Source organism: uncultured Aquabacterium sp. (assembly GCF_947366995.1).
Lineage (GTDB): Bacteria > Pseudomonadota > Gammaproteobacteria > Burkholderiales > Burkholderiaceae_C > Aquabacterium.
On record NZ_CANBCC010000001.1, the window covers coordinates 54527 to 166723 of the forward strand.

Genomic DNA, 112197 nt, shown 5'->3' on the forward strand with positions numbered 1-112197 from the left:
GGCGGCCAGGTCCTTTGCGGCGAGCACGGTCTCAGTGGCCTCCTCGCCCACCTTCTTCAAGATGGTGTCGGTGCCCTTGTGAAACAAGCGGGCCACATAACTTTTTTCCGGGTCACCGCCCTTGCGGGAAGCGATCACGTCGGCCACACGGGCCAGCACGTCGAGGTGGTCGGGGGTGTCGCTCATGGTGGCGCTTACTTGTAAATCTGGTTCGGGTCTTTCAGCACCGGTTCGGTGCTCACCCACTGGCCATTCTCGTACTTCTGGAAAAAGCAGCTGTGCCGGCCGGTATGGCAGGCGATGCCGGGTTCGTGTCCCAGTTGCGTCACCTGCAGCAGCACCACATCGTTGTCACAGTCCAGACGGATCGCGTGCACTTTCTGGATGTGCCCCGATTCCTCGCCCTTGTGCCAGAGCTTGCCGCGCGAACGGCTGAAATACACCGCCTCACCCAGCTCGGCGGTCTTGGCCAGCGCGTCGCGGTTCATCCAGGCGAACATGAGCACGTCGCCGGTCTGTGCTTCCTGCGCAATCACGGGCACCAGGCCCTTGTCATCCCAGCGGATGTCGTCCAACCAATTCATAGACTGGCAGTGTAGCAATCGCGGGGCCGGCCCTGGGGTTTCCCCGCTCACAATATCGTGTGTCTTCCACCTCTGCTCGAACTGCGCCATGACCACCTCCCCGTACTCCGCTTCCCCCGACGCAGCGGCCGCCGCGCGTCTGGCGATCACGATGGGCGACGCCTGCGGGATCGGCCCGGAGATCGTCGCGCGCTGGTGGGTCGACCAGGCAACGCCGTCTGCCGTCGTGGTGGGGGATCCGGCCGTGATGACGCGGGCGATCGGCTGGGTGGCGCCGGGCCGCGTGGCGGTACAGGCCTTGTCCTCGCCGCACGAGGCGTGGGCCTTGCCGGCCGGCACGATGGGCGTCTGGGCGCCGCCCGGCATGCCGGCCGACCTGGTGGCTGCGCCCGTCGGGCAGGTTGACGAGCGGGCAGGGCGGGCGGCGGCCGCGTGCATCCGTGAGGCCGTTCGCCTGGCGCGAAGCGGGGAAGTCGACGCGATCGTGACCGCGCCGCTGCACAAGGAAGCGCTCGCGTTGGCCGGCGAGCCTTACCCGGGCCACACCGAGCTTCTGCAGGCGGAGGGTGCGGCGCCGGGAGAGCCGCCGGCGCCCGTCCGCATGATGCTGGCCAATGACCAGCTCAAGACCGTGCTGGTCACCATTCATGTGGCCCTGCGCCGCGCCATCGAACAGGTGACGCTGCCCGCGGTGCTCGAAACCCTGCGCATCACCCACCGTGCTGCGGCCACCTGGGGTGTGGCGTCGCCCCGCATCGCTGTGGCCGGGTTGAACCCGCACGCGGGCGAGGGCGGCCTGTTCGGCGACGAGGAACTCACCATCATCGGTCCGGCCATCGAGGCAGCCCGGGCCGAGGGCATCGACGCGCATGGGCCGGTCGCACCCGACACCGTCTTCATGCGTGCCCGCCACGATCCCCCGGCCCATCCGGGTGAGTTCGACGTGGTGGTCGCGATGTACCACGACCAGGGCCTGATTCCGGTCAAGTACATGGGGCTCGATCAGGGCGTGAACGTGACACTGGGGCTGCCTTTCGTGCGGACCAGCCCGGACCATGGCACCGCCTTCGACATTGCCGGAACGGGGCAGGCCGATGCCAGCAGTTTTGCTCAGGCCGCCGCCATGGCGCGCCGCATGGTGGCCGGCCGAAGGGCCGCGCGCTGAGCCCTCAGGCTGCCGAGCGTCCGCCGGTGCCGAGCGCCGCCAGCTGACGGCGGGCCCGCATCGTGGCGCGTTCGAGCAATTCTGACTGCTCGAAGGCCTTGAAGCGGCCGGTGTCGCACATCTTGGCCAGTGTGCGCGCCGTCAGCGAAATGGTCTTCTTGTGCAGATGCCCCTGCGTGAAGATGAAGAACGTGCGGCCGTCGCTCACCCAGGTCAGGCGCACCTTCTTCCATTCGCCCTGCATCAGCATCTGGTAGGCAGTCCCCTTCTGCACGTGGTGCACCAGCTGCAGGCCGGCCACCGGCGGCGGCGGGGCGTCGAGGTTGATGTCCACCTCCATCAGCGAAGGGTCCACCTCGCCGGCGGGCTCGTCCAGGTCGATGTCGAGCGGCTCCATCGAGACCGACGTCTCCGGCACGAAGCCCGCTTCCTGCACCTCTTCTGGCGTCAGCGCGGAGACCACCGTCAGCACGGGTGGCGACTGCAGGTCTTCGATGGCGGCGGGCAGCGGGTCGTTTGCCGCGTCTTCCCGGCTGGGGATGTCGATGCGCTCGACCTTGTTGAGTTGCTGCTCCAGCAGGCGTTGCGTCAGATCGTGGTGCGGCGCCTGCTTCAGGCATTCGGCATGGGCGGGCAGCAGTTGCGAGAAGAAGGCCTGCTTCGCTTCCTCGGGCCATTGAATCAGCGCCAGGCCCTCGTTGAGGTCCTTCATCAGCTGGGGCAGCGTCATCAGGAAGGCCTTGCGCAGGGCGGGTGAGCCCTTGGGCTGCACACTCAGCGCCAGATCGTGACCCGCCTTGCGCATCCGGGCGGCAAATGCCGATTGCGTGCCATCGCGGGCCGAGGCCATCACCTGCACCTGGCTCCAGATCTGCGTCAGGAAGTCGCGCACGAAGTCGGGCATCGACACGTCGGCCAGTTCGCGCCGCAGCAAGTGCATGTAGCGTTGCTGCACGCGCAGGTCGGCCTCCTTGCCGCTCAGCAGTGCCTGAACAGCCGCGTTCTCGGCAGACTCGCGGGCGTTGCTCGACTCGATGTGCCGTTCCAACTCCGACAGCTTGGCTTCGTAAAGCGCCATGTTGTCGAAGTCGCCGTCCACGATGTCGTTGACCAGCGCCGTGACCTGCTCCAGACAGGATTTCCCGGGGCCTGCCTCCAGCGTGTCGTACGCGACCGACAGCGTGGCAATGCGGTTCACGAAGCGCCGCACCGGGTGCTTGCGTGAATGGAAGAAGCCCATGTCGGCCAGCGCGACGCGGAGCACCGGCATCTGCAGCCGGGCAATCTGGCGCGCCATCTCGGGCGCCACCTTCGGGTCGGACAGCACCTGGTCGAACAGCGCGGCCACGATGTCGATGACCATCTGGTCCAGCGCGGCCCCTCCGCTCGTGCGGATCAGTTCATCGCGGTGGGCGCGGATCAGGTTGGCGGCCATGAGCCGGCCGGCAAAGCCAGGCGCGGTGCCGGCGTCGCCCCCATCCGGCTCCTGCGGCGCCAGGGCATCGGACCACGACGGCCCCGCTGCCTGGCGGTTGATGCGTTGCAACAACGCCTGGAAGTCCGAGGAGGCCGGCGCCAGCTGGCCGGGATGCACGCCCCCGCCCGTTGCCTGGGCGCGCAGGCGCATCGGCGGCAGCGATTCTTCGGCCGGGGCCGGCATCGTGACGCCGAACATGTGGCTCAGCGCATGGGCCGCCCGAAGGTGCGCCTCCGAGGGCGGGCCGCCCGCACCACGCCAGGTGGGGCCCTCGTCATGGCGCCCGACCTCGTCGGTCACGGGCCCGCCAAGACTGGACGGGCGGGTGCTCAGAGGCGCCTGCCCGCTGGCCAGTCCCCCGCCACTCAGCGAACCGGGCCCGGTGCTCGCACGGCTGCGCTGCACCGTCATCGCCTGCGGGCGGATGCCATGAGAGCGCAGGTGCGCGATGATCTGCTGATAGCAGGGACCGAGCAGCGGACCCAGAACCCTGCCCAGGTGGTGGCCAAGCAGCTGCGCCACCTCAGCGTCGCTCTCGACTTCTGCGACGGCCTCCAGCAGGGCGTCTGCCAGCCGCGCGGGGCGAAGGGCATGCCGTTCGAGCTGGTTCGCCGCCAGCAGCGTGGCAAGGTGGTTGTCGAGCTCCGCCAGCACCTCATGGCACTCGCTGGCGAGCGACTGGCCCAGCCGCTCCGCGTGAACGCCGCGCTCGACCTCGGCGTTGTCGACCAGGGTGAGGGCAGACCAGTCCGCGTCGCGTGTCAGGCGGACCTGCGTGCCATCGCCCTCCTCGCGGCCGCCAAACGTCTTCTGAAGGCGGGCAATCAGGGCCCGGGCAAATGCCTGGTTGAGACGCGGTGTCTGGCGCCGCAGCACCCCGTCCACGTTCATCAGCAACTGGCGCTGCAGGTTGCTGGTGGCGGCCATCGCCAGCGGGCCGGTCTGCAGCACCAGGCGATCGAGCGCGTCCGACACCGCCGCCTGCACTCGGCTGGCGGCGGCCTGGACGATCGCGTCGTTTCGCGGGTCGGTCACGGGGGCGCTTCCTCTTACATGGGCTGACCAGCCAGCGATGCCGGTGGCATCGACGGCACTCGGTACGAGCTTATCGGCCGCGCTGCCGCAGCCTTGTGTCTATTTTGCAAATTGTCACCAGTCTCACGGTGGCATACATTCGTCCAAACGGCTCTTTCCCGATCGCGAACGTGGCACTCCGTCGGCCTTGTGGCGCAAATGACGCACATTGATCCAGACCAGAGTCTCAGCACGGCGGACAGCGATGCGCCAGGAAGGCGGTGCGCGTCCGTTAGAATGCGCGGTTGACCCCATTCAATGTCATCGTCCTCAAGGAAAACCATGAGCAATCAGCCAGTGGACCAAAGCCGTCGGACCTGGGTGACCATGGCCTGCGCCGCCGGTGGCGTGGGCGGCGTGGCCACAGCCATCCCCTTCGTTTCGACCTTCCAACCTTCCGAACGTGCGCGTGCTGCCGGCGCGGCCGTGGAGGCTGATATCAGCGCCCTCAAGCCGGGCGAGATGATGACGGTCGAGTGGCGCGGCAAGCCCGTGTGGATCATGAAGCGCACGCCCGAGCAGCTTGCCGCACTGAAGAAGATCGATCCGCAACTGGCTGATCCGAATTCCGAACGCAAGCCGGCCGAACTCACCCCCGAGTACTGCCGCAACACCCATCGCTCGATCAAGCCGGAAGTGCTGGTGGCGGTCGGCATCTGCACCCACCTCGGATGCTCGCCCTCCACCAAGTTCCAGTCCGGCCCGCAGGCGTCGCTGCCCGACGACTGGCCGGGCGGCTTCCTGTGCCCCTGCCACGGCTCGACCTTCGACCTGGCCGGCCGGGTCTTCAAGAACAAGCCCGCTCCGGACAACCTGGAGATCCCGCCCCACATGTATCTGTCCGACAGCAAGCTGCTGATCGGTGAAGACAAGAAGGCCTGATCGGAGACCCCACGATGGCTGAAATGAAACAAGCCCCCGCCGGCGCTGGCGCTGGTGAAAAGCTCCTCACCTGGGTGGACAACCGGTTCCCGGCCACCAAGCTCTGGAACGAGCACGTCGGCGAGTACTACGCGCCGAAGAACTTCAACTTCTGGTATTTCTTCGGCTCGCTGGCGCTGCTGGTGCTGGTGATCCAGATCGTGACCGGCATCTTCCTGGTCATGAACTACAAGCCGGATGCCGAACTGGCCTTCGCCTCGGTCGAGTACATCATGCGTGATGTGCCCTGGGGCTGGCTGATCCGCTACATGCACTCGACCGGCGCCTCGGCGTTCTTTGTCGTGGTGTACCTGCACATGTACCGCGGTCTGATCTACGGTTCGTACCGCACCCCGCGTGAACTGGTCTGGATCTTCGGCTGCCTGATCTTCCTGGCGCTGATGGCCGAAGCCTTCATGGGCTACCTCCTGCCCTGGGGTCAGATGTCGTACTGGGGCGCCCAGGTGATCATCAACCTGTTTGCTGCCATCCCGTTCGTCGGTCCTGATCTGGCGATCCTGATTCGCGGCGATTACGTCGTGGGCGATGCCACGCTGAACCGCTTCTTCTCGCTGCACGTGATCGCCGTGCCGCTGGTCCTGCTGGGCCTGGTGGTCGCGCACATCATCGCGCTGCACGAAGTCGGCTCGAACAACCCGGACGGCGTCGAGATCAAGGCCAAGAAGGACGCCAACGGCAAGCCGCTGGATGGCATTCCGTTCCACCCGTACTACTCGGTGCACGACCTGCTGGGCGTGGGCGGTTTCCTCATGGTGTTCACGGCCGTGATCTTCTTCATGCCCGAACTCGGTGGTTACTTCCTCGAGTACAACAACTTCATCCCGGCTGACCCGTTCAAGACCCCGCCGCACATTGCACCGGTCTGGTACTTCACGCCGTTCTACTCGATGCTGCGTGCCACGACCGACCTGATGGTCAACGTTCTGGCCATCATCATCGCGCTGGGCGCCGTTCTGAATCTGGTCAAGGGCAAGGGTGACGGCAAGGCCAAGGTCGCGGGTCTGGTGATCGCCGCTGTGGTCATCGGTCTGCTCAAGACCTTCGAAGCCAAGTTCTGGGGCGTGGCCGTGATGGGCGGCGCCGTGGTGATCCTGGCCGGGCTGCCCTGGTTCGACAAGAGCCCGGTGAAGTCCATCCGCTACCGTCCGGGCTGGCACAAGATCGTCTACGCGGTCTTCGTCGTCAATTTCGTGATCCTCGGTTACCTGGGCGTGCAGCCGCCATCGCCCACGGGTGAACTGGTGTCGCAGGTTGGCACGCTGCTCTACTTCGGCTTCTTCGTGCTGATGCCGTGGTGGAGCCAGCTGGGTACCTTCAAGACGGTGCCCGAGCGCGTCACCTTCAAGCCCCACTGATCGACGCAGGAAAGAACAACCATGAAAAAACTGCTTGCCTCTTTGCTGGCTGCCCTTGCCCTGGTGACGGGTGCTCAGGCCTCGGGCGGTGACCTGGTCCTCGACAAGTTCCCCAAGGAGCGCGTGACCGACCTGGCCGCCCTGCAGAATGGCGCCAAGATCTTCGTCAACTACTGCCTGAACTGTCACGCAGCGGCCTTCATGCGCTTCAATCGCCTGAAGGACATCGGCCTGACCGAACAGCAGATCAAGGACAACCTTCTGTTCCCGACCGACAAGGTGGGTGACGTGATGAAGGTGTCCCTGAATCCGCGCGACGCCAAGGAATGGTTCGGTGCCGTGCCGCCTGACCTGACCCTGGTGGCCCGTTCGCGTGCCAGCCACTCCGGCACCGGTGCAGACTACCTGTACACCTACCTGCGCACCTTCTACCGCGACGACACCCGTCCGACCGGCTGGAACAACCTGACCTTCCCGAACGTCGGCATGCCGCACGTGCTGTGGGAACTGCAAGGGGTGCGCGAAGCAAAGTTCGTGACCGAGCCGGATCCGCATGCTGCGGGCAAGACCGTGCACCGTTTCGACGGCTTCGAGCAGGTCACGCAGGGTAAGCTGTCGCCGCAGGAGTTCGACAGCGCCATGGCTGACCTTGTGGCCTACCTGCAGTGGATGGCCGAACCCATGCAGACTCAGCGCACCCGCATCGGCGTGGGCGTGCTGATCTTCCTGGCGATCTTCACCTTCATTGCCTGGCGCCTGAATGCCGCGTACTGGAAAGACGTGAAGTAAACGCGCGACGCGGCTTCGCCCCTCGGTGAGCCCGTCACCAGCGCAGTGGCCTTGAAAAGGGTCACTGCGCTTCGTTGTTTTGTGGCGCAACGCGCCACCTGCCTCTTTTGACCTTAGGAGCCACCGCCATGATGGTGCTGTATTCCGGAACGACCTGCCCCTACTCGCACCGTTGCCGTTTCGTCCTGTTTGAAAAAGGCATGGATTTCGAGATCCGTGACGTCGACATCTTCGCCAAGCCCGAAGACATCGCCCTGATGAACCCGTACAACGAGGTGCCCATCCTGGTGGAGCGCGACCTCATCCTGTACGAGTCGCACATCATCAACGAGTACATCGACGAGCGCTTCCCGCACCCGCAGCTGATGCCCGGCGACCCCGTGGCCCGTGCCCGCGTGCGCCTGTTCCTGCTCAATTTCGAGAAGGAACTGTTCGCCCACGTCAACCTGCTCGAAGGCCGCGGCGGCATCAAGGCCAACGACAAGCAGCTCGAGAAGGCCCGTTCGCAGATCCGTGATCGCCTGACCCAGCTTGCCCCGATCTTCCTGAAGAACAAGTACATGCTGGGCGACGACTTCTCGATGCTCGACGTGGCCATCGCCCCGCTGCTGTGGCGCCTGGACTATTACGGGATCGAGCTGTCGAAGAACGCGCTGCCGCTGTTGAAGTATGCTGAGCGCATCTTCTCGCGCCCCGCCTACATCGAGGCGCTGACGCCTTCCGAGAAGGTCATGCGCAAGTGATCGCCCCGTGACCGCCCAGGACCAGAACGAGCATGTCCACTGAACAAGAAGCACAGGGTTCGTCCACGCGGCCCTATCTGATCCGTGCATTGCACGACTGGTGCACCGACAACGGGTTCACGCCTTATCTCGCGGTGTACGTGGACCGGTCCGTTCAGGTCCCCCAGGAGTACGTCAAGAACAACGAGATCGTGCTGAACGTCAGCTTTGAGGCGACCAGCCAGCTGCAGTTGGGCAATGAGTTCATCGAGTTCAAGGCGCGCTTTGGCGGCGTGGCACGCGACATCTCCGTGCCGGTGGACCACGTGATCGCCATCTATGCCCGCGAGAACGGGCAGGGCATGGCGTTTCCGGTGCCGACGTCATTGGGTGGTGAAGGGCAGGACGCCCCGCCCTCGACCGGGACGGTGGTGGACGGCGTGCACGAGGGTGTCGATCGCACCCCGGTGAGCAAGGAGGAGGCCACCGAGCGGCCGCCGGCCTTGCGCCTCGCCCGAACCCCGAAGCCGGCCAAGAGCCGGCCGGTCGAGCCTGTGGCCGTGGTCGACAAGGGCAGTGAGGATCCGCCGCCCGAGCCTCCCGGTGGTGGCGCCCGACCCACACTGCGGCGGGTGAAGTGATCCGCTGTGTAGAATGAGGGCGTTGCCGGCTTAGCTCAGTTGGTAGAGCAACCGCCTTGTAAGCGGTAGGTCGTCAGTTCGAATCCGACAGCCGGCACCAGACAAAGAAAGAGGCCCCTTGCGGGGCCTCTTTCGTTTTGGCCAGGCCGCAGTGTCAGATGCACTGCAGCCCGGTCAGGCAGCTCAGGCGGCCTTGCGGCGGCGAGCCATGACGCCAGCGACGCCCAGACCAGCCAGCATCAGGGCGACCGACGAAGGCTCCGGCACGGCCGTCACTTCGATGGTCGACACGATCGAGCCGTAGTTGGTGATGCCTTCCAGGGCGCTGATGCCAGGGGCCAGCAGGCCCAGCGACTTCGAGAACGTGTTGAAGGCTTCACCGCCGATGCCGCCGGCGATGGTCAGGCCGCTCAGCGTGTTCGTCAGGACGCCAGCACGCACCGTGGTGTCGCCGGTGATGGTGGCGAAGTCCCACAGGTAGAAGTTGGTCAGCGTGCCCACGCCGTTGCCGCCCACGATGTCCACGTAGACGCGCTTGGTCGTCAGGTCAGCGTGGATGTTGGTCACCGACAGCGAGCCGCCGCTGGAGGCCAGGTTGTCCTCGCCGTCGATCACGCCTTCCACGGTCATGTTGGCACCGCCAGCGGTGTAGGCGTCCGTCACGTTGCCGCCGCTCACGGCCAGGCCGGTGATCGGGGCAGTGAAGGTCGGGCGGTTGCCTTCGGTGTTCTGATAACGGCCGGTGGCGGTCGTCTTCAGCACGGCGGTGGCGGGAGCGGCCTCGGCCAGCTTGATCTGGCCGGTGTTGATGGCCGTGACCAGCGAGCGGTCGAACGTCAGCGTGCCGGTGCCGCCAACCAGGGTGAAGCCATCGATGCTCCCACCGACGCTGACGTTGGCGGGCGCTGCGGAAGCCGCGCCCATGGCGATGAAGGAGGCGGTGGCAATGATGCTCTTCAATGCGAGTTTCATGAGTATCCCCATTTGTGTTGCGGCGCTTGCGGGTTCAAAGCAACGTCAGGCGGCCGCTTGGGCCTCACGCCGGCCACTGCAAACTGCAGAGGCGAACGTAGGGTAATGGCCGTTACCGAGGCGCGCCGTGAGTTTTTGTGTGCGCTTCGTCACGGCCGTCATCTACCCGGCTGGGAGCAAAGGACGACAGGCAAGAGGGAGCCGGTTTGCATCGTCGTGCGCCACTTCAGGGCAAACCCGAAAGGTGTTTCTGACACTTGGGTTGCATATCGTTACGGGAACCCCCTTGATCAGGTGGGATCGTCAGACCGCGTCGGGCAAAAGAAAAGGGCCCCGGCGGGCCCTTGATCTTCTGTCCGGTTCAGCAGGCGCTTGCGGCGCTCACGGCGTCGGGGGCGCGGCGGTCAGCAGACGCTCGAGTTGCGCCACATCCTCGGCGCTCAGCGTGCCGGCGGCCTGACGCAGCCGGACGCTGCCGACGATGACGTCGTAGCGCGCCTTGTAGAGGTCTTTCTGGGTGTTCGCCAGTGCCGTCTGGGCATCCAGCACATCTTTGTTGATGCGCACGCCCACGCGGTAGCCCAGTTGCGTGGCTTCCAGGGCGAGCTTGGCCGAGGCCTCGGCTGCCTCATACGCCTTGACCTGAGCCAGGCCAGACATCACACCGGTGAAGGCCTGGCGGGTGGTGAGCGCCACACTCCGGCGAGCGTTGTCGACATCGCGCTCCGACTTCTCTTGCAGCGCCAGGGCTTCCTTCACGCGGTTTTCGACCGCAAAGCCGGCAAACAGCGGCATGTTCACTTCGAGGCCCACCGTGGCCGCGGTTCCCGCACCCTGGTTGGTCCGGACGAACGCCGAACTGGCATCCACCTCGGTCTGGGCTACGGAGGCGGTGGCCGCTACCGTGGGCAGGTGACCGGCCCGTGCGCGGTCGATCTCCAGTCGGGCCACATCCAGCCCCAGTTCTGCCTTGCGCACCAGCGGCGCGCCGCGGCTCTTGTCCACCCATTCGTCGACATTGCCGGGATGGAGTCTGTCGAGGTTGCCGGGGGCACCCAGCGGATCGGGCTGGACCTGGTTGCGGCCCACGAGCTGGTCGAGTGCGATGCGCTTGACCTGCAGGTCGTTCGTGGCCGCGATTTCCTGGGCCGTGGCCAGGTCGTAGCGCGCCTGTGCTTCGCGTGTGTCAGTGATGGTGGCGTTGCCCACTTCGAAGCTGCGCTTTGCGGCCGCCAGTTGCTCGGCCAGCGCCTTTTTGTTGGCTTGCGTGGTGGTCAGCACGTCCTGGGCGGCGAGCACGTCGAAATAGCCCTGCGTGAGCCGCGCGATCAGGTCGTTCTCTGCGGTCTGGAGGTCCGCCATGGCGACCTCCAGCGAGCGTTCCGCCTGCCCGATCTGGGCGTTGTCCTGAGCGTTGTAGATCGGTTGGCGCGCTTGCAGGCCCACGCGGCGGCTCGTGTAGTTCGCGTTGTTGCTGCGCTGACCGAGCGCCGCCGTGAGCTGGTTCGGCGGCACTGAGGAATCGAGATGCGACCGCGTCACCGCAGCCTGCACGCCCAAGGTGGGGCGACGCAGCGCGTACGCTTGTTCGACGCGGAATTGCACCGAGTCGGCCTGTGCCTTGGCGGCCAGGTAAGCCGCGTCGTAGCCCCGCGCCGACTGCAGCAGGTCGACCAGATTGTCCGCCTGCGCCCCGGCCGACACCGCCAGTCCGATCAGGGCGGCCGACACCGTACGCCGCAGGCCGGGCCTGGAGGCAGGCGTGGTCCGACGCGCACGGTGCAGGAAGCGGGCGTGGTGGTACATCTCGGGTGTTCCTCGGCTGGACGCGGCGGTCCGTTGGGTGTCAGAAGTGGAAGCGGCTCGGCTCGGTGAAGCCGGGCAGGCGCTGGACGACCGTGTCGAACAGCGCCTGACGGCTGAACTGGTTGCCTTCGCCTCGGGTGAACAGCGTGGCCTGCATGACCGGCTCGCTGCCGACCACGGCCAGCAGTCGGCCGCCGACCTTCAACTGGTCCAGCAGGGCCTGCGGCACCTCCGGCACGGAGCCGCACAGCAGGATGGCGTCGAACGGCGCCTGGGCTGCGAGGCCCTGGGTGCCATCACCCTGCACGACTTCGGCGTTGCTCACGCCAGCCTGGCGCAGGTTGGCGCGCGCGGCCGACACCAGGGCGGCGTCGGCTTCGAGCGCAATGACGCGCTGCGACTTGTGGGCGAGCAGGGCGGTGACGTAGCCGGTGGCCGCGCCAATCTGCAGCACGGTGTCACGCTTGCTGAGATTCAGGTCCTGAACGAGGCGGGCCTCGACACGGGGTGCCAACAGGTTGCGACCTTGACCGAGCGGCAACTCGACGTCCATGAACGCCTGGCTGCGGTGTGCGGCCGGTACGAAATCTTCACGGCGAACCATCGACAACAGACCCAGCACGGACGTGTCCAGGACGTCCCACGGGCGGATCTGTTGCTCGATCATGTTGAAGCGGGCTTGTTCGACGTTCATGCTGGGCATCCTACGAGAGACGGTATGGAAAGGAATGGGGGCAAAACCGTGATTCTAAGAAGAGCCGCTGATTCAGGGGGGCGGGGGCGGTGGGGCGTGCGTGTCCCGGTTCGATGCAGGTGTGGGCAGATGGGCCCGGTGGTGTCTCGCAGATGCCACGCCAGCAGGGGCGGGCTCATGTCCGGGGCGGTGCCGTCAGGCCATGGAGCAGCAGGTCCAGCTGCATGTCGAGGTAGGTCTCGGGTGCCATGTCAGCGAGGCTGCCTGCGCAGGGTGCGAGGCTGTGCTGGTGCATGACGAGAAAGTGAACGGGCGCGATCAAGGCCAGCACCGCCATGCGGGTGTCCACCGGGCGGAACTCACCGCGGTCGATGCCGCGCTGCACCGCACGACCGAGCAAGCGGTGTGTGGGCTCGATGACATGATCGACATAGAACTGGGCGAGTTCCGGGAAGTGGGCGGACTCGGCCATGATGATGGGCACGAGGCCGGAGGCCTTGGCCGATCCGACACGGGCCCACCAGGTGTGAACGAGCAGCCTCAGCAGGGCGGCGGAGTCGCCGTCGAACTGCTCGGTCAGGTCGGTGCCCTCGGCAATCACCTGGACCAGGTAGGTGTGGACGACCGCCTTGAAGAGCTCGTCCTTGCTGGTGTAGTACAGGTAGAGCGTGCCCTTGGAGACCCCGGCCAGTCGCGCGACGTCGTCGGTGCGGGTCGCCGCGAGCCCCTTGTCGACGAACAGCGTGAGGGCGGCCTCGAGCAACTCCTGTGGTCGGGCGGCCTTGCGGCGCTGTCTCAGACGCGGCGCGAGGCTGGCCACTGCCGCCTGGAGCGGGCAGCAGGACTCTGACAGAGGGGGGGCGGCGCGGGAGCGGGAGGATTTGGGCGAAGACACGTCGTTGTGCAACTGACTCGTCGGTCAGTAATGTAGCCCTCGCTGCGTGTCGTGGTCAATCACGGGTCGGGACCGCGCTCGGCATTGGGCCGGGCCGCCAGCCGTTAAGCTGATCGCATGCTCGTCTTCCACAGTGACCGTTTCGAGCCCGATCTGCCCGCCGGGCATCGCTTTCCGATGCAGAAGTACCGGCTGTTGCGCGAGGCCGTGGCCGACACGCTGCCCGGTGTGCGCCTGCGCGAACCGGACGCCGCCGGGGATGCCTTGCTCGCCCTGGCGCATGACCCGGCGTATGTGCAGGCCGTGGCGACGGGCACGCTGGCGCCTGCAGCCGTGCGCGAAATCGGCTTTCCCTGGTCGCCAGCGCTGGTGGAGCGCTCGCGACGGTCGGTGGGCGCGACGCTGGCTGCCGTCGACGCCGCCTGGGCGGAAGGCGTGGGCGTCAATCTGGCGGGGGGCACCCACCACGCCGGCTCGGCGCAGGGCAGCGGCTTCTGCGTGTTCAACGACGTGGCCGTGGCCATCCGGCGGGATCAGCAACGCCGGCCGGGCGTGCGCTGTGCCGTGATCGACCTGGATGTGCACCAGGGCAACGGCACGGCGGCGATCTTTGCCGGTGATCCGGATGTGTTCACGCTCTCGCTGCATGGTGACCGCAATTTTCCGTTTCGCAAGGTGCTGAGCAGCCTGGATGTGCCCTTGCCGGATGGGTGTGACGACGCCCTATACAGCAGGGCGCTGGACGGGGCCCTGGCCCGGCTGAACGAAGCGCACTGTGCCGCGCCGTTCGACCTCTTGTTCTATCTCGCGGGCGCCGACCCGCATGAAGGTGACCGCCTTGGACGGTTGAAGCTCACGGCAGCGGGCCTGAGGCGGCGGGATCGCACCGTATTCGACTGGGCTGCGGCCCGGGCGCTGCCTGTGGTCATGTGCATGGCAGGGGGGTACGGCACCGATCTGGATGCCATGGTGGCCGTGCAGCTCGGCAGCGTGGCCGAGGCGTTTCACGCATGGCAGGCGCGTGCCGGCGTGTGAATAATCGCCGCATGGAACGACCGCAAGCCCAGCCGCGCAGTGCGTATGCACACTTCCAGCCCATCACCACCCGCTGGATGGACAACGACGTGTACGGCCACGTCAACAACGTCACCTACTACAGCTACTTCGACACAGCGGTGAACCGCTACCTCATCGAGGCCGGTGTTCTCGACATTCATGCGGGCGAGGTGATCGGCCTCGTCATCGAGACCCACTGCAACTACTTTGCGCCCCTCGCGTTCCCAAAGAACGTGGAGGCGGGCATCCGGGTCGCGCACATCGGCAAGAGCAGCGTGCGTTACGAGATCGGGCTGTTCGAGGAAGGGGAGGCCAGTGCCGCGGCATGCGGTCATTTCGTGCACGTGTATGTGGACCGGGTCACTCGCCGTCCCGTGCCCTTGCCACAAGCGTTCGTCGTTGCGCTGCGCGCGCTGCAGCTGCCGGCCTGATCCAGAAGTGCCGCCGCGCCCGCGCCACGTCCGCGGGTACTCCCTGAGGGTCACGGACGACACTCTCGGTACAAACTTTCCTATGATTGCCCAAATCTGAGGGCAATCGTTTTCAGATTAAAACTGTACCGTTCTCCGAATCGCGGAGCACGTTTTCTGTACTGCCGGAGGTCAATTCCATGAGCCTGATGGGCCAAATGATGCATATGCCCCTGATGATCTCGTCGCTGCTCGCGCATGCGGCGAAGCACAATGGGGACATCGAGATCGTCTCCAAGCGCGTCGAGGGCGACATCCATCGCACGACATGGGCAGAGGTCGACTTGCGCTCGCGCAAGCTGGCCCAGGCGCTGGACCGTCTTGGTGTCGAGCCGGGCGACCGCGTCGGCACCCTGGCCTGGAACGGCTATCGCCATCTCGAGATCTATTACGGCGTGTCGGGCTCGCAGCGCGTGTGTCACACGATCAACCCGCGTCTGTTCCCGCAGCAGGTGGCGTGGATCGCCAACGACGCGCAGGACAAGGTCATCTTCGTCGACCTCAACATCTTCCCGCTGGTCGAGAAGCTGGCGCCGTCGCTGCCTTCGCTGAAGCACGTGGTGCTGATGTGCGACCGCAGCAACATGCCGCGCGAGTCGGCACTGCCCAGCCTGCTGTGCTACGAGGACATGCTGGCCGCAGAAGATGGCCGCTACACCTGGCCCACGTTTGACGAGAACACCGCGGCCAGCATCTGCTACACCTCGGGCACAACCGGCAACCCGAAGGGCGCCGTCTATTCGCATCGCTCCACCGTGCTGCACGCCTACGCGGCCGCGCTGCCCGATGCCATGGGCGTCTCGAGCGCCGACACGGTGCTGCCGGTGGTGCCGATGTTCCACGTCAATGCGTGGGGTCTGCCGTATTCGGCCGCGCTGATCGGCTGTCGCCTCGTCTTCCCTGGGCACCATCTGGATGGCGGCTCGCTGTACGAGCTGTTCGAGAAGGAGCGCGTGACCTTCTCGGCCGGCGTGCCCACGATCTGGCTGGGTCTGATCAACCATGCCAAGCAGCACGACCTGAAGTTCAGCACCTTCAAGCGCACGGTGATCGGGGGCTCGGCCTGCCCGCCTGCCATGATCAAGACGCTGCAGGACGATTTCGGTGTCGAAGTCATCCATGCCTGGGGCATGACCGAGCTGTCTCCGCTGGGCACGCTCAGCCGCCTGAAAGCCAAGCACGCCGACCTGCCCAAGGAGGACAAGGAGAAGATCCTGGCCAAGCAGGGCAAGGGCATCTATGGCATTGACATGCGGATCGTGGACGCCGAAGGCAAGGAGCTGCCCTGGGATGGCAAGGCGGCCGGCGACCTGGAAGTGCGCGGCCACTGGGTGGTGAGCGGCTACTTCAACATCGACAAGTCGCCGCTGCATGAAGGCTGGTTCCCCACCGGCGACGTGGCGACCATCGATCCGGACGGCTACATGCAGATCACCGACCGCTCGAAGGACGTGATCAAGTCCGGCGGCGAGTGGATCAGCTCGATCGACCTCGAGAACGTGCTGATGGCCCACCCGGCCGTGCACGAGGCCGCGGCCATTGCCTGCGCGCACCCCAAGTGGGACGAGCGCCCGCTGATGGTGGTGGTGAAGAAGCCGGGCGCCGAGGTGGCCAAGGAGGAGCTCATCGCCTTCTTCAAGGGGAAGATTCCGAACTGGCAGACGCCCGACGACATCGTGTTCGTCGAGGAAATTCCGCACACGGCCACAGGCAAGATCTCGAAGCTGCAGCTACGCGATCGCTTCAAGGAGCACAAGCTTCCGTCGGCATGAACAGGTTGATGACCGGCTCGTGACACAAGGCGCCTTCTGGCGCCTTTTTCCATTTGTACGGGTATGTCCCCGATGTCCCGTGGGTGGCGCGAGACACCCAGTGGCATCGGACATCAGGCAAAACGCTGAGCTTGCGGGACTTCCCTGAGGCACCCCGTAAATGAGGGACTTAAATTGTGACGGAAGCCCAATCCATCACGCTTGAAGAGGAGCCTGCAATGACGTTCAAAGTTCGTGCCCTGACCGTGCTCGTGACCGCATCCCTGGCTGCGGGTGCCGCGCTGGCCCAGAAGGGAGAGACGGTCAAGGTTGCCTGGATCGACCCGCTCTCCGGCCTGATGGCCAGCGTGGGCCAGAACCAGCTCAAGAGCTTTCAGTTCGTGGCAGAAAAGATCAGCGCCAGCAACCCCGCCGGCGTGAAGTTCGAGATCATCAGCATCGACAACAAGCTGAGCCCCGCTGAAACGCTCAACGCCCTGAAGTCGGCGGCCGACCAGGGGGTGCGCTACGTGGTTCAAGGCCTGGGCTCGGGCGCTGCCACGGCCCTGGTCGATGGCATCAACAAGCACAACGAACGCAATCCCGGCAAGGAGATCGTGTTCCTGAACTACGCGGCGGTCGACCCCGACCTGACCAACAGCAAGTGCAGCTTCTGGCACTTCCGTCTGGACGCCGACACCTCGATGAAGATGGAGGCCATGACCACCTTCATCAAGGAGCAGGCCGATGTCAAGAAGGTCTACCTGATCAACCAGAACTACGCGCACGGGCAGCAGGTGTCGAAGTTCGCCAAGGCCACGCTGCAGCGTAAGCGCCCTGACATCCAGATCGTGGGCGACGACATGCACCCGCTGGCCCAGGTGCGCGACTTCACGCCTTATGTCGCCAAGATCAAGGCGTCGGGTGCCGACACCGTGATCACCGGCAACTGGGGCTCCGACCTGGCCCTGCTGGTGAAGGCCGCCAACGATGCCGGCCTGACCGCCAAGTTCTACACCTACTACGCGAACTTCGGGGGCACACCCACCGCGCTGGGCACGGCAGCCGATGGCCGCGTGTACCAGGTGGGCTATGGCCACTACAACATGGGTGGTCTCTACGGCAACCTGATCGCCGACTTCAAGAAGCGTTTCAACGACGACTACTACTCGGGCGCCACCTACCACGCGCTGCACCTGCTGTCGCTCGGTATGGCGCAGGCCAAGTCCACTGACCCGGTGAAGGTGGCGGCCGCGATGGAAGGCATGAAGTTCAAGAGCTTCAACGGCGATGTCGAGATGCGCAAGTCCGACCACCAGCTGCAGCAGCCGCTGTACATCGCCCGCTGGCAGAAGCTCGATGCGAAGAACACCTACAACGTCGAGAGCACCGGCATGACCTTCTCGCCCGTGAAGTCGTTCGACGCGTTCGTGTCCAGCACACCGACGTCGTGCCAGATGAAGCGCCCCTGATGCGCTGAGGCTCGCCCGGCCGGGTCGGCCGGCGTGAGCCACCCAAAGGCCGTCGCCCCCGGCGGCCTGCTTTCCCGATGTGCCAGTGCGGTCCGCCACAAGCGGGCCGCTCAGGCCGGTTGCGCCACGCCGTACCGGCCCGGGTCTTTCAACGCGCACGCGCCACCATGGAAACCTTCTTCGTCTTCTTCCTGAACGGCATCAGCTACGGGCTGCTGCTGTTCATGCTCAGCTCCGGGCTGACGCTGATCTTCAGCATGATGGGTGTGCTCAATTTCGCGCACGCCAGCTTTTACATGATCGGGGCCTACCTGGCCTACACGCTCACCGGACTGGTGGGCTTCTTTCCGGCCTTGATCCTGGCGCCCCTTCTGGTGGGCGCCATGGGTGCGTTCTTCGAACGCTTCAGCCTGCGCAAGGTGCACCAGTACGGCCACGTGCCCGAACTGCTCATCACCTTCGGTCTGTCGTATGTGGTGCTCGAGGTGGTTCGCCTGATCTGGGGCCCGGCCAACGTCGACTACCGTGTGCCTGAAGCGCTCAGCGGGCCGCTCTTCACGCTGGCCAATGTGCAGGGCGAGGGCCTGCGCTGGCTGGCCGGTGCGGGCGACCCGTCGGTGTGCGGCCCGGCCACGGGCAACAGCTGCACGCAGTTCCCGCTGTACCGGGGCTTCATGGCCCTCGTGGCGCTGTTCATGCTCGGCTCGCTGTGGTTGCTGCTGACGCGCACGCGGGTCGGTCTCATCATCCAGGCCGCGCTGACTCACCCGGACATGGCCCAGGCCCTGGGCCACAACGTGCCCCGCGTGATGATGGGTGTGTTCGGTGGCGGCTGTGCACTGGCCGGTCTGGCGGGCGTGATCGGCGGCAACGCCTTCGTGACCGAGCCCAACATGGCCGCATCCGTGGGCGCCATCATCTTCGTGGTGGTGGTGGTCGGCGGCATGGGCTCGCTGGCCGGCGCCTTCCTGGCCTCGCTGCTGATCGGCCTCATCCAGACCTTTGCTGTCGTCATCGACGTGTCGGTGGCGTCGGTGATGCAGAAGATGGGCAACCCCGTCGACTTCGAGCACTGGGCCTATCCGCTGCTGAAGATCACGGTGGCGCAAATGGCGCCGATCCTCCCGTACCTGCTCCTGGTGTTGATGCTGATCCTGCGGCCGAAGGGCCTGCTGGGCACCCGCGAGGAGTGATGCCATGACGACCAAGACAACCTACGATTTCAAACCGGTCAACCTGGGCCGGTGGGTGGTGTGGACGCTGTTCGCGCTCGTCCTTCTGGTGGCGCCCAAGGTGTTCACCAGCAGCCTGTCGATGACCATGCTCACGCAGATGGGCACCGCCATCATCATCTGCCTGTCCTACAACATGCTGCTGGGGCAAGGGGGGATGCTGAGCTTCGGCCATGCGGTCTACAGCGGGCTGGGTGCGTTTGCCTCCATCCACGTGCTCAACAAGGTGGGCGCCGGCGCATGGGATGTGCCGGTCAGCCTGATCCCGCTGGTGGGCGGCGCCACTGGCCTGCTGATTGCCGCGGTGCTGGGCGCCGTGACGACGAAGAAGTCGGGCACCATCTTCGCGATGATCACGCTGGGCGTGGGCGAACTGGTGTGGTCGATGTCGCTGATGCTGCCGGAGTTCTTCGGTGGCGAGGGCGGTGTGTCGGCCAACCGCGTGGTGGGCGAGCCGGTCATGGGCATCACCTTCGGCCCGCAGATTCAGGTGTACTACCTGATTGCCGTGTACTGCTTCATCTGCACGGCCTTGATGTTTGCCTTCACGCAGACGCCGCTGGGCCGCATGCTGAACGCGGTGCGCGACAACCCGGAGCGCGTGCAGTTCATCGGGTATGACACGCAGCGCGTGCGCTACTTCGCCTTCATGATCGCGGGCTTCTTCGCCGGCATCGGCGGTGGGCTGTATGCGATCAACTTCGAGATCGTGACGGCCGAGGTGGTCGGGGCACATGCATCCGGCGCCTACCTGCTGTTCACTTTCCTGGGTGGGGCGCTGTTCTTCTTCGGCCCGATCATCGGTGGTGTGTTGATGGTGCTGGCGTCGGTGCTGATGTCGGAGCTGACCAAGGCCTGGCTGCTGTACCTCGGACTGATCTTCCTGTTCATGGTGATGTATGCGCCCGGCGGCATCGCGAGCCTGATCCTGATGAACGTGCGGGTGGCGGCCCATGGCCTGCTTCGCAAGCTGTGGACCTCGTACCTGGCGCTGGCCGGTACCGCGCTGGTCGCGATGACGGGCGTCGCGGTGATGGTCGAGATGATCTACCACCTGAAGCTCAATGAGGCCCTCGGCCCCGTGATGCGCTTTGCCGGTGCCGAAATCGACACGCATGGCACGGATGCCTGGGTGGGCGCTGCGATGCTGTTCATCACTGGCGCCGGCCTCTTCGAGTTGACCCGACGGCAGTTTGCGCGGCAGTGGGGACAGATTCAGGAAGAAATCGAACTGGCTCAGCGACGCGCTGAGGGCCATTGAGGATCACACGATGAGCCAAGTTTCCACATCGACGGCGCCGCTGGCGCTGGAGCTCCGCGACGTCCGCAAGTCGTTCGGCAAGACCGAGATCATCCGGGGCGCCAACCTGGCCGTGGCGGCCGGGGAACGCGTGGCCCTGATCGGGCCGAACGGCGCAGGCAAGTCCACGCTGTTCAACCTGATCAGCGGCCGCATGGCCCCCACCAGTGGCGAGATCCTGCTCAATGGCCAGGCCATTCAGGGCCACGCGCCGTACGAGATCAACCGCCGCGGGCTCGCTCGCAGCTTCCAGGTTTCCAACCTGTTTCCGCGCCTGAGCGTGTTCGAGAACATCCGCTGTGCGGTGCTCTGGTCCATGGGCGAGCGTTATGCCTTCTGGCGCTTTCTGTCCAACCTCACCGAGGTGAACAGCCGGGCCGAAGAGGTGCTGGACATGATCCGCCTGCGTCGCAAGCGCGACACCAGCGTGTCGTCGCTGACCTATGCAGAACAGCGTGCGCTCGAGGTGGGCGTGACGATCGCCGGTGGCGGCAACGTCATCCTGCTCGACGAGCCGACCGCCGGCATGAGCAAGTCGGAAACCGCGAACTTCGTGCGCATGATCCGCGAGGTGACGGAGGGCAAGACCTTGCTGACCGTGGAGCACGACATGGGCGTGGTCTTCGGCCTGGCCGACCGCATTGCCGTGCTGGTGTACGGCGAGGTGATTGCCTGCGACACGCCCAAGAAGGTGCGCGCCAACGAGCGCGTGAAGGAAGCCTACCTGGGCTCGGTGCTGGCCGAGAGCCAGGCCGCCGAAGCCCAAACCAGCGGAGCCTGACGCATGTTGCGCATCGAGAACCTGCATGCCTTCTACGGCAAGAGCCACATCCTGCATGGCGTGAACCTGGAGGTGCAGCCCGGCGAAATCGTGAGCCTGCTGGGCCGCAACGGCTCCGGGCGGTCGACCACCATCAAGACCATCATGGGCCTCGTGGACGGCCACGGCAAGGTGGAGTGGAATGGGCAGAATCTGCTGGGCCACAAGACCTACGACATCGCCCGGCACGGTCTGGGCTACGTGCCCGAAAGCCGCGACGTGTTCCCCAAGCTGACGGTGGAGCAGAACCTGCTGCTGGGCCAGCAGTCGGGCCGCAAGAAGAGCCGCTGGAGTCTGGACGACATGTACCAGATGTTCCCGCGCCTGAAGGAGCGCCAGCACACCGAGGCGGGCGTGATGTCGGGCGGCGAGCAGCAGATGCTGACGCTGTGCCGTACGCTGATGGGTGACCCTGACCTGATCATGATCGACGAGCCGACGGAAGGTCTGGCGCCGAAGATCGTGGAACTGGTGGGCGAGTACCTGAAGGAGCTGCAGAAGCGCGGCCTGGCCGTGCTGCTGGTGGAGCAGAAGCTCACCATTGCACTCGACATCTCGCAGCGCTGCTACGTGATGGGGCACGGCGAGGTGGTCTTCCATGGCACGCCCGATGAGCTGCGCGCCGACCAGTACGTGCGCAAGGAGTGGCTGGAGGTCTGAGCCCCGCCGCCGCTTCTTCGTCCTGAAGCCCGATCCAGATCAAGCTCTGAAGCGCCGGGGCAGATCTGGATTTTTTTCTTGAACTGCTTCAAGGACGCTCCTTCTCTCCAGTCCGAACATGGCTCCGCTTGTATGAGCGGACGCTGTGGATCCGGTCTCTCACCGGTCCACGGCAGCCATGTCGTGGGGTCGCCCGAGGGTGGCCGTCAATACTGGAGAAAGCAACATGAGAATGCCTCAGTGGGCCGCCCTGGCTGCTGCCACAGCTGTGCTGGCGATGACGTCGGGCGCACAGGCCGAGGACGGCAAGGGAATCACCCAGCCGGAGCTGAATTACCAGGCAGGTACGTCGCCGTTGGCCAACGAGCCGATGTACCAGAGCACCAACCCCAAAGCGCCGAAGATGACGCAGGCCGAGTTCGAGAAGGCCCGCAAGATCTATTTCGAGCGTTGCGCAGGCTGCCACGGCGTGCTGCGCAAGGGCGCCACGGGCAAGGCCCTCACCCCGGACGTGACGCTGCCCAAGGGCACGGACTACCTCAAGGTCTTCATTGCCTATGGCTCGCCGGCCGGCATGCCGAACTGGATGACATCGGGCGAGATGAGCGAGGCCGACGTCGACCTGATGGCCCGCTACATCCAGCAGGACCCGCCCTTGCCGCCCGAGTACGGCATGGCCGAGATGAAGAAGACCTGGAAGGTCCTCGTCCCGCCAGAAAAGCGGCCGACGAAGAAGATGAACAATTTCAACATTGCCAACATCTTCTCGACCACGCTGCGTGACACGGGCGAGGTGGCACTGATCGACGGCGACACCAAGCAGATCATCAACATCGTCAAGACCGGCTACGCGGTGCACATCTCCCGCACCTCGGCCTCGGGGCGCTATCTGTTCGTGATCGGGCGCGATGCCAAGATCAACATGATCGACCTGTGGATGGAAAAGCCCGACAACGTGGCTGAAATCCGCGTGGGTCTCGAGGCCCGCTCGGTCGAAACATCGAAGTACAAGGGCTACGAAGACAAGCTCGCCATCGCAGGCAGCTACTGGCCGCCTCAGTACACGATCATGAATGGCGACACGCTGGAGCCGCTGCAGATCGTGGGCACTCGCGGCATGACGGTCGACACCCAGGAATACCACCCCGAGCCGCGCGTCGCCTCCATTGTGGGCTCGCACTTCAAGCCGGAGTTCGTGGTCAACGTGAAGGAAACCGGCAAGACCCTGCTGGTGGACTACTCGGACGTGAAGGCGCTCAAGACCACCGAGATCGGCACGGCCCGCTTCCTGCACGACGGCGGCCTGGATTCGTCGAAGCGCTACTTCATGGTGGCGGCGAACCAGTCGAACAAGATCGCGGCGGTGGACCTGAAGGACGGCAAGCTGGCAGCCTTGATCGATGTGGGCAAGATCCCGCACCCGGGGCGTGGCGCGAACTTCGTGCACCCGAAGTACGGCCCGGTGTGGTCCACAGGGCACCTGGGTGACGAGAGCATTGCGCTGATCGGCACCGACCCGAAGGGGCACAAGCAGTACGCGTGGAAGGTGGTCGACAACCTGAAGAGCCAGGGCGGCGGCTCGCTCTTCATCAAGAGCCATCCGAAGTCACAGCACCTGTATGTCGACAACCCGTTGAACCCCGATCCGCACGTGTCGCAATCGGTGGCGGTGTACGACATCAAGAACCTGGCCAAGGGCTACACCGTGCTGCCGATCGCCAAGTGGGCCGGCCTGAACGATGGCGGCGCCATGCGCGTGGTTCAGCCTGAGTACAACAAGGCCGGCGACGAGGTGTGGTTCGCGGTCTGGTCGGCCAAGGACAAGCAGTCTGCCCTGGTGGTGGTGGACGACAAGACGCTGAAGCTCAAGACCGTGATCAAGGACCCGCGCCTGATCACGCCGACGGGGCACTTCAACGTGCACAACACGCAGCACGACGTGTACTGACCTCCACACCGGAAGGACTTCATCATGAAGAAGATGATCTGCATGCTGGCCGCGCTCATGCTGGCCGGCGGGGTGGCCCACGCGGGCGCCGATGACACCTTGAACAAGACCGGCTGCATGGCCTGCCATGCCAAGGACAAGAAACTGGTCGGGCCGTCGTTCAAGGACATTGCGGCCAAGTACAAGGGCGACAAGCAGGCGCCGGCCCGCCTGGCCGAGAAGGTGCGCAAGGGCGGGGCCGGGGCGTGGGGCCCTGTGCCCATGCCCCCGCACGCACCGGAGCGCCTGAATGACGCCGACCTCAAGGAAGTGGTCGCGTCCATCCTGGCGCAGTGAACCTCACTCGCTCAGGAGGTGATCCATGTGGGTAACCCTGATCAGAAGGATGGCGCTGGCCGGGATGGCGTCGCTGGTCGGGGGTGCGAGTATGGCATCGGATGGTGCGCCTGTGCCCACCACCGATCGCCAGGCGAAGCTGGTCCGCGTGGTTCGCCAGGACTGCGGGTCCTGCCATGGCATGCGGCTGACGGGCGGATTGGGGACGGCCCTCACACCCGACCAGCTGCGTGACTGGCCTGTGTCGTCGTTGGTGGCGGTGATCCTGCACGGTCGACCCGGCACGCCGATGCCGGGCTGGAAGGCGATGCTGTCGGAGGCCGATGCGCGCTGGATTGCGATGCAGTTGCAGGCGGGCTTCCCTGAGGAGACAAATCCATGAAGCGGTGGATCAGATGGGGGCTGGTGCTGTGGCTGCCGATGTGGCTCATGGCCTGCGCCAGTGACGCACCGCCGTTGCGCGGAACGGGCGATCTGGGTGTGGTGATCGAGCGGGCCAGCGGATCGGTGTCCGTGGTGGACACGACACGGCATAGTGTGCTGGGCACCGTGCCAGGGCTGGGCGATCTGTCGCACGCCTCGGTGGTGTTTTCTCGCGATGGTGCGGTGGCCTTCGTGTTCGGGCGCGACGGCGCGCTGACGAGGGTGAACCTGTTGTCGCGCCGCATCGAGGGCCGTGTCATTCAGGCCGGCAACAGCATCGGTGGCGCCGTGTCGCAGGACGGCCAGTGGGTGGCGGCCCAGAACTACCAGCCTGGCGGCATCAAGGTGTTCCGCGCCGACACGCTGGCGCTGGTTGCCGATGTACCGGCCGAGTATGCGCCTGGCCGGTTCTCTCGCGTGGTGGGCCTGGCCGATCTGCCGGGTCAGCGCTTCATCTTTTCGCTTTTCGATGCCGACGAGATCTGGATTGCCGATCTGTCGCGCGACGCCGGGCACCCGGCGATCCAGCGTTTCCGTGATGTCGGGCGCCAGCCTTACGACGCGCTGGTGACGCCCGACGGTCGCCACTACATCGCGGGCCTGTTCGGCGAAGACGGCCTGGCGCTGATCGACCTGTGGCAGACAGAGCCGCGTGTGCGGCACATCCTGCAAGGCTATGGGCGAGGCGAGCAGCCCTTGCCCGTCTACAAGATGCCGCACCTGCGCGGCTGGGCCGTGGCAGGCCGGCAGGTGTGGCTCCCCGCCATTGGCCGGCACGAGGTGCTGGTGGTGGACATGGACACGTGGCAGGAAGTCGGCCGCGTGCCGGTGGCCGGCCAACCCGTGTTCGTGATGGCCCGTCCGGATGGTCGACAGGTGTGGGTGAACTTTGCCGTGCCCGACTACGACCGGGTGCAGGTGATCGACACCCCGTCGCGCCAGGTGGTGCAGACACTTAGCCCTGGCGCGGCGGTGCTGCACATGGAATTTACGCCGCGTGGTGAGTCGGTCTGGATCTCGTCACGCGATGCCAACCGGGTGTCGGTGATCGACACGCAATCCTTCTCGACCCGGTCGGTGCTCGATGTGCCGGCGCCCAGCGGCATCTTCTTCACCAGCCGCGCCCATCGCATGGGGATGTGACATGAACTTGAACGAGTTTCCGCTGCTCGAGCAGACCTTGCTCAACGACTGGCAGCGCGGCTTTCCGCTGTGCGAGCAGCCCTTCGCCGAGATGGCCCGGATGGCCGGTGTGTCGGAAGTCGTCGTGCTGGAGACGCTGACCCGGCTGCAGGCCACTGGTGCCATCGGCCGCCTTGGCGGTGTCTGGGGCAACGGGGCAGGGGGCGCGGCCATGCTGTGCGCGATGGCAGTGCCTCCTGACGATGTGGCGCGCGTGGCCCGCGTGATCAACGGGGTGCCGGGGGTGAACCACAACTACGAGCGCGAGCACACCTTCAACCTGTGGTTCGTGATCACGGGGGGAGGGCGTGATGCCATTCACCGCGAGGTCGATGCCATCGAGCGGCAAGCGGGCTACCAGGCCTTGCGCCTGCCCATGGTGCGCTCGTACGCCATCGACCTGGGGTTCGACATGCGGGGCCCAGTCGCTGCCAGAACGGCGGAAAGCCTGGGCAGCAGCCGGGCGGCGCGCCGTGTGTTGCCAGAGGACAGGCCGCTGGCCGCCTTGCTGGAGGGCGGTATTCCACTGGTGAGCCGCCCCTTTGATGCCTGGGCTGCTGAACTGGATCAGCCGGTGAGCCAGGTTCTGACCACGCTGGGCCAGTGGCTGACGCGCGGCACGTTGCGCCGCCTGGGGGTGATCGTGCGGCATCACGACGTGGGCATCGCGGCCAATGCGATGACCGTGCTTGATGTGCCGGAGGATGCCGTGGATGCGGCGGGCGCGCGCCTGGCCCGCGAGCCGGGCGTCACGCTGTGCTACCAGCGGCAGCGCGCCGAGGGCTGGCCCTACAACCTGTATGTGATGGTGCATGGTGCACACCGACGCGATGTGCAGCAGCGGATCGATGAGGCGCTGTCTGCGGCAGGGGCGGATGCCTGGCCGCGCGAGACGCTGTTCAGCGGTCGTCGCTTCAAGCAGACCGGGGGGCGCTACTTCAGCGCACCGGCACAGGCGCAGCGCAGCGAGGAGGCCGCACATGCATGCACGCTCTGACGTGGTGTCGTCCGCCAAGGCGGTGAGACAGGGGCTCCTGGATCAGGTCGATGCCCAGTTGATGGACCGGCTGCATGGCGGCTTTCCTTTGAGCGAGCGGCCATACGCCGATGTGGCAGCCGACCTCGGCCTGTCGGAGGAGGACGTGCTGACCCGACTGCAGCGCCTGCTCGATGCGCGGATGCTGACGCGCTTTGGGCCGCTGTTCCAGATCGAGCGCGCGGGCGGGCAGTTTCTGCTGGCGGCCATGGCCGTGCCCGAGCCGGATTTCGAGCGCGTGACCGAGGTCGTGAATGCCCAGCGTGAGGTGGCGCACAACTACCGGCGCACGCACCGGCTCAACATGTGGTTCGTGGTGGCGGCCAGTTCGCCTGACGAGGTCGAGGCGACCTGCGCACGCATTGAGTCGGCCACCGGCCTGCAGGTGCACCGCTTCCCGAAGGAGCGCGAGTATTTCATCGAGTTGCGGCTCAGCGCGCTCGCAGCGTGGGCCCGGCAGCACGCCTCAGCCCATCAGGGGGATCACCATGTTGGATGAGCTGGACCGCCGCCTCATTGCCTCCACGCAGGGCGGTCTGCCGCTGGTTCCGCGTCCTTACGAGGCGGTGGCAGCCGAGTTGGGCGTCAGCGCCGACTGGGTGACCGCCCGGCTCAGGACCATGCTGGATCAGGGACTGATCCGCCGCATCGGGGCGGTGCCGGACCACATGCGCCTGGGCTACACCGCCAATGGCATGACGGTGTGGAATGTGGCCGACGACCGGGTGGACGAACTGGGCGCCAAGGTGGGCGCGCTGCCCTCGGTGTCGCATTGCTACCGCCGCCCGCGTGCCTTGCCCGACTGGCCCTACAACCTGTTTGCGATGGTGCACGGGCAGGCCCAAGCGGAAGTGGAGCGCGAGGCGGCCCGCATCCGCGCCCTGCTGGGCGAGGCCTGCAGCGGGGCGGACATCCTCTACAGCACGGCCATTCTCAAGAAGACCGGACTGCGCCTGGCGCGCCCATGATCAGGAGCTGAGCATGTTCCGCATATCCCAGTATCTTCGCGAGGTTCACGAGGCCGAGCGCGAGGGTCGCTACCCGGTGCCCGCACGACGTGGGTCGGGCACGCCGCCAGGCCCGGTGGTGATCTGGAACCTGACCCGCCGGTGCAACCTGACGTGTCGCCATTGTTACGCGCTGTCGGCCGACCACGCATATCCCGGTGAACTGAGCACCGACGAGATAGCGACGGTGATGGACGATCTGCGGGCCTTCCACGTGCCCTTTCTCATCCTCTCGGGCGGTGAGCCACTGCTGCGACCGGATCTGTTCGAGATCGCGGCGCACGCGCGTGCGCGCGGCCTGCGCATGGGTCTGTCGACCAATGGCACGCGCATCGACGAGGCCGTGGCCGATCGCATCGCGCAGGCCGGGTTCGACTATGTGGGCATCAGCCTCGATGGCCTGGCTGCCACGCACGACCGGTTCCGGCGACAGGAGGGGGCGTTTGCGGCCTCGCTGCAGGCGCTGCGGTGGCTGCGTGATCGCGACGTGAAGCTGGGCCTGCGCTACACGATGACGGCGCAGAACGCGCACGACTTTCCCGCCCTGCTTGCGCTGATGCGGGACGAGGGCATCGAGAAGTTCTACTTCTCGCACCTGAACTACGCCGGGCGCGGCAACATCCACCGGGGTGACGATGCGCACTTCTCGGCCACGCGCCAGGCTGTGACGCGGCTGTTCGAGGCGGCCTGGTCGGCCGTCGAGGCGGGGCGAGACGAAGAGTACGTGACCGGCAACAACGATGCCGATGGTCCTTTCCTGCTGAACTGGGTGGCGGCCCGATGGCCCCGATGGGCGGCGACCTTGCGTGAGCGCCTGGTGGCCTGGGGCGGCAATGCCTCGGGCCTGCACGTGGCCAACATCGACAACCTGGGCCAGGTTCACCCCGACACCATGTGGTGGCATCACGATCTGGGCGATGTGCGCAAGCGGCCGTTCTCGTCGATCTGGACGGATCTGAGCGACCCGCTGATGGCCGGGCTCAAGCGGCAGCCGCGCCCCGTGCAAGGCCGCTGCGGCGCCTGCCGCCATCTCGACATCTGTGGTGGCAACACCCGCGTGCGCGCACACCAGCTCACCGGCAACTGGTGGGCCGAAGACCCGGGGTGCCATCTGCTCGATGAAGACGTGGGCTGGCAGACGGAGCGCGTGCCGCTTCGGCCGTTCACCTCGGCAAAGCGGGCGACCGTCATGATGGAGGCGAAATCATGCGAAGCGAATTGATTGCGCGCGCGGTTCTGGTGGCATGCCTTGCTGGCGGCGCCTGTGAGGTGCCCGCTGCCGAGTCGGCCTTGCCACAGCCCGTCGGCCCCGGGGCGCTCTACCAACAGCACTGCGCCAGCTGCCATGGCGAGGCCCGCACCGGCGGCATGGGCCCGGCCCTGCTGCCCGCCAGCCTGGATCGCCTCAAGCAGGCCGAGGCCACGCGCGTGGTCACCCACGGCCGTGTTGCCACGCAGATGCCGGCGTTTGCCCGTGTGCTGAGCGAGGCCGAGATCCGTGGCGTGACGCAGTGGCTGTACACCGCGCCGGATGTCATGCCCGCGTGGGACGAGGCCGACATCCGCGCCTCGCGCGTGGTGTCGAAGGCCGAGCGACCGGACCAGCCCACACCGCGCTGGCCGGGTGACCCGCTCAACCTGTTCGTCGTGGTGGAGGGCGGAGACCACCATGTCTCGCTCGTGGACGGCGATCGGCTGGAGGTCATTCACCGCTTCGCATCGCGGTATGCGCTGCATGGCGGCCCCAAGTTCTCGCCCGACGGACGCTTCGTGTACTTCGGGTCACGCGACGGCTGGGTCACGAAGTACGACCTCTACAACCTGCGTGTGGTGGCCGAGGTGCGGGCCGGGCTCAACATGCGGAACGTGGCGGTCTCGGGTGACGGCCGCTGGGTGATGGCGGGCAACCACCTGCCGCGCACCGTGGTGCTGTTCGATGCCGACCTCAATCTGGTCAAGACGCTGCCTACGGCCTCGCTTGACGGACGCGTGACCTCACGGGTGTCGGCGGTGTACGACGCCGCGCCCCGCCGCAGCTTCATCGTGGCAATGAAAGACCTGCCCGAGCTGTGGGAGGTCTCGTATGACACGAAGGCCGAGCCGGTGCATGACGGGCTGGTGCACGACTACCGCATGGGGGAGGCCATCGCCAAGCCGGGTTTCCTGACGCCCCGGCGCACGCCGCTGAGCCAGCCGCTGGACGACTTCTTCTTCGATCCCGGCTACCGCCATGTGCTCGGCACGGACCGCACGACAGGCAGCGCGGCCAGCGGGGCGGCCGCTCAGGTCATCAACCTCGACGCCCGCTCTCGGGTCGCCACGTTGCCACTGGGCGGCATGCCGCACCTCGGATCGGGCATTGCCTTGCAGCATCAGGGGCGTGCCGTGCTCGCCACGCCCAGCCTCGAACAACCCGTCATCAGCGTCATCGACATGAAGGCCTGGACGGTGATGCGGCAGATCCCGCTGCCGGGCCCGGGCTTCTTCCTGCGCAGCCATCCGCAGTCGCCCTACATGTGGGCCGACTCGATGTTGTCGCCGGCATCGCGTCACATCCTGACGGTGATCGACAAGCAGACGCTGGAGCCCAAGGCGCAGATTCAGGTGCCGCCCGGTCGCACGCTGGCCCATGTGGAGTTCACGCGCGATGGCAGCAAGGTGCTGGCGAGCCTGTGGGAGCAGGACGGTGCACTGATCGTGTACGACGCGGTGACGTTGAAGGAGCTCAAGCGCCTGCCCATGAGCAAGCCGGTGGGCAAGTACAACGTGTTCAACAAGACCACACGCACCGAAGGCACGTCGCACTGACGCTGGCATGTGCCGGCGCCGCGCTGGGCGCCGGTGCGCTTCACTGCATCTGGTATGCAGCCAGGGCTTGCGGATCGAGGATGCGGATGTCGCGCCGGTCCATGGCGATGTAGCCGCGCTCTTCGAGCTCGCGCAGCACGCGCGAGAAGTACTCCGGCGTGAGCGACAGCAAGGAGGCGATGGTGGCCTTGCTCACGGGCAGCGACACGCGGGGTGCGCGCCCGGTGGGCTGGCCGTGCTCGGCCTGCTCACGCAACAGGTAGCTCACCACGCGCTGGATGCCCGAGTGCAGTGCCGAGGCCTCGACGTCCTGCACCAGCCCGTCCATGCGGCGCGCGATGCCGGCCAGCATGCGCAACGCAAAGCGGCCATCGTGCGCGATCTCGTCGAGCACCGCCTGCTTGCGCACGGTGAGGATGGCCCCGTCACACAGCGCCTGGGCATGCACCATGTAAGGGTTGCCAGTGAACATCAGCGATTCGGCAAAGGTCTGGCCGGGCCGCACCAGTTCGATCACTTTTTCCTGTCCGGCGTGTGACAGCGCGAACAGCTTGACCTGTCCGTCGAGCACCACGTGAAAGCCTTCGCACGGGTCGCCCACGCGGAAGATCACGTCACCTCGGTCGATGGGACGGATCAGCGAAGATGCGGCGAGCCGGCCCAGCTCGGCGGTGTGCATCTCGTGAAAGAGCGGCAGGGCGGCCAGGCAATCCGCAATGTCGGGTGTGGGGGCTCGCATGGGCGGCAGCGTTCGTTGTGTGGTTTGCTGCGGATTCTTGTGACCCTTGCATGACGTGGTTTTGCGCTGCCACAAATGCACACTTTGGAACGATGGCGAGGGTTGGAGCCCTCTGCCGAAGGGTGTAGTTCGATCGGAGTAGGTGTGTCTGATTCAGGCCGTGCGGGCCATCAGTTGGCCCACCAGCTGTGTCAACCGTGTCACAAGCTCGGTCGGTCGGTGGATCACCGCATGACCCTGTGCCCCGAACAGGTGGGGCAGGTAGGCGGGCGCCTGTCGATCGATGGTGATGCAGAAAGGCAGCAGCCCTTGCGCGCGGGCTTCACGCACGGCTTGTCGCGTGTCTTCCAGCCCGAAGCGGCCCTCGTAGTGATCGAGGTCGTTGGGTTTGCCGTCGGTGAGCAACAACAGCAGTCGGTGGGTTTCGCCCCGTGCAGCCAGCTGCCGCGTGGCATGGCGGATGGCGGCGCCCATGCGGGTGTAGTAGCCGGGGCGGATGGCGCCGATGCGGTTCTGGACGGCGGGGCACCACGTCTCGCCAAAGGCCTTCAGCTGGTGGATGCGCACATGGTGGCGCTTGACGGAACTGAATCCCAGCACCTCGAACGGGTCGCCCAGTCGGTGCATGGCCTGGCCGAACACGTACAACGCGTCGCGGGTCACGTCGATCACGCGGGCGTCGTTGCCCACCCATGCATCCGTCGATTGCGACAGGTCAGCCATCAGCAAGACCGACAGGCTCCGATCGCGGCGGTGGCGGCGCAGGTGGATGCGTGGTTCGTCGCCAGGGGCATCGGTGCGCCAACGCACCCAGGCATCCAGGTCGAGGTGCTCGCCGCTTTCATGGCCACCCTGCCACGCCGGTCGTGCAGTCAGCGTCTCGAGCCGCCGCCCCATGCGCGAGGCGAGCGCCTTCAGTTGGGCCGGGGGCGACCAGGTTTCGGCATGTCGGGGCTGCAGCAACTGCACCGCACAGCGGTCCGCCTCCAGCACCCCGCGGCGGTAGTCCCATTCGGGCAGGCGCAGGTCGGCGGCCAGCACGATGTCGTCCGAGGCGGCGCTGGGCAGGTCGAGGTCGAACCGCACACGCGAGGCCAGCGTGCTGCCGCCGCTGTCCACCGTCAGGGATTCCATGTCATTGGCCACCTGTGCGGCGTCCGGCGTGGGCTCGTCTTCCGTCTGCCGGCTTACACGCACGAACTCCGACCACGACAGCAGCGACTCCGTGCGGAAGAACATCATCAGGCCGTGCCGGTCGGGCTGAACGGCCATCTGGCGGGCTCGGCGCCGTGTGTCGTCGCGGTCCTCGCCATCGGGCGCGAGCGGTCGGTCCGACGAGGTGCGTGCTTCCCGCGCCGCGACCGGCGTGGCCGCTGCGGTCGCCTGCAGGCAGGCAGCATCGATCCAGATCGGCACAGGCAGCACCTCGTTGGCCTGCACGGGCAGGCGGGAGGGCACAAGGCTGGCCGGCCAGTCGGGTGAGCCGAGCGCGCGCTGCACCAGGCGCTCTGCTTCGGCCGCGCGGCCACGCAAGCTGAACGGGTCAGGTCGTTGCGCCAGGATGGCGGTGAGCAGGCGCTGGTGGCGATCACGCCAGCCGGGCAGGGCGGCCAGCACGCGCGCGGTGGCCGTGCGGTTCAGACCGATCCAGTCTTGTGCCAACGAGGGCTCATGGCGGCACAGGGACAGGCACTCCGCGGCCTGTGCGGCCAGCCACAGATAGAGCGCGCGGTTCAAGGCCGTGTCCGCGAACACGGCCACCTCCGATGGCAGCGCCAGGGTCTCGGCATCCAGCGTGGGCAGCGCGGCGCGGTCGCCACTGCCGGCCAAACGTTGCAGCCAGCCGCGCGGTCCACCGTGGCGGCGCGGGGCGGCGGTCGCGAGCCGCCAGGCCGGCGGCGCGCCGAGTGCGCGGAACACCACGCCCAGCTGCGCCCGCACCTCATCCAGCCGGACCGCGGCCTGCGGATGCCGACGGTCGGCCAGCTGCACGACGGCCCGGTGCCACCATTGGCCTACCCATTCTTCCATCAGTCCTCCCGGTCGGCCGGTGCGCCGGCCTGCCTGCGCGCACGCAGCGTTTCGCGCAGCGCCGCTTCATCCACCGTCCACGTCAGCAGCGGGCTGCGTTGCTGAGCGCCTTGCGATCGGTCGCATGCGCTCAGGCACTGCCCGCATTGCACGCACGAGAACATGCGGCGCTTGATGTCCCGCGGGTGCAGGCGCATCGGGCAATGGCGGTCGCAGGCCGATCCGATCGGCACGTCGCAGGTGCGGCATTCGCGCGCCCGCTCGCGCATGAAGCCGACCACCATGCCTTTCGGGTTGGCCATCCACACCAGGCTCTGGAACAGGCCCACGGCGCAGCCGAAGCGGCAGAACAGATGGCGCGCCAGCACGAACTCCAGTGTGAAGACCAGCGTGCCGATTGCCAGAAAGCGCGCCTCGCCCGGTGAGAGCTGGCCGCGCGCCAGATGCGACCAGATGCGCTGGGGTGGCAGCAGGTAGCTCAGCAGCGTGATGGCCCAGACAAAGGCCAGCGCCAGGCTGAGCCCGTAGAAGACAGGCCACCAGCGGCGATCAGGTGGCAGCACGCGGCCGCTTGCATCCTGCCGCGGGGTGGTGTGGCTATCCCACAGGCTGAACTTGCCGATGGCGCGGTGCATGACCGCGTTCAGCCCTTCGACGATGGAGAAGTGGGGGCACAGCCAGCCACAGTAAAGCCGGCCATAACGGCGCGCCACCAGCAGAAAGCCCACCACCAGCACGAGCAGCGGCAGCAGGCCCTTGAGCACCAGGCTCAGGGCCGCTTCTGTGGGGGTGAGCCGGCCCTGCATCAGGGCCTCGATGCCGAGCGACCAGGGCTGGCCCAGCACCCACAACTGCGCCTGCGTCACATCGAAGCGCAGCAGGTCGAGCACCGGCGCCAGCACGAAGAGGGCAAAGAACCCCGCCTGCCAGCGCCGCCGTCGCGGCTGCAGATCAGTGCCTGCCGAACACCCCATGGACGATCTCCATCAGCGCCGAGACGATGTCGGGGTCGTCGGTCATGGCTTCGACGATGGCAGCACGACAGGCTGCCTCCTCGCCCATGCCGGAGGCCATCAGGCGGCCGGCCATGACCAGCAGGCGTGTGCTGGCCTTTTCTTCCAGATCGTGCTCCGTCAGTCGGCGCAGGGCCGCGCCGAGTGCCACCAGGGCCTCGGCCCGGGCTGTTCCCACGCCGGCCTCGGACGCCACGATGGCCTGCTCCACCGGCGCCGCCGGATAGTCGAAACCGATCGCGACGAAGCGCTGGCGTGTGCTGGGCTTGAGGGCCTTCAGCAGGTTCTGGTAGCCGGGGTTGTACGACACCACCAGCATGAACTCGGGTGGGGCCACCAGCTGCTCGCCGGTGCGCTCGATCGGCAGGATGCGTCGGTCGTCGGTGAGCGGGTGGATCACCACGGTGGTGTCCTTTCGGGCTTCCACCACCTCGTCGAGGTAGCAGATGGCGCCCGTGCGCACGGCGCGGGCCAGCGGCCCGTCCTGCCAGACGGCATCGCCGCCAGCAATCAGGTGGCGGCCCACCAGGTCGGCGGCCGCCAGGTCGTCGTGGCACGACACCGTGATGAGCGGCCGGCCCAGCCGAGCCGCCATGTGCTCGACGAACCGCGTCTTGCCGCAGCCCGTCGGGCCCTTGATCAGCAGCGGCAGGCTGGCCCGCCAGGCGTGCTCGAACAGCGCGCATTCCTCGCCCTGCGGCACATAGGCCGGCATGGCGCCCTGCGGGTTGACCAAGGCCTGGGGATCGAGCCTGTCCATAATCTGCCCTTTCTCAGGCACGTTGGGCCGGCACCGCGCGGGCGTTGCCACCGGCACCCGTGGTCACTTCCTGCTCGACGGCGCCGCCGATGAAGAAGCTGCACAGGTAGGTCACCAGACCGGCCAGGAAGCCCACGCCGCCCCACAGCCGGATCCAGTAGAAGAGGTTCAACTGGGTCTGCGTGGCCATGAACGGCGTCGGGTTGTCGGCCACGCGCTGCAGCCACACCTGCAGGATGCCGGCGCCGGTCAGGGCCAACACCATCACACCCATGCTGATCGTCATCAGCCAGAACGACCACATCTCGACGCTTTGCGCCTTGCGGCTGTTGGCGATGCGGCCGCGCAAGATGGGCATGGCGTAGCTGATCATCGCGATCACCACCAGCACATAGGCACCGTAGAAGGCGAGGTGGCCGTGGGCCGCCGTGATCTGGGTGCCGTGGGTGTAGTAGTTCACCGAAGACAGCGTGTGGATGAAGCCCCAGAGGCCGGCGCCCAGGAAGCCCATCACCGAGGTGCCCACCGCCCACAGCACGGCGGCCTGGTTCGGGTGGTCACGACGCCGGCGCTGCACCATGTTGAAGGCGAACACGGTCATCATGAAGAACGGGATGGGTTCGAGCGCGCTGAACACGCTGCCGATCCAGTGCCAGTAGCCGGGCAGACCGATGAAGTAGAAGTGGTGGCCCGTGCCCAGGATGCCCGTCATCAGCGCAAAGGCGATGATCACGTACAGCCACTTGTCGATCACCTCGCGGTCGACGCCGGTGGTCTTGATCAGCACGAAGGCCAGCAGCGCGCCCAGGATCAGCTCCCACACGCCTTCCACCCACAGGTGCACCACGAACCACCAGTACATCTTGTCGCGCACCAGGTTGTGCGGGTTGACGAAGGCGAACAGGAACAGCAGAGCTAGGCCCCACAGGCCGAGATGCAGCACCAGCGAGATGCTGGTCTTGCGGCCCTTGAGCAGCGTCATGGTGATGTTGAACAGAAAGCCCAGCGCCACGGCCACGATGCCCAGCTTGGTCGGCAGCGGTTGTTCCAGGAACTCGCGTCCCATGGTCTGCAGCAGTTCATTGCCGGTGAGTTCGGCGAGCTTGGCGTAGGGGACCGTGAGGTAGCCCACGATGGTCAGCGCGCCGGCCACCAGGAAGACCCAGAACAGCACAAGCGCCAGCTTGGGGCTGTACAGCTCGGTTTCGGCTTCCTCGGGCACGAGGTAGTAGGCCGATCCCATGAAGCCGAAGAGCAGCCAGACGATCAGCAGGTTGGTGTGCACCATCCGCGCGACGTTGAACGGGATGGCCGGGAACAGGAAATCGCCGACGATGTACTGCAGCCCCATCACCAGACCAAACAGGATCTGGCCGACGAAGAGCAGCAGGGCAGCGATGAAGTACGGCTTGGCAACCGCCTGAGAACGGTAGGGTAGTTTTGCAGTCATGGTGTGCTCCGCCGCGTCAGCCTTCGATGTTGGGAGGCCATTGCTCGGTGTTGATCTCGCCGGTCCACTTCAGGAACTCGACCAGGTCGTTGAGCTGGCCATCGTTGAGGTGGAACTGCGGCATCTGCCGGCGCCCCGGCGCCCCGGTGGGCTGAATCTGCATCCAGGTCTTGATGAAGTCAGGGCCCCGGCGCTTGTAGACGTTGCCCAGCTCGGGCGCGAAGTAGGCGCCTTCGCCCAGCAGCGTGTGGCAGCCGATGCAGTTGCGCGTCTCCCAGATCTGCTTGCCGCGCACGACGGCGGGCGTGATGTTCTGGACGTTCGAGCGTTTCGGAATGTGCTGCTCGGTGTCGAACACGAGCGTGGCGAACAGCAGCGCGAAGAACGCTGCGCCGCCGTAAAAGATGTTGCGGGCGGCTTGCTTCGTGAAGCCCCCCCGTTGTCCCTGGCTCATGCCGATCTCCTTCCTCTGTCAAGCAATGTCGAGCAGACTAGAGAGAGTGCTTGCGCATTTCCTTGAAGCGGTTCAAGAAAACGGAGAAGGTGCGACGGCGCTATGCTTGGCGGGCCCGGCTAGGTGTTTTCACCAACACGCTGCGGGCAAGGGATGCAGGCCCGCCAGGCCTGTGTCAGAATCTTCCTCAATTCGTACAAGACTTCTTGTCAGAATTGAATTCAGCTGAGCGGGCGCCGCCGGCCATCCCTGTGCGCAGGGTGACTGTCGGGGTCCGTGTGTCTTCATTGAACGCCCCGACACCGACATGAGCGCTTCCTACCAAGTCACCGACGGCGTGGCCGTCATCACGCTGACCAACCCCCCCGTCAACGGCCTCGGCCACAGCACCCGTGCCGGCATCGTCGACGGCGTGAACCAGGCCAATGCCGACGCCTCGGTCAAGGCCATCGTCATCACCGGCGGTGGCAAGGTGTTCTGCGGTGGCGCAGACATCCGCGAATTCAACACCCCGGCTGCCTTTGCGGCGCCCGGCCTGCACCTCACCATCGAGACCATCGAGAAGAGCAGCAAGCCCGTCGTCGCTGCCATCCATGGCGTCGTCATGGGCGGCGGGCTGGAGCTGGCCCTGGGCTGCCACTACCGCGTGATGGCGCCTGGCGTGCAGGTGGCCTTGCCGGAAGTGAACATCGGCCTGATCCCCGGCGGCGGTGGCACCCAGCGCCTGCCGCGCGTGCTGCCCGTCGAGCAGACGCTGCAGATGGTCACCACCGGCGCTTCGGTGCCGAGCGACAAGCTCGCCAAGGTGCCCGGCCAGCAACTGATCGCCAAGCTGATCGAGGGCGACCTCGTGGCCGGCGCCGTGGCCTTTGCCAAGGAAGTGGCCGACGTGCGCCCGATGCCGCTGGTGCGCCACCTGCCCGTGTCGCCCGTCAGCGATCCCGAGCTGTTCAACAAGGCCCGCGCAGACATGGCCAAGGCCCGCCGCGGCCTGATCTCGCCGCAGCGCTGCGTCGACGCGATCGAGATCGCCGCGAACACGCCGGACATCGACGTCGGCATCCAGAAGGAACTGGACATCTTCAAGGAGATCATGGTCGGCCCGCAGGCCAAGGCCATGCAGCACGCCTTCTTCGGTGAGCGCGCTGCCAGCAAGATCCCCGATGTGCCCGAGAGCACGCCGGCCCGCAAGATCGAGAAAGTGGCCGTGATCGGTGCCGGCACGATGGGCGGCGGCATCACGATGTGCTTCCTGAACGCCGGCATCCCCGTGACGCTGCTGGAGATGAAGCAGGAAGCCATCGACCGTGGTGTGGGCACCATCCGCAAGAACTACGAAGCCCAGGTGGCCAAGGGCAAGCTCGCGCAAGACAAGTACGAGCAGCGCATGAGCCTGCTGACCACCACGCTGAGCTACGACGACATCGCCCAGGCCGACATGGTGATCGAAGCCGTGTTCGAAGACTTCGGCGTGAAGTCGCAGGTGTTCACCAAGCTGGATGCCGTGATGAAGCCCGGCGCCATCCTGGCCTCGAACACCTCGACGCTGGACGTGGACAAGATCGCCGAGGTGACGAAGCGCCCGGCCGACGTCGTGGGCCTGCACTTCTTCAGCCCCGCCAACGTGATGCGCCTGCTGGAAGTGGTGCGCAGCAAGCACACCGCCAAGGACGTGATGGCCACGGTGATGCAGGTGGCCAAGAAGATCAAGAAGGTGGCCGTGGTGTCGGGCGTGTGCGATGGCTTCATCGGCAACCGCATGTTCGAGCAGTACGTGCGCCAGAGCTTCTTCCTGGTGGAAGAGGGCGCCACCGTGCAGCAGGTCGACAAGGCCGCCGAAGCCTTTGGCTTCGCCATGGGCCCGTTCCGCGTGGGCGATCTGGCCGGCAACGACATCGGTTTTGCCATCCGCAAGCGCCGCAAGATCGAGCAGCCCGACGTGATCTACAGCCCGGTGGGCGACGCCGTGTGCGAACTCGGCCGCTTCGGCCAGAAGGTCGGCAAGGGCTGGTACGACTACGAAGCCGGCAAGCGCGAACCCGTGCCCTCGGCCGAGGTGCAGGCCTGCATCGACAAGGTGCGTGCCGACAAGGGCCTGACGCCGCGCGCCATCAGCGACGACGAGATCGTGCAACGCCTGGTGCTGGCCCTGGTCAACGAGGGGGCCGCCATCCTGGAAGAAGGCATCGCCTCCAAGGCTTCGGACATCGACATGGTCTACCTGACCGGTTACGGCTTCCCGCTGACCTGGGGCGGCCCGATGCTGTACGCCGACCTGCTGGGCCTGCCCAAGGTGGTCGAGCTGATGAAGGGCTTTGCCGGCAACCCGCACGGCGACCCGGCTTTCTGGACGCCAGCGCCGCTGCTGGCGAAACTGGCCGCCGAAGGCAAGACCTTCAACTGATCGTTCCGTGATCCACGGGGCGCTGGAAGGTGCCCCGGCCTGATCCGCTGCTTGAAGGCAGCGGACGGGCTGCGCTCATTCTGGAGAAAGCATGACCCACCGCGCCACCGTCGACTTCCTGCTGTATGACTGGCTCAAGGCCGATGGCCTGTGCGCCCGCGAACGCCACGCCGAGCACAACCGCGAGACCTTCACGGCCGTGCTGGACCTGAGCGAGCAGATCGCCACCGAGCAGTTTGCGCCGATCAACCGCCTGATCGACGTGCACGAGCCCGAGTTCGACGGCACCACGGTGACCCTGCCCAAGGAAACACCGGTGGCGCTGCAGGCCTTTGCCGATGCGGGTCTGATGGCCGCCAGCAAGGACGCCGAGGTGGGCGGCATGCAACTGCCCACGGTGGTCGAAATCGCATCGATGAGCTTCTTCTACAAGTGCAGCGTGGGCCTGGCGGCCTACCCGATGCTCACGCGCGGCAACGCCAACACCATCCTGGCGCACGGCACGCCAAAGCAGATCGAGGTGTTCGCCAAAGGCGGTCTGGAAGGCCGCACCTTCGGCACCATGTGCCTGAGCGAGCCGCAGGCTGGCTCCAGCCTGTCCGACATCGTCACGCGGGCCGTGCCCGATGTGCAGGGCGATGGCAGCGGCGTGGCATGGCAGCAGGATGAGCTGGGCCCGCGCTACCGCCTGACGGGCAACAAGATGTGGATCTCGGGCGGCGAGCACGAGATGGGCGAGAACATCGTTCACCTGGTGCTGGCCAAGATCCCGGGGCCCGATGGCAAGCTGATTCCTGGCGTGAAGGGCATTTCGCTGTTCATCGTGCCCCGCAAGCTGGTCAAGGCCGACGGCACGATCACGGGCCAGCGCAACGACGTGGCGCTGGCCGGCCTCAACCACAAGTGCGGCTACCGCGGCACGGTGAACACGCTGCTGAACTTTGGCGAAGGCAAGTTCCCGGTCAACGGGCATGCCGGGGCCGTGGGCTACCTGATCGGCAAGGAAGGCGAGGGCCTGAAGTGCATGTTCACGCTGATGAACGAGGCGCGCATCAGCGTGGGCCTGGGCGCGACCATGCTGGGCTATGCCGGCTACGAGGCCTCGCTGGAGTACGCCAAGCAACGCCCGCAGGGCCGTGCCATGGGCGCCGGTGGCAAGGACCACAGCGCCCCGCAGATCCCCATCATTGAGCACACCGACGTCAAGCGCATGCTGATGATGCAGAAGGCCGTGGCCGAAGGTGGTCTGGCGCTGGGCCTGCTGTGCGCGCAGCTGGTGGACGACGAGTACACCGGCTCACCCGATGAGCGAGACAACGCCCGCCTGCTGCTCGAGCTGCTGACGCCGATTGCCAAGAGCTGGCCGAGCGAGTGGGCCCAGGAGGCCAACAGCCAGGCCATCCAGATCCTGGGCGGCTACGGCTACACGCGCGACTTCCCGGTCGAGCAGTACTGGCGCGACAACCGCCTGAACATGATCCACGAAGGCACGCACGGCATCCAGGGGCTGGACCTGCTGGGCCGCAAGGTGGTGATGAACGGCGGCAAGGCGCTGGCTGTGCTGGCCGCGCGCATCAGCGACACGGTGACCCGCGCCGGTCAGGTCGACGGGCTGGCCGAGCACGCGAATGCGCTGGCCGGCGCGCTGCAGAAGGTGGGCGCGGCCACGAAGGCGGCCTGGGCCACCGGCGTGCCGGAAGAGGCCCTGGCCAACGCCACGCCCTACCTGCAGGCGTTCGGCCACACCGTGATGGCGTGGATCTGGCTGGAGCTGGCGCTGGCCGCCAAGACGGCGCAGGCCGCAGGGGAATGGGACAAGGGCCCACTCGGTACCGGCTTCCTCAAGGGTAAGCTCGCCACCGCCGACTACTTCTACGCCTACGAGTTGCCCAAGATCGACGCGTGGCTGGGGGTGGTGGCACGCCGTGACCTGACCTGCGCCCGCGCCGAGGCCGACTGGTTCTGATGCCCGGGGCAGGGGGCGGCGTTTCACCGATTGTTTCCCTGTTCCAGAAAGACAGACCATGCTTCGCCACATCGTGATGTTCACCCTCAAGAACCCGGCCGACGCGCCCAAGGTCAAGGCCCTGCTCGACAGCTGCAAGGACCTGGTGCCCGGCATGCACGAGTTCGATGTTGGCATCCGTACCGAAGGCCTGGAAGCCAACGCCGACGTGGTGCTGGTGTCCACCTTCACCGACCAGGCGGCCCTGGCCGCCTACCAGCCGCACCCGCATCACCAGGGCGTCGTCGCGCAGATCCGCGAGATGGCCTCTGGCCGGCAGGTGATCGATTACTTCGTCTGACCCCTCACACATCCATGAGCCACACGCCCCGCACCGTTCAGCAACTGTTTGACCTTCGCGGGCGAACCGCCCTGATCACCGGCGGCTCGCGTGGGCTGGGCCTGCAGATGGCGTTTGCGCTGGGCGAGGCCGGCGCCCGCGTGCTGGTCAGCTCGCGCAAGGCGGCCGACCTGGAAGAGGCGGTGGCCGCGCTCCAGCAGGCGGGCATCGATGCGCAGTGGGTGGCGGCCGATGCCGGTCAGCCCGAGGACATCGCCCGCCTGGCCGACGAGGCCATGGCCCGCCTGGGCCAGATCGACATCCTCGTGAACAACGCCGGTGCCACCTGGGGCGCGCCCGCCGAAAGCCACCCGCTCGAGGCCTGGGACAAGGTGATGAACCTCAATGTGCGCGGCTACTTCCTGCTGTCGCAGGCGGTGGCCCAGCGCAGCATGATCCCGCGCCAGCAGGGGCGCATCATCAACGTGGCGTCCATCGCCGGGCTGGGGGGCAACCCAGCCTTCATGCAGACCATTGCCTACAACAGCAGCAAGGGCGCGGTGGTGAACTTCACGCGGGCGCTGGCGGGCGAGTGGGGCCGGCACGGCATCCGCGTCAACGCGCTGGCGCCGGGCTTCTTCCCGAGCAAGATGACCGCCGGCTTCCTGGGGGCGGTGGGTGAAGACAAGATCGCCGAAGGCGCGCCGCTGCGCCGTGTCGGTGACGACGAAGACCTCAAGGGCGCCACCGTGCTGCTGGCCTCGGATGCAGGCAAGCACATCACCGGCCAGATCCTCGCGGTCGACGGCGGGGTGAGCGCCATCATCGGTGCCTGATCCATGTCCATTCCCTTTCCCGTTCACATCCCGCTGGTCGAGCACCTGGGACTGCGCCTGGAGCGCTTTGCCGATGGCGAGGCCGAGTTGAGCCTGACGCTCGACCCGGACGTGCACACCAACTCGTTCAAGGTGGCCCACGGCGGGCTGTTGATGATGATGCTCGACGTGGCCATGGCGCATGCTGCGCGCAGCCGCAACAAGGACGCCCCCGATGGTGGCCCCGGCATCGTCACCATCGAGATGAAGACCAGCTTCATGCGACCCGGCCAGGGCACGCTGCGTGCCGTGGGCACGGTGATGCATGCCACGGCCAAGATGGCCTTTTGCGAAGGCCGTGTGCTCGACGAGGCGGGGCAGATCTGCGCCCATGCCACGGGCACCTTCAAGTTCCTGCGCGCGCTGCCGGTGTCTGGCCGTGCCACGCAGGCCCTGTCGCGCGTTCCCCTGCAAGGGGACGGGTCCGACTGAACCCCGCTGTGCCAACCCACCCAAGGAGCATCCCATGAGCCAGGCCGTCAACCACCAGCTGCTGCTGGCCTCTCGCCCGCAAGGCGAGGTCACGCCCGACAACTTCCGTATGGTCGAAGCCCCCGTGCCGTCGGCCGACGATCTGGCCGACGGCCAGGTGCTGGTGCGCCACCACTACCTGTCGCTCGACCCGTACATGCGCGGCCGCATGAACGACAGCAAGAGCTACGCAGAGCCGCAGCCGCTGGACACCGTGATGATCGGTGGCACGGTGGGCGAGGTGGTCGCCAGCAAGCACCCGAAGTTCGCCGTGGGCGACAAGGTGGTCGGCATGGGCGGCTGGCAGGAGTACAGCGTGGTCGACGCCACGCAGCGCGGCCTGCTCAACAAGGTCGACACCACCCACATTCCGCTGTCGGCCTACCTGGGCTCGGTCGGCATGCCGGGCGTCACGGCCTGGTACGGTCTCATCAAGATCATCCAGCCCAAGGCCGGTGAGACCGTGGTGGTGAGCGCCGCCAGCGGAGCGGTGGGCAGCGTGGTGGGCCAGCTCGCCAAGGCGCGCGGTTGCCGTGTGGTCGGCGTGGCGGGCTGCGCCGAGAAGTGCCGCTACGTGGTCGACGAGCTGGGCTTCGACGCCTGCGTGGACTACAAGGCCCACTCCGATCCGAAGTCGTTCTACAAGGCGCTGAAGGAAGCGACGCCGAACGGCATCGACGGCTACTTCGAGAACGTGGGCGGCATGGTGCTGGACGCCGTGCTGGCGCGGATGAACGCGTTCGGCCGCATCGCCGTGTGCGGCATGATCGCCGGCTACAACGGTGAGCCCACACCCATGCAGAACCCGGCGCTGATTCTGGTCAACCGGTTGAAGGTGGAAGGCTTCATCGTCAGCGAGCACCCGGAGGTGTGGCCCGAGGCCATGACCGAGCTGGGCAGCATGGTGGCCACCGGCAAGATGAAGTTCCGCGAATCGGTGGCTCAGGGGCTGAGCGCCGCGCCGGAAGCCTTCATAGGCCTGCTCAAGGGCCGCAATTTCGGCAAGCAGCTGGTGAAGCTGATCTGAGCCTGACTTTCATTGAACAACGCTTCAGCAGGAGACCTACATGAGTGCATTGACCCTTCGCCCTGGCATGACGGCCGTGATCACGGGCGCCGGCAGCGGCTTCGGGCTGGAACTGGCGCGCCTGGGCGCCGAGAAGGGCCTGAACCTGGTCCTGACCGACGTGCAGCAGGACGCGCTGGATGCGGCCGTGACCGAGCTGACCGCCAAGGGCGTGAAGGTGGCGGCCCTGCGCGGTGACGTGTCGCGCGCCGAGGACGTGCAGGCCCTGGCCGACCTGTGCATGGAGCGCTTCGGTGCGCCCCACATCGTCATCAACAACGCCGGCGTGGCCCACGGTGGCCTGATCTGGGAGCACACCCAGCGTGACTGGGAATGGGTGCTGGGCGTCAACCTGTTCGGCGTGGTGCACGGCGTGCGCATCTTCACGCCCCTCATGCTCAACGCCGCGCGCAAGGACCCGAGCTGGCAGGGCCACATCGTCAACGTGGCCTCGATGGCCGGCCTGCTGAACTCGCCCAACATGGGCGCGTACAACGTCAGCAAGCATGCGGTGGTCAGCCTCTCCGAGACGCTGTACCAGGATCTGGCGCTGGTCAGCGAGCAGGTGCATGCCTCGGTGCTGTGCCCTTACTTCGTGCCCACCGGCATCCACATGTCGCACCGCAACCGCCCGGCGGAGCTGCGCAGCGAAGGCAAGCCCACACCCAGCCAGATGATTGCGCAGGCCATGAGCACCAAGGCCGTCACGTCGGGCAAGGTGACGGCGGCCGACACGGCCAAGCTGGTGTTCGACGCCATCGAAGCCGGGCAGTTCTACATCTACACGCACCCGCAGGCGCTGGCCATGGTGCAGACCCGTCTGGAAGATGTGATGCAGGCGCGCAACCCGACCGACCCGTTTGCCGGCAAGCCGGAGATCGGCGCGCAGCTCAAGACGGCGTTGCGCGAAGCGATGGCCAAGCAGGGCTGAGCTGGCCACGTCGACAAGGCCCGGCCCGGGAGGGCCTGGCCCATGTCATGCGGGCAGGCGCTTCAGCGGGCGTCCTGCTCGCGGTGCCGGGCCAGCACCACGCCACGTGGCGCAAAGCGCCGCACCAGTTGCTCGACGCAGTACACCGAGCGGTGCTGGCCGCCTGTGCAGCCAATGGCGACCGTGACGTAGCTGCGTTGATCGCCCTCCAGCGTCGGCAGCCAGCGCAGCAGGAAGGCCTCGATCTGGGTGATCAGCTCGGCCGATTCAGGCTGGGCCGCCAGGTAGTCGATCACGGGCTGGTCGCGACCGGTCAGCAGCTTCAGTTCCTTCAGGTAGAAGGGATTGGGCAGCATGCGCACGTCGAACACGAAGTCGGCGTCCAGTGGCACGCCGTGCTTGAAGGCGAACGACTCGAAGACCAGCGTGAGCCGGGCTGGCGCCGCCTGCACGATGTTGCGGATCCAGGTGCGCAGCTGGGCGGGGCGCAGCAGCGTGGTGTCGATCACCGTCGACACGTCGCGCAGCGGGCTCAGCAGTTCGCGCTCCAGGTTGATGGTGTCGATCAGGGCCTGGTCTTCCTGAGACAGCGCCCGGTCGGGCTGCTCGCCTTGTGCGGGGACGTGGCCCGTGGCCTGCAGCAGCGGGTGAGGGCGGCGTGTTTCCGAGAAGCGCCGCACCAGCACCTCGGTGCTGGCATCGAGGAACACCGATCGCAGTGTGTGCCCTTCCGTGCGCAGCTCGCTCAGCACGGGCAGCAACTGTGGCAGCGAACCTGCGCTGCGCACATCCACCGACACGGCCAGTCGGCGCTGTTGCTCGGGCAGGCGTTGCTGCTCGAGGTTCACCAGGCCGCGCAGCAGTTCCGGGGGCAGGTTGTCGACGCAGAAATAGCCGGCGTCTTCCAGCGCATTGAGCGCCACAGATTTGCCCGAGCCCGAGATGCCGGTCAGCAGGACGATGTCGAGCGATCTCATGCGGCTTCCTTGCGGCGGCGGGGCTTGGTCGAGGCCGAGGCGGACACGGGTGCTTCGCGGTCCTGTGCGTCCTGCAGGTGCGCGGCCTCCAGCATGGCGCGCGCATGCGCCAGGCTGGTGTCGCTGACGGCGCCGCCCAGCATGCGTGCCACTTCGGCCACGCGCGGCTCGGCGCTCACCGGGCGGATGTCGCTGGTGGTCTGGCCGCCCTGCAGCGACTTCGCCACAAGCAGATGCTGGTGCGCACACGCCGCCACCTGCGCGAGGTGCGTCACGGCCAGCACCTGACGGCCATGGCCCAGGCGCTGCATCAGCCGGCCCACGGTGTCGGCCACGGCCCCGCCCACGCCCGAGTCGATTTCGTCGAAGATCAGCGTGCCGACCTGATCAGCATCGGCCGTGCGCTGCGTGGTCGTGACCGCAATGGCGAGTGCCAGGCGCGACAGCTCACCGCCGGAAGCCACCTTGCCCAGCGGGCGCGGCGTGCTGCCGGCGTGCCCCGCCACCAGAAACTCCACCGATTCCAGGCCAAAGGCCTGCGGTTCGGCCTGCGCTGTCAGGGCCACCTCGAAGCGGCCACCGGCCATGCCCAGCTCCTGCATGGCGGCCGTGACGGCCTCGGCCAGGGCGGGTGCGGCCTGGGCGCGCTGTTTCGATACCGCGCGCGCCACGGTCAGCCAGGCCTGGTGCGCACGTGCGGCGTCGCGTTCCAGCGCGTCGAGGTCGGTGGCGGCGTCCAGCTCGGCCAGCTCGGCTTTCCAGCCTTGCAGCAGTTCGGGTAGCTCGACCGGCTGGCGGCGGTAGCGGCGCGACAGGCTCATCCAGGCCGACATGCGGCCGTCAAGCTCGGCCAGGCGGTCCGGGTCGAGCTCGGTGTGGTGCAGCGCACTGTTGAGGCTGTGGGCGGCGTCCTGCAACTGCGCCTGGGCGTCGCGCAGTACTTCCAGCGCATTGGCCAGGTGGGGCTCGACGCTGGCGACGTCCTCCAGCGCGTCGATGGCGCGGCTGGTGAGCGACTCGGCGCTGTCGTCGGCCTCCGAGACGGCGTCGACCGCCAGCCGGGCGGCGTCCAGAATCGCCTGGCCATGGCTCAGGCGCTGGTGTTCTGCGTTCAGCGTGTCCCACTCGTCGGGCTGGGGCGACAGCTTGTCGAGCTCTCCGATCTGCCACTGCAGGCGTTCCCGCTCACGCTCCAGATCGGCCTGGCGGCTGCGGGCGTCGTCGAGGCGGCGCTGCGCATCGCGCCGGGCGGCCCACGCCTGCTGCAACGCGGCGGTGTCGACGCCCGCCTGGGCGTCCACCAGCGCACGCACGGCGTCGGCACGCGTCAGGCTTTGCCAGGCATGCTGGCCGTGGATGTCGACAAGGTGCTCGCCCAGTTCGCGCAGTTGCGACACCGTGGCCGGCGCGCCGTTGATCCACGCGCGGCTCTTGCCTTGCGCATCGACCACCCGGCGCAGCATCAGCGGGGCGCCGGGGTCCACCTCGAAGCCGGCCTCTTCCAGCCAGGGGGCCAGGCGGGTGGCCAGCGCTTCGGGCAGGTCGAACTCGGCCGTGATGTCTGCCTTGGCGGCGCCTTCGCGCACCACGCCGGCGTCACCGCGGCTGCCCAGCGCCAGTTGCAGCGCGTCGATCAGGATGGACTTGCCGGCACCCGTTTCGCCCGTGAGGGCCGTGAAGCCGGCGCCCAGCTCGACTTCCAGCTGGGTGACGATGACGAAATCGCGCAGGCTCAGGCGGCGCAGCATCTCAACTCACTCCTTCGTTCCAGCGCAGCTTGCGGCGCAGGGTCGCGTAGTAATTCCAGCCTTCCGGGTGCAGGAAGCGCACCCGATGGGGCGAGCGGCGCACCGTCACGCGGTCGCCGGGCAGCAGGCTGGCCAGGCTCTGCATGTCGAAGTTCATGCTCGCATCGCGCGCGGCCACGATCTCGATCGTGACGGTGCCGGTGTCGGGCAGCACGATGGGCCGGTTGGACAGCGTGTGCGAGGCAATGGGCACGATGGTCCAGCCACCCAGATCCGGATGCAGGATCGGGCCGCCCGCCGACATGGCGTAGGCGGTGGAGCCGGTGGGCGTCGACACGATCAGGCCGTCGGCGCGGTAGTTGGCCACGAACAGGCCGTCGACCTCGGCGCGCACCTCGACCATCGAGGCCACGGCGCCGCGGCTTACGACGATCTCGTTGATGGCGAAGCCCTCGTAGATGGTGTCGAACTCGCCGTCGCGGGTGGGGCGCAGCACGGCGCCGGCCAGCAGCACGCGTTTTTCTTCTTCGTACTGGCCGCCCAGGATCAGGGGCAGGGCGCTGGCCATGTCCTTGAGCTGAATGTCGGTGATGAAACCGAGGCGGCCCTGGTTGATGCCGATGAGGGGCACGTCGAACGGGGCCAGTTCACGGGCAGTGGCCAGCATGGTGCCGTCGCCGCCCACCACGACCACCACGTCGCACTGGCGGCCGATGTCGCGCATGCCCAGCGAGGGGTAGTCCGACATGCCGGTGCTTTGCGAGGTCTCCTGCTCGATCGAGACATCGAGTCCGGCGCGCACCAGAATCTGGGCGACATCTTCCAGTACCGGCTTGATACCGCGCGCGTGGTACTTGCCCACCAGGGCGGCGTGGGTGAAGCGGCAGGGCAGGGGGCTCGGCATGCGGGGAATTACACCACACGGACCATGACAAACCTGTGCTTTTCCCCAGGGCGAGGGGACCCAGCGGCGCCACCTGCGCCTAGAATGAAGCAGCCATGCTGGACGACCGTGCCAAGATTCTCCTGAAAGCGCTGGTCGAGCGCTACATCGCCGACGGGCAGCCTGTCGGCTCGCGCACGCTGTCGCGCGCGTCAGGGCTGGATCTGTCGGCGGCCACCATCCGCAATGTGATGGCCGACCTCGAAGAGCTGGGCCTCATCGTCAGCCCGCACACCTCGGCCGGCCGCGTGCCCACGCCCAAGGGCTATCGCCTGTTCGTCGACACCATGTTGACGGCCCGCCCGTTGACGCTGGATGCGCTTTCGGCCGAAGCGGGGGAGCAGGCGCCGCACTTGCAGCCCGACCAGCCCCAACGTGTGATCGCCAATGCGGCGCACCTGCTGTCCAACCTGTCGCAGTTCGTCGGCGTGGTGACGGCGCCCCGCAAGGCTTCCGTGTTCCGGCACATCGAGTTCGTGCGCCTGGGCGACAAGCGCGTGCTGGTGATCCTGGTGGCGCCGGACGGCGATGTGCAGAACCGCGTGCTGTTCACGGCGCACGATTACACCCAGTCGGAGCTGGTGGAAGCCAGCAACATCCTGAACGCGCACTATTCGGGGTTGACCATCGACGAGATGCGCAACCGCCTCAAGACCGAGGTCGACCAGCTGCGCTCGGACATCGCCACCCTGATGAGCCAGGCGGTGCAGGCCGGCGGCGAGGCCATGGCCGAGAGCACCGACCAGCTGGTCGTCTCCGGCGAGCGCAACCTGCTGACGGTGCAGGACTTCTCGAACGACCTGGGCTCACTGCGGCGGCTGTTCGACCTGTTCGAGCAGAAGACCCAGCTGATGCGCCTGCTGGATGGCTCCAGCCGCGCAGAGGGCGTGCACATTTACATCGGCGGCGAAAGCCAGGTGGTGCCGTTCGAAGAATTGTCGGTCGTGTCGGCGCCCTACGAGATCAACGGGCAGGTGGTGGGCACGCTGGGCGTGATCGGGCCGACGCGCATGGCCTACGACCGCATGATCGAGATCGTCGACATCACCTCGCGCCTGGTCAGCAACGCCCTGAGCGTGAAGTGACCGCCTGAGCTGGCAATGCAGCCGGCCACGGCATGACGCTTGCCGCCGGCAGGAGACCTCCACTCCCGTGCCGCGCTGTGCCTGCTCTCGTTGCCACCCTTTGCCCCGCGCCGCAGCGGGATGCCGGCCATTCACATGGGGCCTTGCCGCGCCCCGAGGCCGGGCCGTTGCTGCAGCAGTGGACGCCCCGGCGCGTGCTGGTGTTTCGCGCGCTGAACCTGGGTGACATGCTGTGTGCGGTGCCCGCTTTGCGTGCGCTGCGGCGCGCGCTGCCGACCGCACACATCACGCTGCTTGGCCTGCCGTGGGCTGCCGACTTTGCTCACCGGTTTGCCGACCTGCTGGATGGGCATCTGAGCTTTCCAGGCTACCCGGCCCTGCCCGAGCGAGAGACCGATGTGGCTGCGTGGCCGCGCTTTCTTGCTGCGGTGCAGGCGCAGGCGTTCGACCTGGTCGTGCAGATGCACGGCAACGGCCACCACACGAACGCGATGCTGGCGCTGCTGGGCGCCCGGGTGCACACCGGCTTTTGCGACGCGGCGGACCGCTCGCCTTGGTGCCTGCCATGGCCGACGTCCGGGCCGGAACCCTTGCGGCTGCTGGCGCTCGCACGGCATCTGGGGGCGCCGGCCGATGACGGGGCGCTCGCCTTTCCGCTTCAGGCGGCGGACGCCCAGGCCTGGGCCGCCTACCCCGAGGTGCGGCGGGCCATGGCCGGCCCCTACCTGTGCCTGCATCCCGGCGGCCGTGCAGCCGAGAAGCGTTGGCCTGTTGCGCATTTCGCGGCCGTGGCCGATCGGCTGCACGAGGCCACCGGCCTGCCTGTGGTGCTCACGGGGGGCGCGGAAGAGGCAACCCTGACGGCCGCCGTGCGTCGCGCCATGCGCCATCCCGCGGTGGATGCGGCCGCGCCCGTGCCGGTGGGGGGGCTTGCCGCCCTCATTGCGGGCAGCGAACTGCTGGTGAGCAACGATACGGGGGCCTCGCATCTGGCCGCGGCGTTGCGGGTGCCCAGCGTGGTGATCTTCCGTTGTACCGATCTGGCCCGCTGGGCCCCGCTGAACCGCGCACTGCACCGCGTGGTGTGGGACCCGGCTGGCGATCGGGTGGCCGACGTGCTCGCGGCGGCGATGGACCTCTTGCAACAGGGTTGAGCGCGCCGGGGCTCAGCGGGTGAGCGTCTCCGCAACGTGGTGGGGCGCCGGTGCCGTGTGGCCCCCGGGGCCCGCCTGCCATTCGGCGAGCGCTGCCTGCCGCACTTCGTCCACCGTCACATCCTCGACAAACGACACCTGGTGCGGGCAGCGCTGGCGCACGTTCTCCACGCCGCACACGGGGCACATCAGCCCCATCGACAGGATGGCGCGCTGGCGGCCCTGAACAAGCGGCGCCGCGGTGATGATGTTCATGGCCCAGTAGATGCCCACGCTGGGGCAGCCCAGGGCCGAAGCGAGGTGCAGCGGCCCTGTGTCGTTGGACACCAGCAGGCGCGCCCGCTGCAGCAGCGCAAGCAGGCCGGGCAGTGGCAGGCGGCCGGCGAGGTCCACATGCGGTACGGGCAGCAGACTGGCCAATCGGGCGGTGAGGGCCCGCTCGGCTTCGCTGCCGTTGATGACGAGGAATGCCCCGGACTCGGCCAGCGCACGGCCCACCTCCGCGAAACGCTCGACCGGCCAACGGCGGCGCTCGTCCGTTGCGCCGGGCTGCAGCACCGCCAGCGGCTGATGGGGCAGGGTGACCGCTGCGGCAAGGGCCGCGTGGTCCTGCGCCGTGACGGTGAGGCGAGGGTTCAGCTCACGCGGCGTGGCGCCCGCCAGGCCGACGACCTCCAGCAGGCGCAGCCGCTCGTTGCGCCAGCGTTCGTAAGGCAGATTGCGGTCAAGCGGGGGCGCGTCGTCGGCCTGCATGCCCACAGAATGGGCGGCGCCGAGGCTGGCCACAAAGGGGTTGGTGTAGCGGCCGCCGCCGTACAGCTGGATGGCCACGTCGAAACGCGCCTGCCGCAGCGTGTGCAGGAAGGGCTGGACGACAGCCGGGTCGGCCACGGCGTCTTCGGGGGCGCCCACGCCGGGCAGCGTCGGCACCACCACCACCTCGTCGACTGGACCGGGTCGGCCCGTGAGCAGCGCATGGTGCCAGGCTCGGCCCAGCAGCGTGATGTGCGCCTGCGGCCAGGTGGCGCGCAGCGCATGCAGGGCGGGCAGGGCGAACACGAAGTCGCCGATGGCATTGGGCCGCAGCACGGCCACGCGGCGCACGTTGTGGGATCGTGTGGACAGCATCATGTCGCTGGGCCTCATGGCAGCGTCGCCTGCAGCGCCCACGGCGCGTCGCACTGCCGGTCTGGCACGGTTGTGGGCAGTTCCTGGTGATAGGCGCCGGAGGGAAAGAGGCCGCAGCCGCCGTCACGCGCCATCACGCGCAGCTGGGCGAGCACGTCTTCGCCGCAATGGGCGGCGGGCAATGCTTCCCAGAAGTCAAACCCGCCAGCGGCGCGGAGTCTGGCGGTGTCGAACAGCACGCAGCCGCCAATCCAGGCGACCTTGTACAGGCGGGAGGGACCTCGGGAATGGGGCCAGGGTGCGCTCAGGCGCTGCTGCAGGTGGTGGAGGTTGGCTGCGCTGTGCAGATGGTGGCGCGCCCATTGCGGGCCACCGGGGGCAATCGCCTCCGGCTGCACGGGCCCTTCCCACCACGTCACGGTCTGCTGATGGGGCCGCTCGTCATCCTTGAAGCTCAGCCCATGCACCGCGCTGCCGACGAAGCCGCAGCGGGCGTCCTGCAGGGCGGCCAGCATCCGGGCGACGAGGTCGGGCTCCAGAATCACGTCGTCGTCGAGGAAGAGGGCGTACGGCGCCTTGGCCTGATCGAGCAGGAACTGGCGTTGCTCGGCCAGGCCACGGCGCGGGCGGGGGCCATGCAGCTCGACCTCGCGGCCCTGCGCCTGCAGCACGTTCACGATGGCGCGCAGCTCGCCCGATTGCTGCCAGACGGGTTCGTCAGACTGGTCAGCAATGACGACGCGCAGGGCTCGCACCGTCTGCGCCATCACGCTGGTGAGGGTGACAGCCAGCGCGGCCGGGCGGTTGAAGGTGGGGATGAGGATGTCGACTTCAGCGGGTGGGGTTGGAGCTCTGGACATGGGCACAGGCGGTGGCGTGGCGACATGGCCTGAGAGCAATCGGCGTGCGTGGCGCCACCGGCTCGCGGTTTGCGGGGGCTCTGCTACGATATCGGGCTGTCCAAAACGGGGCCCGGGAGGGCCACACGGGCAGCGTTGCTGCATGCAGGGGGCCGTTAGCTCAGTCGGTTAGAGCAGAGGACTCATAATCCTTTGGTCGTTGGTTCAAGTCCAACACGGCCTACCAATCGCGCGCACATCCTTCCAGACGCATGACTCGCCCGCCCGCACGGAACAGCACCGACCCCACGGACCGGCTGGATTGATGCTGCCTGTGGCCGCTTGTACTGCGGAGGCATGCATATGTCTGGCATCCCGCGCACGGCCACGGTGCAGGCGCACCGTTGTCGACCTCGTGCGCACCACATGACCGCGCTCTGGGCGCCGTCCGCTGCGCGAATCACCTCCGTCGCCCTCTAGATCCGTCTGGCACGCTTGATGCAATGACTCCGTCGGTATTACTGCTTTATCAACCCGTAATAACCGTGGAGTGGTTGCAATCATGTTGTCTGGTGCCGTGTCGAAGCGTTGGATGGGTGGGGTCAAGGCCCTGGTGGCCGCAGCAGCGGTGGTGGGAACACAGCTGGCGTGGGCCGCGCCGCCCCTGAAAGTCGGCTACAGCGACTGGCCGGGCTGGGTGGCGTGGCAGGTGGCCATCGACAAGGGTTGGTTCAAGCAGGCCGGGGTCGATGTCAAGTTCGAGTGGTTCGATTATTCGGCGTCGATGGAGGCCTTCGCGGCGGGCAAGATCGACGCCGTGACCATGACCAACGGCGACGCGCTGGTGACGGGCGCCGGGGGTGCCCGCAGCGTGATGGTGATGGTGACCGACTACTCCAACGGCAACGACATGATCGTCGGCAAGCCGGGCATCAAGTCGCTCAAGGACCTCAAGGGCAAGAAGGTGGCGGTCGAGTTCGGCCTGGTCGAGCACCTGTTGCTGCTCAATGGCTTGAAGAAGGCGGGCCTGAAGGAAAAGGACGTCACGCTGGTCAACGCCAAGACCAACGAGATGCCGCAGGTGCTGGCGTCAGGCGATGTGGCCGCGGTGGGGGCATGGCAGCCGGTGGCAGGGCAGGCCATCAAGGGCCTGCCGGGTTCGCGTCCGATCTACACCTCGGCCGACGAGCCGGGCCTGATCTACGACGTGCTGGCCGTGAGCCCCACGAGCCTGGCTGCCCGCAAGGCCGACTGGCAGAAGGTGGTGGGCGTGTGGGACAAGGTGGTGGGCTTCATCAACGACCCCAAGACGCAGCCAGAGGCTTTGAAGATCATGGCCGCCCGCGTGGGCGTGCCGGCCGAAACCTATGCCGGCTTCCTGAAGGGCACCAAGCTGCTGACCTTGAAGGAAGGCCAGGCCGTGATGGCGAAGGGCGAGGGCTTCAAGTCGCTGCATGGGTCGAGCAAGATCGCCGACGATTTCAACGTGGCGAATGACGTCTACAAGAAGGCGCAGCCCGTCGATGCCTACATCGATGCCTCGCTGACGAGCGCGGCCGCCAAGTAAGCGCGCCCGCGTGATGCACGGCCAGGCTTGCGGCCTGGCCCCCTCCTGACACCTGCCTGAACGGGATCACCATGAGTGCCTCCGCCTGGTTCGCCGTGCGCGCGCCACTGTCGCCCCGCCGCAAGCTGCTGCTCGGCATCGGCTCGTTCGTGTTGCCCCTGCTGCTGTGGGCCGCCGTGAGCTATGTGCCATGGCTGTGGCATCCGCAGGTGCTGGTGTCGTCGGTGGGCGAGGTGGACTATCTCGAAGTGGGCATGCGCATGGACCGTGCGCAGTTTGCAGAAGAGGTGGCCGCCATGCACGAGGCTGGCAAGACGCCACCGCAGGGCACGCCGGCCAACCCCGTCTACCTGCCGGCCCCGCATGAGGTGGCGCGGGCCTTCTACACGGCCTTCACCACGGCGCCCGAGCAGAAGGACGGGCTGTGGCTGCATGAGAGCCTGTGGCAGAGCATGCAGGTGATCTTCTGGGGCTTTCTGATCTCGTCGGTGATCGGCGTGCCGCTGGGCATTCTGTGCGGCGTCTACAGCCCCATTGCCCGGCTCAATGAGCCTTTCATCGAGTTCTTTCGCTATCTGCCCGCGCCGGCCTTCGGTGCGCTGGCCGTGGCCATCCTGGGTATTCACGATGGCCCCAAGATCGCCATCATCGTGATCGGCACGTTCTTCCAGCAGGTGCTGGTGATCGCCAACACGACGCGCAAGCTGGAGTTCGGCTTGCTGGAGGCCGCGCTCACCCTGGGCACGAAGCGCTGGCGTCTGCTGAGCCGCGTGGTGCTGCCCGGCATCCTGCCGGACCTGTACCGCGACCAGCGCGTGCTGCTGGGCTGGGCCTGGACCTACCTGATCGTGGCCGAGCTGATCGGCACCAGTTCTGGCATCACCTTCTTCATCACGCAGCAGGCGCGCTACCAGCACTTCGAGAACGTCTATGCGGCCATCGCCATGATCGGTGTGATCGGGTTGGGCATCGACCTGATGCTGGCGTGGCTGGGGCGGCGGCTGTTCCCGTGGGACCGCAGCCAGGGCAAGTCGTGAGCACACCGCGAGGAACACCCCATGAATGACAACGCCATGCCTGCCGTGAGCTACCTCGACCAGTCGGAGGTGGTGAAGGCCCGCTTCGATCGGCTCAAGGCTCGCGAAGTGATCCTGGAGGTCAAGGGCCTGGGCAAGGTCTATGACTCGCACCAGGGGCCCGTCACGGCCTTGAAGGGCATCGATTTCAAGACGCACCGCCGCGAGTTCGTGTGCGTGCTGGGCCCCTCGGGCTGCGGCAAGTCGACGCTGATCCGCATCCTGGCCGGGCTGGAGTCGCACACCAGCGGCGAGGTGCTGCTGGATGGCAAGCCGGTGAACGGGCCGGGCAAGGACCGCGGCATGGTCTTCCAGGGCTACACGCTGTTCCCCTGGCTGACGGTGAAGAAGAACGTGATGTTCGGGCTGGAGGTCAATGGCGCCGGCCGCAACGAGGCCGAGGCGCAGGCACGCCAGTGGCTCGAGTTGGTTGGGCTGACGAAATTTGCCGACGCCTACCCGCACCAGTTGTCGGGCGGCATGAAGCAGCGCGTGGCGATTGCACGTGCGCTGGCCAACCAGCCGCGCATCCTGCTGATGGACGAGCCCTTCGGTGCACTCGATGCACAGACGCGCGCAAAGATGCAAGCGCATCTGCTGGAGATCTGGCGCAACATCGACATCACGATCCTGTTCATCACGCACGATCTGGACGAGGCCATTTACCTGGCCGATCGCATCCTCGTGCTCAAGGCCCATCCGGGCGAGGTGCAGGAGCTGATCGAGGTGCCTGTGCCGCGACCTCGCAGCCCGGCTCAGTTCCGGTCGCCCGAATTCCTGGCGACCAAGGCGCGTGTCGAGGCGCTGATCCATCCGCCTGCCGCACACACCGACGAGGGCGACCCCGAGCCCGATGTGGTGCCGCAGGTCATCCGGCTGACGAACGTCGGCGACGACGTGGAATGAGGAGCACGAGATGTTCTGGTCTCACCTGACCTGGGCCGAGCTGCCCGAGGCCCTGCAGGCGGCATCGCAAGCGGCCATCCTGCCTGTGGGCGCCACCGAGCAGCACGGGCCGCACATGGGTTGCGGCATGGACACCGAGATCGCCGACAAGCTGTGCCGCGCGGTGTCGAAGGAAACGGGTGTGCCCATGCTGCCGCCGCTGCCGTACGGCTGCTCGCTGGGCCACAGCCGGCGCTGGCCGGGCACGATCCCGGTTCAGCCCATCACGCTGATCGAGCTGATCAAGCAGATTGGCGATGGCGCGTACCACAGCGGGGTGCGGCGCCTCTTCATCGTCAACACGCACGTGACGAACGCGGCGCCGCTGCGCTGTGCGCTGGAGATGCTGCGTTCCGAGCACGATGACCTGATGGTGGCCGTCATCAACTCCCCCGACATCAGCGAGCGCGTGCGGGCCTTCCACTTTGCCGATGCGGTGGACTGGCATGCGAACGATGCCGAGACCTCGCTGATGCTGGCGGTGTCGCCCGAGATGGTGCGGCCCGAGCGGCTGGCCGAGGGCGATGACCCGGACCGCACGGGCGGGCAGGTGTTTGCGCATCCGGTGAACCGCACCAGTGCCAACGGCGTGACGGGTTTTCCGAGCCGTGCGACGGCCGAGAAGGGCCATGAGGCCTTTGCGTGGATGGTGGAAGACCTGTCGGCCCTGATCCGCCGCGGCCTGACTCAGACGCCGCCGCTGCCGCACTCGTACTTCACGTCGTGCACGACCGCGCCTGCGCCACCCGCGCCGCCGCGCTGAACGACCGCGCGTTCGGTTTCCTGATCCTGTTCATCGATCCGTCCTGGGGCCGCCTGGCCCGCAGGCTGGCCCTGTTCGTCCTCACTCCTGGAGTCCCTCATGTCTTCTCCTGCCGCTTCCTCGTCCCACTCCCCGGAACAGATCGCCGCCATCCAGCAGTCGCTGAAGGCCAAGGGCGTGAAGTACTGCATCGGCGCCTATGTCGACATCCACGGCGTGCAGAAAGCCAAGGTGGTCCCCATTGACCACCTGCCGCAGATGGCGGCCGGCTCGGAGCGCTACACCGGCTACGCGCTGGACGGACTGGGCCAGGCGCCCAACGACGACGAGCTGACCTCGGTGCCCGACCTGAACCACATTGTGCAGTTGCCGTGGGAGCCCAAGGTGGCCTGGATGCCGGCCGACAACCACTTCCAGGGCAAGCCGTACCCGCTGAGCACCCGTGTCGCCTTGAAGAACGTGCTGGCGCAGGCGGCCGAGATGGGATTCGGCATGAACCTGGGCATCGAGTGCGAGATTTACCTGCTGAAGAAGGAAGCCGATGGCTCGCTGAGCGTGCCGCGCCCCAACGACAAGCTCGTCAAGCCTTGCTACGACGTGCAGGGCTTTCTCGACAACTTCACGTGGCTCGACAAGGTGGGCAGCTGCATCAACGACCTGGGCTGGGACCTTTACTCCTTCGACCACGAGGACGCCAACGGCCAGTTCGAGTTCGACTTCAACTACAGCGATGCCCTGACGTCGTGCGACCGGCTGACCTTCTTCCGCATGATGGCCAAGCACTATGCCGAAGAGGAGGGCCTGATCGCCACGATGATGCCCAAACCCTTTGCGAACAAGACGGGCACGGGCGCGCACTTCAACATGTCGCTGTACGACCTGAAGACGGGCAAGAACCTGTTCGCGTGCGACCCCAAGGAGGATCCGCGTGGCATCGGCCTGACCCCGCTGGGCTATCAGTTCGTGGCGGGCATCCTCAAGCACGGGCGGGCGTTGTGCGCGGCCTTCGCGCCGACCGTCAACAGCTACAAGCGCCTGGTGCGCCGTGGGGGCATGAGCTACTTCTCGTGGGCGCCTGTGTTCAACTCGTATGGCTCCAACAACCGGACGAACTCGGTGCGCATCCCGGCCGGTGGCGGTCGTTGCGAATCACGCAATGCCGACGGTGCGGTGAATCCCTACCTGGCCGCCGCGCTGGCGCTGGCGGCCGGCCTCGAGGGCATCCGTGAGGGGCTGGATCCGGGTGCGCCCAACGAGGACAACCTGTACGAGCTGAGCGACGCACAGCGCCGCGAGCGGGGCATCGCGTTTCTGCCCCAGACGTTGCAGGAAGCGGTGCAGGCTTTTGCCGCCGATCCGTTGGTGGAGAAGACGCTGGGCAAGGAACTGCGCGACGAGTTCATCACCTACAAGACCAACGAGTGGGAGGCTTACCACCTGTCGGTCAGCGAGTGGGAAGTCGAGCGCTACAGCCACATGTTCTGAACCTGATTCCGGAAAGTGACCACCATGCCGAACAGCCCGATCTCCGCCGCCGCCGAGCCGCGCAACAGCCCGGTGGCGCGCATCAGTGTCTCGATGCCGGAAGACCTGCTGGCCGAGCTGGACAGCATGGTGGCCGCGCGCGGCTTCGAGAGCCGCTCGCAGGCCATCTCGGAGATGATCAACCTGCAGTTGCTCGAGCACAAGCGCAAGCTGGGCGACGAGGTGATGGTGGGCACCATCACCTTGCTGTACGACCGCTCGGTGCGGGGGCTGCAGAAGGAGCTGGCCGACCTGCAGTGCGATCACATCGACGAGGTCATCAGCTCGCTGCACGTGCACCTGATGGGGCAGCAGATGATGGAAGTGATTCTCGTGCAGGGGCCCGCCGCCAAGCTGCAGGGCATTGCCGACCGCATGACAACCTTGCGCGGCGTGGTCACGGGGCGTCTGCAGTTGATGGCGGCCACCATGCCGCCGCTGCATCCGCTGTCGCCTTCGAAGGGCTGAAACGCGGGGCCGGCGGCCCCGCATCCCATCAAGCGGTCTGGCTCGCCAGGTAAGCCCGCCAGCCGCCAAAGGCGGTGATGTCCGTGGCGCCCTGGGTGCCGATGCCTTCACAGATGAAACCCGACACCGTGCGGCCGTCGGCCAGCTCGACCTTGCCGATGCCCAGCGGTGCCGGGATGCCGGCGACAAAGCTGCCGAAGTGTTCTGCTGGCATCTCCCACACCTCCATGGCAATGGCCTGACCGCCCTCGGCCACGCGCACCATGCCGGGCCGGGCCACGGGGCCGCCCGGCAGGGCGTAGAGGCGGTAGTAAGGTGCCGAGTCAATGGCGCACACGCGCTTCGCACCGCGCGAGGTGAGTTGCGGGTTGAGTGGCAGGCCGCTGAGGTGGGCCCCGCACACGGCCACCAGGATGGTGCCGCTGCGCGCAGTGTCAGGCGTGTGCAGGGCGGAAGATGTGGTCTGCGCGTCCACCTGCGCGAAGTCCGTCGGGGTGGCGCCCAGGGTGTAGCCCGGGCTGTGTGCTGCGAGTGATCGGTGAAACCGGTCGGCCAGGCGCAGCAGCGGCAGGTCTTTGTGGGCCGGTGCCACCCAGGTCACGCCCCAGGGCAGCCCGGCTGCATCGCCCTCGGCCAGGAAGCCGGCCGGCACAGCCACTGCGGCGTAATCCAGCAGGTTCACGAAGTTGGTGTAATGCCCCAGGTGGCTGTTGAGCCGGATCGGGTCGGCCTGCATGTCGGCGATGCGGTAGAGGGTTCCGGCCGTGGGGGTGAGCAGGCAATCGACGTCGTTCCATACGGCATTGCACGTGCGCTGGAGTGCCTTGAGGCGGTACTGCGCGGCGAAGAGATCGGCCGCCGACTTGGACTTGCCCGCTTCGATGATGGTCCGCACGGGCGGGAACACGGCCTCGGGTTGCGCGTTGATGAAACCGCGGATGGCCTGGTAGCGCTCGGCCACCCAGGGGCCCTCGTACAGCAGGCGGGCGGTTTCAAGAAAGGGGGCGAAGTCGATTTCGACCGGGGTGCCGCCCAGGGCGATGGCGCGGGACACGGCGGCCTCGAACAGGGCCTGCGCCGCGGCGTTGCCGAAGAAGGCCTGGTGCTCGGCGCGGGGCACGCCGAAGCGGAAGGGGCCTTGTGAGAAATCGACCCCACTGGGCGCCACCGGTCGGCTGAACGGGTCGGCGGCGTCAAAGACGGCAGCGGCCTGCAGCACATCGTGCGCGTCACCTGCATGCAGCGCAAACACGTTCACCGTGTCGAGCGAGCGGCATGCCGGCACCACGCCGGTGGTCGACAGCAGTCCGCATGTGGGCTTGAGGCCGACCAGGTTGTTGAAGGATGCAGGCACCCGGCCCGAACCCGCCGTGTCGGTGCCCAGCGAGAAGCTTGCCCAGCCCATGGCCACCGCGACGGCCGAGCCCGAGCTGGAGCCGCCGCTGATGAAAGCGGGGTTGAATGCGTTCGCGCAGGCGCCGTGGGGCGACCGCGTGCCGTTCAGGCCGGTGGCGAACTGATCAAGGTTGGTCTTGGCCATCGGGATGGCGCCGGCATCCAGCAGGCGTTGCACCACAAAGGCGCCGTCCTTGGGGGTGTAGGCGTACTGAGGGCAGCCGGCCGTGGTGGGCACACCGGCCAGGTCGATGTTGTCCTTGATCACGAAGGGCACGCCATAGAGCGGCAGGCTCTGTGGGTCGATGCCCGCAAGGCGGTCGACGTAGGGCGCCAGTTCGGCGGGGCTCAGTCGATGGATGAAGGCGTGATGGTGGTCGAGCGCGCAGCGGCGGGCGGCTTCGGCCGCCACGGCCCGCACGCTGACGCCCGCGCGGTAGGCGGCGCGCAGGCTGGCCAGGTCGAAGCTCAGCTGGCTCAGGTCTTGATCCGGTGCAGTCGGTTTGGAAAAGCTCATGGGGTGATCTCCTTGTGGCAGCGGGGCCGCGGTGTTCAGTCTTCGATCAGGATCAGCACGTCCTGACCCGCATCCACGGGTGCACCTTCGCGGCACATCACGCGGTGCACCTGGCCGTTGCAGGGGGCAGTGATGGCGAATTCCATCTTCATGGACTCGACGACGACGAGCACCTCGCCGGCCTTGACCCGCTGTCCGTCCTTCACGGCAACCTGCCAGACATTGCCGGGCACGCTGGTGGCCACGAACTGGCCGCCTTCGGGCAGGTCGAGCTCCGAATCCGTTCCGGCGGCATTGACCTCGGCTTCGCCCACGTATTCGGCCTGGCCGGTGGCCGCCCATCGCTCGCGCTCGGCCTCGAAAGCGGCCTGCTGCCGGGCCTTGAACGCGGCGATGTCATCGGCCTGTTCGGCCAGGAAGCGGCGGTAGCTGCGCAGGTTGAAGCTGGACTCTTCGATGCGCAGCGCGTAGCCGCCGTGCGGGAAGGTGGCCCGGATGCGCAGCAACTCGGCTTCGCTGACGGGATGAAAGCGGATCTCGTCGAAGAAGCGCAGCAGCCAGGGTTGCGCAAAGGCCGGGTGGCCGCTGCCCTCGCCATGCCGCCAGCGGTTCCACATCTGCAACGTGCGGCCGACGAACTGGTAGCCGCCGGGGCCTTCCATGCCGTAGACGCACATGTAGGCGCCACCGATGCCGACGGCGTTCTCGGGTGTCCAGGTGCGGGCGGGGTTGTACTTGGTGGTGACCAGCCGGTGGCGCGGATCGACCGGCGTGGCCACCGGCGCACCCAGGTACACGTCGCCCAGCCCCAGCACCAGGTAGCTGGCATCGAACACGACCTTGAAGACGTCGTCGATATGGTCGAGGCCGTTGATGCGGCGGATGAACTCGATGTTGCTCGGGCACCAGGGCGCATCCGGCCGCACCGACTGCATGTACTTCTCAATGGCCAGGCGCGTCTGCGCGTCGTCCCATGACAGCGGCAGGTGCACGACGCGGTTGGGAATCGTGATGTCGTCCAGCGGCGGCAGGTGGTCTTCGACCTCGAGCAGCACGCGCAGCAGTTCGTCGCGCGGCAGCATGGCCGGGTCGAAGTGCACCTGCAGCGAGCGGATGCCCGGCGTCATGTCGATGACCCCAGTCAGACCTTGTCCGCCGTTGAGCTTCTTCAGCTCGGCCATCAGCGCGTGTACCCGGAAGCGCAGCTCGAGGTCGAGCACCAGCGGGCCGAACTCCATGAGGACGTAGCGGTCGCCGGCCTGGCGCACCACCACGTGGGGCTTTTCGCCGTCCGCCGCCACATCGGCGAGGATGGGGCTGAGGCAGGCGCCGGCGTCATCGCGCGGTGAGGCGGGCAGGGGGGCGGTCAGCGTGTGGATGCAGGCTTCGAGCGCGGCTTCGCGTTCGGCAGCCTGCGTGGCGGAAATGCGGTGGAAACGCACCGTGTCGCCCGGTCGCAGTTGCCCCAGTTTCCACAACTCTGCGTTGACCACCACGGCCGGGCAGACGAACCCGCCGAGGCTGGGGCCATCAGGCCCCAGGATCACGGGCATGTCGCCGGTGAAGTCGATGGCGCCGATCGCGTAGGCGTTGTCGTGGATGTTGGAGGGGTGCAGGCCGGCCTCACCGCCATCGGCACGCGCCCACTTGGGGCGGGGCCCGATGAGGCGCACGCCGGTGCGGCTGGAGTTGTGGTGCACCTTCCAGTCAGTGGCGAAGAAGGTGGTGATGTCGTCGTTCTGGAAGAAATCCGGTGCGCCATGTGGCCCGTAGAGCACGCCGATGTCCCAGTGCTGCGCGTAGCCTGGCGTGGCGGGCGGTGAGGCCGCGTTGCCGGCCCGGCCACTGCCCGGACTGGCCAGGTGCAGCACATCGCCCACGCGCAGGTTGCGCCCGCCATGTCCGCCGAACTGCCCCAGGGTGAAGGTGGCGCGGCTGCCCAGATAGGTGGGCACATCGAGCCCGCCACCCATGGCCAGGTAGATGCGGCAGCCGCGCTCGGCACGGCCGATGGCCAGGGTGCCGCCCGCCGGAATGCGATGGCTCTGCCACATCGGCAGCGGGGTGCCGTCCAGCGCCACCGTGACCGGGGCGCCGGTCACGGCCACGACGGCGTCGGTGTGGAACTTCAGGGTCGGGCCGGCCAGCGTGCATTCCAGCGTGGCCGCGTCCGGCGCATTGCCCACGAGCTGGTTGGCCATGCGGTGGGCCAGGGCGTCCATCGGGCCGGAAGGCGGCACGCCCACATCCCACAGCCCCTGTCGGCCCGGCCAGTCCTGCACGGCGGTCTGCACGCCGGCGGCCAGCACTTCGACGGTGTCGGGCCGGAAGGCAAACGTGCCCAGAAAGCGTGTGACCTGACGGCCTTCCCGGAACACCGGGTGCTTCACCACCTGCCGCAGGTAGGGGAGGTTGGTCTCGATGCCGGCCAGGCGTGTGTCGGCGAGGGCCTGGTCGAGTTGCTGCAGCGCCGCCTCCCGCGTCTCGGCCGTCACGATGAGCTTGGCCAGCATGGGGTCGTACCAGGCGGGCACCTCGGTGCCGCGCTCGACCCAGCCGTCCACGCGGGCCTGTCGAGGGAAAACGACCTCGGTCAACAAGCCGGCGCTGGGCTGGAAGTTGCGTGCAGGGTCTTCCGCGTACAGCCGGACCTGGATGGACGCGCCTTGTGCACGGGGCTGCAGCGAAGCGAGGTCAGGCAGCTCCCCTGCGGCCAGTTGCACCATCCACGCGACCAGATCGACGCCGCAGACCTGTTCGGTGACGCCGTGCTCGACCTGCAGCCGGGTGTTGACCTCCAGGAAGCAGAACTGCGCTGTGTCGGCGTCGTACACGTACTCCACGGTCCCGGCCGATCGGTAGCTCACCGCCAGAGCCAGGCGGATGGCCGTGTCGTGCAGCGCCTGGCGCTGCGCCTCCGTGAGGCCAGGGGCGGGCGTTTCCTCGATGACCTTCTGGTTGCGGCGCTGCACGGAACAATCGCGCTCGCCCAGCGCAATCACCTGGCCCTGCCCATCCCCGAAGACCTGCACCTCGATGTGACGGGCGTTCTCGACGAATTTCTCCAGGTAGAGGCCGGCGTCCTTGAAGTTGGCCGAGGCCAGGCGTTGCACCGACGTGAAGGCGTCGGCCAGCTCGGCGTCGGAGCGCACCAGCCGCATGCCGATGCCGCCGCCGCCGGCAGTGCTCTTGAGCATCACCGGATAGCCGATGCGCACAGCTTCGCGCTGGGCATGGTCGACATCGTTCAGCAGGCCCGATCCGGGCAGCAGCGGCACTTGGCTGCGTTGCGCCAGCTCGCGGGCCGTGTGCTTGAGGCCGAACGCGCGCATCTGGTCGGCGGTGGGGCCGATGAAGGCGATGCCGGCCGCTTCGCACGCCTCGGCAAAGGCGGGGTTTTCGGAAAGGAAGCCGTAGCCGGGGTGGATGGCCTGGGCGCCACATGCCTGCGCAATGCGCAGGATCTCGTCGGCGCGCAGGTAGCTTTCTGCAGCCGGGGCCGGTCCCACGCAGAAGGCCTCATCGGCCTCGCGGACGTGGCGGGCCGAGGCGTCGGCCTCGGAGTAGATGGCCACGCTGCGCACGCCCAGCGCCTTCAGCGTGCGGATGATGCGGCAGGCGATGGCGCCCCGGTTGGCGATCAGAACCTTCTCGAACATGGGCTCATTCCGGCGGGCCGTCCCGCGAACGTGTGTCGCACAGCGGGCCGTCCCGCTGGCCGTGTTCAGAAAGGTCAGGCGGCTTCGCGGACGGGATCCCACACCAGCAACTGGATCGGCGTGGGGTTGTAGGCGTTGCAGGGGTTGTTGAGCTGCGGGCAGTTCGAGATCAGCACCCACACGTCCATCTCGGCGCGCAGTTCAACGTACTTGCCTGGCCCGGACACGCCGTCTGCAAAGGTCAGTTGCCCGTCGGCCGTCACGGGCACGTTCATGAAGAAGTTGATGTTGGGCACCAGATCGGCCTTGCCCAGACCGACGTCGGCGTGCTGGATGGCGAGCAGGTAGTTGTCCCGGCAGCTGTGCATAAACTTCTTCTGCAGCGCGTAGCGCACGGTGTTGCTTTCGGCCGCGCAGGCGCCGCCCAGCGTGTCGTGTCGCCCGCAGGTGTCGGCCACGATGGTCAGCATCGGTTGGCCTTCGTTGCTGTACAGCACGGAGCCGGTGGTGAGGTAGATGCCCCCCTGGCGCAGCAGGGTGTCGGTGGCGCTGTAGTGCTCGGCCACGTCGTTGGCGTTGTAGAAGAGAACGTCGGCGGCCTGGTTGCCTTCGAGGTCGACAATGCGCAGGGTCTGCCCGCGCGTGACCTTGAAGAGAATGGGTTCCCCCGCGGGGTGGCGCAGGTTGGTGACCGCATTGGCCTCTTGCAAGGCGCTGTGCTGGATGCGGAAGGCGGTGGCGTGAGGGGCGGTGTGCGTCATGACGTGCCTCCGGATCACAGCGCGAAGACGTCGCTGTTGTGGTGCGCGCGGGCGTTCTCGCCGCGGAAGGTGCGGCAGAAGTCATCCGACGCGGCCGGCCCGCTGTGCCATGCCACCACACCGACTTGCGGCGGGGCATAGTCGGGATTCGGGTTCAGCGGATGCGGGGCCGTGGAGATCGCGATCACCACGTCCATGTCCAGACGAAGTTCGACGTGGTCACCCGCCTGGCTGTGGCTGCGGGCGAAATGGAAGCGCCCCTCTTCATCGACCGACACCTTGCTGAACAGGTTGACCGGCGCGATGAGGTCCCGGCGTCCCAGGCCGTGCTTGCCGATCTCGATCAGCAGGCCGTCCTTGCCCGAGCGGTGCATGGCGTTGCGGTGGGCCTCGAACCGCCGTTCGCCAAAGCGCTGCTGCATGGTGGGCGTGTCGAGCAGGGCGCCGAGCGGGTCGTGCCAGCCCAGGCTGTCCGCCGTGATGCTGGCCATGGCGCGCCCCATGTCGCTCATCAGCACATGGCCGCGGCCGTAGTGGGCCGTGTGCTGTGCCTTGAGCGAATCCGGCATGTTGTAGCGCTCGAGCGTGTTGTGGGCGGCATAGAGCACCACGCTCACGTTCGCATCTGCGCCCAGGGCCACGAAGCGCAGCGCGGTCCCGCGCCTCAGTCGCCACGACCAATGGCCGCCACCGGGCACACGTTCAGACCACAGGATCCGGTCGGTGGGCACGCCAGCGAGGGCATCGCTGGGCAGTCGCTGCCAGTGCGCCACGGCATCGACCGGCGCGGTGGCGGGCGGGTTGTCGAGGGTGTGTTCGGGATGATGGGCAGACATCGCGGGCTCCAGCAGGTCAGGACACAGGCGCGAGAGACACCGACATCGGCGTGACCGCCTCTGTCAGGACCTCCCGGGCTTTTGTCCCTCCGTGGAACCGCGTTGCCGCAGCCGAGTGCTCTCGGACCAGCCAGCCGGCAAGCATGCCGACCCGGAACCCTAGCGCTCACTCAGCCCGGCGGCGTGGTGCGCCGACCGGACTGCTCTCACTGGTCTTCATGCAAGGGTGATGCCAGCTTGCCATGCAGTGCCGCGCACCATGGCGGTGCGAGGCAGTGCCGCTGGTGCACAGGATCAGGCTGCGAGCCTGAAGGTGTTGACGGCCTTCACCAGTTCGGCCGCCTGGCTGTGCAGGCTTTCGGCCGCCGCCGCGCTTTGCTCCACCAGCGCGGCGTTCTGCTGCGTGGAGGCATCCATCTGATGCACGGCCAGACCCACTTGCGAGACGCCGGCCCGTTGCTCTTCGCTGGCTGAGCGGATCTCCGACATGATGTGCGCCACGCGTTCGACGGCGCCCACGATGGTCTTCATCGCTTCGCCGGCCTCCTCGGCATGGTCGCGTCCTTCCTGAACGCGCTCCACACTGGCGGCGATCAACTGCTTGATCTCCCTGGCTGCCTCGGCACTGCGCGAAGCCAGCAGACGCACCTCGCTCGCCACGACGGCAAAGCCCCGGCCGTGATCGCCCGCGCGCGCGGCCTCCACAGCCGCATTGAGCGCAAGGATGTTGGTCTGAAAGGCAATGCCGTCGATCACGCCGACGATGTCGGTGACGCGCTGCGAGTGCTCGTCGATGCTGCGCATGCTGGTGACCACACCCTGCACGATCTCGCCCCCGCGCATGGCGGACTCGGTGGCGGCCTGGGTGAGGGCATCGGCCTGGCCGGCGCTGTCGGCGTTCTGCCGCACGGTGGCGCCCAGTTGCTCCATCGACGAGGCAGTCTGAGCAAGCGCGCTGGCTTGCTCTTCCGTGCGCTGTGACAGATCGCTGTTGCCATGGGCAATCTGCTGGCTGGCGCTGGCCACGCAGTCCGCATTGGCGCGCACGGCACCCACGGTGGCCGACAGGCTGTCCGTCATGCGGTCCAGCGCGCGGATCAGGTCGCCCACCTCGTCGCGGTCGGTCGAGGCCACGCGCTGCGTCAGATCGCCGTCGGCAACGGCCTTGGCGAGGTCGACCGCGCGGGAGATCGACCGCACGGTGGAGCGCGTGATCGACAGAACGAGGGCGGCGCCCAGCACGCCGAGCAAGGCCAGGACAGCGAGCACCATCAGGACGCGTTGCTGTGTGCGGGCGGCGTTCTGGTCGAGGTTGGCCTTCAACGCTGCGAAGGCCGCATCCACCAGCTTGAACTGCGTGTCGATGACCTGGGTGGTTTCGGCGAAGTACTGCGCTGGCGGGTGGGTCAGCGATTCAGCGCGGATCAGCGCACGGTCGATCAGCGCGAGCCCACGCTCGCCGGCCTGAACTGCCTCGCCGATCGGGCCATTCAGTGTCCGGCCGAGTTGCGCGTCCTCGGCCACCGCCTGCGCCAGGGCGCGCTTGGCGTGGTCCAGGCTGTCTTTCATCGCACCAGCCAGCGAGGCAATGGCCGCACGTTCATCGGGCGTGCCCTGACCGTTGGTCAGCAGCAGCGTGCCGCGTGCGCGCATCTGTCCCAGGCTTTCTGCCAGGGCAGGCAGATGCTCCAGCACCGCAAGCTGCAGGTAGTAGCCCGCCGGCTGCTGGTGGGTGGCGATGCCCGTGGCCCGGGCGATATCGAGCACCAGGTTGCGCTGGGCCGTCACCAGGGCCGTGTGGCGCGCGAAGCTCTCGGGGCCGGCCACGCCGCGCGCATCCACGGCCGATGCCACGGCGCGCCAGTCACGCGCGATGCCCTGTGCCGCATCCGACAGCGCGTTGCTGTCCAGTGCCTTGACTTCGGCCAGTGCGGTCTCGATGGCCGCATTGATTTCACGTTGCTTGGCCTGCCGCGGCTCCGGGCTCTTCTCCTTGCCACCGAGGTACAGCGCCGAGAGCCCGCGGTGCTGCTGAGTGAGCTGCACCAGCTTGAGCAGCGAACCGGATGGCGCAAGCCCTTGCACTTCTTCCTGTGCCCGGTGGATGGACTGGAGATCGCCCCGCATGAGGAGGGCCGAGGGCACCACCATCATCGCCGCGGCCAGGATGCCAAGGATGAGGAATTTGTGCGCAAACCGCAGGTCGTTGATCGAACGCATGAGTGGGAATGACCGATGCCGATGAATGCCCGCAATGTAGGCAGCGGCGTCGCTTTGCGCTGTCAGGAGATCTCGACAGTTTTTGCCGGCCCGCGCGGAGAGCCGCACGACAACGGCTTGCGCGTGATGCCGTTCACGCCTCAGGGCGTCACGGCATCGCCGTTCAGGCGGAACACGGCCACCGAAGCCGCGACATCGTCGGCCTGTCGGGTGACGTCGACGGCCGCGTGCGCAATGCGTTCAACGAGTGCGGCATTCTGTTGCGTGATGTGATCGAACTCGCTGATCGCCCCGTTGACCTGCTGGATGCCAAGCTTCTGCTGCTGCATGCCATGGGTGATGTCGGCGATGAACGCATGCACGGCGTGAATGGCCTGTTGCACATCGTCCATGCCCTGCTGCACCAGGAGGGTCTGTGCGTCGCCGGCTTCTACCTGCTGCACCGTGTCCTTGATCAGGGTCCGCACCTCCTGCGCCGCCACCGCACTGCGTTGCGCCAGCGTGCGTACCTCGCCGGCCACCACGGCAAAGCCGCGGCCATGCTCGCCTGCCCGGGCCGATTCGACCGCTGCGTTCAGGGCCAGCAGGTTGGTCTGAAAGGCGATCTCGTCCACCACCTGAATGATGTCCATCACGCGGCCGGATGCCGTGTGGATGCGTTGCATGCTGGTTGACATCTGCGCGACCGAAGCGGCACTGGCCTCGGCGGCGCGCTTGGCGGCGTTGGCCATGCTGGTGGCCTCTTCGGCCTTGTGCGCGCTCTGCGACACGCTCGTGGTGATCTGCTCGACCGAGGCCGCCGTCTGCTGCAATTGACCGGCCGACACGATGGTGCGCTGATTCAGGTCGCCATTGCCATGGGCGATGTCCGCGGTGTCGCTGCGCAGGTGAGAGACCCCCCGGCGCGCATCGCGGACGATGGCAGTGAAGTTGGCGTTCACCTGTGTGAGGGCCTCTGACAGTCGGCCGATCTCGTCATGGTGTGCCGAAGCCACCTCGGCGGTCAGGTTGCCGCCCGCCATCTGATGCACAGACCGGGTGAGCGAGGCGATCGGGCGCAGCACCTGGCGTGTCAGATAGAACCCACCGAGCAGCGCGCAGCCTCCAGCGGCCGTCAGACCCAGTGTCAGCATGCCCGCCGACGGGGACGCGGGCCCACCGGCCTGGTACGCGCCCAGGAGAAAACCCAGCAAGCCCAGGCTGCCGGACATCAATGCCATCCTGCCCTTCAACCCCGGCTGCAGACGATCCAGCGCGCGAGCCAGCGGATGGGTGGGCAACAGGTGACCCCGGTCGAGCTTCAGCGGGCCGCTCATGTCGCCACCAGCCTTCATGCGCTGGTACAGCGCTTCGGCCTCTGCCACGGCGGCACGGTCCGGCCGGTTACGCACCGACATGTAGCCGGTGAGCTCGCCGCGTGCGTCCAGCAGCGGGGTCACGTTGGCTTTCACCCAGTAGAAGTCACCGTTCTTGCGCCGGTTCTTCACCATGCCGGACCACGGCAGGCCTTGCGAGATCGTGGCCCACATGTCCCGGAAGGCCTCTTCCGGCATGTCGGGGTGACGGATCACGTTGTGCGGTTGCCCGAGCAACTCGTCCTTGGTGAAGCCGCTGACTTCGATGAAGCTGGGATTGCAGTAGCAGATGCGGCCCTTGAGGTCCGTCGTGGTGACGAGGGAGTCACCCTCGGCAAACAGGACCTCGTTTTGAGTGACGGGGAGATTTGACCGCATTTGTGACGCCGTGTAACAAACAGGCAACTGATTATCTGCACGGACGCAGGGATGTCTAGGGTTTGCCCGAGTGGTGGCTGGTAACGCTCGGTTTCTGTCAGCGCTGCGTCATGCTCGTGCGCAGATCGCGCAGGCGATGGGGGCAGTGGCCCGGTGCGGCGCGTACATAATCGGCGGCTTCAACAAGTCGGGTCTCCAGGCTGTACTTTCATGTGGCGTGTTCGAGCGGTTGTCAGGTGTTTGGGGATGTGCTTTGCCGTGGCCGGTACCGCCGCTGCACGTGCCGATGTGCGCACGCCCTCCGAAGACGACTACTACGCCAACATCCCGGTGGTCTTGACAGCCAGCCGGCTCGAGCAGCCGCTCAATGAAGCGCCGGGTGCGATCACGGTGGTCGATCGCAAGACCATCCGCCAGTCGGGCGCGCGCACGGTGGCCGAGGTGCTGCGACTGGTGCCGGGCTATGTCTCCAGCGGCTGGAACGGTGCCAACCCGCTCGCCGCCTACCATGTGCCGCTGGATGACTTCGGCACGCGCAACCTGGTGCTGATCGATGGCCGCTCGATCTATTCCTCGGCCTATCTGGGTGACACGCACCGCGGCATGATGGGCGTGATGCTCGAGGACATCGAGCGCATCGAGGTGCTGCGCGGGGCCAACTCGGCCGCCTATGGTGCCAACGCCATGTTCGGCGTGATCAACATCATCACGCGGCACAGCGCCGACACGGTGGGTGGCGAATTGGGTGTGACCCTCGGCAACGACGGCATCTTCGACAAGCGGGCGCGTGTGGGCGCCGGCAACGAGGTGGCCAGCTTCCGGTTGTCGGCCGGGGAACAGCGCGACACCGGATACGAGAACGCCTACGACAACAAACGCCTCAGCCAGCTCAATGGCCGGATGGACCTGCGCCCGTCTTCGGTGGATGAAGTGATGCTGGCCAGCGGGGTGTCCTACCTGGCCGCCGGGGAAGGGTACAGCGCCACCGACGACGGCAACCCGTACCACACGATCCACAGCCGCGACATGTATCTGCAGGTGGACTGGCGACGCCAGCTTGCGGACTCCGACGAGCTCAAGGTATCGGCCAGCTTCATGGAGGACCGCAAGAAGGATTACGCGCTGTCGCCCAACCGCAAGCTCACCAGCAGTCCGCCGGTTCCCGGCGCCAGCGTGATCTGGGACTATGGCGCCCTGGGCCGACGGACCAACGTCGAGGCGCAGCGCCGTTTCGGTCTCGGCAACACGGTGCGCGCGCTGGTCGGACTGGGCTTCAAGGACGAGCGCGCCAAGTCGGAAGCCCTGTACAACAACACGGCATGGCAGTCCTTCCAGGAAGCCCGCGCGTTTGGCACGGTCGAGTGGCGTATGACGCCCCAGTGGTTGTTCAACGCGGGCCTGTTCGTGGGCAACCACAGCCTGGCGGGCACGTATGCGACGCCGCGCCTGATGGCGAACTGGTTGCTTGCGCCAGGGCACACGCTGCGTTTTGGCGCGACGGAATCGGTGCGCGCGCCCAACCTGTCCGAGTATGTGGCCGACATCCGGCACTACACGACGGACGGTGCGCTTTACCAGCACGAATACGCAGCGACCGGCAAGGTGCAGCCCGAGAAGCTCAAGAGCATCGAGCTGGGCTATGTGGGCCGTTTGCCGGATTACCGCCTGACGTTCGACGTGCGGCTTTTCAGGGAGCAACTGGATGACTTCATCGTGGCCCGGTTGCCCAGCCAGCGACACCGTGAAACAGGCAAGCGGGCGCGGGACTACCTGAACTACACCGATCTCCTGGTCACCGGCGGGGAGTACCAGATTCGTTGGAAGCCGGCCGGCGACACGGAGCTGTGGCTGAATCAGACGTTCACCGAGACCAAGTGGGACAACGTCAACTATCAGATCAGCGATGAGCGCCGCCCTCCGCGGCACCACACGACGATCGCGTGGTTTCAGCGGCTGACACAGCAACTGGAACTCAGCGTGATTCACGAGCGGCTGGGCGGCATGACATGGCGCTATGACCGCGACTGGATGCCGTTCTCCTACCGCACCGACGTGCGCCTGGCGCGGACTTTCCGCCTGGCCGACAGCAAGGCCGAGGCAGCGCTCACCGTCCAGTCGCTCGAAGGTGATCAGGATGCGTTTCTGGTCAGCCGTGGTTTCGAGTTGTCCCGGCGCGTGTTCGTCACGCTGAAGCTGGAGATCTGATCTGATCAACCGGCGCCAGTCACTGCTGCTTGCCGCGGGCGCCGCGTTGGCCGGAGCGACCCTGCCCCTGCGCGCGGCGGGCGATTCGGTGTGGGTGCTGCCCTCGGACGCAGGTGGGGCGCACGCCGAAGCGCTGTCTGCGTTGCAGGTGGCGTGGCGCCAGTCGGGCCGGCGCGGTGATCTCATCGTTCTGGAATCGGGGCAGCTGCCTGCAGAGGGGCATCCCGGCGCAGTGGTCACCCTGGGCAGCGGCGCGTTGCGGCAGGTGCACAGCCGTGCCGAGCTGCAGGCCGACTGGGCCCGCGTGCCGGTGCTGGCGGCGCTGATCCCGCGCGAGGCCTTCACGGCGATCTGGCGGCGTCCGCCTGCCTGGGTGTCGGCGGTCTACCTCGACCAGCCGCCCGAGCGCTACATGGAACTCATCCGCAGGGTGTTTCCGAAGTCCTCGCGTGTGGGCGTGTTGCTGGGGCCCGACGGCCAGGCCATGCGCCAGGTGCTGGCGGAAGAGGCCAGTGAGCGCGGTTTGCAGCTGACCCCGGTGACCGTCGGCCATCCCGACATGCTGTACGCCGCGCTGCGCACGGCCCTGGCGGACAGCGACGTGCTGCTCGTGCTACCGGACAGCACCGTGGCCGATGCCGGTGCGCTTCAGCGCGTGCTGATCGCGGCGTACCGGCAGCGCGTACCGGTGGTCGCCTATTCACCTGCCCTGGTTCGTTCCGGGGCAGCCCTTGGTCTGTATGCGAGCCCGGCCCAGGTGGGACGGCAGGTGGCATCGATGTTGAAGCACGCTCCACAAGCCCAGAACTGGCCAGCGTCCCGCCTGGCGGATGGTTTCATGATTGCGGCCAACGAACAGGTGTGCCGATCCTTGGGGCTCGACGTGCCTGAGCCCGTTGCACTGGCCGAACTGATTCGGCGACAGGAGGGTGGGCGGTGAGCTTGAGCCTGGGCGGAATGCGCGCGCGCCTGTGGATTGCCACGGCGCTGCCGGCGCTGCTGGTGATCGTGATGCTGGTGATCGGTTTTGCGTACCGGTATGGTGACCGCATGGCCGATGCCCTGACGGACCGGGGCGTGGCCTCGGCGCGCCAGCTCGGCAGTGCCGCGGAGTTCATGGTGTTCGCCGGCGACCGCGAAGGGCTGGGCCGGCTCGCCGAGGCGGCCATTCGCAACGACGCGCAGCTGCACGCGGTGGCCGTGTACGACGCACATGGCCAGCTTCTGGCCTCGGCCGGCAAGCTGGAGGGCCAGCCTTCGCTGGGTGCGGCGCTGGATGTGCAGCTCGGCGATCGCCTGCGCGTGGAGTTGCCGATCTACCCCACCATCGCGCCCACCGATGACCTCTATACCCCCACGCCGTCGGCCGGCATTGCCTATGGGCAGGGCGCCCGGCTGGTGGGCCATGCCGTGCTCGAGGTGTCGCTCGACAGGCTGGCGCAGCAGCAGCGCGAGCTGTTGCTCTGGTCGCTCGTCACCGCGGCAGGCGGGCTGGTGCTGGCCGGCGGGCTGGCGACCTTGCTCGCATCGCGGGTGACGGCACAGATCACCGCCATCAACGACGTGGTGACGCGGGTCGGTCAGGGGGCACTGGACGAGCGGATCGACGGGGTGCGCAGCGGCGTGCTGGCGTCGCTGGCAGAAGGCATCAACGCGATGATCGGGCGCATCGCGGCCACGCAGGAAGAGTTGCAGTTCCGCGTCGAGCAGGCCACCCGGGAGTTGCGACACCAGAAGGAGGCCGCAGAGCAGGCGGCCCGCACGGACACGTTGACAGGCACCGCGACACGGCTGGCCTTTACCGAAGTGGCCGAAGTCGAGATGCAGCGCGCGCTGCGCTACCGCAACGACCTCTCCCTGCTGATGCTCGACCTGGACCACTTCAAGGGCATCAACGACGAGCACGGGCACGTCACCGGTGACGCGGTGCTGGTGCACTTCGCCCAGGTGGTGCAGCAACAGATCCGCAACATGGACCTGCTGGCGCGGTTGGGCGGCGAGGAGTTCGTGGTGCTGCTGCCCAATGTCAATGCCGAGCAGGCCGCCGTGCTGGCCGAGCGCATTCGCGGTGCCGTGAGTGAGAGCCGCCTGATGGCCAATGGCCGACCGCTGCGCTTCAGCGTCAGCATTGGCGTGGCGCAGTTCGACTGGCGTGAACTGAGCCTGACGCGCTGGATGTCGCGCGCCGATGCCGCGCTGTACCGGGCAAAGGAGCAGGGGCGCAATTGCGTGGTGCGGGAGGGCGGCTCACCTGCCTTGGGTGCTCAGTGAAGCGTTTGAGCGGCTGAAGGCCTCTGCGTCGTATTCAGCTCAGCGCTGCACCATCTTCTGCGCCTGCGCGATGAAGGCCGCCGAGCCCTTGTCGTCTTCCACCAGGCTCTGCACCTTGACGGGCACGGCCACGCCGCGCTGGCAGGCGGGCCGGGCCTTCATCGCGTCCAGCCAGCGCTGCAGGTGCGTCAGGCCCTCGACCGACACCCCGGACCAGCGGTGCGTGCGCACCCAGCACCAGTTGGCAATGTCGGCCACCGACAGGGCATCGCCCGCCAGCCACTCGGTCTGCGCCAGTTGCGCATCGAGCACCTCGAACAGCCGGCGCGACTCGTTCTGATACCGGTCGATGGCGGGTTGGATCTTTTCGGGGAAGTAGCGGAAGAACACGTTCGCCTGGCCCATCATCGGCCCCACACCCCCCATCTGGAACATCAGCCACTGCATGACGCGCGAGCGGCCCTTGACGTCGCTCGGTATCAGCGTGCCGGTCTTCTCCGCCAGGTACACCAGGATGGCGCCGGATTCGAACACCGCAAAGTCGTCGGCTTCCCGGTCCACGATGACCGGGATCCGTCCGTTGGGGTTGAGCTTCAGGAACCACGGCTGCTTCTGTTCGCCCGAGGCCAGGTCGATGGCGTGCACCGTGTAGGGCAGGCCCATCTCTTCGAGGGCCACGGAAACCTTGTGCCCATTGGGCGTGGCGGCGGTGTACAGGTCGATCATGGTCAGGCTTTCAGGCTGGGCCGCTCGGCCAGCGCCGCGCGCCAGCGTGCGAGGTGGGGATGGGCTTCACCCGGCTTGAAGCGGATGATGCGTGCAAAGTCGACCAGCACCACGGCGGTGATGTCGGCCAGCGTGAAGTGGTCGGTCGCAATAAAGTCGCGGCCGGCCAGATGCGTGTTCAGCGTGTCGAAGAAGCGCAGTGCGCGCGCCAGGCCGCGGGCTCCCAGTTCCGGAATCTGCGGCACCGCGGCTTCGCCGGTCAGGGCCCGGTCCTTCATGGCGGGGCTCGTGTTGCGGAAGGCTTCCGCCACCGCCAGCATCCCTTCGAACTCCAGCCGCGCGTTCCAGCTGGCCACCTGCGCCTTCTCGATCGGCGTACGTCCCAGCATCGGTGGCTCAGGGTAGACCGCTTCGGCCCAGGCCCAGATGGCCGCGTTGTCGGGCAGCACGGTGCCGTCGTCCAGCTTCAGGGCAGGCACGGTGCATTGCGGGTTGAGCGCCCTGAACGCCTCGCCCAGCTGCTCACCTCGCACCAGGTCAATCTGCACCGTGTGATGCGGAATGGCTTTCTCTGCCAGCAGGATGCGGGCGCGGCGGGGGCTGGGCGCCGTGGCGCAGTCGTAGAGCGTGATCATGCGGAGCATCGTGCCGGATGCCGCGCACCCGGCCCATGCGGGATACACCCCATGGCTCACCCGTAGGTGATGCCGCTCGTCTTGCCACCGAACACGCGGTAGACGAACACCGTGTAGCCCGCAATCGCCGGCAGGCTGATGGCAGTGCCCACCAGAATGATCTTGAGCGAGGACGGTGCGCTCGCTACCTCCCACACCGTGAGCCGGTCGAGCAGCACATAGGGGTACAGGCTGTAGGCCAGCCCGAACGCCCCGAGCACCAGCACACTGACGGCCAGCACGAGCGGCAGCCACGCGAGCCGGGCCTGCGGCCCACGGATGCGATGGGAGTTCAGCAGCCCGCGCAGCGCCACCAGGGCCATGCCCGCCATCAGGGGCACGGGCAGCAGGGCCAGCAGGTTGGGCAAGGTGAACCAGCGCCCGGCCACCGTGGGGCTGACCAGCGGCGTGGCGATCGACACCAGCGCAAGGGCCAGCACCAGGCCCGGCCAGGCGATCTTGGCCCAGCGCACCGCGCGCTCCTGCAAGGCTCCGTCCGTCTTGAGGATGAGCCAGCAGGCGCCCAGCAGCACGTAGGCCGCCGGCACCGCAATCGCCACCCCGGCGGCGAATGCCAGGGCCATCGGCCCTTCGGCCAGCCCAGTGACGTAGCGGCCCAGCATCCAGCCCTGCGCCAGCGACGCCAGCAGCGAGCCCGCAAAGAAGGCGGCGTTCCACAGCGGCTTCTGCTGGGCGCGCGCCTTGACCCGGAAGTCGAAGGCCACCCCGCGCAGGATCAGACCCAGCAGCATCAGCGCCACCGGGATGTACAGCGCCTGCAGGATCACCCCGTGCGCCTTCGGGAAGGCGATGAGCAGCAGGCCGACGCCGAGCACCAGCCAGGTCTCGTTGGCGTCCCAGAACGGGCCGATGGAGGAGACCATCTCGTCGCGCTCGGCGTCGTCGTGCGCACGCGGCAGCAGCATCCCGACGCCGAGGTCATAGCCATCGAGCGCCACGTAAGCGAGCATGGACACGCCCATCAGCAGCCAGAACAGCACGGGCAGGAAGGTGTCGAAGTCCATCTCAAGCTCCTTGCTGGGTGAGGCCCTGTTCGGGCGTCATGCCGGGCACGATGGGATCGGGGCCCGCGGCATCCAGCGGCTTGCTGGCCAGGTAGCGCAGCACGGCCACATAAGCGAGCAGCAGCCCGACGTAGAGCACGAGGTAGCCCCCCAGGCTCCAGGCGACGGTGGCGGCCGGCGTCGTCGTCACCAGGTCGGCGGTTTGCAGCACGCCATACACCAGGTACGGCTGGCGGCCGATCTCGGTGACATACCAGCCGGCCACCGTGGCAACCCAGCCCGAGAAGGTCATCAGGGCCAACGCCCGCCACAGCCACCTGGGCCCGGTGACCTCGGTGCGCCAACCGGTGCGACGCAGACGCCACCACGCCAGCCAGCTGACGGCCAGCATCAACATGCCGGTGGCCACCATGATGCGGAAGGCAAAGAACACCGGCTTGACGGGCGGGTGTGCGCCTTCAAAGGCCGAGAGGCCCTGAATCTCGCCGTCCAGTTCGTGCGTGAGGATGAGCGAGCCCAGTCGGGGGATGCCGATGGCCCAGTCATGGCGCTGCTCGGCTTCGTTGGGCCAGGCCATGAGCAGCAGCGGGGCGCCGCGCTCGGTGTGCCAGATGCCTTCCATCGCAGCGATCTTGGCCGGCTGGTGCTTCAGGGTGTTCAGGCCGTGCAGGTCACCCGCCAGGATCTGGATCGGGATGAGGACCGCGGCCAGCGTCACGCCAAGGCGCAGCACCTTGGGCGTGGCGGCGTTGGCCCGGCCGCGCAGCACCTGGCTGGCCGCGAGCCCCGTCAGCAGAAAGGCCACTGTCAGGCCCGACGCCAGCAGCATGTGCGTCAGCCGGTACGGGAAGCTGGGGTTGAAGACGACCGCCAGCCAGTCGACCGCGTGCACCTCGCCGTTGATCAGCGTGTGCCCCTGTGGCGTCTGCATCCACGAGTTCAGGCTGAGGATCCAGAAAGCACTCATCGTCGTGCCGAAGGCCACCAGGAAGTTGGCCACCAGGTGCATGCGCTCGCTGACCCGGCCATGGCCGAACAGCATCACGCCCAGAAAGGTGGCTTCCAGGAAGAAGGCGGTCAGCACCTCGTAGCCCAGCAAGGGCCCGGCAATGTTGCCGGCGCGAGCCATGAAGCCCGGCCAGTTGGTGCCGAACTGGAAGCTCATCGTCACGCCACTGACCACGCCCAGCGCGAAGGTGAGGGCGAACACCTTGGTCCACAGCCGCCAGGCACCCAGCCAGGCGGTGTGGCCGGTGCGCAGCCAGCGCCATCGCATGAAGAGCAACACCCAGCCGAGGGCGATGCTGATGGTGGGAAACAGGATGTGGAAGGTGATGTTGGCCGCGAATTGCAGCCGCGAGAGGAGGAGGGTGTCGAGGGCGTCCATGGCGTCACTCCGGGTCGCGTTGTCCGGCTACCTTGAGGTGGCCGGTGAACTCCAGCAAACGGCCGACCTTCGCGCCGAGCTTCATCAGCTGCGCCAGGGTGCGGGCGTCCATGCGCTGCACGTCGTCGAACCAGGTCATCATCAGTTCGATCAGGTCGTGCATGCCCTGCATCCGCTCCTGGGCGACACGGTCGTCGTCGGTGGTCGGGGCGGCCATCAGGGCCCCGCGGAGCATGGTCAAGGTGGGTTCCACCTCGCGGCGGCGGCGCTCTTCGGCCAGCGTGCGGAAAATCTCCCACGCGTCGGACGGGGCCTCGAAGTACTCGCGTCGGTCGCCGGGCAGGTGCTTGAGGCGCACCAGCCGCCACGACTGCAACTCCTTGAGCCCCATGCTGACGTTGGAGCGGCTGAAGGCCAGCGCTTCCGTCAGGTCGTCGGCGTTGAGCGGCCGGGGAGAGAGGTAGATCAGCGCGTAGATCTGACCGACGGTCCGGTTGATGCCCCAGCGGCTGCCCATCTCTCCGAAATGGGCGACAAAGCTGGCAACGAGGGGGGACATGGTGCTCATGGGGAAGAGGGATGCGAGGGGGTGAGGCGATTGTGTTTCTTGAATTTCAGAAAATCCTGAAAACAGAGAATTAACCTCTGGGGCTAAGGGGGTTAAACGGAAGGCGGTGGGCTGCAGGCCTCCCGTGTTTTTTTGTGAATGGCCTGTCATCCGGCCGGGGGGGTGCCACGTTGTAGAGACACCGTAGCAAGTGGAAGCCCTCGTTCCATGAACCGTCACACCGAGCAACAGCTGCTGAATTTCTGCGCCGCCCAGCATGGCCGCTTCAATGCCCAGGCCTGGGACACGCTGGAAGGCGTCTCGCCGGAACAGAAGGCCTGCGCCATGCTGCTTCTGGCCCACGCCCGCTGGTATGGCCGTCAGCAGGAGATGCAGTCCCTCGTGGGCGAGCCGAGTCGGCCCCAGGCTGCCGGTCGCCTGAGCGAGCTGGCCAGCCGCGCCGGCTTCAATTGTGGGCGCTTCGCCCAGCGCCTGCAGGCCCGTCTCTGGTCCAGTACCGAACCCAAGCGCTGACCGCTTTCTGACTTATCCCCGCTTCCTGTGGATAAGTCTGTTGGGAAGCCTTGGGCAAACGCCCCCCTCCCTGGGAAACCCGGTGGTCTGCCTTGAAATGTGGCAGTTCCGTGAAGTCCGCATTAACAATCGGCAGGGTCGGCAGAGGGGGCACCGCCGCCGGTGGCACACCGTTCGCAGATGCAGGCCAGACCGCGTTTGTCGCGCGGGACGCGGGCCAGTAGCGCGGGGCTGAAAGTCACCGATTTGCACCAGCAGGGGGCGTCCAGCGACCGGGCGCCGGACAAGGCGCAGCCGTTGGGCCCGCCGCACAGGGGGCACACGGCGTCGTTCAGGGCGTCAGCGGTCGGCGGTTTCATCGCAGGCTGTCGGGTGTCAGGGGCTGAGAGCACGCAGTGTCCGCGCCGGTTCTCGGTGCGTCCACCCGCGAAAATACCTGCATCACCCCATCATGCTGTCGACTTCGGCATCCAGCTCGGCGGTGTGCACCACCCGTTCCGCCAGCCAGTCCAGGTTGATGCGGAAATGGCCCACCAGATCGGGGGCCACTGCCGCCAGACACTCGGCGGCGGGCAGGTTCATGTCCGTGGCGTCGGCCAGGACCGCGGCGAGATGAAGGACGCCGCCCAGGGGCTGGAAGGGGCGGGTCTCCCGGGGCCGGCTGGCGGCGGCAAAGCCCTGCAGCAGCGCATCCGGAAACTTCCAGCGACGGGCCAGTTCGGCGGTGACGTCGGCGTGGGTGCATTGCCAGCGCGCCTGCTCGAGCACGAAGCGGTCGCCCGGCCGCGCGACGCTGGCCTCGATCACGGCCACCCCTTCCCGCTCCACCTGCATCATCAGCAGTTGCCCCGTCTGCAGCATCAGGCCGCCCAGGTAGGCCACTTCACCGTCGACCATGGCCGGACGCGCCAGCAGCGCCCCATAGTGCGCGCAGGCCAGCCCCCGCCGCCAGAAGCGGCGCCGGTCGAGCCCGGGCACTGCCGGGAAGCTGCGGGCCATGCAGCTGGCCATGGCGAGGTTGCGCAGCGTCACCATGCCGAGCGTGGCGGTGGCTTCCCGCAGGCTGCTGATGCTGCGCAACGGGCTGTAGCGCGCCGTGTTGGCCACGCGCAGCACCGTGGCGCTCAAGGCGGGGTCTTTCCCGATCACCAGGGCCAGGTCGTTGAGCGACAGGTTGTCGTCATTGAGGCTGCGCATCAGCTCCATGGCGACCCCCGGCATGTTGGGCAGAACAAGCGAGAACGGAAAGAAGCTGCTGACGGGGCTCATGAAGGACAGGCTGGGACGGGTGCGCCACTCTAGGCCGGTGTCGGCGAATGCGCCCGTGCAGAAAGCACGCTTCACCGAGGGTGTCGGGTTTGCAACATCGCCTGGGCGGGGGATTCGCAACACGGTGGGGGGCTGCCTTTGCTGCACACTGCGCGCCATGCAGCACAGCGAGATGGTGACCGTGGGATTGCACTGGGGCACAGGCCTCGGTGCGGCCGCCATCTGGGTGAACGGGCGGCTGGCCTTTGCCTCGGCCGAAGAGCGGCTGACCCGGCGCAAGGGCAGCCGTACCTGCCCCGTGCACGCGCTGACGGCAGGCCTGCGCATGCTGGGCCTGACCGCCGCCGACGTCCGCCGGTTTGTGGTGGCCGGGGCGCCGGCGCTGCAACATGATCCACACTGGCTCGACTGGGCGGCCACCCACAAGGTGGCGGCCCCGCGCGTGGTGAGCGTGCCCTTGATGGCGGCGCAGTGGGCGCAGGCCGTCGGGCTGTCACCGTTCGATGAGGCGGCCGTGTGGTGCAGCGAGGCCCATGCCGTGGCTGGCGGCGGTGAGCAGGGGCGCAGCGGTGTGCAGAGCCGGGATGGCGTGCGGGCGGTGAGGGCGGAGCCCGGGCCCCACGGCATGGGCGCGGCGTATGGTGCGGTGACACGCTGGCTCGGCCTTCGCCCCGATGGCGACGAGTGGCGCGTGATGGGCGCAGCCGCATGGGGCGATCCGGGGCGGTATGCGCAGGCCTGGTCTGTGGCCCTGGCGGACGACCCGGAACGCGGATTGCGGTTCGCCCCCGGCCTGTGGGAGACGGCGCCCGACGGTGGCCTGCAGTGGGCATCCGGGCCGGCCGAGGCGCTGTTCGGCCCACCCCGACACCCCGAGGCGCCCTGGGAGTCCGCTCACTTCGATCTGGCAGCGTCCGTTCAGGCGCTGGCTGAAGGCCATGTGCTGGCGCGGCTGCACGCCCTGCATGAGCGGACCGGTCTGCGCCAGGTGTGCCTGGGCGGCAGCGTGATGCTGAACTCGCTGGCGAATGGACGGGCCGCGCTCGAAGGGCCTTTTGATGCCGTCTACGTGCCGTTTGCGCCGGATGCCAGTGGCTGCGCCATTGGCGCCGCCTTGTTGGGGGCGCAGCAGTTGGGCTGGACCGCGCCGCTGGCTGACCGGGGCCAGGCCGGCGTCAGTTCCTGCCTGGGGCGATCGTTCGACGAGGCCGACGTGATGGCCGCGCTCCAGGCTGCGCGCCTGCCCTGGCGCCGCCTGGAGGACGGTGAGCGGGAGGCCGAGGCGGTGGCCCGTCTGCAGCAGGGGCAGGTGCTCGGCTGGTTTCAGGACCGGGCCGAGTTCGGCCCTCGGGCGCTGGGGGCCCGCTCCATCGTGGCCGACCCGCGCCACGCCGGCATGCAGGACCGCATCAACCGGGCGGTGAAGTTCCGGGAGGCGTTCCGACCGTTCGCCCCGGCGGTGCTGGCCGCGGCCCAGCCAGACTGGTTCGAGGGCACGCGGCAGCCTGCCTCGCCCTACATGGACAAGGTGCTGCCCTTCCGGGCTGCCCGCCGGGCCGAGGTGCCGGCCGTGGTGCACCGCGACGGCACCGGGCGCCTGCAGACGGTGGATGCGCACGCGCCAGCCCGGTGGCGGGGGCTGATCGAGGCCTTTGCCCGGGCCACCGGCGTGCCGATGTTGCTGGACACCTCCTTCAATGTCGATGGCGAGCCGGTGGTGGACAGCCCGCAGGACGCCGTGCGGACCTTCCAGGCCGCCGGGCTGGATGCGTTGTTCATCGGCGACCTGGTGGCGGCCCGCCCGCCGTGCGCTTGATCGGCGGCAAATGCGGGTCATACGTGACATTCGTTGCATCGCCGGGGCGTGGACGTGTCGCGGTTGACATGCGCGTTTCGCGCGGTGCGACTACCATCTGTCCGCAATCCGTGAACCAGGCTGCTCCCTCCATGCCCCTCCTTCCTGTCTCGCCGTGGCGGCGACTCGGCGCGCTGGCGCTTTCTACCTTGTTGGCGACACCGCTTGTGTCGCAGGGGGCGCTGGCCGCGTCTGACCTTCCCGGCACCGCCCGCGTCATCGTCAAGCTGCGTGCCGACAGCGACCTCGCCACCGTGAGCCAGCGGCAGGCCGCGCAAGGGCTGGCCGCCGACGAACCGAGGCCGATGCGTCGACTGGGGCAGCGCGCCGGACTGGCCCTGACCGACGGGCGGCAGGTGGCGCCCCGCATGCACGTGGCCATGGCCAACGGGATGACCGCCCGTGATCTGGCCGCCCGCCTGGCAGCTCGCAGCGACGTGGAGTACGCCGTGGTGGACGGCTGGCGCCGGCCCGGTAGCGTGGCGGAGCCAACCGACCCGCTGTTTGCCGCGAGCGCGACCGCTGCGCTGCCTGCGGGACAGTGGTACTTGCGAGCGCCCACCCCCACCCTCAAGGCCGCGATCAACGCGCAGGCAGCCTGGTCGACGCTGGGGACCCGCGCTGGCCTGAATGCGGTCGGCAGCAATTCGGTGGTCGTGGCGGTGCTGGACACCGGCGTGCGCTTCGATCACCCGGATCTGAGCAGCAAGCTGATTTCACCGGGCTACAGCATGGTGGCCGAGGGGACGCGGGCCGGTTACCCCGGCGGCGGGCGTGTGGCCGACGCGTCCGACCTGGGCGACTGGCTCACGCAAGCCGAGATCAATGCCAACCCTTCGCTGTATGACGATTGCGAGGTGCGGCCCAGCAGTTCATGGCACGGCACGCAGGTCAGTGGCGTGCTGGGCGCCAGCAGCGACAACGGCGTCGGCATGGCGTCGGTGGCCTGGGAGCCGCGCCTGCTGCCGGTGCGCGTGCTGGCGAAGTGCGGGGGGTACGACTCGGACATCATTGCCGGCATGCGCTGGGCTGCAGGGCTGTCGGTCAATGGCGTGAGCGCCCTGAGCAGCACCTCGACCGCCCGGGTGATCAACCTGAGCCTGGGTGGCACGGGCGCCTGTTCGGCGGCTTACCGCGACGTGGTGGCCGAGCTGACCGCGCGAAACGTGGTGGTGGTGGCCTCGGCAGGCAACTCGAACGGCGCGGCCGTGACGGTGCCCGCCAACTGCCCCGGGGTGATCGCCGTGGGCGGCCTGCGGCACGTGGGCACCAAGGTGGGATATTCGGCGCTGGGCCCGGAGGTGACGCTGGGCGCACCCAGCGGCAACTGCGTGAACTCGTCGTCCGACTCGAATTGCGAATACCCGATCCTCACCACGCTGAACAGCGGCACCACCACGCCGGTGACCGGCAGCAGTGGGGCGATCTACAGCAGCAGCACCAGGCCCACCTACGGCACCAGCTTCGCGGCCCCGCAGGTCAGCGGCGCCGTGGCACTGTTGCTGAGCGCGCGGCCCGAGCTGACGCCGGCTGCGGTCGCTCAGATCCTGCGCAACACCGCCCGGGCGTTTCCGAGCGCCGGGGGCAGTTCGGGTACGCCGCAGTGCACGGCACCGGTGGCGGGCACGAAACAGCTCGAGTGCCATTGCACGGAGACCACGTGCGGCGCCGGCATGCTGGACGTGGGCCAGGCTGTGGCCGCGGTCGACCAGCCGGTCGCCGTGGTGTCCACCGGTGGCGCCACGCTGTACCCCGGCCGGGCCATCACGCTCAGCGGTGCGGGCTCGATGGGCAGCACCGCCACGGCGCAGATCACGAGCCACAGCTGGAGCCTGCGTGACGGGGGCGGGATCGTCACCGCCTTGTCCGGTGACACCAGCACCGTTTCCGTGACGGCCACTCCCTCGGCGGCTGGCACCTTCAAGGTGCGCTTGACCGTGACCGATGACCAGGGGCGCACCGGCACCTCGGACCACCTCGTGCACGTGGCGAGCGCCGTCGTGGCGCAAAGCAGCAGCACGGAGGCTGGCGGCAGCTCGGGCGGTGGGGGAGGGGGCGGCCGCATCGACGTGGCGGCCCTGCTGGCCCTGATGCTGGTGTGCGCGGTGGCCGCCAACCGGCGCCCCGCGCGGGCGCTCAGGGCACCAGCACGTAGTCGCTGAAGGCCACGCGCTGCACGCGCGCGTCGATGTGCTGGCGCGCAAGGTGGTCGTTCACGCTGCGGCGGATCTCACGAGACATCTCGCGCATGCCGTCCGGCCCGATCACGTCTTCGGCACTCAGTTCGGCCCCCAACTGGGTCACCATGGACTTGAAGGCTGGCGTCAGCGGGGCCAGCACCGCCTGGGCGTCCTTGTCGCTGACCTGAAGGCTGACCTCGACGCGCACGAAGCTGCCATCCGACAGTTGGGGGGTCATGCGCCCCAGGTCCACCCAGGCCGGGCGCGGGCGTGCCGGGTCTTCGGAGGGCTTCTGGGTGTAGAACCACACGCCCACGCCAAGCCCCAGCGTGGCCAGCCCGATGCCAAGGCCCACGAGCCAGTCCTGGCGGTCGCGGCGGGGCGGGGTGGTGGCAGGGCGGGCGGTCGGCATGCGTCGGGTCCTCGGGGCCAAGTGGTCGGAAACGCAAAGCTTAGGGCGTCGGCCGCCGCTTGTGGGCAGCACACCGGGCCCGCGTGCGACATCTGCACGCTCGTGCGCGGCAGCGTGGCATTCACGAAACTTTTCTGTGTGAGGCACGGCCGGGTCATGTGGCGGTGCGACCATGCACGCTTTGACACAATGCGGGCGCAGCCCGGCCCCTTGCCGGGCACCGGATCACAAACTACGCAATGACAGCGACAACGGCGAGCGGGCAGCGGGCCCGGATGGACCGAGGTGGACAGCAGGGGCGCATGCGCTGGGTGGGCCTGCTGGCGCTGGCTGCCCTGTTGGCAGCCCTGGGCTGGTGGTGGACGCAGCGGGGGGCAGACCCGAAGGCTGACACCGCTGCCGTTGCGCGCGGGCCCGCGGGCAAGACCCCACCCGGAGAGCGCCGACGCGGGGGCCGGGGTGGCAATGACAAGCCCGTGCCTGTGCGAACCGGCGAGGTCGTGCGCCAGGACATGGATGTGGTGCTCGATGCGCTGGGCACCGTGACGTCCACCGCGACGGCGACCGTGCGGGTGCGGGTGGACGGGCTGCTGCAATCGGTTCACTTCACAGAAGGCCAGCAGGTGAAGGCGGGCGATGTGCTCGCCCGCATCGACCCCGCCCCGTTCGAGGTGGCGCTGGCCCAGGCCCAAGGGCAGCTTCAGCGAGACTGGGCCCTGCTGGACAACGCCCGTCTGGCTGCGCGCCGCCTGGCCGAGTTGGTGCGGCAGGACGCTGCATCGCAGCAGGAGCTGGAGGCGCAACAGGCGCAGGTCGCGCAGTTCGAGGGCACGCTCAAGGTGGACCAGGCGGCGGTGGACGACGCCCGGCTGAAGCTGGGCTACACCCGCGTCACGGCACCCGTCTCGGGCCGCATCGGCCTGCGTCAGGTCGACCCGGGCAACATGGTGCGCAGCACCGACACCAACGGCCTGGCGGTGATCAACCAGGTCCAGCCGATCAGCGTGGTGTTTGCGCTGCCCCAGGACCAGATCGGGGCGCTGAACGGCCGCCCGGATGGCCTCGAGGTGCAGGCGTTCGACCGCTCGGGCGGCCGCCGGCTGGCCGTGGGACGGCTGATCGCGGTGGACAACCAGATCGACGCGACCACGGGCACCGTCAAGCTCAAGGCCCGGTTTGCCAACGCCGACGGGGTGCTGTTTCCCAACCAGTTCGTGAACACGCGGCTGCGCGTGAACCGGCTGATCGGCGTGCCGAGCATTCCCGAGGCGGCCTTGTTGCGCGGGGCCAAGGGCACGCACGTGTATGTGGTGGAGGGCGGCAAGGCCCGCATGCAACTGGTGCAGATCGGCCCACGTGACCAGGGGCGTGTGGCGGTGACGGAAGGCCTGAGTGGCGGCGAGCAGGTGGTGGTGGACGGCAGCGAGCGGCTGGAAGACGGCAGCGCGGTGGACGTGGTCCCGGCCGGGGCTGCTGCCGCCTCTGCGGCGTCCACCGCCTCCGCGCCCGGCAACGCGCGCCGCGGTCGGCCCGCGCACTGACGCCGTCACGCTGACTGGATGCCTGCATGAACCCGTCGCGCCTTTTCATCGAGCGGCCGGTGGCCACCACGCTGCTGATGCTGGCCGTGCTGCTAGTGGGCCTGCTGGGGTGGCGGCAGCTGCCCGTGGCCGCGCTGCCGCAGGTCGATTACCCGACCATCCAGGTCGTCACGCTGTACCCCGGCGCCAGCCCCGATGTGATGGCTTCGGCCGTGACCGCGCCGCTGGAGCGCCAGCTGGGGCAGATGCCCGGGCTGGCCCGCATGGCGAGCACGAGTTCGGGCGGGGCTTCGGTCATCACCCTGCGTTTCAACCTCGGGCTGCCGTTGGACGTGGCCGAGCAGGCGGTGCAGGCGGCGCTCAACGGGGCGGCCACCCTGCTGCCGACCGACCTGCCGATGCCACCGATCTACAACAAGGTCAACCCGGCCGACGCGCCGGTGATGACCCTGGGCGTGACCTCCAGCAGCCTGCCGCTCACCCGCGTGCAGGACCTGGTCGACACGCGGGTGGCCCAGAAGATCTCGCAGCTGCCGGGCGTGGGGATGGTCGCGCTCTCGGGCGGGCAGCGGCCGGCCGTGCGCATCCAGGCCAACCCGGCGGCGCTCGCTGCGCTGGGCCTGACCCTGGACGACGTGCGCACCGCCATCGGCAACGCCAACGTCAACCAGGCCAAGGGCAGTTTCGATGGCCCGTCGCAAGCGGCCACGATCGACGCCAACGACCAGCTGCGCTCGGCGGCCGAATACCGCGACCTCGTCATCGCCTGGAAGAACGGCGCGCCGATCCGGCTGCGTGACGTGGCACAGACGGTGGACGCCGCCGAGAACACGCGCCTGGCGGCCTGGGCCAACGACCGGGCCGCGGTGGTGCTCAGCATCCAGCGGCAACCGGGTGCCAATGTCATCGAGACGGTCGACCGCATCCATGCCTTGTTGCCCGAGTTGCGCGCGGCGCTGCCGTCCACGGTGCAGCTCACGGAGCTGAGTGACCGCACGACAACCATCCGCGCCTCGGTGTCGGCCACGCAGTTCGAGCTGGCGGTGGCGGTGGGGCTGGTGGTGCTGGTCATCCTGCTGTTTTTGCGCAATGGCCGCGCCACGCTGATTCCGGCCGTGACGGTGCCGCTCTCGCTGGTGGGCACGCTGGCCGTGATGGCCCTGCTCGGCTTCTCGATCAACAACCTGACCCTGATGGCGCTCACGGTGGCGGCCGGTTTCGTGGTCGACGACGCCATCGTGGTGGTCGAGAACATCGCGCGCTATGTGGAGGAGGGCGAGTCGCTGATGCAGGCCGCGCTCAAGGGCAGCGAGCAGATTGCCTTCACCATCGTGTCGCTGACCCTGTCGCTGATCGCCGTGCTGATCCCGCTGCTGTTCATGGGCGATGTGGTCGGGCGCCTGTTCCGCGAGTTCGCCGTGACGCTGGCGGTGGCCATCCTGATCTCGGGTGGGGTGTCGCTCACGCTGACGCCGATGATGAGCGCGCGGCTGCTTCAGCCCCACCATGCGCAGCGCGAGAACGCCTTCTTCCAGTTCTGCGGGCGCGTGCTGGACCGGCTGGTGGCGCAGTACGACGCCGCCCTGAAGGTCGTGCTGGCGCACCAGGGCACGACCCTGCTGGTGGCGGTCGGCACCGTGGCGCTCACGGTGGGTCTGTACCTGCTGGTGCCCAAGGGCTTCTTCCCTGCGCAGGACACCGGGGCGTTGCAGGGCATCACGCTGGCCGGGCAGTCCACCTCGTTTGCGGCGATGGCCGACCGGCAGCAGGCCCTGGCCCGGGCGCTGCTGGCTGATCCGGCCGTGCACGGTCTGAGCTCGCACATCGGCGTCGATGGGCAGAACCCCACGCTCAACAGCGGTCGGCTGCACATCACGCTGACGCCGCATGCCGAGCGCCGCGAGCCAGCCGAGGCGGTGATGCAGCGGCTGGCCGAGCGCGCGCGCAGCGTGCCCGGCATCGACCTGTTCCTGCAACCGGTGCAGGAGCTGGGCATCGAAGACACGCTGAGCCGCGGGCAGTTCCGGCTGGTGGTGCAGAGCGCCCGACCGGAAGAACTGTCGCGCTGGGTGCCGACGCTGGTCGACCGGCTGCGGACCCTGCCCGAGCTGCAGGACGTGAGCAGCGACCTTCAGGAGGAAGGGCTGCAGGCCTTTGTCGAGATCGACCGCGAAGCGGCCGGTCGGCTGGGCGTGACCGTGGCCGCCATCGACAACGTGCTCTACAGCGCCTTCGGGCAGCGGATGATTTCCACCATCTTCACGCAGGCTGCGCAGTACCGCGTGATCCTCGAGGCGGCGCCGTCCTTCCAGGTCGGGCCGCAGGCGCTGGATGACCTCTATGTGCCCGCCAGCGCGCAGGGCGGGGCGCCGGTGCGCCTGTCCAGCGTGGCGCGGGTGGTGGAGCGGCCGGCCACGCTGGCCATTCACCATGTGGGGCCGTTCCCGGCGGCCACGCTGTCCTTCAACCTGTCGCCCGGTGTGGCGCTGGGCGAGGCGGTGGCGGCGGTCGAGGCGGCCCAGGCAGAACTGGGCCTGCCCCCGTCGGTGCAGACGCGTTTCGACGGCGCGGCGCTGGCGTTCCGGGATTCGCTGTCCAGCACGCTGTGGCTGGTGCTGGCGGCCATCGTCACGATGTACATCGTGCTTGGCGTGCTCTACGAGAGCTTCATCCACCCGGTCACCATCCTGTCCACGCTGCCGTCGGCGGCGGTGGGCGCCTTGCTGGCGCTGCTGCTCAGCGGGCGGGACTTGAGTCTGATCGCCGTCATCGGCATCGTGCTGCTGATCGGCATCGTCAAGAAGAACGCGATCATGATGATCGACTTCGCGCTGGACGCCGAGCGCACGCGCGGCCTCACCCCGCGTGACGCGATCTACGAGGCCTGCCTGCTGCGCTTCCGGCCCATTCTGATGACGACCATGGCGGCGCTGCTGGGCGCCTTGCCGATGATGCTGGGCACCGGCGTGGGCGCCGAGCTGCGCCAGCCGCTGGGCATCACGCTGGTGGGCGGGTTGATCGTCAGCCAGGTGCTGACGCTGTTCACCACGCCGGTGATCTATCTGGGTTTCGTGCGCGTGCAGGGCGCCTGGCAACGCCGCTGGAGGGCCTCGGCATGAAGGTGCTGCCGACGGCCTCGACGGCGTCGCTGTCGGCGCTGTTCATCGGCCGGCCGGTGGCCACCGTGCTGCTGACGCTGGCCATTGCGCTGGCGGGGCTGCTGGGCTGGCGCATGTTGCCGGTGGCTGCCATGCCGCAGGTCGATTCGCCCACCATCGTCGTGTCGGCCAGCCTGCCGGGTGCCAACCCCGAAACCATGGCCAGCAGCGTGGCCACACCGTTGGAGCGCAGCCTGGGCCGCATCGCGGGGCTGACCGAGATGACCTCGACGTCAAACACCGGCAGCACCCGCATCACGCTGCAGTTCGACCTCGACCGCGACATCGACAGCGCCGCACGCGAGGTGCAGGCCGCCATCAACGCAGCGCGCAGCCTGCTGCCCACGGGGCTGCCGGGCAACCCCACCTACCGCAAGGTGAACCCAGGTGACGCGCCGATCATGATCGTGGCCATGACCTCGCCGCGACACAGCCGCGCGCAGATGTTCGATGCCGCCTCGACCATCCTCGCGCAGCGCCTCTCGCAGGTGAAGGGGGTGGGGCAGGTCGACGTGGGGGGGGCGTCGCTGCCCGCCGTGCGCGTCACGGTCAACCCGCAGGTGCTGGCGGCCATGGGGCTGGGTGTGGAAGACGTGCGCACGGCGCTGACCGCGGCCAACGCGCGCCGGCCGCAGGGCATGGTGGAGGACGGCCCGCGCAGCTGGCAGTTGGGCGCATCGGACCAGGCGCCGGATGCGGCCACGCTGGCGCCCACGGTGGTGCGCTGGCGCCAGGGCTCGGCGGTGCGCCTGAGCGACGTGGCCGAGGTGCGCGACAGCGTGCAGGACGTGCGCAGCGCAGGCTATGCCAATGGCGAGCCGGCCGTGGTGCTCACGATCCGCCGGCAGCCCGGTGCCAACGTCATTGAGACGGTCGACGAGATCCGCCGCCTGCTGCCCATGATGGAAGCGTCCGTGCCTTCGGACATGCGGCTGCAGGTCGTCATGGACGCCACCCGGTCGATCCGCGCGAGCCTGGAGGAGGTGCAGCGCTCGCTGGCGATCTCGGTGGCGCTGGTCATCATGGTGGTGCTGCTGTTCCTGCGCCATCGGGCGGCCACGCTGGTGCCGGCGGTGGCCGTGCCGGTCTCGCTTCTGGGCGCCCTGGCCGTGATGGCGCTGGCCGGGCTCAGCCTCAACAACCTGTCGCTGATGGCGCTGACGGTCGCCACCGGCTTCGTGGTGGACGATGCCGTGGTGGTGCTCGAGAACATCGCCCGCCACGTGGAGCGGGGGCTGCAGCCGATGGCCGCGGCGCTGCTCGGCGCCCGCGAGGTGGGCTTCACCGTGGTGTCGATGAGCCTGTCGCTGCTGGCGGTGTTCATCCCCATCCTGTTCATGGGCGGGCTGGTGGGGCGGTTGTTCCAGGAATTCGCGATGACGCTGGGCGTGGCGGTGGCGGTCTCGCTGGTGGTGTCGCTGACGACCACGCCCATGATGGCCGCGCGCCTGCTCAAGGCACCGGCCGCTGACCAACCCGCTGCACCCGAGCCCGGTTCAGCCGACGATGGGCTGGGCCGCCGCGCCTACGGCCGTTCGCTGGGCTGGGTGCTGCGCCACCCGGCGCTGGTGGGCGTGGTGCTGGCCGGCACGGTCGGGCTCACGGTGTGGCTCTACCTCACCATCCCGAAGGGCTTTCTGCCGCGGCAGGACAACGGTCGCCTGATGGGCGGGCTGGTGGCCGATCAGACCGTGTCCTTCGAGGCCCTGCAGGCCAAGCTGCAGCAGGCGATGCGCATTGTGCAGGCGGATCCGGCGGTGTCGCATGTGGTGGGCTTCACCAGCAGCGGCCAGCGCAACAGTGCCAACGTGTTTGTCGACCTGCGGCCCTTGCGCGAGCGCGATGCCGACGCCGAAGCCATCATGACCCGCCTGCGCGCCGAGCTGGCCCGGGTGCCGGGCGCACGGTTGTATCTGTGGGCCCCGCAGGATGTGCGCGTGGGGGGGCGCAGTGCCAACGCGTCGTACCAGTACACGCTGCAGTCGACCGATCTGGCGCTGTTACGGCAGTGGGAGCCGGTGGTGCGCAAGACCCTGTCGCAGCTGCCCGAACTGGTGGACGTCAACACCGACGTGGCCGATGGCAGTCCGCAGGTGTCGCTGGTGGTCGACCGCGAGGCGGCGGCCCGCCTGGGCGTGAACATCCGGCACATCGACAACACGCTCTACAGCCTGTTCGGCCAGCGCCAGGTGGCCACCATCTACCAGCCGCTCAACCAGTACAAGGTGGTGCTCGAGGCGCCGCCGTCGTTCACCAGCGGGCCGGCGTCGCTGTCGCAGGTCTACCTCTCATCGGCCGGCGGCGCACAGGTGCCCTTGTCGGCGTTTGCACGCTGGGTGCCCACCACCGCGGCCATGTCGGTCAACCGACAGAGCAGCTTCGCGGCCAGCACGGTCGCCTTCAACCTGCCCGAAGGGGTGGCGTTGTCGACCGCACAGCAGGCGGCCGAAGCGGCGCTGGCCCGGCTCAACCTGCAGACCGAGCTGCACGGCGGCTTTCAGGGCACCGCGCGGGCGCAGCAGGCCGCCACCGACAGCCAGCCGCTGCTGATCCTGGCGGCCATCATCGCGATCTACATCGTGCTGGGCGTGCTGTATGAAAGCCTGCTGCACCCGCTGACCATCCTCTCGACGTTGCCGTCGGCCAGCGTCGGCGCGCTGCTGGCGCTGATGGCCACGAAGACCGAGTTCAGCCTGGTGGCCTTCATCGGCGTGGTGCTGCTGGTGGGCATCGTGATGAAGAACGCCATCATGATGATCGACGTGGCCCTGGCCGTGCAGCGTCAGGAGGGGCTGGACGCCCGCGCGGCCATCCACAAGGCGGCCGTGCAGCGTCTGCGCCCCATCCTGATGACCAGTGCGGCCGCCATGCTGGGCGCGCTGCCGCTGGTGCTGGGCGGCGGCGAGGGGGCCGAGTTGCGTCGCCCGCTCGGCATTGCCATCGTGGGCGGGCTGTTGCTGAGCCAGCTGCTGACGCTCTACACGACGCCGGTGGTGTTCCTCGGCCTGGAGCGCTTGAAGGCCCGGCTCAGTCGATGAGCCAGCTGGGCGTGTCGTCCACGCGGGACATCAGGTCGATCTGCTGACGCAAGGCGTCGGCCTGCTGTTGCCAGTAGACGCCCGAATCGAACCACGGGAAGGCCGCGGGGAAGGCCGGGTCGTGCCAGCGACGCGCAATCCAGGCGCTGTGGTGAATCAGGCGCAGCGTGCGCAGGGGCTCGATGAGCTTGAGCTCCCGCCAGTCGAATTCGCAGACGCTCTCGTATCCATCCAGCAGGGCGTCGAGTTGCCGGGTGCGCTCGTTGGCCTCGCCACTGAGCAGCATCCAGAAGTCCTGGACCGCCGGGCCCATGCAGGCATCGTCCAGATCCACGAAATGCGGGCCCTCCGGCGTCCAGAGGATGTTGCCGGGGTGACAGTCGCCATGCAGGCGACGCAGCCGCAGCCCGTCCACGCGGGCAAAGGCCTCGTCGGCCAGGTCCAGGGCCTGGTCGGCTGCGGCGAGCCATTGCGGGCGCTGATCGGGCGGCAGCAGCGGGCAGTGGGCCAGGCTGTCGCGGGCGGCCCGGCCGGTTTCGGCCACACCCATGGTCAGGCGGTGGGCAAAGGGGCGGCGGGCGCCCACGGTGTGCATGCGGGCGAGGAAACGGCCCAGCCAGCGCAGCACCTCGGGGTCTTCGAGTTCGGGCGAGCGACCACCGCGACGCGGCGAGAGCGCCAGCCTGTGGGCACCCAGCACGCCCAGCGTGGGCGGCGTGCCCATCAGGCGCACGGTGCCGGGCGGGCCGGCGGCCGCGTCGGCGGGCACCCGGTCGGGCACAAGGGCCAGCGGCAGCGGCGGCACGGCTGGCACCTCGGCGTCGAGCAGTTCCTGGGCGAAGGCGTGTTCTTCCAGGATCTGATCGTCCGTCCAGCGGCCGGCGCGGTAGAACTTGGCCACGGCCATGCCGCCGTCGTCCAGGCCGACCTGGAACACCCGGTTCTCGTAGGAGTTGAGCTGCAGCAGTCGCCCGTCCACCCGGTGCCCGAAGGCCTCGATCGCGTCGAGCACGAGATCGGGCGTCAGGTCGGCGTAGGGCGTGTCGCCGGAGGCGGGCAGGGCGTCATGGTCGGGCATGGGCCGATTAGGCCACACCCGGCATGAACGCCCCTGGGCTCAGTCCAACTCGGATGCGACCGACAGGGCCTTGAGCACGGCGGTGTTGATGTCGCCTGCGCCCATCAGCATGTTGTCGGCCGCCTCGCGGATGTCGAACAGCGTGTTGCCTTCCAGCGCGCGCACCAGCCTGAAGTAGGGCTCGTAGGGGCCCGTGCCTTCGGCGAGCGCCTGGTAGACGCGCTCCGGCACCGGGATCGTCTTGAGCAGCTGCGCGAAGGGCTGCATGAACATGCGGTCGAGCAGCGAGAACACGCCGCAGATGAACAGCTCGCTGCGCGTCTCGTCGTCGGCGTGGGCCGCGCGGGCCAGCTCTTCCATCAGCAGGCCACGGCGCACGGCGGCGAACATCACCGGGCGCATGTTCGGATCCTTGCTGGCGGTGGCCAGCAGCAGGGCCAGCCAGCGCTTCAGACGCTGGTAGCCCAGGATCATGATCGCGTGGCGGAACGAGCCGATCTCGACCGACAGGCCAAAGGCCGGCGAGTTGATGTAGCGCATCAGCTTGTAGGCCAGGGGTGGATCGCGCTTGATGGTGTTCTCGAGGTCTTCGATGTCGGCCTGACGCTGCACCTGGTCGATCAGCTGGACGATGACCTGCAGCGCCGGCTGGTCGGCCGGCTTGCCGCTGTCCTGGATGGCGTCGTCGATGGGCCAGCCGAGCACGGCCACGGCGCCGCGACGGAAGCTGACTTCCATGTCGCCCACCGTCTCGATGCCGGACTGCACGTGCGTGATGTGGCGCACCAGGCCTTCGGGGTTGAAGCCCACGCCACCGGTGGCCTGATCGACCCGACGGTCTTCGTGAAAGTCGACGATGGCGTGCTTGAAGCAGGGCAACACGTCGCGCGGCAGTTCCTGCAGCGGGCGGCCCTTGAGCAGCAGCGTGCTGCCGTGGGCGTGCAGCGTGCAGATGGCGTCGACGTTGGCCGGATCGGCTGCCATGAAGGCCGGGATCTCGATCAGCATCTGCTTGCCCGGGCGGGTCTGCAACAGGTCGTGCAGCAGCGTTTCGCTCACGACGTTGAGCCAGACGGCCGGGCCGTCGGCGGGCCAGACCGTGGCCAGCGCGTCCATCAGGGCCGAGGGATCAAGGCGCTGGCCGGGTGTCAGCGGGAAAACGGACAGCCGCGTGGCGATCACGTTGCGCTGTCGGTCGATGACCGGGCTGTAGGCGAGCGCGGTCTGCGAAAGGATGGGGTGGTCCATGGATCGAAGGGGAGGGCGACAGGGTCAACCGATGTATTGGAACAGCGAAAGCTTTTGCACCGCGGCGTAGGTCTGCAGGGCGGCCCCGTAGCCCGTCTGCTGCTCCTGGAAGCGGGATATTGCTTCTACCATGTCCAGATCCTCGGCGTTCGACTTTTCCGACTGGGCGGCCAGTTTCAGGGCGCCAATGCGACTTTCGATGCCATCCATCCGGTTCAGGGCCTCGCCCACTTCGGCGCGGGCCGACTGCATGTTGCCCAGCACCTTGTCGAGGTCCTTGAGCCCGGTGTTCACGGTCGTCTTGAGGTCGGCGGCGGTGGGGTTGGTCTGACGCAGGCCGTCGATCGCGTCGGTCAGGGCGTCGAACACGTTCACGTCGACCAGGGCGCCGGTCTCGTCGCGGCCCTGCATCCAGGTGCGCTGGCCATCGATGGTCAGGCTCACCTGCTCGCTGGAGCTGGCCTGGATGCTGCCCCGCTGGCCGTTGAACTGCACGGTGTTGGGGGTGGTGTTGGACACCTCGGTGAACGGCGTTGTCGAGAGGCCCTGGCCCCCGAACACATAACCGCCACTGCCGTCCGGCCGGTTCGCAATGGACAGCATCTGCTTGCGGATCTCTACCAGCTTCTTGGCCAGCGCCTCTCGTTCACCATTGGAGTAAGAGCCGTTGCCGGCCGCGACCATGGTTTCCCGTGCCGTCTGCAGCAGGTCGACCGCATCGCCCAGCGCGGACTCGGCAATGCCCATGGCGTTGCGGCTGGCGTCCAGGGCGCGCTTGTCAGTGTCATTGCGCGCAATGGACGACAGTGCGCGTTCGGCCCGGGCGGCGGCCGTTGGGTCGTCGCTGGCGACGTTCACCCGCTTGCCGGAGGTCAGCTGCGTCTGCGAGCGGTTGAGCTCCTGCTGGCGGTCCTGCAGGTTGGTGATGGCCTGGTTGTAGGCGTAGGCGGTGGTCACGCGCATGATGAACTTCCTTGCGATTACTGCGCCACGTTCAGCAGTGTGTCAAAGACCTTCTGAGCCACCTGCAGCACCTTGGCGGCCGCCTGGTAGCTTTGCTGGAACTGAATCAGGCGCGCAGCCTCTTCATCCAGGTTCACGCCCCGCGTGGCCTCCAGTGTCTCGGTCGCCCGGGTTTCCAGCGTGCCGCTGATGCTGGCGGCCGTCTTGCCACTCTGCACCTTCACGCCCAGGTTGCCGATCATCTGCGAGTAGGCATCGGTCACGGTGGTGCTGGAGCCGTTGCTGGTCAGCGAGACGATGGGGCGGTCACGCAGGCCCAGCATCGCGCGTGCGTTGCCGTTGTTGCCTGACGGATCGACGGGGGGCTGCAGCGTGATTTTGTCGCCCACATTCGGCACGCCGGCAATGCGCATCGAGAACAGTGGATTACCCGACCCATCGTTGAAGACCAGGTCCTGACCCGGCACCCAGTTGGCCGCGATCACGTTGCCGCTCCCGTCCACCACGTCGAACCCCGGGCCCGTTCCGGGGGATTGGAACGTCAGTCCGAGTTGGGGCGTTGTCGACGGGGCGACCGGCGGCAGCAGCGGCAAGGGCCGACCTGCCGGCGCGATCATGGTCAGGGACTCCACCGACATCGTGCCCTGGTTGGCGTCGGCGGTGAAGGCGATCAGCGGCGAGGCGGCAGCCACATCCTGCGGGTTCTGCAGGTTGACGGCCAGAGTCGTGGCCTTGCCAGTGCCGATGAACATGTCGCTGCCGGCAATGGTGTTGCCGAGCGCGTCCTTCTTGCCCAGGATGCCGAGTTGCTGCTGCGTGTTGACCGCATTGGTGAAGCTCGACACGAAGTCGTTCAGGTCGCCGCGTGTGCCGGCCAGGTCCTTGTTCTGGAAGTCCAGCAGGCCACGGAGCGCGCCACCCGTCACCTGCGTGTCGTCCAGCATTCGCACCGAGTTCGCGGTGACGATGCCGATGCTGCCCACCGTGACGCCTTGTGCGTTGCTCGACTGCAGCAGCGACAGGCTCTCGGCCTTGTTGCTGAGCACCAGCAGCTGTCCGCCGCCGAGGAAGACGCTCAGGCTGCCGTCGTCGGCCTCCACGGTATTGACCTGCACCAGCTTGTTGAGCCGGCTGATCACCTCGTCGCGGCGGTCCATCAGGTCGTTGGGCGGCTGGCCGGTGCCGCGCGCGCTGGCGATGTCCTGGTTCAGGCGGGCAACCTGCTGTGCATACTCGTTGATCTGCGCGATGTCGGTGCCCATGTCCGAGAGCGTGCCGGCCTGCAGCTGTTCGATCTGGCTGGCAGACGAGCGAACCCGGCTGGCGAACTCCTCCGCACGCGACAGCACCACCTGGCGTGCCGACATGTCCTGCGGCTGGTTGGCCACGTCGACAAAGGCGTTCATCAGCTGCGTGGCGGCGTAGCCCAGGCCGGTCTGGCCTGTTGGCAGGGTGCCTTCCAGCTGTTCCAGCTTGTCGAGTCGCGTCTTGTCCGCGGCGGCGGCCCCGGCGGCCTCGTTGGCCGACTTGACCAGGAAATCACTGGTCGACCGTGTGACGGTCGTGACCTTGACCCCGCGGCCGAAGAAGCCCGCCCCGGTGTACATGCCGCCGTCGGTCGACAGCTCCACCTGCTGGCGCGAGAAGCCGGGCGTGTTGACGTTGCTGATGTTGTGCGCGGTCGTGTCCAGCATCGCCTGTGTGGCGAACATGGCCCGGGTGCTGAGTGCGAAGATGCCTGATCCCATGGTGCGTGCTCCTCAGCCGATCAGGTCTGGGTGCGCTGCAGGCGCACGGTGGTGTTGATCACGCGCGTGAGCTTGTCGGCGTAGGCTGGGTCCGTGGCGTAACCGGCCTTCTGCAGTCCCTGGGCATAGCCATGCGCCGTGTCGGCCTGCGCCACCGTACGACTGTAGCGGGGGCTTTGTGAGAGCAGGCGTGCGTGGTCCTTGAAGGCTTCCTCGTACGAGTCATACGCACGGAATTTCGCCGTCACCTTGCGTGCCACGCCGCCGATGTACTCGGTGGTGGTCACCTCGGCGACCTTGCCCTTCCAGCCCGCCGTGGCCTTGATGCCGAACAGGTTGTGGGAAGGTTGGCCGTCTGCGGTGCGGATCTCGCGCTTGCCCCAGCCCGACTCGAGCGCCGCCTGGCCGAGGATGTTGCTGGCCGGGATGCCCGTGGCCTGCTCGGCGGCGGCGGCGGCGGCCTGGTGCTTGCGGACGAACTGCTCGGAAGGGCTCAGTGCGCGGCCGTTGGCAGCCACGGCGCGGCCGTTTGCGTCCACGCGGCTGGTGTCGGTCGGCATGCGGGCGTCCAGGCTGCGGCCAGGCAGCGAGCCCAGCGTGCGCGCGGCCGGGTTGGCTGCGGCGGCGGGCTGGTCGGACCGGATGCCCATCTGGCGCTCCAGCTGGCGCGTGATCATGTCGCTCAGCCCACCGGGCAGGCCGGTCATCTGGGTCGAGAACTGCTGGTCCAGCATGCTCGTGCCCATCTCCGTGGCGCTGTTGTCGAGCATGCCGGCGTTCATCGTGGTCGCCCGCATGCTCTTCATCAGCTCCTGCATGAAGAGGCCTTCGAGCTGCTGGGCCGTGTCGCGGATGGCCTTGCGCGGATCCTGGCCGGCCGTGCCCTTGAGCTGGTCGAGCGAGCGCAGGTCTGTGGCCAGACCGGGGCGTTGGGGGAAGCTCATCAGATCACCTCCAGATCAGCCTGCAGCGCACCGGCTGCCTTCATGGCCTGCAGGATGGCCAGCAGGTCCTGCGGGTTGGCGCCCAGCGTGTTGAGCGCCTTGACGACGTCGGTGAGCTGGGTGCCTGCCGGCATCTGGATCAGCGCGCCTGGCGCCTGGTTGATGGCGATGTCGGCCTTCTCGCTGACCACCGTCTGCCCCTGGGACATCGGGTTGGGCTGGCTGATGACCGGGGTGGAGCTGATGGTGACGGACAGGTTGCCGTGGGCCACGGCGCAGGGCCCGAGCGTCACGTTCTGGTTGAGCACGACCGAGCCGGTGCGCGCATTGATGACGATGCGTGCCGCCGGCGTGGCGCGGCTGATGGTGAGGTTCTCCACGTCGGCCATGAAGGCCACGCGCTCGCCGGGCGCCTGAGGCAGCTTGACGGCCACGGTGCGACCGTTGATCGCTTCGGCGGTGCCATCGCCCTTCGCCTGGTTGATGGCCTTGGCCACTTCGCGGGCGGTGTTGAAGTCGTCCGAGCGCAGGTCGTACTGCACCAGGCTTCCCTGCAGCCACGGAGAAGGCACGGCCCGCTCGACCGAGGCGCCATCCGGGATGCGGCCCGCGCTGAGGTGGTTGATCTGCACCTTCGAGCCGCCTTGCGAGGCCCCCGCGCCCCCCACGATCAGGTTGCCCTGTGCCAGCGCGTAGATCTGGCCGTCAGCGCCCTTCAGCGGTGTGGCGATCAGCGTGCCGCCCCGCAGCGACTTGGCATTCCCGATCGACGACACGTTGACGTCGATGGGCTGACCGGGCTGGGCAAACGCCGGGAGGTTGGCCGTCACCAGCACGGCGGCGACGTTCTTGAGCTGCATCGGCACGCCAGCGGGCACGGTGATGCCCATCTGCTGCAGCATTGCGTTCATGCTCTGGCCTGTGAAGGGCGTCTGAGCGGTCTGGTCGCCGGTGCCGTCCAGGCCCACGACGAGGCCATAGCCCATCAGCTGGTTGCTGCGCACCCCCTGGATGGCCGCGATTTCCTTGAGCCGCACCGTCGCGGCCTGGGCGTTCCAGCCGCCTGCCAGCAAGGTGGCCAGGCAGATGGGGGCGATCAGTTGCTTGATCAGGCGGGAGGTGGTGCGCATGGGGCCGAATCCTTCTGGGGGTCGGCTCCATTCTGCGAACCTTTAGAACGGCGAAATGCTCAAAAAGATGCGGGAGAGCCAGCCTATTCCCTGGGCTTCCTGCTGGGCACCCTGGCCGCGCTGCTCCACGCGCACGTTCGCCACCTTCTGCGAGCTCACAGAGTTGTCGCGCTGGATGGCCATCGGGTCGATCTGGCCCGAGAAGCGCAGCACGTCCACATTGGCGCCGATGCCGATCTGCTTTTCGGCGGACACGACGAGGTGGCCGTTGGGCAGCACCTCGATCACGGTGGCCGTGATGTTGCCTTCGAACTTGTTGTCCGCCTTGGCGGTGCCCTTGCCGTTGTAGGTGTTGTTGCTGTTGCCGGCGGCCTCCAGCTTGGCCAGCGACGACGCGCCGATCAGCGGCACGGCCGTGATCCCGCTCGAGACCTTGCCGTCCTTCTGGATGGTGGTGGTCTTTTCCTGGTTGGCCTTGAGCTCTTCGTTGATCACGATGGTGATGATGTCGCCCACCATGCGCGCGCGGTGCGTCTCGTACAACGGGCGGTAACCCGCCCCCTGGAAGATCGAACCGTTGGGTGCGGTGGCCGTGGCCGTCGGCGGGGTGGGGCGCGCCTGCGTGGGCTCGACCACGTCGACCTTGGGATTGAGGGTGACGCAGCCGGACAGCGCCGCCCCGCACAGGGCCAGGCCCAGAGTGTGCAGCCTCCTCATCACAGTTGTCCCAGCTTCTGCAGCATCTGATCCGAGGTCTGGATGGCCTTGGAGTTCAGCTCGTAGGCGCGCTGTGTCTGGATCATCTGAACCAGCTCCTGCACCACGTTGACGTTCGATGTTTCGACGAAGCCTTGCGACAGCGAACCGAGGCTGCCCGACTGCGGGTTGCCCTGCTGAGGCGGGCCGGAGGCGACGGATTCGACGTACGTGTTCTGGCCGATCGGATCGAGTCCCGGCGGGTTCACGAAGTTCGACATCTGGAAGCGCCCGATGACGGAGGGCTCGGTTTCACCGGCCAGCTTGGCCGAGATGATGCCGTCGGCAGAGATCGTGATGCCGGTGGCTTCGGCTGGCACCTGGGCGCCGTTCGTGTTCACCAGGTAGCCGTTGTTCGTGACGATGCGGCCCTGGTTGTCCAGCTGGAAGGCACCGTCCCGGGTGTAGCCGGTGCGGCCGTCGGGCAGGGTGATCTCGAAGAAGCCCTTGCCATTGATGGCCACGTCGAGGTTGCCGCTCGTCTGCTGCAGGCTGCCCTGCGTGAACTGGCGCGAGGTGGCCACCGGGCGCACGCCCAGGCCCACCTGCAGCCCGGTAGGCAGCGTCGTCTGCTCCGAGCTGTTGGCCCCGCTCTGGCGCAGCGTCTGGTACATCAGGTCTTCGAACACGGCGTGCGACTGCTTGTAGCCGTTCGTGCCGCTGTTGGCCAGGTTGTTCGAGATGTGGTCCAGCTGGGTCTGCTGGGCTTCCATGCCGGATTTCGAGATCCACAGGGAACGCATCATGGCCGGTCTCCTTCAGGGTTCAGGTCGAAGCTCACGAGCCCGACAACAGTTGCGCAGCCGCCTTCTCGTCCTGCTCGGCGGTCTGCATCATCTTCATCTGCGCCTCGAACTGGCGGGCGGCTGCGATCATCGACACCATGGTCTCGATCGGGCTGACGTTCGAGCCTTCCAGGGCGCCGCTCTGCAGGCGGGCGACGTCGCTGAGGGCCAGCGGGTCACCGTTGGCCGTGCGGAACAGGCCGTCGTCGCCCCGTTTGAGCTTTTCTTCCGGGATGACCATCTTGAGGCGGCCTGCCTGGGTGATCAGCCCGTTCGCCTGCTTGGCGCTCACCGTGCCATCCGGCGCGATGCTCACCTCGGTTTCCGGCGGCACCGTGATCGGACCGCCATCGCCCATCACCGGCAAGCCTGCCGGGGTCACGAGCGTGCCGTCGGGCAGCACCTCCATCGTGCCGGCCCGCGTGTAGGCCTCGGTGCCATCCAGCGCCTGCACCGTCATCCAGGCCCGCCCCTGCATGGCCACATCCAGCGGGCGGCCCGTCACCGTGACGGGTCCGGCCGCGTCGTCGTAGCCCACCGTGGTCTCGAGCGAATACACCCGCGTGGTGGCCCCGTCGCCGCGCACCGGCACCGCGCGAATCGCCTGCAGCTCGGCGCGGAAGCCCGTGGTGCTCACGTTCGCCAGGTTGTTCGACAGCACGTCCTGGCGCTGCATGTTCATCTTGGCGCCGGCCATGCTGAGGTAAATCATGCGGTCCATCAGCAGCTCCTTGCGATCACGTCAGGGCAGGTCATCCACATCAGCGGATGTTCACCAGGGTCTGCAACACCTGGTCTTCTGTCTTGATGGTCTGCGCGTTGGCCTGGTAGGTGCGCTGTGCGACGATCATGTTGACCAGCTCGCCCGTCAGGTCGACGTTGGACTCTTCCAGCGCGCCACCCTGAAGCAGACCCAGGCGGCCCGCACCCGGGTTGCCGTACTGGGCCGGTCCGGAGGCAGCAGTCTGACCCCACTCGTTGCCGCCCTTGGGCTCGAGGCCCTGCGGGTTGTTGAAGCGCGCCAGGCCGATCTGCGCTTCGGACACCGTCTGACCGTTGGTGTAGCGCACCTGGATGGCGCCGGTCGAGTCGATGCTGAAGCTGGAGAAGTCGCCGCGCGGGTAGCCGTTCTGCTGCAGCTCGTTGACGACCGACTTGCCGGCAAACTGCGTCGCGCTGCTCCAGTCCACCGTGGCATTGATGCTGGAGAGCGTGCTGATGCCGACATCGGTGCCCGTGATGGGGGGCAGCGGCACCACGCCCATGGTGCCGGCCGTCGTGTAGTCGTTGCCGTTGTAGTCGACGACACGGTTCGGCTGGCTGGTGGTCGGATCGAACTCGATCTGGAAAGCCGGGGTGGTGGCGCCCAGCGGCAGGTACTTGCCGTTCACGGCCGCGTACACGTCCCAGCTGTCGTCGCCGCTCTTGCGATAGTAGTAGTCCACGGCCACGCCCTGACCCGAGCCGTCGTACAAGGTCTGCGTGGTGCTGAACGTGTAGGTGCCGTTGAGCGGCGGGTACACCGAGGTGTCGTAGGCGTCGTCCGCCTTTTCCGCTGCATTGAGGTTCACGTCCATCGTGATGCTGGACGTGGCCTGGGCGCTGCCCCCGGTCAGGGCCAGCTTGATGGGCTGGTCGCCGTCGCTGAGCAGCTTGTGGCCCTGGTTGTTCACGATGTAGCCGTTGCTGTCCACCTTGAACTGGCCGTTGCGGCTGAAGAGTTTTTCTCCGGCTTCGAACAACGAGCCGTTGGTGCTCATGTCCCAGCGCTGCACCTTGAAGAAGCCGTCGCCATTGATGGCGATGTCCAGCGGGTTCTCGGTCGTGGTGATGTTGCCCTGCGTGAACTGCTGGGCCACCGAGGCAATCGTCGCCCCGATGCCGATGTTGTTGCTGCCCCCGCCGCCCAGCGAGGCCGCGTACATGTCGGCAAACTCGGCTCGGGCGGTCTTGGCGCCGTAGGTGTTGGCGTTCGCCACGTTGTTGCCGATGACCTGCAGACTCTTGCTGGAGACGTTGAGTCCGGATAGTCCTTGCTGGAAGCCCATTTCTGTTCCTTTCGGGGGTGACTGCCTGGGGCGTTCGGGAGGGGGAGGGGGTGACTTACGAAACGGCCTTGACCGCGCTGTACGCCACGCTGCCCTTGTTCTGGAGTTCGAGGGTGAGCGTGCCGTTCGGCGTGCTCACGGCGTTGACGTGGTCGAGCATCATGGTGGTCGACCCCACGGCCGTCTTGCCGGAGGTGGCCGTCACCTTGAAGCTCATGCCGGTGGTGTCGGTGCCCGCAGGCGGCGTCCAGGAGAAGCCCTGGCGGCCTGCCGGCACGGCGCTCTGGTTCACCGAGTCGATGACCTTGCCTTCCTTGCTCAGGATGTCGATGCGGACCGTGCCCGCGGCCGCGGCCAGGTCGTAGCCACCCACGGTCACGCCATTGGCACCTGCCGCGAGCTGATTGCCTTCCAGCCACACGTCGCGGCCCACCAGGCCCGCACCCTGCAGCATCTGCATCTGGGTGAGGCTGGTGCCCAGGCCCGTCATCGTCGTGTTCAGCTTCTCGATGCCGGTCACCGTCTGGATCTGCGCCATCTGGCTCGTCACCTGCGCGTTGTCCATCGGGTTGAGCGGGTCCTGGTTCTGCATCTGCGTCACCAGGAGCTTCAGAAAGCGGTCAGACGCCTCCGTCGTGCTCGATGTCTTGCTGGTTCCCGTGCCCGACGTGGTCGTCGCGCCCGTGCTGTTGATCAGGGAGGTGGAGCTCATGGCGTGTGTCCTTCAGCGTCAGCTGCCCTGACCCATCTGCAGGGTCTTCATCAGCAGGGTTTTGGTCGTCGTCATGACCTCGATGTTGTTCTGGTACGAACGCGAGGCCGAGATCATGTTGACCATCTCTTCCACGGCGTTGACGTTGCTGTAGGTCACGTAGCCCTCGGCATCGGCCTGAGGGTGGCGCGGGTCATGCACCCGGCGGCCAGGACTGTTGTCTTCGGTGACGTTGCTGACCGTGACGCCAGCCGCGCCCACCGAGCCCATGGCCGCGGTGGTGAAGACGACGTGGCGGGCCTTGTAAGACTGGCCATCGGGGCCTGCGACCGTGTCGGCGTTGGCCAGGTTGGAGGCCACGACGTTGAGGCGCTGCGACTGTGCGCTGACCGCGCTGCCGGACACGTTGAAAATGTTGAACATCGACATGGGGCGCTCCTGTTACTGCGAGTGCGGGGGCCTTACTGGCCCGTGATGGCGGTGTTCAACGTGCGCACGCTGCCGTTGATGAAACGCAGCGTGGCCTCGTAACGCACGGTGTTGTCGGCAAAGCTGGCGCGCTCACGGTCCATGTCCACCGAGTTGCTGTCGAGGTTGGTCTGCGAGGCCGCCGCGTAGTTCATGTCCGGCTCGACGCGGGCTCCGGCGGGCCGGCCATCGCGTTGCAGGTGACCCGTGGCGCTGGTGGTGGCCAACTGCAGCTTGGTCGAGGGCAGACCGCTGGCGGCGGCCGAGCTCTGGCCGGTCGCGTCGCGCAGGGCGCTGGCAAAGTTGAAGTCGCGGGCCACGTAGCCCGGCGTGTCGGCGTTGGCGATGTTGCTGGCGATCAGGCGCTGGCGTTCCGACCGCAGGGTCAACGCCTGGGCCTGAAAGTTCAAGGAGTCGGTCAAACGGTTCAACATCTTGGGCACCTCCGGCCGCCTGGCATGCCGGTCAATCCGGTGCCTGATGGGGGCCTTGAGCTTGGTGCCGATGGTGCGGCCGCACGGGCCGGAACATGAGCCGGAATAAGGGGCTTTTCGACCGGCATTTCGCGCAGCGCTGGCGGCGGCCACTCCTTACAGTTCGGTCCATCATGTCCGCCTTGCCTCGCTCCGCCTGCTCAACGTCCGCCTCGTCATCGTGGTGGCGCGTCTCGCTGGCGTGCTGGCTGTCACGTGCTGCATTGGCTGGCGCCTGGAGCCTGGCCCTCGTGTGTGTGGCCTGGGCCACGCCGCAGGCACCCGCACCGCAAGCAACCGCACCGCAGGAAACCGCCGCGGCACTGCAGTCCGAAGTGAATGCGCTGCTCGCTCAGCAACGCGTGGCGCCTGCCGACAAGCGGCTGCCCTGGCGCGTGAGCTTCGAGCTCGGCGAACTTGACCCGCGCCTGCGCCTCGCGCCGTGCGCCCGCATCAAGGCCTACTTGCCGCAAGGCGCACGGCTGTGGGGCCGCACCCGCGTCGGACTCCGCTGCGAGCAGGGCAGCGTGCACTGGAATGTCTTCTGGCCCGTGACGGTTCGCGTCTGGGCGCCCGCCGTCGTGGCCGCCGCCGCCTTGCGACCCGGCGAGCCGCTCACGGCTGGCGACCTGAGCTTGGCCGAGGTCGATCTGACCGCCCGCCCTGCGCCCGCCGTCACGCAGCCGGAATCCCTGATCGGTCGCTCGTTGAGTCGGGCGGTCGAGGCCGGGCAGGCGATTCGTGCCGATGACGTGAAGCCCCGCCGCTGGTTCAGCCCGGGCGACACCGTCACCGTCAACCTGATGGGCCAGGGCTTTCGTGTGCAGGCAGAAGGCCGTGCAATGGCCCCAGGCGATGAGGGTCAATGTGCGCGCATCCGTGCCGAAAACGGGAAGATGCTGTGTGCGATGCCGGTCGGCGAGCGCGCAGCGGAGTTGAGGCTGTGAAACAGATGGTTGCGTTTTGGCCCCTTGTTCAGGGGGTGAGCGACGTGGAAGACATTAAAGTCGCCCCGTCTCACGTCGATAAGACGGATGTGACCACCCGAGATACCTCGGGAACAAGGAGTGCATCATGAAAATCGGCAACCCACTCGACAAGGCGCTTGGCGCCGGGGCGCCCCAGCGAACCGAGGGCGCCACCTCGACCACCACCCCGGGGAAGACCGCTTCCCTGGACGGCGGTGTCGGCGAGAGCACCAAGGTGACGCTTTCGTCCACCGCAGCGGGCCTGATGACGGCCGCCGACACCGGCGACTTCAACGCCGCCAAGGTGTCCGAAGTGAAATCGGCCATCGACAGCGGAACCTACAAGGTCAACCCGGAAGTCATCGCGGACAAGCTCATCAGCAACGCCCGTGACCTGCTGCAACGCGCTGCCTGATGTCCTTCACGGGTTCTGCCATGCCGGGCGCCGCGAGCCTGTCACCCGCTGAGGCCCTGGCCCAGCGGGTGTCCTTGCTTGAAGAACAGCTCGATGCGCTGGATGCGGCCCTGGCTGTCGGCGCAACCGATGCGCTCGACGCGGCCACCACCGGGCTTCAGCAAGCCCTTGCCGAAACCCTGCGGGCCGCCAGCCAGCCCGGCCTCGGTGCGCTCGACCCCGTGCTGCAACGCCGCCTGCTGAATGCCCGCACCCGTGTGCAAGGCGTGGGCGCCAGTGTGCAGCGCGCCGCCTCGTCGTTCGAGCGCACGCTGCAGGTGCTGCTGCCACGCGAGCAGGCCGACACCTATGGTGCACTGGGCGCAAGCCCGTCGGCGCAGGCGCTCAAGGCCTACCGCTGACCTGGCGGGTTGGCGCGGGGCGCACCGCCGCCGTGCTCAGCCCTCGACGGCCCCTTCCACCACCAACTGCACGCGCTGCCGGCCCTGGAATTCGTCCAGGCTCACGCGGTAAGCCAGCCGGGCTTTCGCAGGCAGCGGGGCGGTGCGGCCAAACCAGATCCCGTCTCGCACCTGGCCCTGCACGCGCAGGCTCAGCTTCAGGTGACGTTCGCCCACCAGCCGCTGGTTCAGCACCTCGGCCTGGTCGCAGAACACCGGCGCATCGAAGCCTGGGCCCCACACTGTCGCATCCAGCGCCTGCACCGCCTCGGGCGTGAACCATTGCGCGTCGAGTGGCCCGTCGGTGCTGAGCTGGCGCTGCAGCAGGCCGGCGTCCAGCCCTGCTTCGGCGATCTGCGCCATCGCGGTCTTGAAGGTGATGAAATCGCTTTCCGCAATGGTGCAGCCAGCGGCCATGGCGTGGCCACCGAAGCGCTTCAGCAACCCCGGATGGCGCTTGGCCACCAGGTCCAGCGCATCGCGCAGGTGGAAGCCGGGAATCGACCGCCCCGAGCCCTTGAGCCATCCATCCTGGCCCATGGCAAACACGAAGGTCGGCCGGTGCAGCCGGTCCTTCAGGCGCGAGGCCACGATGCCGACCACGCCCTCGTGGAAGGCGGGGTCGAACAGGGCCAGCGCGGCGGGCGGGTCGCCTTCCGGCATCAGGGATTCGAGCATGAACTCCGCCTGCTCGCGCATCCCGCCCTCGAGGTCGCGGCGCTCCCGGTTGATGACATCGAGCTGACGCGCCAGCACTTCGGCGCGGGCCGGGTCGTCCGTGCTGAGACATTCGATGCCCAGTCCCATCTCGGCCAGACGGCCGGCGGCGTTCACCCGCGGGCCGATGGAAAAGCCGAAATCCTGGCTGCTGGCCCGCGTCGGATCGCGGCCTGCGGCGGCAAACAGCGCAGCCATCCCGGGCTGCATGCGCCCGGCCCGGATGCGCTTGAGGCCCAGCGCCACCAGGCGGCGGTTGTTGTCGTCCAGCCGGCCCACGTCGGCAATGGTGCCCAGGGCCACCAGATCGAGCAGGGTGTCGATGCGCGGCTGGGCGGCGGCATCGAACGCGCCGCGCTGTCGAAGTTCGGCGCGCAGCGCCAGCAGCACATAGAACATCACGCCGACGCCGACCAGCGCCTTGCTCGGGAAGCCACATGCCGGCTGGTTGGGGTTCACGATCACGTCTGCCGCGGGCAGGTTCACACGCCCGTTGGGCTCGATCACCGGCAAATGGTGGTCGGTGATCAGCACCTTCATGCCCAGCGTGTGGGCCAGATCGACGGCCTCGTGGCTGGCCATCCCGTTGTCCACGGTCACCAGCACGTCGGCGCGGCGCGCCTTCACCATCTCGACAATGGGTGGGGTGAGACCGTAGCCATGCAGGGCCCGGTCGGGCACCACATAGCCGAGTTGCTCGGGCCGCGCGCCGAGCATGCGCAGGCCACGCAGGGCGGTGGCGCAGGCGGTGGCGCCGTCGCAGTCATAGTCGGCCACGATGCAGATGCGCTCCCCGGCCGCAATGGCGTCGGCCAGCAGGACGGCGGCCTCGCGCGTGCCCAGCAGGGCGTCGGGTGGCAGGAGGCGGGCGGGGCTGTCGTCCAGCTCGTCGGCCTGGCGCACCCCACGGGCCGCAAACAGCCGGGCCAGCAAGGGGTGCACGCCCGCCTGCTCCAGGGCCCACACCACGCGCGGTGGGACGTCTCGTTCAATCAACTGCATCGGGGGCTCAGAGTTCGGTCAACCAGGCGGAAGGGCGCGGGGCCGTGGCGCCGCGCAGGCCCTGCCAGAGGCGGGTCAGCACGTTGCCAGTGCCTCGCCGCGTGCCGAGGGTTACGGCATGGCGCTCACCGCACAGGGTCAGGCGCACGGGCGCGCCCGCCTGGGCCAGCGCGCAGGCTTGCTTCAACACGGTCGCGTCGAGCTGCTGCCAGCCAGCCAGCCAGCTGGCCATGTCGTCGGCCAGCATGGGTGCACGCAGTGTGTCGACCAGTTCGACGCCAGGGGGCAGCACCATGTTGGGCCCGGGCATGCCGCATCCGCTCAGCCAGAACGAGTTCAGCGTCGGCAGGCCGGCCGCCTCACGGCGGTCGTTCACGGGATGGTGGTACAGCACCATCTGCACTTCGCTCTGCAGTCGGCGCAGCACGCGCGCCTGCGGGTGGTCGGTCATCCACAGGTCGGGGTTGCGGCCGATCACGCGGTCGAGCGAGGCCGTAGGAAGCCCGGCCAGCGAGGGGTGCGATGCGTACCAGCGCGTCGGCGCCCCCCACAGCAGCGTCCAGCCGTCGCTCTCGAACAGTTCGCGCACGGTCTCGTAGGCCGCGCGCGAGTCGGCCTCCGTCACGGCCAGGCCGTCCGGGTCCAGCAGGGTCATGTGATCACGGCCCATCAGCCAGTGGCCGGGGGTCAGCAGACCCCATGGCTGCCCCGCGGTGAGGGCCACCCCGTCGTGATGCGCCCACCAGACGGCCCAGGGCATGGCGCCATCGGCCAGCGCATCGCCGGTGTCGGCCCAGCCCATGAGTTCGGCCAGCACCCGCTCGTGCGGGGTCGAGAGCGCGTACTCATCGCCCGGTGTGCGGCCCATTTCCTCCAGTTGCCCCATCAGTGCGGCCCAGTGGGGCAGGGCGTCAGGGGCATCCAGGCGCGGCAGGGCGTGGGCGCACGGCTCGGACAGGCTGGCCGCGAACGGCACGATCCAGTGCCGTGGCGCGGCGTGTTTCTCATCGGGGGCGGGCATGGGGGGGATTATCGAATGAGTACACTCCCCCTCACCATGAATCTGCCTTATGAATGGCGTGTCGGCTGGCGTTACACCCGGGCGAGCCGCGCCACCCGCCGCAACGGTTTCATCTCTTTCATCTCCGGGGTCTCGGTGCTGGGCATCGCGCTCGGGGTGGCGGCGCTGATCATCGTCCTCTCCGTGATGAACGGCTTCCAGAAGGAAGTGCGCGACCGCATGCTCTCCGTCGTGGCCCACGTCGAGCTGTATGACGCCCACGGCGGCGCGCTGGTCGACTGGACGTTGCTGGCCAATGCCGTCCGTCGGCACCCCGACGTCGCTGGTGCCGCGCCCTTCGTGCCCGCGCAGGCCCTCATCGCGCGGGGCGACGACATGCGGGGTGCCATGGTGCGCGGCATCGTGCCCTCCCAGGAAGCGCAGGTCACCCCTCTGGCGGCCAGCATGCAGCCCACCTTCGGGCGCCTGACACCGGGCGGGTGGGGCGTCGTGATCGGCGTGGAGCTCGCGCGCAACCTCGGCGTTCGAGAAGGCGATTCGATCACCCTGGTGGCCCCCAGCGGGCAGGTGACACCCGCCGGCGTGGTGCCGCGGCTCAAGCAGGTCACGGTGGTGGGGCTGTTCAACGCCGGCCACTACGAATACGACAGCGGTCTGGTGCTCATGCATGCCGACGATGCGGCACGGCTGTTCCGTACGGGCGGCATTTCGGGCGTGCAGCTGCGACTGAAAGATCCCCAGGCCGCGCGCCGCGTGGCCGCCGAACTGCAGGCCCTGTTGGGCGATGGCGTCATCGTGCGTGACTGGACGCACACCAACCGCAACTGGTTCGATGCCGTCCAGGTGGAAAAGCGCATGATGTTCATCATCCTCACGCTCATCGTCGCCGTGGCCGCCTTCAACCTCGTCTCCACCCTCGTGATGACCGTGACCGACAAGCGCGCCGACATCGCCATCCTGCGCACGCTCGGGGCCAGCCCGCGTTCCATCATGGGGATCTTCATGGTGCAGGGGGCGCTGTCCGGGGTGCTGGGCACGCTGGGCGGTCTGGGGTTGGGGCTGATCGTGGCGTTCAACATCGACGTGATCGTGCCCGCCATCGAGCGCCTGCTCGGCGTCAGCTTCCTGCCCGGCAGCATCTACCTGATCAGCAAGATGCCGTCCGACCCGCAGTGGTCCGACATCATGCCGATTGCCGTCATCTCACTCGTCCTGTCCCTCGCCGCCACGCTGTATCCCAGCTGGCGCGCCAGTCGTGTGCAACCCGCCGAGGCCCTGCGCTATGAGTGAACTCATTCCCGCCGAACACCGTCCCCTCCCGGTCCGCAAGGTGCATTCGCTGCGCACGTTCCGTTGGCTGGCCCATGGCTGGGCGGATTTCATGGACGCGCCCCTGGTGGGTCTGGCGCATGGCGCCGTGATGGGCCTCTTCGGCGCGCTGCTGCTTGCCTTTGCCTGGGACCGCTTCTGGGTGCTGGCCGGCGCGTTCTCGGGCTTCCTGCTGGTGGCGCCAATCCTGTCCACCGGCCTGTACGCCATCAGCCGGGCGCTGGTGCGCGGCGAGCCGGCCAACTTCGGCACGGTGGCCCGCGTGTGGGGCTCGCTCGACCGGCGCCTCGTGCAGTTCGGCATCCTGCTGACTTTCCTGGGCACGGCGTGGGTGATCACCTCGGCGGCGCTCATCACGCTGGGCGTCAAGCCCCCGGTCAGCACACCGAGCGATTTCCTTCACCGCGTGGTGCTCGCGGCCGATCCGGGCGTGTTCGAACTGTGGCTGCTGCTGGGCGGGCTGATGGCGGCCCCGCTGTTTGCCTCCAGCGTCGTGGCCATCCCGCTGCTGCTCGACCGCCGTGTGACCATGCAATGCGCGCTGCGCACCAGCTGGCGTGCCGTGGCCGCCAACCCCATCTGCCTGAGCCTGTGGGCGGCGATCATCATGACGCTGACCGTCCTCGGACTTGGCACGCTCATGTTCGGCCTGATCGTGGTGATCCCGGTGCTGGGCCACGCCACCTGGCATGCCTA

The 112197-nt window shown here is 67.6% G+C and carries 99 protein-coding genes, 2 tRNA genes and 1 riboswitch (2 of these 102 only partly in view); of the genes, 54 read left to right on the plus strand and 47 right to left on the minus strand.

Annotated features, from left to right (window positions below; genetic code table 11):
- Together Q0Z44_RS00265 and hisI are read right to left on the minus strand one after the other, a co-directional pair.
- Positions 1-186, minus strand: partial view of a phosphoribosyl-ATP diphosphatase gene (locus Q0Z44_RS00265; RefSeq protein ID WP_298008393.1) — the 5' end (the start) only. 195 nt of this gene lie to the left of the window's left edge; the window shows 186 of its 381 coding nt (coding positions 1-186); its start codon is at positions 184-186; its stop codon lies off the left edge, out of view.
- An 8-nt stretch (positions 187-194) separates the two neighbouring features.
- Entirely contained in the window at positions 195-584 is a 390-nt protein-coding gene (gene hisI, locus Q0Z44_RS00270) for a phosphoribosyl-AMP cyclohydrolase (RefSeq protein ID WP_298008395.1), read from the minus strand.
- Positions 585-672: 88 nt separating this feature from the next.
- Here hisI and pdxA point away from each other — a divergent pair, with 88 nt between their 5' ends.
- Positions 673-1749 (plus strand): 4-hydroxythreonine-4-phosphate dehydrogenase PdxA, encoded by a 1077-nt coding sequence (pdxA, locus tag Q0Z44_RS00275; protein ID WP_298008398.1) that lies wholly within the window; start codon positions 673-675, stop codon positions 1747-1749.
- A gap of 4 nt (positions 1750-1753) precedes the next feature.
- Here the strand turns inward: pdxA and Q0Z44_RS00280 are convergent, their stop codons facing one another.
- Positions 1754-4261, minus strand: coding sequence for a DUF1631 family protein (locus tag Q0Z44_RS00280; protein ID WP_298008401.1), 2508 nt, complete (start codon positions 4259-4261; stop codon positions 1754-1756).
- Positions 4262-4582: 321 nt separating this feature from the next.
- Here Q0Z44_RS00280 and petA point away from each other — a divergent pair, with 321 nt between their 5' ends.
- The 6 genes from petA (at position 4583) to Q0Z44_RS00310 (ending at position 8849) form a co-directional block, all read left to right on the plus strand.
- Positions 4583-5182, plus strand: coding sequence for a ubiquinol-cytochrome c reductase iron-sulfur subunit (gene petA, locus Q0Z44_RS00285; RefSeq protein WP_298008406.1), 600 nt, complete (start codon positions 4583-4585; stop codon positions 5180-5182).
- Positions 5183-5196: 14 nt separating this feature from the next.
- Positions 5197-6597, plus strand: coding sequence for a cytochrome bc complex cytochrome b subunit (locus Q0Z44_RS00290; RefSeq protein WP_298008410.1), 1401 nt, complete (start codon positions 5197-5199; stop codon positions 6595-6597).
- Positions 6598-6618: 21 nt separating this feature from the next.
- A complete protein-coding gene (locus tag Q0Z44_RS00295; RefSeq protein ID WP_298008412.1) occupies positions 6619-7386 on the plus strand; it encodes a cytochrome c1 in 768 nt (255 codons plus the stop codon).
- Between the two features lie 128 nt (positions 7387-7514).
- A complete protein-coding gene (locus Q0Z44_RS00300; RefSeq protein WP_298008413.1) occupies positions 7515-8129 on the plus strand; it encodes a glutathione S-transferase N-terminal domain-containing protein in 615 nt (204 codons plus the stop codon).
- 32 nt (positions 8130-8161) lie between these two features.
- Positions 8162-8749 carry a ClpXP protease specificity-enhancing factor gene (locus Q0Z44_RS00305; protein ID WP_298008414.1) on the plus strand — a complete coding sequence of 196 codons (588 nt, stop codon included), beginning with the start codon at positions 8162-8164 and terminating at the stop codon, positions 8747-8749.
- Between the two features lie 24 nt (positions 8750-8773).
- Positions 8774-8849 (plus strand) — tRNA-Thr (locus tag Q0Z44_RS00310).
- 83 nt (positions 8850-8932) lie between these two features.
- Here the strand turns inward: Q0Z44_RS00310 and Q0Z44_RS00315 are convergent.
- The 4 genes from Q0Z44_RS00315 to Q0Z44_RS00330 form a co-directional block, all read right to left on the minus strand.
- Positions 8933-9721: a PEP-CTERM sorting domain-containing protein gene (locus Q0Z44_RS00315; protein ID WP_298008419.1), complete on the minus strand. Its 789-nt coding sequence runs from the start codon at positions 9719-9721 to the stop codon at positions 8933-8935.
- A gap of 381 nt (positions 9722-10102) precedes the next feature.
- Positions 10103-11527, minus strand: a complete 1425-nt coding sequence (locus Q0Z44_RS00320) for a TolC family outer membrane protein (protein WP_298008421.1) — start codon at positions 11525-11527, stop codon at positions 10103-10105.
- 40 nt (positions 11528-11567) lie between these two features.
- Entirely contained in the window at positions 11568-12221 is a 654-nt protein-coding gene (locus Q0Z44_RS00325; RefSeq protein ID WP_298008422.1) for a protein-L-isoaspartate O-methyltransferase, read from the minus strand.
- Positions 12222-12396: 175 nt separating this feature from the next.
- Entirely contained in the window at positions 12397-13041 is a 645-nt protein-coding gene (locus Q0Z44_RS00330) for a TetR/AcrR family transcriptional regulator (protein WP_298008423.1), read from the minus strand.
- Between the two features lie 192 nt (positions 13042-13233).
- Between Q0Z44_RS00330 and Q0Z44_RS00335 the strand changes: the two genes are divergently transcribed.
- The 17 genes from Q0Z44_RS00335 (at position 13234) to Q0Z44_RS00415 (ending at position 30617) form a co-directional block, all read left to right on the plus strand.
- On the plus strand, positions 13234-14151 hold the full coding sequence (locus tag Q0Z44_RS00335; protein ID WP_298008424.1) for a histone deacetylase: 918 nt from the start codon (positions 13234-13236) through the stop codon (positions 14149-14151).
- An 11-nt stretch (positions 14152-14162) separates the two neighbouring features.
- On the plus strand, positions 14163-14603 hold the full coding sequence (locus Q0Z44_RS00340) for a thioesterase family protein (protein WP_298008429.1): 441 nt from the start codon (positions 14163-14165) through the stop codon (positions 14601-14603).
- A 179-nt stretch (positions 14604-14782) separates the two neighbouring features.
- Entirely contained in the window at positions 14783-16414 is a 1632-nt protein-coding gene (locus tag Q0Z44_RS00345) for a 3-(methylthio)propionyl-CoA ligase (protein WP_298008432.1), read from the plus strand.
- 218 nt (positions 16415-16632) lie between these two features.
- Positions 16633-17865: a branched-chain amino acid ABC transporter substrate-binding protein gene (locus tag Q0Z44_RS00350; protein ID WP_109035460.1), complete on the plus strand. Its 1233-nt coding sequence runs from the start codon at positions 16633-16635 to the stop codon at positions 17863-17865.
- Positions 17866-18032: 167 nt separating this feature from the next.
- Positions 18033-19058 (plus strand): branched-chain amino acid ABC transporter permease, encoded by a 1026-nt coding sequence (locus tag Q0Z44_RS00355; protein ID WP_298008445.1) that lies wholly within the window; start codon positions 18033-18035, stop codon positions 19056-19058.
- A gap of 4 nt (positions 19059-19062) precedes the next feature.
- Positions 19063-20358, plus strand: coding sequence for a branched-chain amino acid ABC transporter permease (locus Q0Z44_RS00360; protein WP_298008447.1), 1296 nt, complete (start codon positions 19063-19065; stop codon positions 20356-20358).
- Positions 20359-20368: 10 nt separating this feature from the next.
- Complete coding sequence (locus Q0Z44_RS00365) at positions 20369-21178, plus strand: ABC transporter ATP-binding protein (protein ID WP_298008451.1); 810 nt, start codon at positions 20369-20371, stop codon at positions 21176-21178.
- A 3-nt stretch (positions 21179-21181) separates the two neighbouring features.
- Positions 21182-21877 (plus strand): ABC transporter ATP-binding protein, encoded by a 696-nt coding sequence (locus Q0Z44_RS00370; protein WP_298008454.1) that lies wholly within the window; start codon positions 21182-21184, stop codon positions 21875-21877.
- Positions 21878-22109: 232 nt separating this feature from the next.
- Positions 22110-23825, plus strand: a complete 1716-nt coding sequence (locus Q0Z44_RS00375) for a nitrite reductase (protein WP_298008832.1) — start codon at positions 22110-22112, stop codon at positions 23823-23825.
- Positions 23826-23867: 42 nt separating this feature from the next.
- Complete coding sequence (locus Q0Z44_RS00380; RefSeq protein ID WP_298008835.1) at positions 23868-24161, plus strand: c-type cytochrome; 294 nt, start codon at positions 23868-23870, stop codon at positions 24159-24161.
- A 64-nt stretch (positions 24162-24225) separates the two neighbouring features.
- Positions 24226-24543 (plus strand): cytochrome c, encoded by a 318-nt coding sequence (locus Q0Z44_RS00385; RefSeq protein WP_298008838.1) that lies wholly within the window; start codon positions 24226-24228, stop codon positions 24541-24543.
- A 38-nt stretch (positions 24544-24581) separates the two neighbouring features.
- Positions 24582-25727 carry a cytochrome D1 domain-containing protein gene (locus tag Q0Z44_RS00390; protein WP_298008841.1) on the plus strand — a complete coding sequence of 382 codons (1146 nt, stop codon included), beginning with the start codon at positions 24582-24584 and terminating at the stop codon, positions 25725-25727.
- Position 25728: 1 nt separating this feature from the next.
- On the plus strand, positions 25729-26763 hold the full coding sequence (locus tag Q0Z44_RS00395; RefSeq protein ID WP_298008456.1) for an Lrp/AsnC family transcriptional regulator: 1035 nt from the start codon (positions 25729-25731) through the stop codon (positions 26761-26763).
- Positions 26747-27301, plus strand: coding sequence for an AsnC family transcriptional regulator (locus Q0Z44_RS00400; protein WP_298008458.1), 555 nt, complete (start codon positions 26747-26749; stop codon positions 27299-27301). Before Q0Z44_RS00395 ends, Q0Z44_RS00400 begins: the two co-directional genes overlap by 17 nt.
- Complete coding sequence (locus tag Q0Z44_RS00405) at positions 27291-27770, plus strand: Lrp/AsnC family transcriptional regulator (RefSeq protein ID WP_298008461.1); 480 nt, start codon at positions 27291-27293, stop codon at positions 27768-27770. Before Q0Z44_RS00400 ends, Q0Z44_RS00405 begins: the two co-directional genes overlap by 11 nt.
- A gap of 13 nt (positions 27771-27783) precedes the next feature.
- Positions 27784-29031 (plus strand): heme d1 biosynthesis radical SAM protein NirJ, encoded by a 1248-nt coding sequence (nirJ, locus tag Q0Z44_RS00410; RefSeq protein ID WP_298008464.1) that lies wholly within the window; start codon positions 27784-27786, stop codon positions 29029-29031.
- Entirely contained in the window at positions 29016-30617 is a 1602-nt protein-coding gene (locus Q0Z44_RS00415; protein WP_298008467.1) for a cytochrome D1 domain-containing protein, read from the plus strand. The genes nirJ and Q0Z44_RS00415 overlap by 16 nt, the downstream gene beginning before the upstream one ends.
- A gap of 40 nt (positions 30618-30657) precedes the next feature.
- On the opposite strand, the gene Q0Z44_RS00420 is transcribed toward Q0Z44_RS00415, so the two are convergent.
- From Q0Z44_RS00420 to Q0Z44_RS00445, 6 genes are all read right to left on the minus strand, one after another.
- Complete coding sequence (locus tag Q0Z44_RS00420; RefSeq protein WP_298008470.1) at positions 30658-31356, minus strand: Crp/Fnr family transcriptional regulator; 699 nt, start codon at positions 31354-31356, stop codon at positions 30658-30660.
- A gap of 153 nt (positions 31357-31509) precedes the next feature.
- Entirely contained in the window at positions 31510-33387 is a 1878-nt protein-coding gene (locus Q0Z44_RS00425) for a VWA domain-containing protein (protein ID WP_298008474.1), read from the minus strand.
- Positions 33387-34361 (minus strand): 4Fe-4S binding protein, encoded by a 975-nt coding sequence (locus Q0Z44_RS00430; protein ID WP_298008476.1) that lies wholly within the window; start codon positions 34359-34361, stop codon positions 33387-33389. Before Q0Z44_RS00430 ends, Q0Z44_RS00425 begins: the two co-directional genes overlap by 1 nt.
- Positions 34339-35115, minus strand: coding sequence for a CbbQ/NirQ/NorQ/GpvN family protein (locus Q0Z44_RS00435; RefSeq protein WP_298008845.1), 777 nt, complete (start codon positions 35113-35115; stop codon positions 34339-34341). Before Q0Z44_RS00435 ends, Q0Z44_RS00430 begins: the two co-directional genes overlap by 23 nt.
- A gap of 58 nt (positions 35116-35173) precedes the next feature.
- Positions 35174-36610, minus strand: a complete 1437-nt coding sequence (locus Q0Z44_RS00440; protein WP_298008479.1) for a cbb3-type cytochrome c oxidase subunit I — start codon at positions 36608-36610, stop codon at positions 35174-35176.
- A 16-nt stretch (positions 36611-36626) separates the two neighbouring features.
- Entirely contained in the window at positions 36627-37064 is a 438-nt protein-coding gene (locus Q0Z44_RS00445) for a cytochrome c (RefSeq protein WP_298008482.1), read from the minus strand.
- Between the two features lie 307 nt (positions 37065-37371).
- On the opposite strand from Q0Z44_RS00445, the gene Q0Z44_RS00450 reads away from it, so the two are divergent.
- From Q0Z44_RS00450 to Q0Z44_RS00480, 7 genes are all read left to right on the plus strand, one after another.
- Positions 37372-39468, plus strand: coding sequence for a 3-hydroxyacyl-CoA dehydrogenase NAD-binding domain-containing protein (locus Q0Z44_RS00450; protein ID WP_298008484.1), 2097 nt, complete (start codon positions 37372-37374; stop codon positions 39466-39468).
- Positions 39469-39559: 91 nt separating this feature from the next.
- Positions 39560-41434 (plus strand): acyl-CoA dehydrogenase, encoded by a 1875-nt coding sequence (locus Q0Z44_RS00455; RefSeq protein ID WP_298008487.1) that lies wholly within the window; start codon positions 39560-39562, stop codon positions 41432-41434.
- A 58-nt stretch (positions 41435-41492) separates the two neighbouring features.
- Positions 41493-41774, plus strand: a complete 282-nt coding sequence (locus Q0Z44_RS00460; protein WP_109035503.1) for a Dabb family protein — start codon at positions 41493-41495, stop codon at positions 41772-41774.
- Between the two features lie 14 nt (positions 41775-41788).
- The gene (locus Q0Z44_RS00465) at positions 41789-42589 is read left to right on the plus strand and encodes an SDR family oxidoreductase (protein WP_298008491.1); all 801 of its coding nucleotides are present in this window, start codon (positions 41789-41791) and stop codon (positions 42587-42589) included.
- Between the two features lie 3 nt (positions 42590-42592).
- Positions 42593-43060 (plus strand): PaaI family thioesterase, encoded by a 468-nt coding sequence (locus Q0Z44_RS00470; RefSeq protein ID WP_298008494.1) that lies wholly within the window; start codon positions 42593-42595, stop codon positions 43058-43060.
- A 34-nt stretch (positions 43061-43094) separates the two neighbouring features.
- Positions 43095-44126, plus strand: coding sequence for an NADP-dependent oxidoreductase (locus tag Q0Z44_RS00475; RefSeq protein ID WP_298008497.1), 1032 nt, complete (start codon positions 43095-43097; stop codon positions 44124-44126).
- 40 nt (positions 44127-44166) lie between these two features.
- The gene (locus tag Q0Z44_RS00480) at positions 44167-45096 is read left to right on the plus strand and encodes an SDR family oxidoreductase (RefSeq protein WP_298008501.1); all 930 of its coding nucleotides are present in this window, start codon (positions 44167-44169) and stop codon (positions 45094-45096) included.
- A gap of 62 nt (positions 45097-45158) precedes the next feature.
- Here Q0Z44_RS00480 and rapZ read toward each other — a convergent pair whose 3' ends face one another.
- Genes rapZ through Q0Z44_RS00495 form a run of 3 tightly spaced genes read right to left on the minus strand, consistent with a single transcriptional unit; the run spans position 45159 to position 48713 of the window.
- The gene (rapZ, locus tag Q0Z44_RS00485; protein WP_298008504.1) at positions 45159-46073 is read right to left on the minus strand and encodes an RNase adapter RapZ; all 915 of its coding nucleotides are present in this window, start codon (positions 46071-46073) and stop codon (positions 45159-45161) included.
- Entirely contained in the window at positions 46070-47821 is a 1752-nt protein-coding gene (gene recN / locus Q0Z44_RS00490; RefSeq protein WP_298008507.1) for a DNA repair protein RecN, read from the minus strand. The genes rapZ and recN overlap by 4 nt, the downstream gene beginning before the upstream one ends.
- Before the next feature lies 1 nt (position 47822).
- Positions 47823-48713, minus strand: a complete 891-nt coding sequence (locus Q0Z44_RS00495; RefSeq protein WP_298008848.1) for an NAD kinase — start codon at positions 48711-48713, stop codon at positions 47823-47825.
- A gap of 107 nt (positions 48714-48820) precedes the next feature.
- On the opposite strand from Q0Z44_RS00495, the gene hrcA reads away from it, so the two are divergent.
- Together hrcA and Q0Z44_RS00505 are read left to right on the plus strand one after the other, a co-directional pair.
- Entirely contained in the window at positions 48821-49849 is a 1029-nt protein-coding gene (gene hrcA / locus Q0Z44_RS00500) for a heat-inducible transcriptional repressor HrcA (protein WP_298008509.1), read from the plus strand.
- Positions 49850-49992: 143 nt separating this feature from the next.
- Complete coding sequence (locus Q0Z44_RS00505; RefSeq protein WP_298008512.1) at positions 49993-51003, plus strand: glycosyltransferase family 9 protein; 1011 nt, start codon at positions 49993-49995, stop codon at positions 51001-51003.
- A gap of 12 nt (positions 51004-51015) precedes the next feature.
- On the opposite strand, the gene Q0Z44_RS00510 is transcribed toward Q0Z44_RS00505, so the two are convergent.
- Together Q0Z44_RS00510 and Q0Z44_RS00515 are read right to left on the minus strand one after the other, a co-directional pair.
- The gene (locus Q0Z44_RS00510; RefSeq protein ID WP_298008515.1) at positions 51016-52134 is read right to left on the minus strand and encodes a glycosyltransferase family 9 protein; all 1119 of its coding nucleotides are present in this window, start codon (positions 52132-52134) and stop codon (positions 51016-51018) included.
- An 11-nt stretch (positions 52135-52145) separates the two neighbouring features.
- Positions 52146-52991, minus strand: a complete 846-nt coding sequence (locus tag Q0Z44_RS00515; RefSeq protein ID WP_298008518.1) for a glycosyltransferase family 2 protein — start codon at positions 52989-52991, stop codon at positions 52146-52148.
- 149 nt (positions 52992-53140) lie between these two features.
- Between Q0Z44_RS00515 and Q0Z44_RS00520 the strand changes: the two genes are divergently transcribed.
- From Q0Z44_RS00520 to nikR, 7 genes are all read left to right on the plus strand, one after another.
- Positions 53141-53217 (plus strand) — tRNA-Ile (locus Q0Z44_RS00520).
- A 345-nt stretch (positions 53218-53562) separates the two neighbouring features.
- Complete coding sequence (locus Q0Z44_RS00525; RefSeq protein ID WP_298008852.1) at positions 53563-54537, plus strand: ABC transporter substrate-binding protein; 975 nt, start codon at positions 53563-53565, stop codon at positions 54535-54537.
- A 71-nt stretch (positions 54538-54608) separates the two neighbouring features.
- The gene (locus Q0Z44_RS00530; RefSeq protein WP_298008522.1) at positions 54609-55574 is read left to right on the plus strand and encodes an ABC transporter permease; all 966 of its coding nucleotides are present in this window, start codon (positions 54609-54611) and stop codon (positions 55572-55574) included.
- 21 nt (positions 55575-55595) lie between these two features.
- On the plus strand, positions 55596-56519 hold the full coding sequence (locus Q0Z44_RS00535; RefSeq protein ID WP_298008526.1) for an ABC transporter ATP-binding protein: 924 nt from the start codon (positions 55596-55598) through the stop codon (positions 56517-56519).
- 10 nt (positions 56520-56529) lie between these two features.
- Positions 56530-57321: a creatininase family protein gene (locus Q0Z44_RS00540; protein WP_298008529.1), complete on the plus strand. Its 792-nt coding sequence runs from the start codon at positions 56530-56532 to the stop codon at positions 57319-57321.
- Positions 57322-57420: 99 nt separating this feature from the next.
- Complete coding sequence (gene glnT, locus Q0Z44_RS00545) at positions 57421-58806, plus strand: type III glutamate--ammonia ligase (RefSeq protein ID WP_298008532.1); 1386 nt, start codon at positions 57421-57423, stop codon at positions 58804-58806.
- A gap of 24 nt (positions 58807-58830) precedes the next feature.
- Positions 58831-59313 carry a nickel-responsive transcriptional regulator NikR gene (gene nikR / locus Q0Z44_RS00550; RefSeq protein ID WP_298008535.1) on the plus strand — a complete coding sequence of 161 codons (483 nt, stop codon included), beginning with the start codon at positions 58831-58833 and terminating at the stop codon, positions 59311-59313.
- Positions 59314-59341: 28 nt separating this feature from the next.
- On the opposite strand, the gene atzF is transcribed toward nikR, so the two are convergent.
- The 6 genes from atzF to Q0Z44_RS00580 form a co-directional block, all read right to left on the minus strand.
- Complete coding sequence (gene atzF, locus Q0Z44_RS00555) at positions 59342-61225, minus strand: allophanate hydrolase (protein WP_298008538.1); 1884 nt, start codon at positions 61223-61225, stop codon at positions 59342-59344.
- A gap of 35 nt (positions 61226-61260) precedes the next feature.
- Positions 61261-64884, minus strand: coding sequence for an urea carboxylase (gene uca, locus Q0Z44_RS00560; protein ID WP_298008541.1), 3624 nt, complete (start codon positions 64882-64884; stop codon positions 61261-61263).
- 74 nt (positions 64885-64958) lie between these two features.
- Complete coding sequence (locus tag Q0Z44_RS00565; protein WP_298008543.1) at positions 64959-65645, minus strand: urea amidolyase associated protein UAAP2; 687 nt, start codon at positions 65643-65645, stop codon at positions 64959-64961.
- A gap of 14 nt (positions 65646-65659) precedes the next feature.
- On the minus strand, positions 65660-66481 hold the full coding sequence (locus tag Q0Z44_RS00570) for an urea amidolyase associated protein UAAP1 (RefSeq protein WP_298008546.1): 822 nt from the start codon (positions 66479-66481) through the stop codon (positions 65660-65662).
- Between the two features lie 68 nt (positions 66482-66549).
- Positions 66550-66655, minus strand: a riboswitch (guanidine-I (ykkC/yxkD leader).
- A 120-nt stretch (positions 66656-66775) separates the two neighbouring features.
- A complete protein-coding gene (locus tag Q0Z44_RS00575) occupies positions 66776-68701 on the minus strand; it encodes a methyl-accepting chemotaxis protein (RefSeq protein WP_298008549.1) in 1926 nt (641 codons plus the stop codon).
- 140 nt (positions 68702-68841) lie between these two features.
- Positions 68842-70434, minus strand: a complete 1593-nt coding sequence (locus tag Q0Z44_RS00580; protein WP_298008554.1) for a PAS domain-containing methyl-accepting chemotaxis protein — start codon at positions 70432-70434, stop codon at positions 68842-68844.
- 246 nt (positions 70435-70680) lie between these two features.
- Here Q0Z44_RS00580 and Q0Z44_RS00585 point away from each other — a divergent pair, with 246 nt between their 5' ends.
- From Q0Z44_RS00585 to Q0Z44_RS00595, 3 genes are read left to right on the plus strand one after another with little or no spacing between them, the layout of a single operon-like run.
- On the plus strand, positions 70681-72639 hold the full coding sequence (locus tag Q0Z44_RS00585; RefSeq protein WP_298008560.1) for a TonB-dependent receptor: 1959 nt from the start codon (positions 70681-70683) through the stop codon (positions 72637-72639).
- Positions 72640-72685: 46 nt separating this feature from the next.
- Positions 72686-73579: an ABC transporter substrate binding protein gene (locus Q0Z44_RS00590; RefSeq protein ID WP_298008565.1), complete on the plus strand. Its 894-nt coding sequence runs from the start codon at positions 72686-72688 to the stop codon at positions 73577-73579.
- Positions 73576-74910: a diguanylate cyclase gene (locus tag Q0Z44_RS00595; protein WP_298008570.1), complete on the plus strand. Its 1335-nt coding sequence runs from the start codon at positions 73576-73578 to the stop codon at positions 74908-74910. The genes Q0Z44_RS00590 and Q0Z44_RS00595 overlap by 4 nt, the downstream gene beginning before the upstream one ends.
- A 39-nt stretch (positions 74911-74949) precedes the next feature.
- Here Q0Z44_RS00595 and Q0Z44_RS00600 read toward each other — a convergent pair whose 3' ends face one another.
- The 5 genes from Q0Z44_RS00600 to Q0Z44_RS00620 are packed head-to-tail and all read right to left on the minus strand — an operon-like array spanning position 74950 to position 79290.
- The gene (locus Q0Z44_RS00600) at positions 74950-75636 is read right to left on the minus strand and encodes a glutathione binding-like protein (RefSeq protein WP_298008574.1); all 687 of its coding nucleotides are present in this window, start codon (positions 75634-75636) and stop codon (positions 74950-74952) included.
- A 2-nt stretch (positions 75637-75638) separates the two neighbouring features.
- Complete coding sequence (locus Q0Z44_RS00605; RefSeq protein ID WP_298008579.1) at positions 75639-76271, minus strand: glutathione S-transferase; 633 nt, start codon at positions 76269-76271, stop codon at positions 75639-75641.
- 56 nt (positions 76272-76327) lie between these two features.
- Entirely contained in the window at positions 76328-77335 is a 1008-nt protein-coding gene (locus Q0Z44_RS00610; protein WP_298008583.1) for a cytochrome d ubiquinol oxidase subunit II, read from the minus strand.
- 1 nt (position 77336) lies between these two features.
- Positions 77337-78722: a cytochrome ubiquinol oxidase subunit I gene (locus Q0Z44_RS00615; protein WP_298008586.1), complete on the minus strand. Its 1386-nt coding sequence runs from the start codon at positions 78720-78722 to the stop codon at positions 77337-77339.
- Between the two features lie 4 nt (positions 78723-78726).
- The gene (locus Q0Z44_RS00620; protein ID WP_218929763.1) at positions 78727-79290 is read right to left on the minus strand and encodes a GbsR/MarR family transcriptional regulator; all 564 of its coding nucleotides are present in this window, start codon (positions 79288-79290) and stop codon (positions 78727-78729) included.
- A gap of 207 nt (positions 79291-79497) precedes the next feature.
- Here Q0Z44_RS00620 and Q0Z44_RS00625 point away from each other — a divergent pair, with 207 nt between their 5' ends.
- Positions 79498-79803 carry a hypothetical protein gene (locus tag Q0Z44_RS00625; protein ID WP_109035538.1) on the plus strand — a complete coding sequence of 102 codons (306 nt, stop codon included), beginning with the start codon at positions 79498-79500 and terminating at the stop codon, positions 79801-79803.
- A 122-nt stretch (positions 79804-79925) separates the two neighbouring features.
- Here the strand turns inward: Q0Z44_RS00625 and Q0Z44_RS00630 are convergent, their stop codons facing one another.
- The gene (locus Q0Z44_RS00630) at positions 79926-80162 is read right to left on the minus strand and encodes a cysteine-rich CWC family protein (RefSeq protein ID WP_298008598.1); all 237 of its coding nucleotides are present in this window, start codon (positions 80160-80162) and stop codon (positions 79926-79928) included.
- An 82-nt stretch (positions 80163-80244) separates the two neighbouring features.
- Entirely contained in the window at positions 80245-81072 is an 828-nt protein-coding gene (locus Q0Z44_RS00635) for an HDOD domain-containing protein (RefSeq protein WP_298008603.1), read from the minus strand.
- 157 nt (positions 81073-81229) lie between these two features.
- On the opposite strand from Q0Z44_RS00635, the gene Q0Z44_RS00640 reads away from it, so the two are divergent.
- Both Q0Z44_RS00640 and Q0Z44_RS00645 read left to right on the plus strand, forming a co-directional pair.
- Entirely contained in the window at positions 81230-82888 is a 1659-nt protein-coding gene (locus tag Q0Z44_RS00640) for a carbamoyltransferase C-terminal domain-containing protein (protein WP_298008606.1), read from the plus strand.
- A gap of 131 nt (positions 82889-83019) precedes the next feature.
- A complete protein-coding gene (locus tag Q0Z44_RS00645; RefSeq protein WP_298008611.1) occupies positions 83020-85089 on the plus strand; it encodes a S8 family serine peptidase in 2070 nt (689 codons plus the stop codon).
- On the opposite strand, the gene Q0Z44_RS00650 is transcribed toward Q0Z44_RS00645, so the two are convergent.
- Positions 85064-85519: a flagellar basal body-associated FliL family protein gene (locus Q0Z44_RS00650; protein WP_298008614.1), complete on the minus strand. Its 456-nt coding sequence runs from the start codon at positions 85517-85519 to the stop codon at positions 85064-85066. The genes Q0Z44_RS00645 and Q0Z44_RS00650 overlap by 26 nt on opposite strands.
- 239 nt (positions 85520-85758) lie before the next feature.
- On the opposite strand from Q0Z44_RS00650, the gene Q0Z44_RS00655 reads away from it, so the two are divergent.
- From Q0Z44_RS00655 to Q0Z44_RS00665, 3 genes are read left to right on the plus strand one after another with little or no spacing between them, the layout of a single operon-like run.
- The gene (locus Q0Z44_RS00655) at positions 85759-87060 is read left to right on the plus strand and encodes an MdtA/MuxA family multidrug efflux RND transporter periplasmic adaptor subunit (protein WP_298008617.1); all 1302 of its coding nucleotides are present in this window, start codon (positions 85759-85761) and stop codon (positions 87058-87060) included.
- Between the two features lie 26 nt (positions 87061-87086).
- Positions 87087-90179 carry an MdtB/MuxB family multidrug efflux RND transporter permease subunit gene (locus Q0Z44_RS00660; protein WP_298008620.1) on the plus strand — a complete coding sequence of 1031 codons (3093 nt, stop codon included), beginning with the start codon at positions 87087-87089 and terminating at the stop codon, positions 90177-90179.
- The gene (locus Q0Z44_RS00665) at positions 90176-93256 is read left to right on the plus strand and encodes an efflux RND transporter permease subunit (protein ID WP_298008623.1); all 3081 of its coding nucleotides are present in this window, start codon (positions 90176-90178) and stop codon (positions 93254-93256) included. The genes Q0Z44_RS00660 and Q0Z44_RS00665 overlap by 4 nt, the downstream gene beginning before the upstream one ends.
- On the opposite strand, the gene Q0Z44_RS00670 is transcribed toward Q0Z44_RS00665, so the two are convergent.
- From Q0Z44_RS00670 to flgB, 13 genes are read right to left on the minus strand one after another with little or no spacing between them, the layout of a single operon-like run.
- Positions 93246-94334 (minus strand): serine/threonine protein kinase, encoded by a 1089-nt coding sequence (locus Q0Z44_RS00670; protein WP_298008626.1) that lies wholly within the window; start codon positions 94332-94334, stop codon positions 93246-93248. The genes Q0Z44_RS00665 and Q0Z44_RS00670 overlap by 11 nt on opposite strands.
- Positions 94335-94373: 39 nt before the next feature.
- A complete protein-coding gene (locus Q0Z44_RS00675) occupies positions 94374-95582 on the minus strand; it encodes an HDOD domain-containing protein (RefSeq protein WP_298008629.1) in 1209 nt (402 codons plus the stop codon).
- Positions 95583-95606: 24 nt separating this feature from the next.
- Positions 95607-96545, minus strand: a complete 939-nt coding sequence (gene flgL / locus Q0Z44_RS00680) for a flagellar hook-associated protein FlgL (protein WP_298008631.1) — start codon at positions 96543-96545, stop codon at positions 95607-95609.
- Between the two features lie 17 nt (positions 96546-96562).
- On the minus strand, positions 96563-98293 hold the full coding sequence (gene flgK, locus Q0Z44_RS00685; protein ID WP_298008634.1) for a flagellar hook-associated protein FlgK: 1731 nt from the start codon (positions 98291-98293) through the stop codon (positions 96563-96565).
- A gap of 20 nt (positions 98294-98313) precedes the next feature.
- Positions 98314-99237, minus strand: coding sequence for a flagellar assembly peptidoglycan hydrolase FlgJ (flgJ, locus tag Q0Z44_RS00690; RefSeq protein WP_298008637.1), 924 nt, complete (start codon positions 99235-99237; stop codon positions 98314-98316).
- On the minus strand, positions 99237-100367 hold the full coding sequence (locus Q0Z44_RS00695; protein WP_298008641.1) for a flagellar basal body P-ring protein FlgI: 1131 nt from the start codon (positions 100365-100367) through the stop codon (positions 99237-99239). Before Q0Z44_RS00695 ends, flgJ begins: the two co-directional genes overlap by 1 nt.
- Before the next feature lie 42 nt (positions 100368-100409).
- A complete protein-coding gene (locus Q0Z44_RS00700) occupies positions 100410-101084 on the minus strand; it encodes a flagellar basal body L-ring protein FlgH (protein ID WP_298008644.1) in 675 nt (224 codons plus the stop codon).
- A complete protein-coding gene (gene flgG / locus Q0Z44_RS00705; RefSeq protein ID WP_298008647.1) occupies positions 101084-101869 on the minus strand; it encodes a flagellar basal-body rod protein FlgG in 786 nt (261 codons plus the stop codon). Before flgG ends, Q0Z44_RS00700 begins: the two co-directional genes overlap by 1 nt.
- Before the next feature lie 31 nt (positions 101870-101900).
- Complete coding sequence (flgF, locus tag Q0Z44_RS00710) at positions 101901-102629, minus strand: flagellar basal-body rod protein FlgF (protein WP_298008651.1); 729 nt, start codon at positions 102627-102629, stop codon at positions 101901-101903.
- Between the two features lie 40 nt (positions 102630-102669).
- The gene (gene flgE / locus Q0Z44_RS00715) at positions 102670-103956 is read right to left on the minus strand and encodes a flagellar hook protein FlgE (RefSeq protein WP_298008654.1); all 1287 of its coding nucleotides are present in this window, start codon (positions 103954-103956) and stop codon (positions 102670-102672) included.
- A 55-nt stretch (positions 103957-104011) separates the two neighbouring features.
- Entirely contained in the window at positions 104012-104668 is a 657-nt protein-coding gene (locus Q0Z44_RS00720; protein WP_298008657.1) for a flagellar hook capping FlgD N-terminal domain-containing protein, read from the minus strand.
- 18 nt (positions 104669-104686) lie between these two features.
- A complete protein-coding gene (gene flgC, locus Q0Z44_RS00725; RefSeq protein ID WP_109035576.1) occupies positions 104687-105097 on the minus strand; it encodes a flagellar basal body rod protein FlgC in 411 nt (136 codons plus the stop codon).
- A gap of 32 nt (positions 105098-105129) precedes the next feature.
- Entirely contained in the window at positions 105130-105570 is a 441-nt protein-coding gene (flgB, locus tag Q0Z44_RS00730) for a flagellar basal body rod protein FlgB (protein ID WP_298008664.1), read from the minus strand.
- 173 nt (positions 105571-105743) lie between these two features.
- Here flgB and flgA point away from each other — a divergent pair, with 173 nt between their 5' ends.
- The 3 genes from flgA (at position 105744) to Q0Z44_RS00745 (ending at position 107393) form a co-directional block, all read left to right on the plus strand.
- Positions 105744-106556 (plus strand): flagellar basal body P-ring formation chaperone FlgA, encoded by an 813-nt coding sequence (gene flgA, locus Q0Z44_RS00735; RefSeq protein ID WP_298008667.1) that lies wholly within the window; start codon positions 105744-105746, stop codon positions 106554-106556.
- A 127-nt stretch (positions 106557-106683) separates the two neighbouring features.
- Complete coding sequence (gene flgM, locus Q0Z44_RS00740) at positions 106684-106992, plus strand: flagellar biosynthesis anti-sigma factor FlgM (RefSeq protein ID WP_109035582.1); 309 nt, start codon at positions 106684-106686, stop codon at positions 106990-106992.
- Positions 106993-107012: 20 nt separating this feature from the next.
- Positions 107013-107393 (plus strand): hypothetical protein, encoded by a 381-nt coding sequence (locus Q0Z44_RS00745; RefSeq protein WP_298008673.1) that lies wholly within the window; start codon positions 107013-107015, stop codon positions 107391-107393.
- Positions 107394-107429: 36 nt separating this feature from the next.
- Here the strand turns inward: Q0Z44_RS00745 and recJ are convergent, their stop codons facing one another.
- Both recJ and Q0Z44_RS00755 read right to left on the minus strand, forming a co-directional pair.
- The gene (recJ, locus tag Q0Z44_RS00750) at positions 107430-109151 is read right to left on the minus strand and encodes a single-stranded-DNA-specific exonuclease RecJ (protein WP_298008676.1); all 1722 of its coding nucleotides are present in this window, start codon (positions 109149-109151) and stop codon (positions 107430-107432) included.
- Positions 109152-109158: 7 nt separating this feature from the next.
- Positions 109159-110172, minus strand: a complete 1014-nt coding sequence (locus Q0Z44_RS00755) for a hypothetical protein (protein WP_298008679.1) — start codon at positions 110170-110172, stop codon at positions 109159-109161.
- Positions 110173-110208: 36 nt separating this feature from the next.
- On the opposite strand from Q0Z44_RS00755, the gene Q0Z44_RS00760 reads away from it, so the two are divergent.
- Both Q0Z44_RS00760 and Q0Z44_RS00765 read left to right on the plus strand, forming a co-directional pair.
- Positions 110209-111462: a lipoprotein-releasing ABC transporter permease subunit gene (locus tag Q0Z44_RS00760; RefSeq protein ID WP_298008682.1), complete on the plus strand. Its 1254-nt coding sequence runs from the start codon at positions 110209-110211 to the stop codon at positions 111460-111462.
- Positions 111455-112197, plus strand: partial view of a DUF2189 domain-containing protein gene (locus tag Q0Z44_RS00765; protein WP_298008686.1) — the 5' portion only. The gene runs 31 nt beyond the window's last position; the window shows 743 of its 774 coding nt (coding positions 1-743); it begins with the start codon at positions 111455-111457; its stop codon lies beyond the right edge, outside the window. Before Q0Z44_RS00760 ends, Q0Z44_RS00765 begins: the two co-directional genes overlap by 8 nt.

Excerpts from the sequence above, each read along its gene's own strand:
- hisI (WP_298008395.1), bottom strand. The coding sequence starts at position 584 with ATGAATTGGTTGGACGACATCCGCTGGGATGACAAGGGCCTGGTGCCC.
- pdxA (WP_298008398.1), top strand. The coding sequence starts at position 673 with ATGACCACCTCCCCGTACTCCGCTTCCCCCGACGCAGCGGCCGCCGCG.
- petA (WP_298008406.1), top strand. The coding sequence starts at position 4,583 with ATGAGCAATCAGCCAGTGGACCAAAGCCGTCGGACCTGGGTGACCATG.
- Q0Z44_RS00290 (WP_298008410.1), top strand. The coding sequence starts at position 5,197 with ATGGCTGAAATGAAACAAGCCCCCGCCGGCGCTGGCGCTGGTGAAAAG.
- Q0Z44_RS00295 (WP_298008412.1), top strand. The coding sequence starts at position 6,619 with ATGAAAAAACTGCTTGCCTCTTTGCTGGCTGCCCTTGCCCTGGTGACG.
- Q0Z44_RS00300 (WP_298008413.1), top strand. The coding sequence starts at position 7,515 with ATGATGGTGCTGTATTCCGGAACGACCTGCCCCTACTCGCACCGTTGC.
- Q0Z44_RS00305 (WP_298008414.1), top strand. The coding sequence starts at position 8,162 with ATGTCCACTGAACAAGAAGCACAGGGTTCGTCCACGCGGCCCTATCTG.
- Q0Z44_RS00315 (WP_298008419.1), bottom strand. The coding sequence starts at position 9,721 with ATGAAACTCGCATTGAAGAGCATCATTGCCACCGCCTCCTTCATCGCC.
- Q0Z44_RS00320 (WP_298008421.1), bottom strand. The coding sequence starts at position 11,527 with ATGTACCACCACGCCCGCTTCCTGCACCGTGCGCGTCGGACCACGCCT.
- Q0Z44_RS00325 (WP_298008422.1), bottom strand. The coding sequence starts at position 12,221 with ATGAACGTCGAACAAGCCCGCTTCAACATGATCGAGCAACAGATCCGC.
- Q0Z44_RS00335 (WP_298008424.1), top strand. The coding sequence starts at position 13,234 with ATGCTCGTCTTCCACAGTGACCGTTTCGAGCCCGATCTGCCCGCCGGG.
- Q0Z44_RS00340 (WP_298008429.1), top strand. The coding sequence starts at position 14,163 with ATGGAACGACCGCAAGCCCAGCCGCGCAGTGCGTATGCACACTTCCAG.
- Q0Z44_RS00345 (WP_298008432.1), top strand. The coding sequence starts at position 14,783 with ATGAGCCTGATGGGCCAAATGATGCATATGCCCCTGATGATCTCGTCG.
- Q0Z44_RS00350 (WP_109035460.1), top strand. The coding sequence starts at position 16,633 with ATGACGTTCAAAGTTCGTGCCCTGACCGTGCTCGTGACCGCATCCCTG.
- Q0Z44_RS00355 (WP_298008445.1), top strand. The coding sequence starts at position 18,033 with ATGGAAACCTTCTTCGTCTTCTTCCTGAACGGCATCAGCTACGGGCTG.
- Q0Z44_RS00360 (WP_298008447.1), top strand. The coding sequence starts at position 19,063 with ATGACGACCAAGACAACCTACGATTTCAAACCGGTCAACCTGGGCCGG.
- Q0Z44_RS00365 (WP_298008451.1), top strand. The coding sequence starts at position 20,369 with ATGAGCCAAGTTTCCACATCGACGGCGCCGCTGGCGCTGGAGCTCCGC.
- Q0Z44_RS00370 (WP_298008454.1), top strand. The coding sequence starts at position 21,182 with ATGTTGCGCATCGAGAACCTGCATGCCTTCTACGGCAAGAGCCACATC.
- Q0Z44_RS00375 (WP_298008832.1), top strand. The coding sequence starts at position 22,110 with ATGCCTCAGTGGGCCGCCCTGGCTGCTGCCACAGCTGTGCTGGCGATG.
- Q0Z44_RS00380 (WP_298008835.1), top strand. The coding sequence starts at position 23,868 with ATGCTGGCCGCGCTCATGCTGGCCGGCGGGGTGGCCCACGCGGGCGCC.
- Q0Z44_RS00385 (WP_298008838.1), top strand. The coding sequence starts at position 24,226 with ATGGCGTCGCTGGTCGGGGGTGCGAGTATGGCATCGGATGGTGCGCCT.
- Q0Z44_RS00390 (WP_298008841.1), top strand. The coding sequence starts at position 24,582 with ATGTGGCTCATGGCCTGCGCCAGTGACGCACCGCCGTTGCGCGGAACG.
- Q0Z44_RS00395 (WP_298008456.1), top strand. The coding sequence starts at position 25,729 with ATGAACTTGAACGAGTTTCCGCTGCTCGAGCAGACCTTGCTCAACGAC.
- Q0Z44_RS00400 (WP_298008458.1), top strand. The coding sequence starts at position 26,747 with ATGCATGCACGCTCTGACGTGGTGTCGTCCGCCAAGGCGGTGAGACAG.
- Q0Z44_RS00405 (WP_298008461.1), top strand. The coding sequence starts at position 27,291 with ATGTTGGATGAGCTGGACCGCCGCCTCATTGCCTCCACGCAGGGCGGT.
- nirJ (WP_298008464.1), top strand. The coding sequence starts at position 27,784 with ATGTTCCGCATATCCCAGTATCTTCGCGAGGTTCACGAGGCCGAGCGC.
- Q0Z44_RS00415 (WP_298008467.1), top strand. The coding sequence starts at position 29,016 with ATGCGAAGCGAATTGATTGCGCGCGCGGTTCTGGTGGCATGCCTTGCT.
- Q0Z44_RS00420 (WP_298008470.1), bottom strand. The coding sequence starts at position 31,356 with ATGCGAGCCCCCACACCCGACATTGCGGATTGCCTGGCCGCCCTGCCG.
- Q0Z44_RS00425 (WP_298008474.1), bottom strand. The coding sequence starts at position 33,387 with ATGGAAGAATGGGTAGGCCAATGGTGGCACCGGGCCGTCGTGCAGCTG.
- Q0Z44_RS00430 (WP_298008476.1), bottom strand. The coding sequence starts at position 34,361 with ATGGGGTGTTCGGCAGGCACTGATCTGCAGCCGCGACGGCGGCGCTGG.
- Q0Z44_RS00435 (WP_298008845.1), bottom strand. The coding sequence starts at position 35,115 with ATGCCGGCCTATGTGCCGCAGGGCGAGGAATGCGCGCTGTTCGAGCAC.
- Q0Z44_RS00440 (WP_298008479.1), bottom strand. The coding sequence starts at position 36,610 with ATGACTGCAAAACTACCCTACCGTTCTCAGGCGGTTGCCAAGCCGTAC.
- Q0Z44_RS00445 (WP_298008482.1), bottom strand. The coding sequence starts at position 37,064 with ATGAGCCAGGGACAACGGGGGGGCTTCACGAAGCAAGCCGCCCGCAAC.
- Q0Z44_RS00450 (WP_298008484.1), top strand. The coding sequence starts at position 37,372 with ATGAGCGCTTCCTACCAAGTCACCGACGGCGTGGCCGTCATCACGCTG.
- Q0Z44_RS00455 (WP_298008487.1), top strand. The coding sequence starts at position 39,560 with ATGACCCACCGCGCCACCGTCGACTTCCTGCTGTATGACTGGCTCAAG.
- Q0Z44_RS00460 (WP_109035503.1), top strand. The coding sequence starts at position 41,493 with ATGCTTCGCCACATCGTGATGTTCACCCTCAAGAACCCGGCCGACGCG.
- Q0Z44_RS00465 (WP_298008491.1), top strand. The coding sequence starts at position 41,789 with ATGAGCCACACGCCCCGCACCGTTCAGCAACTGTTTGACCTTCGCGGG.
- Q0Z44_RS00470 (WP_298008494.1), top strand. The coding sequence starts at position 42,593 with ATGTCCATTCCCTTTCCCGTTCACATCCCGCTGGTCGAGCACCTGGGA.
- Q0Z44_RS00475 (WP_298008497.1), top strand. The coding sequence starts at position 43,095 with ATGAGCCAGGCCGTCAACCACCAGCTGCTGCTGGCCTCTCGCCCGCAA.
- Q0Z44_RS00480 (WP_298008501.1), top strand. The coding sequence starts at position 44,167 with ATGAGTGCATTGACCCTTCGCCCTGGCATGACGGCCGTGATCACGGGC.
- rapZ (WP_298008504.1), bottom strand. The coding sequence starts at position 46,073 with ATGAGATCGCTCGACATCGTCCTGCTGACCGGCATCTCGGGCTCGGGC.
- recN (WP_298008507.1), bottom strand. The coding sequence starts at position 47,821 with ATGCTGCGCCGCCTGAGCCTGCGCGATTTCGTCATCGTCACCCAGCTG.
- hrcA (WP_298008509.1), top strand. The coding sequence starts at position 48,821 with ATGCTGGACGACCGTGCCAAGATTCTCCTGAAAGCGCTGGTCGAGCGC.
- Q0Z44_RS00510 (WP_298008515.1), bottom strand. The coding sequence starts at position 52,134 with ATGATGCTGTCCACACGATCCCACAACGTGCGCCGCGTGGCCGTGCTG.
- Q0Z44_RS00515 (WP_298008518.1), bottom strand. The coding sequence starts at position 52,991 with ATGTCCAGAGCTCCAACCCCACCCGCTGAAGTCGACATCCTCATCCCC.
- Q0Z44_RS00525 (WP_298008852.1), top strand. The coding sequence starts at position 53,563 with ATGGGTGGGGTCAAGGCCCTGGTGGCCGCAGCAGCGGTGGTGGGAACA.
- Q0Z44_RS00530 (WP_298008522.1), top strand. The coding sequence starts at position 54,609 with ATGAGTGCCTCCGCCTGGTTCGCCGTGCGCGCGCCACTGTCGCCCCGC.
- Q0Z44_RS00535 (WP_298008526.1), top strand. The coding sequence starts at position 55,596 with ATGAATGACAACGCCATGCCTGCCGTGAGCTACCTCGACCAGTCGGAG.
- Q0Z44_RS00540 (WP_298008529.1), top strand. The coding sequence starts at position 56,530 with ATGTTCTGGTCTCACCTGACCTGGGCCGAGCTGCCCGAGGCCCTGCAG.
- glnT (WP_298008532.1), top strand. The coding sequence starts at position 57,421 with ATGTCTTCTCCTGCCGCTTCCTCGTCCCACTCCCCGGAACAGATCGCC.
- nikR (WP_298008535.1), top strand. The coding sequence starts at position 58,831 with ATGCCGAACAGCCCGATCTCCGCCGCCGCCGAGCCGCGCAACAGCCCG.
- atzF (WP_298008538.1), bottom strand. The coding sequence starts at position 61,225 with ATGAGCTTTTCCAAACCGACTGCACCGGATCAAGACCTGAGCCAGCTG.
- uca (WP_298008541.1), bottom strand. The coding sequence starts at position 64,884 with ATGTTCGAGAAGGTTCTGATCGCCAACCGGGGCGCCATCGCCTGCCGC.
- Q0Z44_RS00565 (WP_298008543.1), bottom strand. The coding sequence starts at position 65,645 with ATGACGCACACCGCCCCTCACGCCACCGCCTTCCGCATCCAGCACAGC.
- Q0Z44_RS00570 (WP_298008546.1), bottom strand. The coding sequence starts at position 66,481 with ATGTCTGCCCATCATCCCGAACACACCCTCGACAACCCGCCCGCCACC.
- Q0Z44_RS00575 (WP_298008549.1), bottom strand. The coding sequence starts at position 68,701 with ATGCGTTCGATCAACGACCTGCGGTTTGCGCACAAATTCCTCATCCTT.
- Q0Z44_RS00580 (WP_298008554.1), bottom strand. The coding sequence starts at position 70,434 with ATGCGGTCAAATCTCCCCGTCACTCAAAACGAGGTCCTGTTTGCCGAG.
- Q0Z44_RS00585 (WP_298008560.1), top strand. The coding sequence starts at position 70,681 with ATGTGCTTTGCCGTGGCCGGTACCGCCGCTGCACGTGCCGATGTGCGC.
- Q0Z44_RS00600 (WP_298008574.1), bottom strand. The coding sequence starts at position 75,636 with ATGATCGACCTGTACACCGCCGCCACGCCCAATGGGCACAAGGTTTCC.
- Q0Z44_RS00605 (WP_298008579.1), bottom strand. The coding sequence starts at position 76,271 with ATGATCACGCTCTACGACTGCGCCACGGCGCCCAGCCCCCGCCGCGCC.
- Q0Z44_RS00610 (WP_298008583.1), bottom strand. The coding sequence starts at position 77,335 with ATGGACTTCGACACCTTCCTGCCCGTGCTGTTCTGGCTGCTGATGGGC.
- Q0Z44_RS00615 (WP_298008586.1), bottom strand. The coding sequence starts at position 78,722 with ATGGACGCCCTCGACACCCTCCTCCTCTCGCGGCTGCAATTCGCGGCC.
- Q0Z44_RS00620 (WP_218929763.1), bottom strand. The coding sequence starts at position 79,290 with ATGAGCACCATGTCCCCCCTCGTTGCCAGCTTTGTCGCCCATTTCGGA.
- Q0Z44_RS00625 (WP_109035538.1), top strand. The coding sequence starts at position 79,498 with ATGAACCGTCACACCGAGCAACAGCTGCTGAATTTCTGCGCCGCCCAG.
- Q0Z44_RS00630 (WP_298008598.1), bottom strand. The coding sequence starts at position 80,162 with ATGAAACCGCCGACCGCTGACGCCCTGAACGACGCCGTGTGCCCCCTG.
- Q0Z44_RS00635 (WP_298008603.1), bottom strand. The coding sequence starts at position 81,072 with ATGAGCCCCGTCAGCAGCTTCTTTCCGTTCTCGCTTGTTCTGCCCAAC.
- Q0Z44_RS00640 (WP_298008606.1), top strand. The coding sequence starts at position 81,230 with ATGCAGCACAGCGAGATGGTGACCGTGGGATTGCACTGGGGCACAGGC.
- Q0Z44_RS00645 (WP_298008611.1), top strand. The coding sequence starts at position 83,020 with ATGCCCCTCCTTCCTGTCTCGCCGTGGCGGCGACTCGGCGCGCTGGCG.
- Q0Z44_RS00650 (WP_298008614.1), bottom strand. The coding sequence starts at position 85,519 with ATGCCGACCGCCCGCCCTGCCACCACCCCGCCCCGCCGCGACCGCCAG.
- Q0Z44_RS00655 (WP_298008617.1), top strand. The coding sequence starts at position 85,759 with ATGACAGCGACAACGGCGAGCGGGCAGCGGGCCCGGATGGACCGAGGT.
- Q0Z44_RS00660 (WP_298008620.1), top strand. The coding sequence starts at position 87,087 with ATGAACCCGTCGCGCCTTTTCATCGAGCGGCCGGTGGCCACCACGCTG.
- Q0Z44_RS00665 (WP_298008623.1), top strand. The coding sequence starts at position 90,176 with ATGAAGGTGCTGCCGACGGCCTCGACGGCGTCGCTGTCGGCGCTGTTC.
- Q0Z44_RS00670 (WP_298008626.1), bottom strand. The coding sequence starts at position 94,334 with ATGCCCGACCATGACGCCCTGCCCGCCTCCGGCGACACGCCCTACGCC.
- Q0Z44_RS00675 (WP_298008629.1), bottom strand. The coding sequence starts at position 95,582 with ATGGACCACCCCATCCTTTCGCAGACCGCGCTCGCCTACAGCCCGGTC.
- flgL (WP_298008631.1), bottom strand. The coding sequence starts at position 96,545 with ATGCGCGTGACCACCGCCTACGCCTACAACCAGGCCATCACCAACCTG.
- flgK (WP_298008634.1), bottom strand. The coding sequence starts at position 98,293 with ATGGGATCAGGCATCTTCGCACTCAGCACCCGGGCCATGTTCGCCACA.
- flgJ (WP_298008637.1), bottom strand. The coding sequence starts at position 99,237 with ATGAGCTTCCCCCAACGCCCCGGTCTGGCCACAGACCTGCGCTCGCTC.
- Q0Z44_RS00695 (WP_298008641.1), bottom strand. The coding sequence starts at position 100,367 with ATGCGCACCACCTCCCGCCTGATCAAGCAACTGATCGCCCCCATCTGC.
- Q0Z44_RS00700 (WP_298008644.1), bottom strand. The coding sequence starts at position 101,084 with ATGAGGAGGCTGCACACTCTGGGCCTGGCCCTGTGCGGGGCGGCGCTG.
- flgG (WP_298008647.1), bottom strand. The coding sequence starts at position 101,869 with ATGATGCGTTCCCTGTGGATCTCGAAATCCGGCATGGAAGCCCAGCAG.
- flgF (WP_298008651.1), bottom strand. The coding sequence starts at position 102,629 with ATGGACCGCATGATTTACCTCAGCATGGCCGGCGCCAAGATGAACATG.
- flgE (WP_298008654.1), bottom strand. The coding sequence starts at position 103,956 with ATGGGCTTCCAGCAAGGACTATCCGGACTCAACGTCTCCAGCAAGAGT.
- Q0Z44_RS00720 (WP_298008657.1), bottom strand. The coding sequence starts at position 104,668 with ATGAGCTCCACCTCCCTGATCAACAGCACGGGCGCGACGACCACGTCG.
- flgC (WP_109035576.1), bottom strand. The coding sequence starts at position 105,097 with ATGTCGATGTTCAACATTTTCAACGTGTCCGGCAGCGCGGTCAGCGCA.
- flgB (WP_298008664.1), bottom strand. The coding sequence starts at position 105,570 with ATGTTGAACCGTTTGACCGACTCCTTGAACTTTCAGGCCCAGGCGTTG.
- flgA (WP_298008667.1), top strand. The coding sequence starts at position 105,744 with ATGTCCGCCTTGCCTCGCTCCGCCTGCTCAACGTCCGCCTCGTCATCG.
- flgM (WP_109035582.1), top strand. The coding sequence starts at position 106,684 with ATGAAAATCGGCAACCCACTCGACAAGGCGCTTGGCGCCGGGGCGCCC.
- Q0Z44_RS00745 (WP_298008673.1), top strand. The coding sequence starts at position 107,013 with ATGCCGGGCGCCGCGAGCCTGTCACCCGCTGAGGCCCTGGCCCAGCGG.
- recJ (WP_298008676.1), bottom strand. The coding sequence starts at position 109,151 with ATGCAGTTGATTGAACGAGACGTCCCACCGCGCGTGGTGTGGGCCCTG.
- Q0Z44_RS00755 (WP_298008679.1), bottom strand. The coding sequence starts at position 110,172 with ATGCCCGCCCCCGATGAGAAACACGCCGCGCCACGGCACTGGATCGTG.
- Q0Z44_RS00760 (WP_298008682.1), top strand. The coding sequence starts at position 110,209 with ATGAATCTGCCTTATGAATGGCGTGTCGGCTGGCGTTACACCCGGGCG.